The organism is Gracilimonas sediminicola, from assembly GCF_024320785.1.
Taxonomy (GTDB): domain Bacteria; phylum Bacteroidota; class Rhodothermia; order Balneolales; family Balneolaceae; genus Gracilimonas; species Gracilimonas sediminicola.
The window spans coordinates 802,947-918,289 of record NZ_JANDBC010000001.1; the positions used below are offsets into that span (position 1 = coordinate 802,947).

Consider the following 115,343-nt stretch of genomic DNA (forward strand, 5'->3'; position numbering starts at 1 on the left):
CCAAAGCTGTAGATACTCCGGCATTTCCTTAAATCTCTGGAGTGATTGATACAGCACTTTGGCTGAGCTCTTCATCGCTCCTTTCTGCCCCGCTGCTGATTCGAGCAGATCAGGTCGGCCCACATCTCCTACAAACACAAAGTCACCGGATAGAATCCCCATGGGTTCATCGGTGGCAGCACCATCGGTTACCAGGTAGCTGACGTGCTCGGGCGTGTGCCCGGGACTATACACCGTCGTAAATTTGATATTACCTATCGAAAACTCATCGCCGTCTTTCAATAGCTTGTGGTCGTAATCACTGCCCATGAGCCATTCGTATTTCCAGTCCTTGTCGCCTTCGTCTGAGGCGTACACGGTAAGGCCTTGCTCGGCAAGTTCGCGTAAGCCGGACAAATAATCGGCATGGATGTGGGTTTCTGCTGCGGCTACCAGTTTAAGGTTGTTTTGCATGGCGAGCTCCTTATATCGGTCCACATCTCGCATGGGATCAATAATAATGGCTTCACCTGTACGCTGACAACCGATCAGGTAGGCATATTGTGCTAATTTCTCTTCAAATATTTGCTGAAAAAACATAAAGCTTAGTATTAATTTAGTGAGGCAGATTTGGTTTCAGATATCCGTATGCTAATGCGCCAAAGATAGCACTTAAGGTTGGGATCAGAAATATTAAATATCCACTCCCGATTAAAGCATACATGGGGCCTGGGCATGCACCCGTAAGTCCCCATCCAAGGCCAAATATGGTTCCGCCTATGATGTAGTTTTTAGTTTTAGAATTATCTTTCTCTTTGATGGAAATCGGATCACCGTTCACATCTTTCACATTCCACTTTTTAATAAACATAGTGGCAATCATCCCCACCACTACGGCCAATCCAATGATGCCGTACATATGTATGGAATCGAAACGGAACATTTCCTGAATTCTGAACCAGGAAACCACTTCTGATTTCACCAGAATAAATCCAAATACAATACCTGATAGAATAAATCTCATGATAACCTGCTTAATTTAGAATGAGTGGTAGAATGGCATAGGTTGTTATCAACCCACCGATAAAGAAACCGATAACGGCAATCAAAGAGGCTTTTTGAAGGGTAGCCAAGCCTGTAATGGCATGGCCGGAAGTACATCCGCCCGCATAACGTGCCCCAAAGCCAACGAGAAAGCCGCCTAAAATCATCAATACAAAACCGGCCGGACTTACAATATTCGACCAATTAAAGATTTCGAGGGGAATCAAACTGGTGAAGTTACTGATGCCCAAAGCTGTGAGTTCTGATTTGGTAGCTTCGGAAATTTGAACGGTGTAATCTCCGGCGTTAGTCAATCCGGCAATTACTCCACCGATTAACACTCCGGCCACGAGTTTCAGATTCCAGGCGCCTTCTTTAATCCAGTCGTAATTAAAATATTCCACCTTAGAAGGAACCATGGATGCACAAGCGTGCCGGAAGCTGGATGATATTCCAAAAGTTTTGTTTCCAATAACCCAAAGCAGCGGAAGCATCAGGCCTATAAGCGGGCCGGCCACGTACCAGGGAATTGGCTGAGTGAATAGTTCTGTCATTTTTTGATCTTATTTGATGAATGTCTTTTTGATTCGTGACAATGATAAGAAGCTGAATTAATTTGTTACAACATGTTATAACAAGTATCTTTCGTCTCCATTGCAATTCATGAATTCATTATGTCTGACTATAATTCAAAACACGAAAAAGTAGCAACGAAACTGCGTGATGAGATCACCGGAACGGAATATGAGCCCGGCGACCAGCTTCCATCAGAAAACCGATTATGTGATTACTTTAAGGTGAGCCGGGTTACCGTTCGCCATGCGTTATCTACCCTGGAAAATGAAGGCCTGATTTACCGAAAACAGGGAGTCGGAGCTTTTGTAAGCGATCAAAAACTGAAAAGTTCGCTGGTTCGTCTTACTGATTTCTCCGAAGACATGAGGCAGGCAGGTTTGCAAAGCAGTTCCCGGCTTATTTCCCTCGATCGGGTAGATCCCATTCCCGAAGTAAATGAAGTGCTTCAGCTGCGTCCCGATATGAAACTCATCCAAATAAAGCGGGTGAGGCTTGCCAACGGAAAACCGGTAGCCTTCGATATCACATGGCTGCCACCCGGGTATGGACAGCTGTTGTTTGATGAAGACCTCACCACCCAAACCATCTATGATGTGTTTGAAGATAAATACGAAATTCTGATACAAGGAGGCAGCTACCGGATCACGGCAACAAATGCCGATGAATCCATTGCCAAACACCTGAACCTGGACCCGGGAAGTGCTTTATTGGAAATAGACCGGTGTTCTCGTACAACCGGAGATAAAAAAGTGTATTTCCAAAAAAGATATTACAATCCGGCTCATGTTTCTTACGTGATGGAATTGTACCGAAATGAGGACGAGAACGGTTCCTATAAAGATGGACTACCGTTAAAAGAATTTTCTCCTGTATTTGCTAAATAGTAATGAAAACATCATTTTCCGAGTATCTAATCACTATTCACTAATTGTATTGATCTAATGAAAATAACAGAGAAAATATTGGTAACCTCATTGCTGTTGCTCGCCATTTCGTTTTCGGGTGTACAGGCACAGTACCTTGAGGAGTTTGAAGAGAAAGTAACCGAGTTCACCCTCGATAACGGACTTACATTTGTTGTCATAGAACGTCCGGTTGCTCCGGTAGTCAGTTTTGCCACCTATGTAAACGTCGGGGGTGCAAACAACCCACTTGGGAATTCCGGACTTGCTCACGTTTTTGAGCACATGGCTTTTAAAGGAACTCATGAGGTGGGAACCAGCAACTGGAAAAAAGAAAAGAAAGTACTTCAGAAACTGGATGCTACCTACCAAAAGTGGCTGGAAGAAAAACATTCCATCAATCCTGATTCTACAAGAATTAATAAGCTGTGGAGCGAGTTTGAAGCCCTTCAGGAAGAAGCCGGACAGTATGTGGTTAACAATGAATTTTCTGAGATTGTGAATCGCAACGGGGGTACGGGAATGAATGCCACTACCAGTGCCGACCGCACCAACTATTTCTACAGCCTTCCGGAAAACCGAATTGAGCTTTGGTTTAGCCTGGAATCTGATCGCTTTCTGAATCCGGTGTTCCGCGAGTTCTATAAAGAAAAAGAAGTGGTTCGTGAAGAACGCCGATCAAGTTATGAATCAAGTCCGGTTGGGAAACTATACGAGGCTTTTCTGACCACTGCTTATAAAGCTCACCCCTACGGAACTCCAAACATCGGCTGGCATTCTGATATCACCGCAACAACGATGGAAGATGCCCGTGAGTTTTATGAGACCTATTATGTACCCAATAACATCACCATTGCCATTGCCGGTGATGTGGACCCAAATGAAGTTCGGAAACTGGCAAAAACCTATTTTGGGCGGTTGAAGAAAGGCCCTACCCCTCCTCCGATCTTCACCGAAGAACCTGAGCAAATTGCAGAAAAAAGATTCACCATCGAGCAACAATCCCAGCCATTTTTGTTATTGGGATACCATACGGTGAACGATCAGCATCCTGATCACAATGCCTTAAATCTGCTTAGTAATATTCTTGTGGGCGGAAGGACTTCCAAATTATACAAGCGACTTGTTGAAAAGGAACAGGTTGCTCTTGGCTTCCAAAACCTGAATGGGGTTCCGGGAACCAAATATGAGAGTATGTTCGCCCTGTTGGCCGTACCGAACCGCGGATATGACACCGACACTCTCGAAACTGCCATTTACGAAGAGCTGGAAAAAATCAAAAACGGTGAAATTACGCAGGAAGAACTTGACCGCGTTCGAACCAATGCACGCGCCGGGTTAATTCGTGGACTTGATTCCAACTCAGGCCTCGCTGTACGACTTGGACAGGCTCAATCACTGCAAGGCGACTGGAAAAAAGTATTCACCAACCTTGAAGACCTTGAAGCGGTGACGATTGAAGATATTCAGCGCGTGGCGAAGAAATATTTAGTGAAAGAAAACCGAACGGTAGGTTCCATTGTGAATGCTCTGGCCGGGGAGGTTGCAGATGCGAATCAATAACAGAATTTTTAAAAGAATGGATGCTGGAAAAATGATTACAACTATGAAAAGATTAAGTCTTTTGTGCCTCGCGTTAGCACTCACAAGTTCTGCGCTTTTTGCACAAAAGAAGTACGATGAGATCAAATACCCGGAGCTGAACAGCTTTCAGGTTCCTGAGGTAGAAACTTCCACGGCCGATAATGGCATCACCTACTATTTACTGGAAGACACCGAGCTTCCTCTAATCGAGCTGCGAGTGAATATTAAAACCGGGGGCGTTTTAGTGTCTGCCGAAAAAGAAGGCCTGGCTTCCATTACCGGAACCGTTATCCGATCAGGAGGAACACAGTCTATCCCTGCCGATTCCCTCAACGTACTGCTTGAAAACAAAGCAGCGAGTATGGAAACGGGTATTGGGTTTACATCCGGCAGTGCCTGGATGAATGTGTTGGCAGAAGATTTTGATGAATTGCTTCCCATATTCATCGACCTGCTTACCAACCCGGCTTTTCCGGATGACAAGATTGAGCTTGCAAAAACTCAGACCAAAAGCAGCATTTCACGCCGAAATGATAACTCGCAAAGTGTAGGCGTTCGCGAATTTCAGAAGCTGATTTATGGTCCTGAATCGGTGTATGCCCGAACTACGGAATATGAAACCATCGACAACATAACCCGGGAAGACATCGTCAATTTCCATAAAGATCATTTTGTATCTGAGAATATGATGATTGGTGTGGTTGGTGATTTCGATGCTTCCGAAATGAAGCAAAAACTGGAAGAAGCTTTTAGCAACATTCCTTCCGGTGGAGAAACCTCACTCAACTTCCCTGAAGTTGATTATGAGCCACAAAGCACTATCAACTTTGCTCACAAGTCGGATGTAAACCAGAGTTTCATCCTGATGGGCCACCTGGGTGGTATGCGCGACAATCCTGATTATCCGCAAATTCAGGTAATGAACCGTGTACTTAGTGGTGGTTTTTCCGGCCGGTTGATGCAGGTTATCCGAACTGAAATGGGGCTCGCCTATTCGGCCTTTGGTCAATACAGCATGAACTCCTTCTACCCCGGATTTTTCTTTGCCGGTGTATCTACCAAGAGCTCTACAACCGCTGAAGCCATCGAAGCAGTCATCGAGCAAATTCGCCGTCTTCAGAATGAACCCATCACCAAAAAAGAATTGCAGGATACCAAAGATCAAATCCTGAACTCATCGGTGTTTGAGTACGACAGCTATGAGGAAGTGCTCAGCCAGCAGATGTCGTATGATTACCGTGGCCTGCCCGGGGATGCTTTTGATCAATACATTGAAGGCGTAAAGAACACAACCATTGAAGATGTTCAGCGCGTTGCCAAAGAATACTTAAATCCTGATTACCTGCAAATCATGGTGGTTGGCAACAAAGATGAAATAGGAGATCAGCTGCAGCAATTCGGAGATGTAAATGAAGTTGATATTACCATTCCGGAGCCGGGTTCAGACGAACCGGTGGTTGACGGTGATGCAACCAAAGGAAAAGAATGGCTCGAAAAAATGGCGAATGCCCTGATAGAACCGGGCAGCGATGTGGTTGCCGTTCAGGAAAAATCGGTAATCACGCAGAAGACACCCATGGGTGATATGGACATCCAAAACTCGTCCGTCACCAACTTCGCGGATTACTCCACCGAACGAAACCTTACAACACCACAGGGTCAAATGACCATGAGCTTCAAAGACGGAGGCGGAACCATGCAGATGGGCGGCCAGCAGCGTCAGCTGCCTCCACAAATGGCTAAGCCTATGCTGAATGAAATGAAGCGTAATTACCTCTCCATTGCCATCAACCATGAGGATATTCAGGCTGAATACCTTGGTGATGAAACCGCTGACGGAGAAGACTATGCGGTGGTTAGAATGACCAACGATCAGGTTAAGGTAACTTACCTGCTGGACCAGGAAACCGGTCTCCCTCATATGAGTCGTTATACCGAGATGAATCCACAAACCGGACAGCGACAGGAAGCTAAAAGCGTGTATTCTGACTGGAACGAAGCCGGCGGGGTTATGTATGCGTATTCCGTCGTCACCTATGTTGACGAGCAGGTAGCTGCAGAGCTGACGGTTGAAAGTCACTCTATTCCTGAATAGTCGCTTTCACTGACTAATTTCAATCCCGCATTTCTTAATTGAGATGCGGGATTTTTTTAGCTATATACAATTGGTTGTTAAAATTTATAGAGGAGATACATCATGTCAGCCTGGGATAATGAATACCCTTCAAGTTCAGAGTATGCGCATTACTATGCAGGCTACGTTTCTCACGTTCCCAAGGGGAACATCATCGAAACGCTGAATACTCAAATGCATGAGATGTACACCTTTATCAATGCCATACCCGGGGATAAAGCTTTCCATGCATACGCTGAAGGCAAATGGACGGTAAAGCAGGTAATCGGCCACATATTAGAAACCGAACGGGTGTTTAGTTATCGCGGGCTGGCCTTTTCCCGCCGAGACCCAAATCCGCTTCCCTCCATGGAGCAGGATGATTACGTGAAGTATTCCAATTACAACAGCCGGACCATCCACAACCTCGCGAATGAATATTTAGCCGTCCGCATTTCCACCATTCACCTTTTCCAGAACATGACCAAAGAGATGATTTCCCTGAAAGGCACTGCCAGCGGTGTGGAGTTTACGGTCCGTTCTATCCCTTTCATCATTGCCGGCCACGAGCTGCATCATAAAGAGATTATTCGGGAGAAGTATTTGTAAGTAACCTTACTGTTACTCCACCGTAATCATGATCAATCTGCCTGTTCGGGCGTGTATTAAAATAGCGGTAAACTATAAAACGCATATAATCATGATTACCAGAAGCGTACTATTTTCGGGATCCCTTTTACTAATCGTTATTCTAATTGGGTGTAGCACCTCTTCTAACAAACCAAGCGAAGAAGAAATCAGAGTCGAGTATTTAGTCAATAATACATCAGACATTTCAATCGATCCTAATAATAAAGACTATGCTGATCTGGAAATACTTGGCAATTCAATCGGTGATGCAAGAGTTGTAACGCTTGGGGAAGCAACTCATGGTGAAGGGAATATTTTTGAAGCCAAAACGCGGGTAGCCGAATATCTGATTGAAGAAAAAGGTTTTGAAGTACTGGTTTTTGAATCTCCGCTATATGATATTCACCGGGCCATACAAAACATTGAACAGGGAGAAAACGCTGAGGACAATCTGAAAAATTCGATTTACTCAATTTGGACGAACGCCAATGAGTTTGCCCCAATGATCGAACTACTTAAGGATAAAATTTCAACCGGCTCATTAATTATTGAAGGCATGGATTCTGATTTCTTTTCCTTAGCCCCATTGTCTTTGGTAGATGATCTAAAATCTGCTCTTTCCAACAGCTCTATAGATTTTCAAAGTAGTAATTGGCAAACATTTGAAGACCTTCTTCAGAACTTAGTTGAATATAAATGGCAACAGACAGCTATAACCGAAGCTGAGAAAGCTATATTCGATGACGTACTTCAAGATATCAAATCCGAAGAAATAGACCTGTTCTGGGAGCAGATGATTTTGAGTATTGAAAATGAAGCAGAACGCAGGTGGATTGCCAAAAACGGGGGACCCTCCAATTCAACCGGAGGATTAAGGGACCTGCAAATGGGCGAGAACCTGATCTGGATAGCTGAAGAATTACATCCTTCGAAGAAAATCATTGTTTGGGCTGCAAATGTACACCTTGCACGAGATATGAGTGATATTGTAGCACCTGAAGACCCGGATTTCTCTTTTGCCGATTTTGAAACAGCGGGAAAAGTAGCCGGACAGTATTTTGAGGATGAGCTATTCACTATAAACTTTACCGGACTAACCGGAAACTGGGCTCGTTGGTTTGATTCAAATCCCTCTCCGGTAACCTTATCATCAACCGGCAGTATAGAGTACCTGCTTGGTGAAACCGGCAGAGATCATACATTTATTAATCTCAGAGACCTTTCTGACGAAGGTAATTGGCTTAGCCAGCGCCTTCTCGCCAAGCCATTCGGTTATGTTGAACTTGAAGCCAATTGGCCTGAAGTAACAGATGCGTTTTTCTTCGTTAAAACGATTACGCCGGTATCCGGGAATGAATAAGCACAACAGGAAATGCAAGAAATTCCTCTAACTACCCTCCGCCAAAAGCTTTAAATAATATTGTGTGAATTTATTTCTTCCCTTTATCCTCATCACAGAGCAGAGCGGCGGAACGAGAACAAGTTGCATTCAGCTATCAATATAAAACAGCAGCCAACCGCATAATCTGTGTTCTAATAGTAATGAGATAGAAACCCTGCTGCTTAAACCGCTTCCGCCTTCTCCGTTCGGCGTTTCTTGCTCGATATTCCCTCACCTATTCCAGCGTATAGTACTTTTTGGACCAACTCATCCTCATCCGAAATTTCAGGCAGATTCAAAGCCAATCCCTCATCGATCCAACGGGATAAAGTTTGTGGGAAGTGCTGATTTATATGATAAACCACCGTTCCTCCCAGCCGGGTAAGAGCTTCGGCATTGCACAGCTGCTCGTATTGGTTTTTGATGGGAATGGTGAGCAGCTTCTTTCCCAGTAACATAGCTTCAGCAGTGGTTTCAAATCCGGTAGCAGATACGATCCCCAAGCAGCTTTCAATACTCTCCAGAAAAGTTTCTTTCCCAACCGGATATACTTTCACATTCCCTTTCGTGTAAATCTCCTCACAATCTGGAGAAAAGACATGCCATTGCACTTTCGGAACCTGATTGAATATGCTGCACAAGCTTTGGTGATCGAAGGCAGGCAGGTAAACAGTAATATGATTCCCCTGTACAGGGTTCAAATTCCGGATTTGTCGGCGAATGATGGGTGGTTCAATAAAGTCATCGTATCGCAGGTAATGAGAACCTACCGCTGCCGTACAAGGAGCAAAGTGCTTCATCACCTGCTCGGCCACAATCGATTTCTTAACGGGACGCGGAGCTTTACCTGACAAAAATGAAGCCTGATGACTGATGGCTACGCAGGGAATTCCGGCTCCATTAGCTGCCCATGCCGACACCGGTTCAAAGTCATTCACCACAAAATCGTACTCTTCAATCGGGATAGCCTGCATATCCTGTATAAACTTGATAGGATGAAGATTTAGCGCTGTTTCCAGCATATCCACGCTCCCGTTATTGTCATAAGCCAGGCTGAGTCCGCGGGCTTTGTAGGTAATCTCTCCGTCAATATTCATCTTGTAATTATAACCGCTGACCAGCACATCCACCTCCGCATGTTCTCTAAGTTTAGGCAACACCACCCGTGCCCGACTTATATGCCCGTGCCCTGTACCCTGAATACCATAAAGTATTTTCATCCAATCATCAGTTTTTTATTAAGCGTATGGCTCTTCATAAGCTGGTTAATCCTTGGGTTCTCTTGTAAAACCGTATCTTCGGAATAGCGATACAGGTTCCATTCTCCTCCGTCATATTCAAGGCAAGTCAGGTTTTCCACCCAGTCTCCGGAATTGAGATAAATCACCGACCCTTTCTCATTTTCATACCCGCGTATTTTGGGCTGATGGATATGCCCGCATACCACGTAATCGTACCCTTCATCAATGGCCAGCTCCATCGCCGTCACTTCAAAGTCATCGATAAAATTGACGGCTGTCTTTACCCCATCTTTAATTTTTTTGGATAATGAGAACTTCCCATATCCCATTTTCTGAGATATCCAGTTCATCCAGCGGTTTATCAGGATCAACATTTCATATCCTTGTCCGCCCAGCCTGGCAATCCACTTACTGTGTTTCATGGTCACATCAAAAATATCCCCGTGGAAAAACCAGACCTTCTCCCCGTTCAACTCAAGCACCAGTTTGTCCCTAATAAACAGCGGACCCAACTGCAGGCTGGAGACTTTTCGTAAGGTTTCGTCATGATTGCCCGTCAGGTAATAGATATCCACTCCGTTGGTCATCATGGTGATAAGCATTCGGATGACGTGCATGTGGGATTCCGGCCAGTAATATTTCCGGAAGTTCCACATATCCACAAAGTCCCCATTTAGAATGACTCGCTTGGGATCGATGGAATTCAGATATTGGGCCAGTTCGACAGCATGACAGCCAATGGTTCCGAGGTGAACATCAGATATTACAACGGTATCGATTGATCTTTTCATAGTCTGAGATGATTATTTGAGACAAAGATCGCCGGCCTATGTTATCATGGGTTATCCCAAGTGTTATGAATTGATTAGATGATTGTTATGGAATTATGAATCTTAAATTTTAAATGCTAAATGTTAAGTTCATTCAAGAACGAGACATACTGCCATTTAAAATTTAACATTCATCATTTAACATTTCTGAAATGAGTGAAGAAAACGCAAAGAAGATTTTACACGTCCACCTGCCCGAAAATGAAAAGTTTAAAACTACACTTACAGCGGGAAAGCATGAACTCCTCGCCGACGAGCCGGAACATGTAGATGGAGGCGAAGATCAGGGCCCCGATCCGTATGATTACCTCTTGATGGGGTTAGGATCATGCACACTTATGACGGTGAAAATGTATGCCGAACGAAAAGGCTGGCCGGTGAAAGATTTGTATCTGGAACTTCGCCACAACAAACGCCACGACGAAGACTGCCAGAATTGTGAAGACCCCAAAAGTAAGATCGACGTCATCGAAAAAGAGCTGATTGTTAAAGGAGATTTAAGCCAGGAACAGCTCGATAAACTTCTGGACATCTCCAGGAAATGCCCGGTTCATCGTACGCTTGAGGCCGACATCCGAATTAAAAGCTCCGTAACTGAATAAATCCTTCCTATGAACATGCGCACCTTATTATTAACTGCTGTTTTAATAGTTAGCGGGATGAGTTATGCTTTGGGGCAGCAACCGGATACATACCTAATTAATGAAATTAAATCCTATCAGGATTCTTTAGATCAGGCCTTCCAGAATCGAGATACTTCGCCGTTGAAAGAAGAAGATTTTGAGCGATTCACCGGGCTGGACTACTTCCCCATCAACCTGGATTATTACATCAAAGCTAAGTTCATCAGAACTCCCAATCAGCCGCCTTTTAAAATGCCGACCACCACTTCAGAAGTTAAAACCTATGAGAAGTACGGGGAACTCCATTTCTCCGTTTACGGCCGGCCCGTTTCCCTGGATGTATTTCAAAGTCACGAGCTGAGGGAAACAGAAAAGTATAAAAACTATCTCTTCTTGCCTTTCAGTGATGAAACCAACGGGGAAGAAACCTACGGCGGTGGTCGTTACCTGGAAATGTGGATTCCCGCCGGTGATTCGGTCATCATCGACTTCAACAAAGCTTACAACCCCTATTGTGTGTATAACACCAAATATTCCTGCCCTCTGGTACCCAAACAAAACCGAATGGATATACCGGTGTATTCCGGAGTGAAGGATTTTAAAAAAGAATAGGATTTTCGCATCCTTCCAGAGCTTTCGCTCCGACGCAGAGCAATCGAAGCGAGTAAGGTAGACTTGATTACAACATAGATTTCAGGAATCGTTCCTCCAACAAGTTCAAAAAATCCCGGTCATCCTCTAATCCCGAAAATCAAGGTTCAAAAAACGTTCAACTTTCAACGTTGGAAGTTCCTTGTTGGATGTTCAAGCTATTCTATACGGCTTCAATCCCTTCTTCATACGCCGACATCGGAATGCAAGAGCACACCAGGTTACGATCGCCATAGGCATCATCAACACGGGAAACGGACGGCCAGAACTTATCGTATTTGAGGTCTTCCAGCGGGAAGGCTCCTTTTTCACGGGAGTAGCTTCGGTTCCAGTCATCAGCCATAATCACGCGCTGTGTATGTGGAGCATGCTTAAGTACGTTGTCGTCTTTGTCGGCAATGCCGTCTTCAATTTCCTGTATCTCTTTTCGGATGGAGATCATGGCATCACAGAAACGATCCAGCTCTTCAACCGACTCACTTTCAGTAGGCTCAATCATCAGCGTCCCCGGAACCGGGAAGCTCATCGTTGGAGCGTGGAAGCCATAATCCATCAGTCGCTTTGCTACGTCCACGGATTCAATTCCGGCCGATTGCTTAAACGGACGAAGATCCACGATAAACTCGTGGGCCGAACGGCCGGTTTTGCCGGTATAAAGAATTTCATAATGATCTTTAAGGCGATCTTTCAGATAGTTGGCATTCAGGATAGCATATTTCGTAGCATCCGTTAACCCGTTGGCTCCCATCATTCGGATATAAGCGTAGGAAATAGTAAGAATGCTGGCACTACCCCATGGAGCTGCGGAAATGGCATTAACTCCTTTTTCTCCACCGGTTTTAATTACTGAATGAGAAGGCAGGAATGGAGTAAGGTGTTCAGCTACTCCAATTGGGCCCATTCCGGGTCCGCCCCCGCCGTGTGGGATACAAAATGTTTTGTGCAGGTTTAAGTGACACACATCTGCACCGATTTCACCGGGGCTGGTTAGTCCAACCTGTGCATTCATGTTTGCACCATCCATGTAAACCTGTCCGCCATGCTTGTGAATAATTTCACAGAAATCCTTCACTTTATGTTCAAACACGCCATGCGTTGATGGATAGGTAATCATGAGCGCAGCCAGGCGGTCGCTGTATTTTTCAGCTTTAGCCTCAAGATCGTCACTTGAGATATTGCCATGGCTGTCGGTATCTACTACAACTACATCCATGCCGGCCATTACTGCACTGGCAGGATTGGTTCCATGAGCAGATGAAGGAATCAGTGCTACATTCCGATGATCATCACCGTTGGCTTTGTGGTAAGCACGAATGGTCATCAATCCGGCATATTCTCCCTGCGCACCGGAATTGGGCTGAAGCGACATCCCCGCAAAACCGGTAATCTCACACAGCCAGTCGTTCAGTTCATTAAATAATTGCGTATAACCCTCAGCCTGTTCCCGGGGAGCAAAGGGGTGAATTTGACCAAACTCAGGCCAGGTAACAGGAATCATTTCGGCCGTGGCATTCAACTTCATAGTACAGGATCCCAGTGAAATCATGGAATGTACCAGCGAGAGGTCTTTATTCTCCAGTCGCTTCATGTACCGAAGCATTTCGTGCTCCGAATGGTACAAGTTAAATACAGGGTGATCCAGGTAATCAGTTTGGCGAGCCAGGTTTTCAGGATAATCCACTTTCACCTGTTGGGATTCAGCCTGAACGTCAAAACTGTTCTCTTTACCGAGGGCTTCTGCAAAAATGGTAAGTACCAACTCAGCATCTTCCAGGTTCTTGGCTTCATCAAAAGAAAGGGCGATGGTATTTTCGTCCACATAGCGGAAGTTCACCTCATGTTGTTCAGCTACCGCTTTCACTTTGGCGGCATCTGCCTTAACCGTCAGGGTATCAAAATAGGTTTCGGTTTGAACCTCGACTCCCATCTTTTCCAGTCCGGCTTTAGTCAGTTTGGTTAAGCCGTGAACTTTAGATGCGATGTTCCTGAGGCCTTCCGGTCCGTGATAAACCGCATACATCCCGGCCATCACCCCAAGCAGCACCTGGGCGGTACAAATATTGGAAGTAGCTTTCTCCCGGCGAATGTGCTGTTCACGGGTTTGCAGCGCCATTCGATAAGCCGGCTTGCCTTCTGCATCCTGGGTAACACCGATAATTCGTCCCGGAATTTTTCGCTGAAAATCTTCTTTGGTGGCAAAGAAGGCGGCGTGCGGCCCACCGTATCCCATCGGTACGCCAAATCTTTGAGAAGAACCAACTACCACATCGGCTCCCATTTCACCCGGAGCTTTCAGTAACGTCAGGCTCAATAAATCTGTAGCTACCACAGCATATACGTCGTGTTCATGTGCTGCCTCAATAATATTCGTGTAATCTTCCACGCTACCATCAGTTGCCGGGTACTGAAGCAGAATGCCAAATAATTCCGAATCAGTCACATCCAATTCATGATGATCTCCTACTCTCACTTCTACCCCAATCGGTTCAGCTCGGGTTTGCAGAACTTCGATGGTTTGAGGGTGACACAATTCCGATACAAAAAAAACTTCCGCCTCTTTACGCTTCTTGCCTCGACGCTGTCCGTACAGCATACTCATGGCTTCCGCGGCCGCTGTTCCCTCATCCAACAAAGAAGCGTTGGCCAGCTCCATTCCGGTCAGGTCGCTGACGGTGGTCTGAAAATTAATGAGTGCCTCCAGCCGGCCCTGGGCAATTTCAGCCTGATAGGGTGTGTAGGCGGTGTACCAACCCGGATTTTCGAGAATATTTCTTTTGATGACATTGGGAACGAGCGTATCGTAATAGCCCATGCCAATGAACGACTTATGGATTTTATTTTTAGAAGCCAGTTTTTTGAATTCCGTCAGAAAATCATGTTCACTTAATGCCCCGGGCAGGTCCATCGGTTTGTCTAAGCGAATACCTTCGGGGATGGTTTCGTCAATCAGCTTATCAACAGAATCGGCTTTGATGACCTCCAGCATTTTTTGGGTTGATTCCTGAGTGGGTCCGTTATGGCGGCGGGCAAATACTTCTTTCTCGAAATTAATGTCCATCTATGTAAGAAAAAATGAGTTGGTTTTGGTTGGTAGGAACAACGAATGACAAGAATAAAATTCCTTTGTCATATCGAAAAACAGGATTCTGTAAAATAAGGAAAAATGAGCTCAAAAGAGCAGACTTTAGAACGACAAATAGTTCATTTCTCACTTTTTTTTGATTTATTACAGGTCTTAATAAAAACCACTTATCTATTAACTAATTTTACCTGACATGGCAAAAGCATTAAAAATTTTAGCCTCCATCCTGCTTATTGGTAGCACCTCTCTTTTTGCGCAGGATGCAAGCTCTTTAAAAATTGTAATCGAACCCGATCCCGTGGAAGTAAAAGTTGGGGATGAACTTCAACTTAAAGCCACTTTGATGACCGAAGACGGTGAAGCCCTTCCCGACACCCTTCTATTTTATTCCCGGAACGGCCGGGACCTGGAAGTATCCAGAAGCGGACTTGTAAAAGCCAACAAACCGGGCACGTATTCCGCTATTGTTCTGCGCTCCGGCCCGCGGGATCAGCGTGTGATTAAGCAGTTCGAGATCAATGTTCCGTATCCGCCTATTGCCAAGGTAGAATTTGTGGATGTACCGGAAAACATCTACTCCAAAACAACCATCGATTTGAATGTACATGTGATTGATGCGATGGACCTGATTCGTGAAAACCCGGATCTGAATATCTCCAGCGACAACCAATCGGTAGCTATGGTAAGCCACGGCAAACTGGTAGCTCAAAAGCCCGGTAAAGCCAAAATCACGGCTGAGTCGGAAGGTAAAAAAGCCACACTTAATGTAACTGTGAAACAGAATCCTACTGCTTCCATCACCATTGGTAATACCGAAACTGAAGTGCGGACCGGAGATGTGATCACCTTTGACGCTAAAGCACTCGGCAATAACGGTAAGGAAGTAGATGCTCCGATCACCTATTCTTACACCGCTCAGCCGGATGATAACCTGGGACAAGGTGCCGAAGGACAAGTTTCTCAGAATGGAAAATTTGTAGCCAACAAGCCGGGTATTTTTACCCTCACCGCTCGCTCCGGAGATGTATTTGAAGAGCAAATTGTTCGGGTTAAAGACCGCAACGTACAGCAAGAAATTGAAGTAGTTGGGCATGGCGAAGTACTTGATGTTCATACATCCGACCTTTGGGTTTGGGAAGGTGTGGACGGCAGAGACTATGCCATCACAGGAACATGGGGTGCCAACGGCGATGCCTATTTCTGGGATGTAACCGATCCGGCTAATATCACACCTATCGATACTGTACGCGTGGATGCCCGCACCGTTAATGACGTGAAAATTTCTGAAGACGGAACCATTGGAGTAATCACCCGTGAAGGTGCTTCAAATCGTAAGAACGGAATGGTGGTTCTTGATGTAAGTAATCCCCGGGATGTAAAAATCCTCTCCGAGTATAATGAAGGACTGACCGGCGGTGTGCACAATGCGTTTATTTACGAAGATCATGTATATGCAGTTAATAATGGTCGCCGTTACGATATCATTAATATTGAAGACCCGGAAAACCCACAGACTGTTGGCCGATTTGAGCTTGACACTCCCGGACACTCGATCCACGATGTTTGGATTGAAGACGGAATTGCCTATTCCTCCAACTGGAGCGATGGTGTAGTAGCCGTTGATATTGGTGCCCAGGAAGGAGAAATGGGAACCGCCGGTGGATCTCCCGAAAATCCTGTTCAGTTGGGAAGTTATTCTTATCCAAGTGGATGGAATCATGCCGCATTCCCATTCAAAAGTAAATCAACAGGTGATTTTTATGTGATTGCCGGAGATGAAGCTTTCCCGAACGGACTTCCTTCCAGAAGCAATCCGGTAGCAGCTGCCGGCTGGATTCACTTTATTCAATTTGATGGCTGGGACCAACCAACTGAAGTAGCTCGATACCAGGTTCCTGAAGCAGGAACGCATAACTTTTGGGTTGTTGACGATCTGCTTTTTGTGGCTTACTACAACGCCGGCCTTCGCATCGTTGATATTTCCGGAGAGCTAATGGGTAACCTGTACGATCAGGGACGCGAGATTGCCAAGTTTGAGCCCACTCACCCCGATGCACTGGTACCAAACGCACCCTTTACCTGGGGACCACAACCATACAAAGGCCATATTTTCATCTCTGACTGGAACTCAGGATTATGGTCTATAAAACTGGTTGACAAACCTCAGCAGGGAACCAACTAAACGAAAAAAGCATCAAGACTATGAGTTTTAAGAGAGCTTTATTTGCATTGTGTGTTGGAGGCTTCCTTTTTTGGGGAACCTCCAATTCCTATGCTCAAGACTATTATGTGTATGTAGCCGCAGAGTCAGATGATGAAGTTCATCTGGTACATTTCGACGGTGAAACTCAGAAGGGTGAAATTGCAGAAACCATACGGGTGGGTACCTGGCCTCAGGAAAACGAAGGGCCGCACGGTCTCACCATCTCCCCGGATGGAGAGCACTGGTTTGTAAGCATTGCCCACGGAATGCCCTATGGTAAACTCTGGAAGTTCGAAACCGGAACCAACGAGTTTATTGGAGAAGTGGAACTGGGCATGTTTCCTGCCAGTATGGATATTTCCTCAACTACGGGTTTACTTTATGTAGTGAATTTCAACCTCCACGGAGATATGGAGCCCAGTACCGTTTCGGTGGTTGAGCCTGAATCAATGACCCGACTCTCCGATATCGAAACCGGCATTATGCCTCATGGTTCACGTATTAACAGTTCAGGGACCCGGCAGTATCATGTATCTATGATGACTGACGAACTGATTGAAATTGATACCGAAACTCTTGAAGTACAGAGAAAGCTCAAGCTCTCCGGTAAAAAAATGAGTGGAAAGATGTCGGCCGATATGGATCACTCCGGAATGAATCATGGTGAGATGATGCACAAACCAGTTGAAAAACCCACCTGGGCTGATCCTCACCCCACAAAACCCCTGGTATATGTTGCAGCCAACGGTTCTGATGAGGTTCTCGAAATCAACACCGACAAATGGGAAGTAACCAAGCGTTGGAAAACCGGAAAAGCACCGTACAACCTCGAAGTCAGCCACGATGGTAAGCTGTTAGTGGTAACATATAAAGGAGAAGGAGCAACCGGTGTTTGGGATTTGAGCTCCGGTAAGGAACTGGCAAAAATTAAAAACAGCCGAAAGGTAAGCCACGGTGTAGCTATTTCACCCGATAACAACTACGCATTTATTTCAGTTGAAGGCATTGGTGGTGAACCCGGCTCCGTAGATATCATCAACCTAAAAACCTTAGAGCGCGTTGATGTTGTAGAGACCGGTAAACAAGCCGGAGGCATCATCTTCTGGAAACAGGAAGGTTAGTACTTCAGCTTTCTATTTTGGAGTTTAAGCCCGGTGACTCCCCAAAAAGTGCCGGGTTTTTATTGTAAAGAAATAGAATGGCTAACGCTTCTGCCCTTCTCGCCCTCACGTTCAATCACTTCTTTGTCAAGAGATTTCACGGTGTATCCCAGCTTCTCGGCCATCCCGATGAGCAGCGGTTCCAGGTTTCCTTTTTCGGTATTAAACCTGACCAGGGCCTCCTGTGTGCGCATGTCAATTTTTTTGATGGCGCGGCCGAGCATATCGGCACATTTCAGAATTTCCCCCCCTGAGTACACATTCCGCTCCGATACCGGCGGTGGCGTGAATTTCTTTTTGAAGGTACTCAAAGATCGGATTTCTCCGGATTGGGCGTCCGGTTGCAGCCACTCTATATTGTGTTCAACATCACGGATGTAGTACGCAAGGTATCGGGGTTTTTCACTCTCAATAAAAAAGCTGAATTCCGTGAGCCATACTTCCTTTACGTTATCCATTTCCATATCAAACCAAATACCACCCCCCGGCAAACTCCATACTATCTTGTCCTCTCTGGACTTTCTCTTGTTCAACACCAGCGGGTAACTGTCCATAAAGGCATCGGTAATATCTTTAAGGTCTGCTTCGGGTGTAATCGTTATGGTAGGGTGATCTTCGAGCGGATCTACGAAGTCAGGCGCATCATTTTCAACTTCACATTCTATATCGCCGATTCGCAAAAGTATGCGGATCAACCCATCCCGGATAGGCTCCTTAAAAGCTAAAATATCGTTACTCATGCCTGATTATCATAGTTCAATCGATAAGGTAGTAAAATTATGAATCCTTTAATCTGAAAATTATTTAACATAAACATTAGCCTTAACTAAGTTTTTAGTAAGTCGAAGCAAATTGTTATATTCAAAACAAAAAATTTATGGAATTCTTACCAAACTGGTTTTTTGAACTAAATCCTATTGTACAAGCCTTGATGGGGGGATTATTCACCTGGGGTGTAACATCGCTTGGAGCGGCTCTTGTCTTTTTTACGAAAGGCATCAACTACAAATTATTGGATGGTATGATGGGTTTCGCTGCCGGTGTTATGATTGCAGCGAGCGTGTGGTCATTAATTATACCCGGAATTGAACTGGCCGAAGCCCAGGGAATGATTGGCTGGATTCCTGCAGCCATTGGTTTTTTACTTGGCGGGGTCTTCCTGAGAATTTGTGATGCCTATGTTCCCCACCTGCACATCGGCTTACCACGCGATGAAGCGGAAGGCGTAGACACCAAATGGAAGCGAGCCACCCTGCTTGTATTAGCCATTACATTGCATAACATACCGGAAGGTTTAGCTATTGGAGTTCTTTTTGGAGCAGCAAGCCTGGGGCTTGATATGGTTGGCGGGGCAACAGTGGCCGGAGCTATTACGCTGGCTATTGGTATTGGTATTCAAAACTTTCCGGAAGGTATTGCTATCTCTATGCCGCTTCGTCGTGATGGGCTGAGCCGGTTTAAGAGCTTCAACTATGGACAGCTCTCCGGTATTGTAGAGCCGGTTTCTGCTGTGATAGGAGCTGCGGCCGTAATTTTCATCACGCCTATTCTGCCGTACGCACTTGCATTTGCCGCCGGCGCCATGATCTATGTGGTGGTTGAGGAATTGATTCCGGAAAGTCAGCTTCACGGAAATGCTGACCTGGCTACTTTAGGCGTTATGCTTGGCTTTGTGGTGATGATGGTATTAGATGTAGCACTCGGGTAAAATTTTTTGCTAAAGTATTTTCCAGGGGCATCGATAAGAAAGTCGATGCCTCTTTCCTTTGGTACCATTCCAAAATTTTCGGGTTTTCAGCAAAAACTTAATTTCGAAAGGTGTTCAAAAAATCAATGCGCATTTCGTACCTTCAACATCTTGTTAATCCTAATAAATACGTATTTCATTGAGCGACAATAAGATCATTTTTTCTATGGTTGGGGTAAGCAAAACTTACAAACCCAACAAAACGGTACTTAAAGATATTTACCTCTCCTTTTTCTACGGAGCTAAAATTGGTGTGCTGGGTTTAAACGGTGCGGGTAAATCTACCCTGCTGCGAATTATTGCCGGAGAAGACCAGAACTACCAGGGCGATATCAGCATTCAGAAAGGAATCACTTTCGGGTATCTGTCGCAGGAGCCCAAGCTCGATCCTTCTAAAACCGTGAAGGAAATTGTAGAAGAAGGCGTGCAGGAAACCATAGACCTGCTGAAAGAATATGAAGAAGTGAATGCTGCTTTCAGTGATCCGGATGCTGACTTTGAGAAATTGATTGAAAGGCAATCTAAGCTGCAGGAAAAAATTGATCAGGTTGAAGCCTGGGATATCGACAGCAAGCTGGAGCAAGCGATGAATGCCCTTCGGTGCCCTCCCGGCGATACTTCCGTTAAGGTGCTCTCCGGTGGTGAAGCCCGCCGTGTTGCCCTTTGTCGTTTACTGCTCAAAAAACCCGATGTTTTGTTGCTGGATGAACCGACCAACCACCTGGATGCTGAATCTGTTGGCTGGCTGGAACAACATCTGGATCGCTATGAAGGAACTGTTATTGCCGTAACTCACGACCGTTACTTCCTCGACAATGTGGCCGGCTGGATTCTTGAACTGGATCATGGCGAAGGGATTCCGTTTGAAGGCAACTACAGCTCATGGCTGGAACAAAAATCCAAACGACTGGAGCAGGAAGAGAAAGAAGAATCCAAACGTCAAAAAACACTTAAGCAGGAGCTGGACTGGATTCGTCAGAACCCTAAAGGACGACGTGCCAAGAGTAAGGCCCGTATCAACAAATACGAGGAATTGCTTTCTGAGGAGCACGATAAACGTCGTGACGACATGGAGATTTTCATCCCCGCCGGTCCACGCCTTGGCGATAAGGTGATTGTTGCCGACCAGGTGACCAAAGGTTTTGAAGAACGCCTGCTGATTGAAGACATGAACTTCAAGCTGCCTCCCGGGGGCATTGTTGGGGTGATCGGGCCAAACGGTGCCGGTAAAACCACCCTATTTAAAATGATAACCGGTCAGGAAGAACCCGACAGCGGAGAGTTGGTAACCGGAGACACCGTAAATCTTGGCTATATAGATCAGAAGCGACCTCTTGATCCTTCCAAAACAATTTGGGAAGAAATCTCAGGCGGGCAAGACACTATTCAGCTGGGCAACCGGGAAGTGAATTCACGTGCCTATGTAGCCCGTTTTAATTTCAGCGGTAGCGATCAACAGAAAAAAGTAACCGAACTTTCCGGTGGTGAACGCAACCGGGTTCACCTTGCAAAAATGCTGAAAGAAGGCGCTAACGTGCTGCTTCTTGATGAGCCTACTAATGATCTCGATGTAAATACATTGCGAGCCCTGGAAGAAGCCTTACTGGAATTTGCCGGCTGTGCTGTCGTCATATCTCACGATAGATGGTTCCTCGACCGAATTGCTACTCATATTTTAGCCTTTGAAGGAAACAGCCAGGTGTATTGGTTTGAAGGAAATTATGAAGAGTACGAAGAGAATCGTAAACAGAGGCTCGGCATAACTGATGACCAACCCCACCGCATTAAGTACAAAAAACTGATGCGATAGTTTGCGAACACATTGTTTTACTCCATTGTTTAGGGCATTTTCCTAACACACTAAAATTTAGCACATATGGCTTTAGAGAATGTTAAAGAGCGCCCGGATGTAGATCAGAAAGTTGTTGCCCTTTTTGCGTTCGGTATTGTCTGTGCTTTATTGCTAATCCTTATTGTAAACATTTCTATTAATACCACATCGGGTATACGCGGGTATGTTGGCGGAGAAGGTATGTGGACCAAGGCTCAGAAAGAGTCAGTAATCCATCTCACTAATTACATCATCACGGGCAATGATGAGGAATTCGATCACTTCAAAAGTGTGCTTAGGGTTAATATCGGCGATCGCGTAGCAAGAGAAGAATTACTTAAAAACGATTACGACTACCAGAAAGCGTATGAAGGATTTTTGATGGGCAAGAACCACCCGGAAGATATCCCCCATATGATTAATGTATTCCGAAGATTCAGCTGGACTCCACAAGTTCAGACTGCCATCGACGTGTGGACTGAGGCTGATGAAAAAATTACCGATCTCATACACTTTGGAGATTCCATTCGAACTCAGAGACAGTCATCTGAAATTAGTTTAGAACAAAAAACAGAATGGGTTACCCGGATCGAAAAAATAGACCATGAATTCACCGATCTGGAAGTTCGGTTCTCGGCGGCAATGGGAAACCTGGCTCGTCTTGTCAATTCTGTTTTACGCTGGAGCGTGATAACCCTTGGACTTATGCTTATTGGAATCGGTATTTGGCTGGTATACCGCTTTCTGAACAGTACAAGGGTTTGGATGAAAACTCTCAGGGAAAGTGAGGAGCGATTCAAGCAAGTGCTTTCCAACTCCAAAGACGTGCTCTACAAAATGAATTTGGATGACAGACAGTACAAATATGTGAGCCCGGCCATCACCTCCATGTTGGGTTATAAACCTGAGGAATTTCTGGATGGCGGAATCTCGTTCATTTTTTCAAAAATGCACCCCAAAGATCGGGAGCGTCTTCAGCAGGTAGTAGAAAAGTATGACCATATCGAAGACAACGAATTCCTCCCCTTTGTTGAATTCCGGCTTAAAGACAGCTCTGGAAACTGGAAGTGGGTGAATAATGTACGAACGCTGGTTCGGAACTCAGAAGGCAAGCCCGAGGCTATTATAGGAAGCGTGCGGGATATTTCAACCCAAAAGAAACAGGACAAACAAATTAAGGAGTCCCTTAAAGAGAAGGAGATTCTGTTGCAGGAAATTCATCACAGGGTAAAAAATAACCTGGCTATTATTTCGAGCCTGCTGGAGCTTCAAAAAGATAACGTAAGCCAGGAAGTCGAAGATTTATTGTCTTCCAGCCAGTCTCGCATCAAATCAATTGCCAAGGTGCATGAGAAGCTGTATGAGTCATCAACTTTGTCCAACATTCCTCTCGACACTTATATACGGGAGTTATCAGATGAGATAAAAAATGCTTACACCAGCGGCAAGAAGAATATAGAGATTCAGCTGGATGTGGTTCCTTTTGAAATTGATCTTGATGAAGCAATACCTATCGGGCTCATTCTCAATGAGCTAATTAATAATGCTTTCAAGCATGCTTTTAAAGAACACAAAGAAGGCATCATCAGGATCTCCCTGGAGAAAAGCGGAGAGGGAATGGAGTTAGTAGTTGAGAATAATGGCAACAGCATAGCTGAAGATTTTGATCCGGACCAAAGCGATTCACTCGGCATGACACTGATCAGAGTCTTAATTAAGAGAGTAAACGGCACACTGAAGATCGAAAGCGGAGAATGGACACGCTTTATTATTCAGTTTGAGCTGGGCGACTGACCTCGCCTTCTTCTTCCTCTAAAGGTTCATTCATGAGCCATTTTAACACCTTAGAAGTATCCGGCGAACTGAGGTCAGCCGTCTCAAAACCCATACCTCCTGCCCCTGATGCCGCCGTTACCGTCAGGTTTCGAATGTCTTTATTCTCCTGAAAAGGATTTTGACTGGTCTCCGCATTTTGAATCCGGTTCCTTTTCACAATAGCGGTTGTGCGTGACACCACCCGGTAGCGCATTCTCAGGATTTTATCTCCAAGCCCAAGAGCTGCATCCTGATATCTCATCCACCCTAAATATCCCAAAAGCGGTATTATCAGCAACGAAAGCCATCCATACTCCATCAGGTACCAGGCAATCGGAATAAGCGGCAACACAAAATAATTGGGGCGCCGGATGTATCTCCATAATGTTCTTCGGGGAGGCCTGATTTGGTATTCCGGCTCTTTGTATTCTTCAAGAAATTCTGCCAGAAAACTGCTGATATTCGAAGATGCGATAAAAGGGACCAGCACAATAGATCGCCCTTTCTGGGTTTGATCGAAGCCGGCACTTTCCACGTACAGCATTCCATATCCAAAAGGCTGACGAATAACGCCCTCTACAAACCGCACGGCCTGGATGCGGTCAAAAGGCACGGTAATGTGTTTCCTCTCTACCAACCCACTGGTGATGATGAGTTCCTTGGATGTTTTTTCGAGCTGAAAGTCTGAATACTTAAAAATCACCCCAAGAAACGACAGCGCCCACGATATCACGATAATAGCTATGACGATACCAACGATCAGGGTGACATCACTATATCCGGGAAGAGCTTCATATACGTACTCTATGGTCTCCTCGTTTATAAACTCATCCATCTGACCAGAAACCGCACCCAGTATGGAAGCAATCAGGCCAAAATTGCCGGAGGTAAAAGCAGCAAAAACCAAATCCTTGGTGGATAGCTTCCACTGCCCCAACACTTCCTCTTCTTCATAAACCTCTTCGGCTTCTTCCTCTCCTTCACCATTGGCGGACCGTTTTTTACGAAGTTCAGACCGCAAAGCTTCTGCATCACCACGCGAAATAGCACTGATTGTAGCCGTTTCCGTACCTCCACCGGCTGTCTTTACTTCCACTTTCACCAACCCAAACATTCGTTGCAGTAAGCCCTCTGTAATATCGATCACCTGTATGCGGTCTTTAGAGAGGTACATATTACTTTTTACGAGCACTCCTTTTTTGATCTGAAGCTCATCTTCGTGTACCCGATACCGAAAAACCACCCAACTCAACACCCCGCTTACAAGCGTAATGGCAATACCAGCCAGCAAGAAGTAAATAAAATATCCTTCGGTATTAGAGGTACCGATGAAAAGCAGAATAACAATGGTGATGAAATTCTGTTTTATGCTTTCCATCACCCTTGTTACCGCTGCAATGGGATGTTGCCGCTTAAACTCAGACATCATCTTTCACCTTACGTACAAGTGTAGAAATCGTGGTGCGGAGCTCGTCTGCAGTATCATCGTCAAGAGCGGGAATTTCATGCGTGGTTGCTGCAGTAGATATGGTGACGGACGACAACCCGAATTTCCGGTAAATAGGTCCTTGCTTGGTATCCACGTGCTGAACCCGGTTAATAGGAACGAGCGTTCTTTTCTTGATGATAATGCCCCGCAGCATATCTATTTCTTTTTCGGAAACATCATACTTCCAACGTTTCCATCGAATATTGGGTAGCAGCACTCCGGTTAACAAATAAAAGATAAGGGAAGCAAGAAATATAGAACCAAACAGAAGCCAGTCCATACCATGGTACCATGGCGTGCCGATGCCTGAGTTGTGATTTATAGCAAGGGCCATTTGAATAATAGAGGGGGTAAACCAAAACAATCCAAATAGCAAAGCATTTACCGTCCAGGCTTTGATGGCATTTTTATGGATTCGGGTAGCGGGCTCTTGATTCATGCACTGAATGATTGAAGCATTAATTTCAGCCTGATAATAAAAAAGATAAATGGATAAATGTTCCTAAAAATAGAAAAAGCCACACAATGGTGGCTTTTCTTTTAAAATTGGTAAAGGAAATTACATAGCGTTTTTCTTTTCCTGAATTTCCTGACGGATTTCATGAGAAAGCTTCTTTAGAGTCATTAGACTCTTGCGGGCACGTGTTCCGGCAGCTTTATTTCCTTTCTCATAAAATTTCTTCATGTCAACTTGCAGTTCTTCTACTACGTTGTTGATATCGTCCATTCTACTCATGTGTTGTACTCCTTAAGATTTAGTTTCGATTAACGGTGCTTATAAAAAATTAGTTAAACACCTGCTTTTTTAAATAGTACTGCTTAGTTCTATACAGTATTAAAATCTGCATTAATTTAATAAATAAGCAGATAAATACATTGTTTTCTTTAACTCTGGATTATAGGTACTTCTTCCCGGGTTGTTCCCTTAACCTCATCCACACCTATCATTAACGCTAATCCCACAACCAAAAGCAACAAAATAGCACTCATTCCCCACCGCTGGTTATCCATCAACAAGGTGATCCAACCTACCATAATAGGACCGGCAAAAGTGGTTACTTTTCCGGACAAGGCAAACAGCCCATACATTTGATTTCGTTTATCTTGCGGGGCCAACCTTCCCATAAATGTCCGGCTTGATGCCTGCACGGGACCTACAAATATTCCAAGCAGCAATCCCCACACCCAAAACCAGATCTCCGCTTCCACAAAAAGAACGGCCACCACCGGCACAATCAACCCCACCAGCGACCACACGATTGTGTTTTTACTGCCGCTGATATCATCCAGCCAGGAAAACCCGAATGCACCCAGTCCGGCCGTCACATTGAGAGCGATACCAAACATAAAGATCTGCCCGGTATCAAAACCGAAGGTTCCGGCTGCATACACTCCCCCCATCGCAAAAATGGTTGCCAAGCCATCATTATAAAACAGGCGAGCCAGTAAAAACTTCCAGATATTCGGCTCCTCTTTAAGCATGGCAATTCCGTTTTTGAGCTCCTTCATGCCATCCTTTACCGCCACCGACATACTTTTATTTTTTGAAGGAACGTCTTCCGTCTTAAAAAACATGGGAAGACTAAAAACGGCATACCACAAGCCGGTGAACAGAAAAGTGATTCTTACATTCTGCAAAGAGCCCTCATCCAACCCGAATACATCGGCACCGTACTCCACAAAACCGAAGTACCCGATGATCAGGCAAACCAGTCCGCCGGCGTACCCCATGGCCCAGCCCCAGCCCGACCATTTGCCAATGGTTAAACTGGTGGTTAAATCAGGCAACATGGCATTATAAAAAATGAATGAGAGCTCAGCTCCAAGCGTAGCAATGAAAGCCATTGAAAGGGCAAACCAGATGAAATCAGAACTGGGCTCGGCAAACCATAACATGCTGCAACCGATTACACAAAGGGTGGTAAAAAAAGCAATCCAGGGCTTACGTCGTCCCCCCTCATCAGCAATAGATCCTAAAAAAGGAGCTGAAATAGCTATGACAAAACCCGCCAGCCCGATCATATTTCCCCACAAGGCCGTACCTGAGGTTTCATTTTCGGCTATGGATTGGGCAAAATAGGCGGCAAACACAAAGGTTTGAATCATCACGAAATAAGCCGAATTGGCCCAGTCGTACATAGCCCATGCTAAAAGTCCTTTTGAAGATTTCTCAGGCATAAAAATGTTTTTAAGTGGTTGAAGAGCCCGAATATCGGTTTTGGAGGCGGGAATGCAAAATTAAATAACCGTACTTTACCTATACCTGAGTTCTTTAGCTCAGATGTTGATCCTCACAATTCCATCACAAACTTTAAAAGTTCCATAACATTAAAACCCCTACCATCTTATCAAAAAAAGATATGCGCCTGCTTTTACTGATACTCATTCTTATTACTTCAGCTTGTACCATTCAACAGCAAAAAGAAGAGCCTGCCCCTCACTCATTTTCTCAAGCACTGGCCACACCAGCCTGGTATCAGGCTTCCGATTTTGATACGGTAAAAGTATTGTCCTGGAATGTGGAGCATTTTGTTGATGATATTGATAATCCTTACATAGACAACGGGCGGGAGAATAATCCACCTGAGAATATGGAAGAGCGGCGGAAATTATTCGTTGAGATCATTAAAAAAGCGAATGCCGATATTGTGATTCTTCAGGAATTTGAAAGTGACAGCTATGCTCAACAATTAGCTGAAGAACGTTTTCCTGAGTTAGGATATCAGGTTTTTGCCGGCCACGAGAGCAACGATTGGTATATGAATGTAGTGGTGATGAGCCGGATCCCTTTAGGGCTGTTTCACAGCTATACTGCAACAAATACGCCGATTATTGAACAAGTAGATGATGAGGGCAATCCTGCCTCACAGGCATTCACCAACAATCGTATGTGGACCACAGAAGTGTTGGTGAACCCGGATTATTCATTTTATTTAACCGGTGTACACCTTAAAGCCGGCCGTGGTGACCGAAATGAGAATTGGCGACTCGGACAAATCAATCTTCTTCGCGCTCACTACGATCAACTGTTGGCGCTGAATCCCAACGAGAATATTCTGACTGTGGGTGATTTCAACAGCACACCAGACAGCGATGAATTCCAAGCTTTTCTGGGAACCGGTTCATCTATAGAATTCGTAGACCTTTTGGGCGGAACCGGAGTGTTCTCTCACCCAGCTGATTCTGCCTTCTGGCGCATTGATCACATCCTTCCCAATAACAACATGAAGAGTGAAGTTGCCAGGGATACCGTGATTGTGAATTACTACTTTTCGCCTGACTCAATGAATATGGCAGCAGACCACCTGCCAATGAGCATAGAGATCATTCCAAAAGATTTATAACTAAGCGGTAACTTCTTCAACCAATTCTTCCGCTCCCTGAATGCAATCCGGCACGGAGACGCCCCAGCGGTAATTACCGCCTAAATGCAGGCCGGGATTTTCAGATTCAAATTGTTGAAGCTTCTGTTTTTTCTGTTCGTAGCCAACATTAAATTGGGGAATGGCTTTTTTCCAGAGGTGAGATTTAATGAATGCCGGGGAAGCATCTGTCCCCATCAGCTCACGAAATTCTTTCAGAATCTCTTCTTCCACCTCTTCTGCCGGCTCGGTTAATATTCCCCGGTCGTGAGCTCCACCGGTCATCAGCGTAGCATGAAAATATCCGTCGGCCGTCAGTTCGGGGAAGATGCTTGATTTCCAAATGGCACCCAGCAGCCTGATGCGCTCTTTTCTTGGCACCAAAAATCCGAAGCCTTCTGGTTTTGTATTGATATCAGATGCTTTGAAGAGTACTTGGGTAGAAAGCATTGGGGCATAATCAATGTCAACAAGTTCGGCAGAAAGCTCCGGTTCAAATCCAGTCAGCATATGCCCCAAACTATACGCAGGGATACAAGAAATAATATTTTTTGAAGTGTATTCATCTTCCTCCGTTACCACCCTGTATCCTGATTCGGTCTTCTCCAACGCCTTCACTTCATCATAGATGATATGATCTGAAATTCTTTCGGTGATCGCGTCCGTCAGCTGCTGTATTCCTTCTTTGAAGGAAAGCACCATCGGTTTTACCGCTTTTCTCTGTTTTTTTGAACGGATGGCTCCCCAGGCAATGGAGCCGTAATCCTGCTCATATTCCGCAAGTTTGGGCAGCACCGATTTTTTACTCATCCGATAGATATTGCCGGCATAGATGCCCGAAAACACCGGGTCCACCAGGTAATCCACGGCTTCTTTGCCGATTCTCCGCTCCAGAAAATCCCCGATACTTTCATCCCCACCTGATCTTTCCCCGATAAACGGCTCTTTAAGCAGCCGAAGCTTTCCTTTAGGAGATAAAATCTTTGTAGAAATAAGAGAGCTTAAACTTGGCGACAATGCTTCAAGCGCCCGATCTCTAACTATAAAGCGCGTTTTAAATGCTTCTGAAATTTGGATCAGGTCATCTGAAAGCTCTAACTGTTTAGCCAATTTTCGAATTTGGCCGTTTCGATCGCGCAGGGAATTAGGCCCGAAATCCAATACCGAACCATGAGCTATTTTGGAGGTTATGGCGCCGCCGGTTTCAGCCTGCTTTTCGAATAGCTTGAACGGAATTCCTTTTTGGTGAAGAAACCAGGCCACAGAAAGCCCCGAAATGCCTCCACCCTGAATAATAACTTCCTGTGAAGTTAAATCACTCAAGCCGCCTCAACCTTTTTCACCTTAAGCTTTTCTGCGCACCATTTTTCAAGTGTGTCTATCCAGAGGTCACTATCGTTTACACAAGGAATCAGGATTAAATCTTCTCCTCCGGCTTCCACAAAGTCTTCCTTACCGCGGATACCGATCTCCTCCAGCGTCTCGATACAGTCTGAAATAAAAGCCGGACAGCAAACCGCTACTTTCTTCACGCCTTCTTCCTCTGCAAGTCGTACCAGTTCGGCATCGGTGGCCGGAGTAAGCCAGGGGTCGATTCCCAATTTCGACTGAAAAGCCGTGCTATAAGTAAAGTCCCTGCTATCCAAATCCAGATACTCGGCAGCATTCTTCGTAGTCATTAAATCCTGATGGCGGTAACAAAAGGTATGCGCCGGTGAATTGACGTTACAACAGTCTTCGCACTTCAGGCAATGGTCTCCGGTGATGTCCCGTTTCTTAATTTGCCGCTCTGGAACCCCGTGATAGGAAAACAGCAGGTGATCGATATCATGCTCATCAATATATGGACGAATACTTTCACCCAGCGCTTTCACATAATCCGGATCGTCATAGAAAGCATCCTTAAACTCTACCTGCAGGTTGGGATACTTACTCTGCCAAACTTCCTTGGCTTTTTCGATCACGGTTTCGGTGGTGGCCATCGCATATTGCGGATAAAGCGGAATCAGGAACACGCGATCCAGATTGGGGTTCTTTTCCATCAATTCATCAAAACCTGCTTCTATGGATGGATTTCCATATCTCATTCCCATCGAAACAGGGACATCATCACCCAGCCGCTGCTTAAGCTTATCAATCACCCGCTGGGTAATTACGATCAGGGGCGAACCTTCATCCCACCAAATCAGTTCGTAGGCTTCACCCGATTCTTTGGGGCGAAAGGGTAAAATAAAGGCCTCTACAATGGTTTTACGAATGGGAGCCGGAAAGTCGATTACACGTTTGTCTGTTAAAAACTCTCTCAGATACACTTTTAAGTCTGCGGGTTCATAACTATCGGGTGATCCGAGGTTAACCAATAAAATTCCAGTGTTCGATTGTGCCATGCCTGAATTTGATCTATGTTTAGTGTACAGTTAAGCAATAACTTTATTTAATGTGAAGAAAGTATGAATTCCGATAAAAACAGCTCTGTATTAATTGTTGGCTGCGGTTGGGTGGGTAAAAAATTAGGTGAAAAACTTATCAATGACGGATTCACCGTTTACGGAACTACCCGGTCTTCCTCTAATTTCTCCGAATTAAATGAAGCGGGCATCAAGCCGGTAAAATTAGAACTACCTGCCAAATCCCTGTCTGAAATTCGTTTGCCTGAAGTTGATTCAGTGCTCATCTCCATTTCTCCGGGACGAGGCGAAAACCGTGATGAATACCCAACTGTTATCGGACAACTTTCTCAGGTTCTGGCTGAAAGAAACGTACAGGTGCTGATGTATAGTTCCACGTCCGCCTATGGAAATGCAACTAATGAAGTTAAAGAAACAGATGCTGTGCCGGACCGCAACAGTGAGAATACCATGGTAGCCGCTGAAGGTGAGCTCCTTGAGCATATTCCTGAGGCCGTCATACTGCGCTTATGCGGGTTGTATGGAGAAGACCGGCATCCTGCAAAATATATGGCCGGCCGAACCGACATTGCTGACGGTGATGCCCCGGTGAACCTGGTTCACCGTGATGATGTCATCCAGGTTACCCAAAAAGTTATTTCTGAAAATATTCGCGGGGAAATATTTAATGTGTGTTCAGATTCGCATCCGAGTCGTGCGGAAATCTACACGGTAATTGCTGAACGACTGGGACTTAAAAAACCTACTTTTGTTGAAGGCGGAGCCGATGGAAAAATAGTTTCATCCAAGAAGCTGAAAGATCGATTTGACCTGGAATTTCTGCATCCGGATCCTATAGAATTCTTGGCTGGTTAGTCAGTTTTAAGGGTCCCCTCTTCCTCCAGAAAATCCAGCGTGTCGGCCGCATGCCGGAGATGTGGAATTACAATACTCCCGCCTACAATTAAGGCCACATTTAATGCATCAACAATTTCGGCTTTGGTTGAACCGGCTTTAGCACACTGCTCCAGGTGATAGTCGATACAGTCGTTGCATCGCAGCACCGATGAGGCCACCAGACCCAGCAGTTCTTTGGTTTGAGTGGAAAGGGCTCCGTCACGATAGGTATTGGTGTCCATATTGAAAAAGCGCTTGATGCCCAGGTGATCCAGGTCCATCACTTTCTTGTTCTGCTCGGCTCTTTTTTCTCTGAATAGTTCCAGTCTGTTTTTATCTGACATAGTCTGTTAATTTGATTTGCCTCTGATCATAAAACACAAAATAGGCATGTTCGTGATAAATAGTTGTGAGTATTGAGTATTGAGTAGTGAGTGATGAGTATTTTTCCTCACTACTCACTACTCAAAACTCATGACACATGACTCATATTTTTATTCACCCTTCACTTAGCTATCTTTTCGTGTTTTTGAGATTTAGTGGCAATCATTTATGTTCTGGAATAATAAAGAAGCCAAGCACAAACTGGTCGTTATTGGAGACAGCCTTTCACAGGGGTTTAACAACGGTGGTATTTACCGCACCGATGTTAATTTTCCTTCTTTCCTGCATCGCTGCATTGAACCAACACCCGATTTTGACCAACCCAGCTTTACCGCTCAGGCCGGCATCCCCTTAAACCTTGAAGTGTTGGTACGGGGAATGTCGGAAGAGTTCGGGGATGAAATTACCTGGAATGAATATCTGCCCGCCGCCACTCACATGCTGAAAACCCTGAAGCGGATTAAAAAATACTGGGAAGGCGGCTTAAAAGACCTCGCCGTAGAGCGAAGTTCACCTTATCACAATCAATCGGTGTGGGGGTTCAACATAAGCGACTCCTGGGTTGTGAATGAGCAAAACAGCCGGCATCACATTCAAACTAACCCCGAAAGGTTCACCGTTTTTGATATGCTCCCCGAGCATGCCAAATTCACCACTGCCCGGCTGGTTTTGAATCCATCCCTGAAGAAGGACAACGAACTCGAAACCCGAAGCCAGTTTGATAATGCGAAGGTACTGGCTGATGATGGCGGTATTGAGAACCTGATTGTGTGTCTTGGCCACAATAACATGATTGCGGCTATTACCGACTTAAAAATGATCTGGACCGAAGATGATAACCTGGAAGTATTTCCCGGAAAACGAACCCACACGGTTTATCGCCCCGAACATTTTGAAATTCAGTACCGGAAACTTGCAGAAAAAGTCTCGAAGCTGGATGCTAAACGAGTCTTTGTGCCCACCCTTCCCTATGTAACCATTCCACCGGTTTGCCGGGGAGTGAATTCTGATCTGTCCAGCAAGCGGCTCGGGTATTTTGATTATTACACCCGCTTCTGGATTTGGGATGAAGATTTCGATCCTGAAAAGCATCCGCATTTAACAAAAGATCAGGCCATTCAGCTCGACCTAACCATGGATGAATACAATAAGATCATCCGGGAAGTAGCCGATGAATACGGATGGACGGTAGTGCCCATGGCTAAGAATGTTGCCGGGTTGGCTCGTCGGCGTTTAGGAGGGGAGCTGGTTCGGGATCTTCCAAAAGGACTGGCTGATGCCTTATTAAAACAAGAAAGCACCGCACACCTTGTGGATGAGGATGGCGACATAAAGCTCAGCACCGATTTTATTCGTCTCGATAAGAACGGACAGCTTTACAAAGGTGGCATCTTCAGTTTAGATGGGCTTCACCCTACCACCATTGGATACGGGCTAATGGCGAATGTATATCTAAAAACCATGGCTAAAGCCGGTGTTAAATTTCAGCACTCCATCGACTGGGATGAAGTTGTTCGCGAAGACACGCTGGTAAGTAACCCTCCCAAATTATTGGCAGAGCTGCGGTATGTACTCCGCTTTCTGGCAATGGGAAATCAGGAAAAATTCCTCAATTTCGGCAAAAATATTCTCGGCCAGGCCATGGATTTGGTTTCTCCTCGTCAAAAAGAGTAACTATCCAACCTGGAGGTCTTCAAGTAGTCGGTTATATTTGGTCTTCAGGGTTTCCAGTCCGGCCTGCATTTCGTCTTTTACTTCCTTCCATTTATCCTTCCCGGATTCCTGAAGCTCGGCTAAATCCTCTTTGAAGGAATCCCGTTCGCCTTTAAGCTTCTCAAGTTTTTCCTCTGCTTTTTCACGAGCTTCTTCTGACTTTTCCTTCAACTGTTCTTCGGCTTCGGAAATATCCTCATTCATTTTCTCCAGCGTACGTTCTGCCTCTGCAATGAATTCCTCTTTGGTTTGCTGGACATCATTCCTGGCTGATTCTACCGTATTTTCAACCTCTTTACCCACATTCTCAGCATTCTTGTTGGTCTTCTCAGAACAAGCTGTAAACAGTAGCATGGTTGCAGTGATTAAAAGAATTAGTCTGTTCGTAAACATCGTTTTCCTGTATTTGATTGCGGTTATTCACTTTAGTGAATTGAAATTATCCTGACTTGTTCCGGGATTTAATGTATGAGAGAAATTAATTTAGATTTATTCTACATAAGCTTTGATTTGGTTTGAAACTCTCCTTAACTTAGAATCGATCTAAATAAAAATAACAATCTATTTTTCAAGACATGTTCCGACTCAAATCCTTTTTAACACTATTCTTAGTTTCATCTATACTTATTTCCTGCGACAACAATGACGATACAAAAATCGAAGTACCCTCATCTTATGAATTTACCCGAAACGGCGAATCGACTGTTTCATTCTCAGGCCAAACTACCCGAATTCAAATGGGGCACGAATTACTTCCGGCCATGCTGGACTTCGAAAATTCCACCGAACAGCTTTTGTTACGAATGTACCGCAACCAATCAGAAAACGGTGGCGATGTAGATCCGTTTGAAAGCGCTGAGCTGAACACTGCTACCAAAAATATTAAAGGAAAAGTAGCGGCTTCCACCGATTTCTTTTCAAACAACACCGCCGTAAGTGCGGAAATCAAGAATCAGTTTGAAACATGGATATCTCTTCAGGTTGAGGAAGTATTCCCAAATAGAAATACGCTGGCTGCACCCGGCCAACCCGGACAAATTGCCGATGGTTCTTCTACCCGTTACGTAAATGGGAAAGGATTAGAATACAATCAGTTGGTAGGCAAAAGCCTGATTGGTGCCCTGATGACCGACCAAATGCTCAACAACTATGTGAGTGTTTCTGTATTAGATGCCGGCACTAACCGTGAAGACAACAACGACGGAAACCTGGCTGAAGGCAAAAATTACACCAATATGGAGCACAAGTGGGATGAAGCCTATGGCTACCTCTTCGGTACCTCTGCTGATCCTGCAAATCCACTGGCTACCCTGGGTGAAGACGACAGCTTTCTGAACAAGTACCTGGCGCGCCTGGATAATGATGATGATTTCTCCGGCATTGCTCAGGAAACTTTTGATGCTTTTGCATTAGGTCGTGCTGCAATTGTTGAAGGGCAATATGATGTGCGCGATGAGCAAGCAGACATCATCCGAGAGAACATTTCCATCCTTATCGGAGTGCGTGCTGTTTATTATCTCCAGTCTGGAATGAATGCATTAGACCAGGAAACACCTGATTACGGTGCTGCTTTTCACGATCTTTCAGAAGCATACGGATTTATATACAGCCTGCAGTTTACACGAGTGCCCGGCTCCGACAGTCCATATTTCACAAAAACAGATGTGGACGCTTTCCTTGCTCAGCTTGAAGAAGGAAACGGACTTTGGGACGTAACTCCTGAAACACTCGACAACATGTCTGCTGAAATTGCCGGCCAGTTTAGCTTCACTGTAGAAGAAGCTGCCAACTAATAGTCGATTCTATTTTTCTCGCTGGCACCTGAACGATATCGGGTGTCAGCTTTTTTTGCTTTAAAAAGATACATACCATGAAGAAATTTTCGCTTTTATTACTCACTGTTTTATTGGTTTGGAGTTGTACCGATAACGGACCTTCCGGTCCCGATGCAGACGATTTTGACCGGGAAGCCATTTTGGTAAACTGGGCTGATAACATCATTATCCCGTCTTATACTAATTTTTCTGAAGCTACCGAACAGCTGCATACCGATGCTGCTACCTTTTCAGAATTTCCTACAGCAAGTAACCTTCTCACACTTCGGACTTCCTGGGAATCAGCATACCTTGCTTTTCAAACCGTTTCCATGTTTGAGATCGGCAAACCCATGGAACTTCGCTATCGGGATAACCTGAATATTTACCCGACCGACACCACCGAAATTGAGGATAACATTGAGTCCGGATCATACAACCTGGAACTGCCATCGCTCAACAACAGCCAGGGATTTCCTGCTTTAGATTATTTATTGAATGGATTGGCTGAAGAAGACACCGAGATCCTGACTTTCTACACCACCCATCCTGAGGCTGAAAACTATCGGCAGTACCTGACCGACCTGACATCCCGCATCGACTCTCTTACCAATGAAGTACTTACTGACTGGACTTCCGGCTACCGCGATGAATTTGTGAGCAATTCCGGAAATGGGGCCAATTCCTCACTCGATATGATGGTAAATGACTATATCTATTACTACGAGAAACATCTGCGCGCCGGCAAAATCGGCATTCCCGCTGGTGTGTTTTCCGGTTCACCACTAAGTTCTCATGTGGAAGCTTATTACAGTGGTGATTTTTCTAAAGAGCTATTTAATGCTTCTCTTGATGCCACCCAAAACTTTTTCAACGGGGTACATGTCAACCAGCCCAACCAAAGCGGAGAAAGCCTTGACGACTACCTTGATTATCTGAACACTATGAAGGAGGGAACTGATCTTACCACCCTCATAAACAACCAATTTGATGCAGCACGGCAGCAGGCCTCTTCACTCAATCCAAACTTCGCTGCTCAGATTGAATCGAACAATACAGCCATGCTTGCCACCTACGACGAACTGCAGATGAATGTGGTTTATATGAAAGTAGATATGCTGCAGGCATTGAATATAAACGTGGACTATGTAGATGCCGATGGTGATTAACCGGTGAGCGTTTCTTCAATCCGATCATATCTGACTACCTCAACCAATGCTGCTCCGCTGGCTGTTTTCCGAGTTTTTTTCGGTCTGCTTATGCTGATCAGCATTGTTCGGTTTGCAGCCAACGGCTGGATTGAAAAGCTCTATATAGAACCACAGTTTTTCTTTTCTTACTACGGATTTGAATGGGTTCAGCCTCTCGGAGACTGGACCTATCTTATTTTTATGATCTGTGGGCTGTCTTCCATTTTTGTGACACTTGGATATAAATACCGGTTTTCGATCCTCGTCTTTTTTCTCAGCTTCACCTATATCGAGCTGATGGATAAGACTACCTACCTCAACCACTACTACTTCATCAGTATCCTCAGCTTTTTGATGATTTTTCTCCCGGCTCATGCCTACTATTCCTTAGACGCCCGGAAGAATGAAACGCTGAGATCACAACAAGTACCGCGGTGGTCAATCGATTCGATCAAGCTTCTGCTTTTTATCGTGTACTTTTATGCGGGGCTGGCCAAACTCAATTCCGACTGGTTGTTTGAGGCTATGCCCTTACAAATATGGCTGCCCTCCAAGTATTCCATCCCTTTGCTGGGCGACCTCCTTCAGCAAAGCTGGACACACTACGCATTTGCCTGGGCCGGGGCTATCTACGACCTCAGCATTCCCTTTTTATTGCTGATTCGCAAAACACGGATTTTTGCATTTATTCTCGTGGTCATTTTTCATGTATTAACCCGGGTACTTTTCCCGATTGGGATGTTCCCTTATATCATGATTGTTAGCACGCTCATATTTTTTGATGCCGGACTTCATAACCGAATACTGGACTATATTTCCAGATGGTTTAACATCACAAAGTCCTTTTTTGATAACGGAAAAGCGTATTCATTCCCACAACAATGGGTTCGCAAAGCTTCGTTGGCAGTGGTTTCCGTTTTCTTTGTACTCCAGCTTCTCATTCCTTTCCGATACCTGCTTTATCCGGGCGAATTATTTTGGACGGAAGAAGGCTACCGGTTTTCCTGGAGAGTGATGCTGATGGAAAAAGTCGGATATGCGAATTTCAAAGTTGTCAACCCTGATTCCGGCCAAAGCTTTTACGTGGACAACACCGAGTTTCTCACCCGCTTTCAGGAAAAACAAATGTCGTTTCAGCCCGACTTCATCCTTGAATACGCCCACTTACTGGAAGACCACTACCGGGATGAACTCGGAATTGATGATCCTGAAATCTACGTTGACAGCTACGTGGCTTTAAACGGGCGGGGAAGTCAGCGATATGTAAATCCGAACGTGGACCTTACCGAAATTGAACCCTCACTAAAACACCGAACCTGGTTACTCCCTTTTGATGATGAAATTAAAGGCCTTTAGTTTTTTTGCCTTATGTGTACTGTTTGCCCTACCGGCGACAGCCCAAATTAATTTTTCCGGCTACGTAGTTGAGAAAGAAACCGGAGAACCCATCGAAGGTGTCGATATTTACAACAACGATGCCGGAAAGTCTTATGCCACAAATAAAGAAGGTTACTTCGAAATCAAGGATTTGCCCTATGGTAACCTCAACCTGTTTTTCTTCAAACTTGGGTATAAAATTATCAACCGAACTTTTGTGCCTGATGCCAACAATACGGCCATCACCATTGAGCTTGAGAAGCTTTCGGAGGAAATGTCCGAAATTGCTGTCATAGATCAGCGAGATAAAGTTTTTGCCATCAAACGGCTCCGGGAAGTTGAGGGTACTTCCATTTATGCGGGAAAGAAGAACGAAGTTATTTCTCTTGACCAAATGGTGGCGAATACATCCGCCAATAACGCCCGTCAGATATACGGGCAAATATCCGGGCTCAACATTTTTGAGTCAAATGATGCCGGTCTTCAGCTAAATATCGGCGGTCGGGGCCTCGATCCCAACCGTTCATCCAATTTTAACATCCGACAGAATGGGTATGATATCAGTGCCGATGTACTTGGTTATCCTGAAAGTTATTACACACCACCGGCTGAGGGCTTAGCTGAAATCCAGGTGATTCGCGGAGCTGCCTCCCTGCAATACGGCACCCAGTTTGGAGGGTTGGTGAACTTCAAAATGAAGAAACCTGCCGATGACAAACGCGTTGAAGTGACCTCCCGGCAATCGGTCGGCTCCAATGCTTTATTTACTTCCTTCAACAGCGTAAGCGGGACCTCCGGCAAAGTTGGTTATTACGGATATTACAATTACAAAAATGGGGATGGCTTTCGGCCAAACTCCGGGTTCGAGTCCAATAACTTATACCTTTATTCTGATGTTCAGGTATCTGAGAAAACCAACATCGCTCTCGACTTCACCTACCTGAACTACCTAGCCCAGCAGCCGGGGGGTTTGACTGACGCCCAGTTTTACCGGGACCCAACAGTCAGCAATCGTACCCGTAACTGGTTTGAGGTTGACTGGAAGCTGGCCTCCCTGAATGTTGAACACGAGTTTTCCTATAAAACCAAGCTCAGCTTTCTGGTGTACGGACTTGATGCTTCCCGAAAATCGGTGGGATTTCGTACCAATCGGGTTTCTCAGCAGGATGACCCTGATGCTCCCCGCGACCTCATCCTCGGCGATTTCAACAACTGGGGAACCGAAGCCCGTTTTCTGAACCGCTACCGAATCGGTAATAAAAATGCCGTGTTTCTGATCGGAAGTAAATGGTATCAATCAAAAAATACCTCCGTTCAGGGACCCGGAACTACAAGCAGCAAAGCCGATTTCACCCTGGCCGATGAGCAATTCCCGAATTACCCGAATCAATCCGACTTCACCTTCCCGAACCGCAACCTTGCTGTTTTCGGAGAGAACATTTTTTACCTGCAGGATAACCTTTCTATTACGCCGGGGTTCCGGTTTGAATACATCCGAACGCAGAGTCGCGGTACATTTAAGAGAGTGAACTTTGACCTGGCCGGAAATCCTATTCAAAATCAGACTTTTGAAGATGACCGTACGTTTGAGCGGCATTTTGTGTTACTGGGTGCCGGCGTCAGTTATCTGCCTGATAGCGAAACCGAACTTTATGGTAACTTCTCCCAAAACTATCGCTCTGTAACTTTTAATGATATTCGCATTGTAAACCCCACCTTTCAGGTTGACCCGGATATTACGGACGAAAGCGGGTTTACCTCTGATGTTGGAATCCGGGGGAGAATCGGTGAGAGTGTTTCATACGACATCGGCGGTTTTGGCTTGCTTTATGATAACCGGATCGGGGAAGTGTTACGGGCAGAAACGCGAATCAATGCCGATGGAGAAAAAGAAGAAACGGGTCGTGTGGTGCGCTATCGTGGAAATATAGGGCAAGCCTTTATGTACGGGCTGGAAAGCCTGGTTGAAGTGAATCTATTGCCCCTGTTTGGTAATGAAAATCGGGATGTGAAACTAAGTGTATTTGCCAATACCGCCATCACAAAATCGGACTACATCGACTCAGAGATTCCCGGGGTTGAAGGTAATCAGGTCGAATTTGTGCCGCTGCTGAATATGAAAACCGGACTCAACTTTGGCTATCAAAACCTGGTGGGCTCCATTCAGTACACCTATGTATCTGAGCAATACACCGATGCCTCTAATGCCGAGCAAAACTTTAATGACAATCAAAGCGGTATCCGTGGAGCTATTCCTGCTTATGATGTTTTGGATCTGTCTCTGTCCTGGACGTACAGAAACTTCACCATAGAGTCTGGAATAAATAACGTATTGGATTCATGGTATTTCACCCGTCGCGCAACCGGTTATCCGGGCCCCGGCATTATTCCATCTCCCCCAAGAACGTTCTATGCTACCCTTCAGCTTCAAATTGGGAAGTAAATCATAGCCCATTCTTAGAATATTTCTTCCAGTTCAATGGGTTACATTCGATGTATTGCCGTATCCGATTCAGTGATCTGTAATTTCGGATGATATGATCATGGAATCGGGACTGCCAACAGAATTCATAACCTTTTCTGTTACACCATCTGGTCATTCCGGATTTATAGGACCTAATGATTGTCGATAAAGATCCGGGTTTGGGGGAGATTTCTGACATTCTATTTCGATTATTGGTCTGTAGGGACGTTGCTGGCAACGTCCCTACAGACGGCACCCCTTTTTCATTTGGCACAATTTGGATGATTCCATGAACATGATTAGGCATCACTACAAATGCATCTAATTGTACATTGTCAGAATGGGCCGGAATCTGTTCCCAAAAATACCAGGCTGCACACCCTTGAACCGACAGCCCCATTTTTCCATCACGAATATCTCCGAAATAATGCTTTTGGTCTTTTGTACAGATGGTCACGAAATAAAAAGCTGACCTCCGGTAATCCCAGCTTTGTAATCGTATTGATTTTCGATATCTGTATTTTGAACTCATCAACAGTAAGAGCCCATTCATCACAAAACCTTACAGAATTATTTCTGTGAGCCGGTTTCGCTTTTTCCTTATCTTCTTCATGCTTTTAAAAAATTCAATCAACTATTCATGAAATTTATTCCTGTTCTTGTGGTAGCTATTGCGGCTATCTCATGCACTTCTACCCCTGATAAAAAACCATATAACCCGGAAGCTGACACCCTGAAATATGCTCAGGAAGTACATCTTCGCAATGTTCAACAGCTAACTTTTGGTGGTGATAATGCCGAAGCTTACTGGAGCTACGACAGCGATAAGCTGATCTTTCAATCCAACAATCCCGAATGGGGCGTGGAATGTGACCAGATCTTTTACATGGATATTTCTGAAAAAGAGCACGGCTTTGAACCGCCTATGATCAGTACAGGAAATGGCCGAACCACCTGTGCCTATTTTCTGCCCGGCGATTCTACCTTTGTGTACTCATCCACTCACGCAGAGCAAATGGAATGCCCCGCTACCCCTGAGCGTGGAGCGGGCGGTGCGTACGTTTGGCCCATTTACGATAGCTACGACATATACAAAGCCGACCTGAACGGAAACATCATCTCCAAACTTACTGATGAACCCGGTTATGATGCCGAACCGACCGTTTCTCCAAAAGGAGACAAAATTGTATTCACTTCCACCCGAACCGGTGATCTGGAGTTATTCATAATGGATACCGATGGTTCAAATGTAATCCAGATTACGGATGAACTGGGTTATGACGGAGGGGCCTTCTTCTCCCCCGATGGCAGCCAACTGATTTTCCGGGCTTCCCGTCCCGAAACGGAGGAAGAGATTACCAAATACAAATCTCTGCTGGCAGATGGACTCGTTGAGCCGACCAACATGGAGCTTTTTATTGTGAATGTGGACGGAACCGGCCTTCGGCAGATTACCGATCTGGGCAATGCCAACTGGGCGCCCTATTTCCATCCTTCAGGCGAGAAAATTGTGTTCTCTTCCAATCATCAATCACAGCGTGGATTCCCATTCAATATTTTCATGATTAATGTGGATGGAACCGGACTTGAACAAGTCACCTTTGACGGGGCTTTTGACTCCTTCCCGATGTTTTCCCCCGATGGTGAAAAAATTGTGTTTTCATCCAACCGAAATAACGGCGGCGACCGGTCCACCAACGTTTTTGTTGCTGATTGGGTAGATTAGAAAATCACTCTTTATAGGTATCTTAAAGCCCGATTTATAATCTAAATCGGGCTTTTTAACTTTGAATCAACCACCCAATTAGTTACTATTTAGCATCCCCTAACAGTCCGAGGGTGTTATGAAATTCAAAGCAAAATTCTCTTTCCTTCTTTTAGCCGGGCTTTTATTTGTGGGATGCTCATCCTCTAAAGATTTACCGACCCGCACTGATTTTTCTTTCGAGTTTGACCAAAACACCTACCACATTATCAGTATATCTGCTCCCTCGGGTGAGGGATACAATTACCTGATTCAGTATGAGAATGACGAATCCGTGCTCCGGTCTATGGACACTAACCAGGACGGCATCATCGACCTTGTGCAGTATGGTGATATTTCTCTGGAAGAAGCCAATACCATTTATACGTTTGGAATTCAGGTGGCCATAGAGCAGCAAAAGTTTAAAGCACGCAAAGACAAACGTATCTTCATCCACACCGAAGAAAATCTGGAATATACCCTTCAAACCTTCGGCTTTTACACCGACTTGCTGTACAACAAATTTGAGATTACCAACCTAACCACCGCCGATGAAGAACTTTTCTTTGATATGGACGCCGATGGAGAGCTGGATACTATCGAACAAAGTGACCGTACACTCGAAGATGCACAGGAGATCTATCAAAGAATCCTTCAGATTGGAATAAACCGTGATATGGTAGTGTTCCGGTTTGATAAATTTATCGTCCTGATTATCCCGCAAGAAAAAGCTTCCTGATTTTTGACCGAAATTTATTCGGAGAATCCTTCCTGATTTACTTATACTCTCACCTGTTACTTTTACTCAATCAGGCAAAACATGAAGCTATCACTTTCCAATATTTCAAAAACATATAAAAACGGGGTTAAGGCACTGGATGATGTGTCTATAGAAATTGAGTCGGGGATGTTTGGACTGCTCGGGCCAAATGGCGCCGGCAAATCTACCCTGATGCGAACCATCGCCACCCTTCAGGCACCGGATACCGGAACCGCTTACCTGGATGACATCGACATCCTTAACGACAAAAACAGCCTTCGGGAAGTACTGGGGTATTTACCTCAATCTTTTGGAGTGTATCCAAAGATGTCGGCCGAAGACCTGCTTCATTACTTTGCCCGGTTAAAAGGGATTGCTGACAAGAACCAACGTACGCAAATGGTGAATACCGCACTTGAAGTCACCAACCTGCTGGAAGTGAGACGCAAGAGCGTGGCTGGTTACTCCGGAGGGATGAAACAGCGATTCGGAATTGCCCAGTTGCTTCTTAACGACCCCAAACTCATTATTGTGGATGAGCCTACCGCCGGACTCGATCCATCCGAACGACACCGGTTCCTGAACGTACTTCGCGAAATCGGCACCAATCACATCGTGATTTTCTCTACCCATATTGTTGATGATGTGAAAGAACTTTGTACCGATATGTCGATCATGAACGGCGGCAGGATTCTGAGCCACCACACCCCGGAGCAAGCCGTTTCTGCCCTTGAAGGACAAATGTGGACCAAGAATATTGAGCGCGATGCTCTCGAAGAACATGAGGCTAAGTTTAATGTGATTTCATCCAGCTTCAACCAGGATAACACGCTGAACATCCGGGTTCACGACAACCAAAAACCTGATGATAGTTTTGAAGCCAAAAGCCCCGAGCTGGAAGACGTGTATTTCGTCACCCTCCGGGAAGAAAAAGAAGTCGTAGCCGCTTAAGCCTAAATATCTTTTATCATGTTCTATAACATCTTCACTTTTGAACTGCGGTACTGGCTGCGAAAGCCTTCTTTTTATGTGTATTCCGGCATCCTGTTTTTGCTGTCGTTATTTACCATGGCAACGGCTGCGGGTTTGTTTGAAAGCATCACCGTCAGTATCAACTCCATCACCATCGTAAACTCGGCTTCGTCTATTAATGGGCTGCTGAATGAGATGGCCATCATTGTGTACTTCCTGCTTCCGGCCATCATTGGCGGCACCATTTATAAAGACTATAAGCATGAAATGCACTCTGTACTGTATTCCTATCCGTTTACAAAATGGGAATACCTGTTGGCTAAATTTTTGGCGGGAATTTGTATTGCCACTCTGGTAGTGGTTGCTGCTGCTTTTGGTGTATTCCTGGGAAGCATTTTCCCGGGAACCAATCCCGACCTGCTGGGGCCTTTTAAACTGATCAATTATACCCAGCCGTTTATCTACTACATCATCCCCAACCTGATTTTCTTCGGGGCCATTGTTTTTGCTGTTGTCACCTTTACGCGCAACATCAATGTGGGCTTTATTACCATTTTGGCGCTTTTCCTGATCCAGATTTTTGCGGGAAACCTTACCCAGGATCTTGATAACAAAATGCTGGCAGCCCTGCTCGATCCGTATGGCTTTCAGGCGAACGCCTATTACACCGAGTACTGGACTATTTACGAACGCAACCAAAACCCACTGCCCTGGGGTGAAGTTATTTTATACAACCGGCTGCTTTGGTCCGGTTTGGGAATAGCTATTTTTGGACTGGTTTACCGGTCTTTCAGTTTTAGCCAGGAAGCATTTTCATTCAGCCTGTTTAGAAGCAAGAAAAGCGAACGGGTTACCAAGAAAAACTTCGGCAGTATCCTCACGGTCTCTCTCCCAAAAGTTGATTTTGATTTTTCATGGATCCAAAACCTGAAGCTGGCGTGGACGCTTTCTGATATTGACCTCAAATACATCATAAAAGGCTGGGCGTTCATTATTATTTCTCTGGTGGGATTGCTGATCTCATTAAGCGTGATTCTGCTCGGGGCTGAAATTTTCGGAACCGACACCCTGCCGGTCACCTGGCAGATGCTGCAGCTTCCCGGCACCTTTTTCAACCTCTTCATTAATATTCTGACGTTCCTGTATGCCGGAATGCTGATCCACCGCAGCCGGACTTCTAACATCGATCAGCTGGTACATGTTACCCCAACCCCCAACTGGACGATCCTGCTTTCCAAGTTTCTAGCACTGGTCAAAATGCAGGTTATTCTGCTTTCAATCATCATGATTGCCGGCATCGGTGTTCAGCTTTTCAACGGCTACTACAACTTCGAAATCGGGCTGTACCTGTTTGATCTGTATGCTATTTCCTTAGTCCATGTTGTTATCTGGGGACTGCTCGCCACCCTGTTCCATTCCTTTTTTAAGAACTACTACATTGGGTTTATCCTCTTGCTGTTAATCTCCATCGGAATTTCATTCCTGGGTTCTATTGGTATCGAGCAAGACATCTTCAAATACAACCAGGGGCCCGGCACTCAGTATTCCGATATGAATGGCTACGGTTCATCCCTTGCCGAATATTATGTATACAAAGCGTACTGGCTGTTACTGGGAATCGCTTTTTATGTACTTTCCATTATACTCTTCCGTCGCGGATTGCCGGGAAGTCTTAAGGAGCGATTGCAAAATGCGAAACGGGAATTCACTCCTGCTCTTAAAGCAGCGTTCACACTTTCACTGGTTGGCTTCCTCTCCATCGGCAGCTGGATTTACTACGTGGATAACATCAAATACGAACGGCTTTCATCCAAAGAAAGAGAAAAACAGGCTGCACAGTGGGAAAAAAATTACGGGAAGTTTAAAGGCATTCCCCAGCCTCGTATCGTTTCGTCGACCATAAACCTGGACCTGGTTCCCGAAAGCAGAGACTTCAAAGCGGCCGGCACGTACATCCTCAAGAATAAGACCGACGTTGCCATCGACTCCATCCACATCGACCATAACAATTTCATCAGTTCATTCAGTTTTAACAAGCCTTATGAATTGGTATTGGAAGATGACTCGATGAATTATGACATCTACCGGCTTGAAGATGTCCTGATGCCCGGTGATACCCTGCTTTTTTCATTCGCCATTTCGAACAAGCCGAATGAAATCCTGCGAAATAATTCACCGGTTCGCCATAATGGTACGTTCATCAACAATACCATCTTCCCGAGATTGGGCTATCAGGAGTCTATGGAGTTGTCCGGAACGGATGCCCGTGAACGATATGGACTTCCTCCCAAAGAACGCATGGCACCGCCCACCGACAGTGCCGCCCTGATGAATAACTACATCTCCGGCGATGCTGACTGGATTGAATTTGAAACAACCATCAGCACTTCTCCTGAGCAAATTGCCATTGCACCTGGATATCTTCAGGATGAATGGGAAGAAAACGGCCGCCGCTATTTCCATTACAAAATGGACAGCACCATGGTCAATTTTTATTCCTTCATTTCCGCAGAGTTTGAGGTGGTTAAAGATACCTGGAATGATGTTGCCCTCGAAATCTACTACCACAAAGGCCACGATTATAACCTGGACCACATGATGAACGGCATGAAGAAGTCTCTGGACTACTATACTTCTGAGTACAGCCCATATCAGCATCAGCAGGTGCGGATAATTGAGTTTCCTCGAACCGGGGGAAGTTTCGCCCAGTCGTTTGCCAACACCATTCCTTATTCCGAAGCCATCGGTTTTATTGCCGAAGTGGATACCACCAGCGAAGAAGGCGTGAATTATCCGTTCAGTATAACGGCTCATGAAGTGGCACATCAGTGGTGGGCACACCAGGTAATTGGGGCCAATGTTCAGGGAGCTACCATGCTTTCGGAAAGTTTGTCGGAATACAGCTCGCTTAAAGTGCTGGAAAAGGAACATGGTGAAAATCAGATGCGGGTTTTCCTGAAAGACGCCCTGGACAGCTACCTTACCGGCCGTACGCTGGAGTCCAAAAAAGAACTGCCGCTGATCTATAATGAAAACCAGCAGTATATCCACTACAACAAAGGATCGTTGGTATTCTATGCCCTCAGTGATTATATCGGCGAAGAAAATCTGAATGCGGCGCTCAGCGATTACATTGACGAGGTTGCTTTTCAGGAGCCGCCATACACCACCTCATTGGAATTACTTGAGTACTTGAAAGCCGCCACGCCTGATTCGCTTCAGTACCTCATCAAAGATATGTTTGAAACCATCACGCTGTATGACAACCGGGTAGAGGATGCCACCTACACCGAACGGGACAGCGGCACCTATGAGGTAAACCTGACGCTTCAGGTTTCCAAATACCGAACGGGTGAAACCGGTAAGCGTATTTATCAGGATGAAGCCGGAGACAGCCTGGCCATCGAAATTGAAGATCGCCGGCTTCCGGTCAAGTCACTTCCGCTCCAGGATTGGGTGGACGTAGGAGTTTTCGGTACCGATTCGCTCGGTAATGAAACAGTGCTTTATTTCAAAAAGCATAAATTCACCGAGATTCTGAATGAGCTGACCATCACGGTAGATGAGGAACCCTCCTCGGCTGGTATCGATCCCTATAACAAGCTGATTGATACTATTTCGAATGACAACCGCCGGCCTCCTTCCCGTAAAGAGACAGAAGAATAGATCATCTGAGAAATATAAAATCCTTTTAAAATCTCGCTTTCGCTCTCCTCTATATCTCCTCCTTCTCAAGGAGGAGACTTATTCGTGCTGAATTAATACTCCGTTTTATAATCTCAGCTTTGAATGTATAATCACGTCTTTCTCCTTATTAAGGAGAAAACAAAAGAGGTCAAAAACCGGCCTTAGAGAAAAGTGCGTTAAGAAGTTCAAGCAAAAATGAACAATAAATTGGTTATGAACGCCTGTTTTTCTAAAGCTACGTCGTCCAAGCGGACGCTTGAACTATGTGACACCATTTCGAATGACAACCGCCGGTCTCCTTCACGGGAAGACAGCAATTAAGTAAGAAATTCCGTTTCATGGTTGTCTAACCTGCTAAACCGACAGCCATGAAACTTCTCTTATCGCTTTTACTGATTGTAAGCTCTGCCGTTTTCAGCGGACCTAAAGTCCATAACTTCAAGCTAAAAAACCTGGAAAACCGCACCACTTCCTACGAAGATGTGAAGGGAGAAGAGCTGACCGTAATCGACTTTTGGGCTACGTGGTGCAAGCCTTGTATCAAATCCATCCCCAAGTTTGTGGACATGTATGATGAGTTTGAATCACAGGGCGTACAATTTGTGGGCATCAGTGTTGACGGCCCCCGAAACCTTTCCAAAGTTAAACCTTTTGCCAAATCCCTCGGCATAGACTATCCGGTATTACTGGATACCGACAACAATGTGATGGCACGCCTTCGGGTTCAGGCTGTACCCACCCTGCTTATCGTAAACAGCGAGGATGAAGTCGTGTATTTTCATGAAGGATACACCCCCGGTGAAGAGAAGATGATAGAAGCTGAAATCAAAAAACTACTAAACGAGTGATGCTGCGGCTGCTAGTCATATCATCGGTAATCGGACTCCTTTACAGTTCGTCCGCTTTTGCCCAACTTTATGGCACCAATACCTTCGAGTTTCAATATGGAAATCTGCCTTATGAAGAGAATACGGACCTGACAACATCGTACGATCAGCTCAATCTCTTTTATGATCAGGGAAAAATCAGTGCCTACGGACGGTTTGAACATTTTCTCACCCCCTTTAATGACCGCAACTACTTTCTTCTGACGCAAAAGCGACTGCAGTACGATGACGACCATTTTAAAGTGAGAATCGGGAATTTCTATAAAACCATCGGTCGCGGACTGTTACTTCGCAGTTATGACATCCCCGGATCCGTGTATGAAGACTCTTTTTATCGTACGCGATATGCCTTCAACCGGGATCAGGAAGGCGTTGACATCAGCTACAAGAATGATTGGATTGAAGCCTCCGTAATCCGTGCCCGTCCTCTTTTCAATCCTCTTCCACCCAACTTTAAACCGGACAGTGCCCGGCGCCCCGATTTAATTGAAGCTATAGAGTCTGACTTTTATCTCACCGAAGACCTCAGTATTGGCGGAGCTTTCATGAGAAGCCGTTCCGACGGGCGTGACGATTACCGCGAACTGGCCTCATTAATGTACAACTACAACCTCCCTTTCAATCTGCAGGTTTACGGGGAATATGCTTTTGATACCGATATCGCCCTTTTTCAATTTAAGGAGGAGGATTCCTACGCTCTTTATTCCGGGCTGAATTATTTCTATGGATCGTTTGGGCTCAGTGCCGAATACAAAAACTACAATCAATTTCGGCTGGGTTCGGGATACAACGATCCCCCCTCGCTCATTAAGGAACATACCTACCCGGTGCTGAACCGAAGTACGCATGTGTTGAGCACCGCCAATGAATCCGGTTTTCAAGTGGAGGGCTTCTACAACTTTGAAGACGGCCATTCGGTTACGGCAAATATCACTACTGCTAAGAATGAGATTGCCCGAACCAACTATTACCGGGAGTATTTTTTGGAAGGATATTACCAGGCAAGCGACTTCCTGTCTTTCAAAGCCTTTGTGGACTATGCAACCGATGAGCGCAAGGGAGAAGAAAATCGCATTTCGGCAGGGTTGATTTCGGAAAAAAGCTTCAACTATGAATGGAGCTTTGCTTTGGATGTTCAGTTCCAGACCTATTACAAAACCGCCTTCTCCCAAAACGTTGAGAATTATTACGCCTCCATCGCGTACAGCACAATACCCGATTTAACCGTCAGTCTTATATTCGAAGCCACCGATGACTTATTGCTTACCGACAATCCCAACACCTTTGATATTGAAGACGAAACGCGTACCTGGCTGGGCGGAAATGTGCGATACAAGATCAACCAGTCTCACACGTTAGATGTTTTCGCGGGCAAACGACGCGGAGGACCTGCCTGCACATCCGGCATCTGTTATGAGATCCTGGATTTTGAAGGAGTTGAATTAAGATTCACCACACGGTTTTAAACAGGAAATACCATGAAGCCATTTTTACTGCTCTTGCTTATCGTTCTTTTTTCACCTCCTGCTCTCGCTCAGGTAAATACTGGTGATCCGGCCCCCGGCTTCACTTACACTTCCCTGGATGGGGACGAAATCTCCCTTGCTGATTTTGAAGGCAAAGTGGTCTATATCTTTTTTTATGGAGCCGGTTGCCCGCACTGCCTCGATAATGGCCCCATCACGGAGAACGACATCTATCAACCCCACATGGAAGACACCGGCTTTGTTGCCCTGGGGCTGGATACCTGGAACTTATCCCGATCGGCAAACCAAAGCTTTAAATCGGAAACCGGAATCACTTATACTTTACTGCTGAATGCCCGCCAAAGCCTGGAAGATTACTACGGAAATACCTCCTCCTACGACCGGTCAGTTGTGATCTCTAAAGAGGGAGAAATTGCCTATAAGGGGACCGGATTTGTTGACACGGATACCGACCAGGTAATCGCTGTAATTGAGGAAGAATTGTCTAAAACCATTACCTCTGCCGGGCCAACCGATCAGTCTCCGGAGCGAATCAGCTTAGCTCAAAATTACCCGAATCCGTTTAACCCGGTCACCACGATCTCATATGCTCTGGATAAGCCGGCTCAGGTTTCCCTCAAAATCTACAACATGCTGGGGGCTGAGGTAGCCACTTTGGTGAATGAGCGCCAATCGGCCGGACAAAAAACCGTAAGCTGGAATGCGTTGAGTTCATCAGGGAGTGCCGTTCCATCCGGGATGTACATTTACCAACTCCGTACAGAAGATCAGGTGCTTACCAAGAAGATGACGCTGATTAAGTAACATCTGTTCAATTATAGCATGTCATTGCGAGGTATTGCGCGACCGAAGTGCAGCAAATACCGTGCCTGTCCCGTACAACATTGTCGGGGGCAATCTCCCGATTTACATTATTAAGTGTAATTAGGGAGATCGCCTGCCTTTGCCGGTAGGCAGGCTTCGTCGCAAAAAACTATGCCCTGCTTAAACAAGTGAGCTCCTCTCGAATGACGGGCTAGTTCGTTCCCGCTTGACAATTATTGTTCAAAGAGGGTATCCATCCCGTCTTGCAAAATTAAGATAAGGTGTTATCTTAGGCATTAATAAGGGGATGGAATGCGAACACCTTAGACGAACAATGGTTCGGAGTACATCCCAGAAATCACTTTATGCGAATAGTGAATCCGAATAGAGTGGATAAAAGTATGTTGGCTCTGTTCGACCTAACAAAACCCTGTTCGTATAATATTATGTTAGCCACATGACTGATATCATAAATCATCAACATTATTGGGAATACTTTTTAGCTATTGAAGATGATTTAGTTAAAACTAGTCGATTTGTAGATTTTTCGACTGATAATTACCCCACCTACTCAATTGAATTTGCTAAAATAATTCTTTCAAGTGCATCGGAATTTGACGTAATAGCTAAATTGATTTGTAATAAAATCTCTCCAAATAAAAAAGCTGGTAACATTAATGACTATAGAGAAATAATCATCAATGAGTACCCAAAGTTTCCTACAATGGAAATCAATTTGACTAGATATGGAATAAAGCTAAAACCATGGGCAAGTTGGGAAAATGATTCTAATCCCAGTTGGTGGACGAGTTATAACAATGTAAAGCACGAGAGAAACAAATTTTATCATGAAGCTACTTTAGGGAATGCACTTCAATCTTCCGCTGGTCTATTATGTGGTTTATTATATTTATTCAGAAACACGTTTGGACAAATCAGGCTAGAACCTGGAACGCAACTATTTGAGTCTAGAAATTCGACAATTTTAGCAAGTGGTTTAATTTGTTGGGATTTTAAATTGCCTGATGATTAATACTTAAAGTATGGCTAACAAGTGGACTCGTTTAGGGTTCAGAGCATTAATTTTAGCAACTCGACTCACCGTTTAAACGCAGGCTCGTTAGGTGTAAATACAATATTAACCATAAGTATTTAATAGAAAATTGAATTTCAATATTTCTCTTTTACAAAACTTTGACTTAGATGATTTTAGAAAAATATACCTATCTGCACTAGAGAATAACTGGGAATCATTGGAAGGAAACAATGATAGAGGTAGTTGGGAGGATAATTTTAAAACTTATGCTCGTTACGGTGCTCTGCTCCGTAATGCCAACCGGAGGCTCTGCCTCAAACTATCTACCTGTTCTGAACGTTTTAGCCCTTTATTGAATCTTAATCCTAGTGCTGCTCAAACACCAGACCGTTATGTCGAAAAGAATCTAATTTTATGCCGGAACCCGATCCAACAAAAATCTTGCCCTTTGCATCGTCGAAAGATCTCGGCCATTGGCTAAAACTGAATCACAACACGGAGAATGAGCTTTGGGTGAAAATATTCAAGAAGAAGACCGGGATTCCGAGCGTGACCTGGAATGATGTCGTGATTGAGGTGCTTTGCTGGGGCTGGATTGACGGTATCAGGAAGTCATTGGATGACCAGGCTTATCTTCAACGGATTACTCCCAGGAAAGCCCGAAGCAACTGGTCAAAAAGGAACCGAGAACTTGCCGAGCGTTTGATAAGCGAAGGCCGCATGATGGAATCGGGGCTTAACCAAGTTCGTGCCGCCAAATCGGATGGCCGGTGGGAGAAGGCCTATGTGGCAAGCGAATTGGAAGTGCCGGCAGATTTCCTGGAAGCACTCCATGGCAAGCCGAAAGCAAAACAGTTCTTTGAAACACTCAACAAATCAAGTCGTTATCACATCGCCTACGGATTGACATCAGCGAAGAAGCCCGAAACCAGACAGAGGCGATTTACAAAATTCATGGATATGCTGGCTCGTAAAGAAAAACCGGCTTGATCTCTCTCTGATGCTCTACAGCTGAGCATCTTCATTAGCTACGCACCGTTTAAACGCCGGGTTATTAGCCGCCTTAACCCAACTGTGGCTATACTTATGAAAATTCCTTGGCGTTAATTAAATTGTTGTTGTTAACAAACCCGTCTGAGATGATCACAAAAGAGAAAGTAAAAAAAGAAATAGATCGACTCTCTGACACGGAATTGGAAAAAGTATATCTGTATTTGTCTTCTCTCAATAAGACTAAAAAAAACCAAGCTAAATCTACGGTCGTTGAAACTTAAGGGGAAACTGGATAACCAAAATCTGCGATCTGTAGCCTACAAGTAGAGTACTTATCGATAAATCAGTACAGGAAATTTCACTTTCCAACATATAGCAGCTGCTAACAAGACCTTATCTCAAAGCCTTTCCGCCCTCTCCACAGCAACATACCCCAAAATCTCTTTCAGTTCATCCGCTTCCACAAAACCCGAAATATGAAACAGGTATTCCCCATCGGAGGATAAGAAAACAATAGCCGGTACATTTTGTACGCCGAACTTCTGGGCTAATCGTAAAGGAGTGATTCTGTATTGCTGATAGGTTTTTTTATCCTCATTATCGTCCCGGTTTAGTCGGGTAAGTACAAAATCTTTGCTGAGTGCTGCGCTAAGCTCCGGGTACACTTCCTTCTTCATTTTCTTACACCAGCCACACCACGGTGCCCAAACATCTACCATGATGGGTTTGCCCTCTTCTTCCGCCAGCTTCAGAGCTTGTTCAAAGGAATGCCATTTCAGTTCTGTTGACTGACCATGAACATAATTTGGAATACCTACCCCAATCAGGGTGAAAATAAACGACAGGTAAAACAGGTGTCTGAATTTCATCTCTACCTCAGGTTTAATCTTGCACCAATTGAAAAGGTACGGCCGATGATAGGCCCCCAGGTATAAATCGTATCAAACTCCGGACCGAAGGGATTGCCGGCTCCCACTAACGGACTGCCCTGCGTGTAGTTGAAAATATTTTCCGCAGACAGGTACGCCTCAAAACCGATTCCCTTTTCACTGTTCACGTTGGTGAATTCTTTGGTAATCTTTAAGTCGTGCGTGGAGTAAGCCGGTGACCTGGAAGACCTTCCAAAATCTTCAGCATAGTTAGCCGGCATGCGTTTTGGACCCACCAGGTTCCCGTTATAACCAAGGGAAAGATCCAGCGACCGAAACTTGTAGGTGGCTCCAAACACGCCGGTATATTCCGGAGCATAGGCCAGAGCCTGTCGTTGACCGTTCTCTTCCGTGTACACATCCATAATGGTGATACTGGCATTGTAGGTAACAGGCAGAGCCGTAAAATTCTGCTCCAGCCCAACCGAGAAGCCTTGTGTTACCGAGAACCCATCCAGGTTTTCGTACACAATCAGGTTCGGGTCCTGATCGTAATCCGGGATAATTTTATTGGAGAAACGCGTATAAAATCCGTCCAGACTTACCGTCATTGGGTTTGTACCAAATGGGATGATTTGCTCGAGGCTCCCCGTTATGCTTTTAGATTCCTCCGGCTCCAGATCCTCATTAAAAACCACTTCCCGGGAACCGGTCAAGGCAGCATGGTCTTCCGTAAATACATTCACCACCCGAAATCCGGTTCCGGCACTGATTCTGAATGTCGTCAGTTCTGATGGGCTGAATTTAGAGGATAAACGGGGCGCAGTTACAAACCCATGCTCGGAGTGATGATCAACCCGGATACCGCCCAGAAAGCTAAAATCACCGGCTTTTAGTTCTCCCTGTGAGAATACTCCGGGAATCCATCTTTTGTCGGCTCCGGATGAAGTAGCCGGGGTGTTGTCGTTATAGGTTTCGTAGCGGATCGTGGTTCCTGCCAGCAGCTGGAAGTTGTCGCCAATGGGTTGATCCCAGGTAGCCTGACCAAATGCAATGCCCTGCTGCGCATCGTACCAATCGGTTCCATAATAACTATCCTGATCATGATGCGTGACGGCACCGCTGATCCTGAGTTGTTCATTCAAGCCGGCCGGCCGGTATTCCGTCATAAACTCAAACCGGTTGGTATAAATAGACTCCCCATAAATCTGATCGGAGCCACGAAGGTCATCGCTGAACGCTTCTAATCCTCCCGTTCGGTTCTCGGTGTAGTACTTCGTTGCAACATTCAAACGCTGCTCCATATTCTCCCCAAGCAGTGTTCCTTTTCCAAATAGCGATACCCGCGATTGTTTAACCAGGTCGTTGAAGTTATCGCCGTTTTCATCAAAGTAATTTTCGAGATGCAAAATATTTCCACTTACAAAGCCTTCAAACCGACCAACCTTGGGAGAGTAGGCAACATTTATATTTCCCTCTTCGGTACTTTTGGCATACACATCCGCTGAAAAAGTGGGTGTAATGGCCGGGTTTTTGGTGATGATATTCACCACTCCGCCCAGTGCCTGTGTTCCATATAAAGTTGATTGGGGGCCTTTGATCACTTCCACCTGATCGATGATAGACGGGCTGATTCCATTCAACCCATACACCGAAGCCAAAGCACCCATAATGGGCATGCCGTCAATTAATACGGCTGTATTTGGTCCTTCCACTCCGTTAATCCGAATAGCGTTGGTTCCGCAAACACCACAGTTAAGCTGGGTTGAAAGTCCGTTTACACTGCTGATCAGATCCATGATATTGGAACTGGTTCTCCCCTGCTGAAGCTGGGCCGCTTTCACCACATTCACCTTCACCGGCGATTCCTTTACATACGTCTGCCTCATAGTACCGGTAACCACCATTTGATCCAGCTCTAAAAGTGATTCTTTCATCCTGATATCAACAGTCGTAGTCCCGCCGGATATCACACTTATTTTCTTAATTACCTTATCAAAACCAACAGCAGTGATTTGAAGCTTGTATTCTCCTGCTGGTATATTTTTTATTTCAAATGTCCCATCTACATCAGTGGGACTTCCTTTCTGTATTTCCGGGATGCCAACATTTGCCCCAACCACAGGCTCTCCCTCCGATGTAACTTTTCCGGTGATTGTTCCACTGCCGGATTGCGCAAAAAGGATTCCATTAAAACAGAAATAGACGGCTAAAACCAGCGTCACTTTTTTCATTTGTTATTCAGAACTATTTAATTTTTTAGCTTAGGCTAAAAATAGGCATTGACAGTCCTGAATTGCAAGAAATATTTAAGTAAGATAATTATATTTTTAGCCGGGGCTAATTACTTGATTGTTAGCCCTCTCGCCCTAGAGGGGATACTAATATGACCATTTCAGCCTTATGAAAAATACGTTTGGTGTCTCCACAGAGTTGGAAAAAGCTTCTCCTTTCAGCAGCTGAGAAACCAGTAAAAGGTCGAGGTTTTCATCCAGGGAATAACTCACCTGTGGGAAAAGAATGAATAGTTTCTGAGTAAAGCTGCCCATAATTCCAAGATTGATATTGAGCAGGGGACTGGCCGGATACGAACCATTGATGAGGTAGCCGGTTCTTGAAATAAATAGGTTGTCAGCACTTGGGGGTTGAGTGAGTGTGGACAGACTTGCATTCCGGTTTTGATACCCACCATTGTATAAAACCTCTGCCTGTGCATAAATAGAGGTTTCAAACATATAATCGAACCCGAGCGTGGCAGAAAATGATCCCGTATTGTTAAAGAATTCATCTTCGGGATGAAAATAGGAGGCCTCCCCTTTAAACCCTGCATCTTTGATATAACCGGCCCAGCCAATTCCCAGCGCTGCTTTGTCCTGGTAATGCCCGGCTATAAGCTGTAAATCATAGGTTTTATAATTAACCCGATACATGCCTGCGATTACCATCTCATCAAATGAGTCAGCCAGCTTAACACCGGCTTCTATACTGGAAGCAAAATCTAAATTATATATGGCTGAAATGGCATCCACGCCGGGACGTTCTTCATAGTCAAAATCCAAAAATGCATAATTGTTAAAAAGATCGTTGGGGTTCCATGCCAGGGTTTTCCCCCAGTTTATCCTTTGACGGCCGGCATATAGCTCAAAGTCTCCATTATAATAGCTGATGTGAAACCGATCTATCTGTGAATGAATCAATGCCTGATCTGTATCGACCCAAACCCAGGACATATCTATGAGATTAGGATCTTTTTCTAAAAAGCTTGCCAAACCAACCGCATTCTGAACGGTATATCCATTGAGTAATCGTGTTCGAAGGTCGGCATTAAACTCCAGGTTTTCTGTAAAGGTCCACTCGGTTTCAAATCTGTTATGAAGAATATTATCGTAGCGAAGCTCAGAAAAATCATTACTCGCGGAAACCTGTCCCAACTCCTTCACATATCCACTGATATCTACGATTTCCTTCAGCTGTGCATTAGATTTATCAGGAAAAAGGAAAACCGTGATAAACACAAAAAGAACGCTGGCTCGAAAAAATAGCGCTCCGATATTCAATGTTCCTTTTTCAGTATTCAACATTCATCCTCTTTTCTCATCAGAATCAATTTTCCCATCTACCAGGGTAACCACTCTTCGAGCCCGGTCAATCACGCGCTGGTCGTGAGTGGAAAATACAAAGGTCATATCCTCGCGCTTATTCAGATCCAGCATCATATCCAGTAATTCGGCCGTAGAAACGGAATCCAGGTTGGCGGTGGGCTCATCAGCGAGGACAAAGTCCGGCTTGGATGCCAATGCTCTTGCCACTGCAACTCTTTGTTGTTGCCCACCCGAAAGCTCGGAAGGTCGTTTGTGAATTTTATCTTCAAGTCCAACTTCTTTTAACAATGCCAGGCTTTTCTCGCGACATTCAGCGGATGGCCGTCCCTGCATTTGCATCACAAAAGATACATTTTCAATCGCTGTCAACACCGGGATCAGGTTGTAAGCCTGAAACACAAACCCAATATGATTGAGCCTGAATTTGATGAGCTCGCTGTCTGACAGGGTGGTTAAATCGGTATCTTTAATAAACGTTTTGCCTTCTGTTGGTTCATCAAGTCCGCCAATTATATTCAGCAAAGTCGTTTTTCCTGAACCGGACGGCCCTACGATAGCAGTAAACTCCCCCTTCTCAATTGTTAAATCTACTCCATTCAGTGCATGAACCGGTACTTTATCCGGGTTGTACACTTTCGTAAGGTTTTCGGTGGTTATGACAGACATAGCTTTATTAATTGAATTTTCTAATGGCCTGAACCGGGTTTAGCTTAAGCGTTCGAACAGCGGGGTAGATCGCTGACAAAAGTGCCGCAACGGCAATCAGTAGAGTTATATTTAAATAATAGGCAGCGGACAGCTCAGGATAGATTATTGTACTAAAACCATACTCGCTTAATCCTTCTGAAAAAGCGCTTAAATCAATACCGGAATGTGAGAAATATGAGATGGTAAGCCAGCTGAACAGAAGGCCTAAAGGTGTCCCTGCCATCGTCAGGAAAAAAGTTTCGAACATGATCATGCTAAACGTCCTGCTTTTATTCATCCCAATTGCGCGCAACATCCCAAGTTCTCTTGTTCGCTCAAGTACAGCCATCAGCATGGTATTTATGATGCTGAACACCAAGCCAATTGTTATAAGCACCATCACCATGTATAAAGAGATATCCATCATATCAAAGATGTAGCGAAGGTCAGGAGCAATATCTCTCCAGGTTTTGATTTTCAACTCCGGAAACTGTTCGCGTAATTGCCGGGCATATTCATCGGCACGCGATAGGTCATCTGTATCTACCCGGATGTTATGAACAGCTTGCCCGCTTCCTATTAACCGGTTCAAATCATCCTTAAGTACAAATACTGTGCTCTCGTCATATTGATTGCTGAAGGAATCAAAAATCCCCGCCACCCGAAATGCCCCTCCGGTTATTTCTCCATTGATATCCTGAAAACTCAGCACCATCCGGGAGCGCATACCAATATCCAGCCGCTCGGCAAGTTTACGCCCAATCACAATTGGGTTTCGGCGGTCTGAGGTAAGAAATGTACCCTCTGTCATGTATTGCTTGATAGCGAGCAAAGTATCTGTTGCCGGGCTCACTCCATTCACGGTAACCCCGTAACTGTTTCGTGTACTTTGGGCCAGTCCGGTTACCAAACTTTTGACAGAAATATCTGTTACATACGGTTCATTCTGCAGGGTTTCTTTTACCTCATCCGCTTTATCCACCTGGTACTTAGGATTGTAGAGGTCATCAAACCGGGGATGCATAATCTGAATATGCCCGACCGAAAGTTCGATCTGATTACTCAGAGAATCCTGCACCATACCATTTAAAAAACCGGCCGAGAAAATACCCGCCCAGGTTCCCAACAACACAGCTACTATAACCACGCTGCTTCTCATGGGGTTGCGCCAAATATTTTTCCATCCGAGCTTAATGATCTTCATCAACATATTAGGACCTCAATGCTTTTACAGGATTCAACCTGCTCGCCCTTATCAGCGGGATTATGGTAAAAATCAGGGTGATGATAAACACTATTACAGCTTGTGAGTAGAAAATGGATGGATCTGTAGCAAACTGTATAACCGGTTCCATACCATACCCTTCCATCACTTCGGTCATACTTTCCGGCAGTTGAATAGGATTGATATTGAAATACCATGAGATGGGAATAGAAATTAAAACCCCGACTCCCACCCCGATAAAGGTGATGACCAACATCTCGATAGCAAGAATAGACAGGATGGTAACCCTGGGGGTTCCCACGGCCAGCATCACACCTAATTCGTATGTTCGCTCACTTATCATCATGAGTACGGTACCCAGGATACCAAAGCCTACTACCATATAGAGAATGAATATCATAATCAGTCCGCTGCCACGGTCTGCTTCAATGCTCTGCATCAGTTCCGGCATTAATTCCTGCCATCCCATTATTTCATAATCGCCGGCTGAAAGTTCCTTCTTCAGATTAGTTACAACTTCTTCTACCTGATGTGCGTCATCAAGCATTAAAGCGATAGCTGTAACACGGTTATGGGAAGCAAAGAGGTTCTGAGCCGTCTCCAAAGGAAGCATCACCATGTTCTTATTCATTTCAGAACTTGGGAACCGGACTGAGCCTTTGATCTCGTATAGCCCTGTTGCACTTTGCCCCCGAAAACCCTGACCAATTAGAACCAGGCTATCCCCCGGTTGTACGCCAAGACGTTGCATCATCTCATTTCCTACCAATACCGACTTCTCATCATTTGAGTCAAAGTATGCGCCGGCTTGTAATCTTTCACGGGCATTGCTGAGGTGCTGCTCTTTGCTGACGTCAACCCCTAAAATCAATGCCGGCCGACTTTGGCTCTCTCCCGCAGCCAGTGCAAAAGACTGAAGCCGGGGCACAACATGGGCAACCTCATCATTGTTGTTCAGCTTACTAATTAGGGAGTCGGAAAAAACCAGGGTGTTATCAAGAGTCTGGTCTTCCCAATATCTAGCCTGATGAATTTGTATGTAGCCGGTAAAGGTGCCAACGGTATTCTCTATCATGTCATCGTACTGACCTTCCTGCATGGCCCTCATCACGGCTGATAACATCACTGCCACCACAATAGACAGAATCGTGATAAACGTGCGCCGACGATTCCGCCAGATATTTCTCCAAGCTAATCTGAGATTTAGCATATCATATTTTATTAGAACACAGATTTAACGGATGCTGCGAATTTTCACGGATTAAAACAATCCGTGATTATCTGCTCAATCTGTGTCAACAGTGTTCTATTCAAGACGTTTCATATTCTGTATGCTGAAAAATTGTTTTGAGATATCGATATTGAACTCCAGGTTTTGGTAGGTAACGATGGTTTTGTTACCCTCATCTTCCAGCGGTATCATTTCCAATTTAGTGGGGATTAATCTTCCTCCTATCTCTTTCACTTCTGAACCCTTCATGATTCTTACTAAAAAATCATCTTCATCATAAAACTCAGATCGCAACTGCAAATATTCATCTTTAGAAATAAAGGTATGAACCTTTGCCCATACAATGGGCGCTTCCGGTTTCGGTATCATTTCAATTCTGTAACAATCGTACCCGTTTATAGTGGTATCCTGCAAAAGCTTGTGGGTATAATCGGTAACGATCGAAGATTCCCTCACCAAATCGTTGTTTGAAAAGTCTGAACCCATCCAGGACTGACTCATCATAGACGGGGGCATTTTAATAGTTCGGTTTACATCCGGCAGCCAATTCCAGATTTCATTCTCTCTCATTAGAAAAGCTGTACCCTCGTCTCTTGCAGGCGCTGTAATCAAAATAAGGCTGAAATCTTCTCCTTTGCTCCAGCTCTTAAAGGAAACACTTCGCTCCCAATTCGGACGGACAATCTGCATGGTCATCTCAGCTTTTGAGCTTTCACCCTGCATCCTTTCGTTAGCTTGTTCAATAATTTGTGTAGCGTCCTGTGCCGGCAAACATTCACATAAAACAAATGCGGCTAATAAAAACAGTGATAGTGACTTAAGCATCATAAACCTCCTGATTTTGCCCCTATTTAAGCAAATGATGGAACAAAACAAATTACACACCAGAGGTTAAGATGTGATGAAGAGAAAACTGTTTATACCCGACTTAATATGCAGCTTAAATCTTCACTTTTTCAGGGGAGTACACCATGTCGAGAAAGTTTTGCAAAATCATGGATCCCACGCTGCCTGATTTTTCAGGGTGAAATTGTACCCCAACGAAGTTGTCTTTGGCAACGATGGCGGAAAAATCATTAATATAGTTACAGGTTGCCAGGGTATATTCACCTACCGGTGCGTAATAACTGTGCACAAAGTAGAGATAGTGCTTATCAATCAGATTTTTGAGAATAGCATGCTTTTGGGGATCATGAAGTTTATTCCACCCCATGTGTGGCACTTTTGCCTGAGTCTCGTTAAACTTCTTTAGGGAGCCGGGGATAATCCCGAGGCCAACCGTATCACCTTCCGTGGAGGACTCAAATAATAGCTGCATTCCCACACAAATCCCCAAAACCGGTTTATCTGTAAGTTTCAGCCATTGATCCACTCCCTTTTCTTCGAGCGATTTCATAGCTGCACTGGCGTGTCCAACACCGGGAAATATCACTGCTTTTGCCTGTTCCAGTTCTTCAGGGGTTTCTGCAAAGAAAAATTGTGCGCCCAGTCTGTCGAGTGCATTTGCGACAGAGGCAGTGTTTCCGGCCTTATACTTGATGATTCCTATCATAAATAATCTACAACGTCCCTTTCGAACTTGGGATCAGATTTTTGATGCGCCCGTTCTGTTCTATAGCCATCTTTAAAGCCCGGGCTAAACCCTTAAAGCATGCTTCAATTTTGTGGTGATCATTTTCACCTGAAAAGCTAACATGAATCGTTGCCTTCAAGTTCATTGCCAGGCTATAAAAAAAATGTTTTATCATCTCGGTAGGCATATCGCCTACATACTCTCTCTTGAAGTCGCCTTCAAACACTAAAAACGGACGTCCGGACAGGTCTACCGCCACTGTAGCCTGTGCTTCATCCATCGGCAGAACAAAGCCATATCGCTCAATACCCTTCTTATTTCCAAGGGCTTTGGTGATCACTTCACCCAATGCGATGGCCACATCTTCGATGGTATGATGTTCGTCCACTTCCAGATCCCCTTTACAAGTCAGCTTAAGGTCAATTAAACCATGGCGTGCAATTTGATCCAGCATGTGATCAAAAAAGTTCAATCCGGTGGATATATCGGCCTTTCCGGTTCCGTCCAGGTTTATATTGATGCTGATATCCGTTTCATTGGTCTTTCGCTCAAGAGATGCCTTTCGGGCTTCCCGGGTAATGAACCTCACCACAGCTTCCCAGTTTTCAGAGGACAGCAGCTCGTTCTCTTCTTTAAGCAGTTGCAGCTGCTGTTCAGAACCGGAAATCACTAAATCAGCTTCTCCTTCTTTTTCATAGGAGATGTGCTCCTGATCCAACAATAAAGCCTGTTCTTCAACAATCTCTGCATCCTCTATCAATAAAGTATGGCCGGACTCGCAGATCTTTTTTAATGAGATAAGAGAATTCTTCCTGAAACTGAACTTCTCATCAGGATCGGAAAGTGCATTTTTTGTGATAGCTATTAACATGGGTCCAATTTTTAATCTGAATCTATAATAATCCGAATGCCGGTATCATCCGGCTTCTATTTAATCTTATCTAAGGCTTCGAAAAACCGGTCGTTTTCTGCCTGAGTTCCAATGGTCAGCCTCAGACAGTCTTCGCAATGAGGTTCATTTCCCCGGTATCGAATGATAACCCCTTCTTCAGCCATTTTTTTATACACATCCATGGCATTTTTAATCTTAAAGAGAATGAAGTTCGCATCGGTCGGGTACACATAGTCAACGGCCTCATACTTAATCAGCTTGTTGATGACCCGCTCCCTTTCTTTCAAAATGGACTTAATATTTGTAGTGATATTCCCCAGGTTGGAAAAGGCCTGTATTGCTTTTTTTGAGGTCAGCTTATTCACGTTATAGGGAGCCTTCACCTTCATCATGTATGATATTACCTCCGGGTTGGCCAGTGCAATTCCGAGCCTGATTCCCGCCAGGCCAAACGATTTAGACATGGTTTGCAACACTACGAGATTTGGAAAATCATTCAGGTTATTGGCCAGACTCCCCTGCCTGCTGAAGTCGATATAGGCTTCATCTACCACCACAATTCCGTTAAAACCTTCCAGCACCCTCACCACATCCGAAATATTCATGCTGTTTGCCGTTGGGTTGTTGGGCGAACAAATAAATATGATTTTTGTTTCGGGCTGAACCGCATCCAGAATATTTTCCGGCTGAAGCTGAAATCCCTCGGTCAGCAGCACTTCATCTACCTGAACGTCATTGATGTTTGCCGATACTTTATACATTCCGTACGTTGGCGGGTTTACAATCACCCTGTCTTTTCCGGGGATACAAAACACCCGGAACAACAAATCAATGGCTTCATCGCTGCCTACTCCAACAAATACATTCTCTTTATGAACATCTCGGAAGGCTGCTATTTTTTCCCGCAACTCCTCCTGGTACGGCATCGGGTAACGGTTTAGCTCCAAATCGTCCTCAAAAGGAGCTCCCATACTGTTTTCGTTTGCATCCAGCAAAATTCCCCGGTCAAAATCATCCCGTGCACTTCGATAAGGCTTCAGGTTTCGGATGTTTTCCCGTACTAAGGCGTCAATATTTATTTGTTTGCTCATATACTTAAAAAGTCATCCTAAGCATACATGCGAAGGATCTTTGCTCGAAATATTTATCATTAATTTTCTTGCAAAACCTCTTCGCTTTCACTCAAAACGACACTAATTAGGTTTACTTATTGTATGTCTTTTAACCGGATACTTACAGCATTTTTATGTGCCTGAAGCTCTTCCAATTCTGCGAGTTTTTCCACTGTGGGACCCAGATTTTTTAATCCTTCTTCACTCAGTACCTGCATGGTTACTGACTTTTGGAAGGCCGCAAGGTTTACCCCGCTGTACATCCGCGCATACCCATAGGTAGGCAGGGTGTGATTGGTTCCCGATGCATAATCACCTACGCTTTCCGGCGTAAACTGCCCCAGAAAAACAGAACCGGCATTGGTAATCTTTTCTGTATGACTTTCTGCTTCTCCCACATTCACAATTAAATGTTCAGGAGCATATTCATTTGAGAAGTCAAAGGCCTGATTCAGATCCTCTACCTTAAGTATAAAGCTATGTTCGAGGGCTTCTTTGGCAATGTCTTTTCGTGGAAGTTCCTGCAGCTGATCTTCCAATTCCTGTTCCAGTTTTTTCAGATCAAAAGCAGCCGTGGCAACCAACACAACCTGGCTGTCTTGGCCATGCTCGGCCTGCGAAAGCAGATCTGCGGCAACATAAGCCGGATTTGCCTGCTCATCTGCTATTACCAATACTTCAGAAGGACCGGCCGGCATATCAATACTGATTTGAGCTTCCGAGTTTTGTAGAATCATTTTTGCAGCCGTCACATACTGATTACCCGGCCCGAATATCTTATCCACTTTTGGGACCGATTCCGTACCGACAGCCATCGCTGCTACCGCCTGTGCTCCGCCGGCTTTCAGAATCGTTTCCACACCGGCTTTTTGTGCGATATAAATAATTTCAGGAGCTATGCTACCGTCTTTTCGGGGTGGAGTTGCCAGCACTTTAGTAGAACAACCGGCAATCATAGCGGGGATGGTCAGCATCATAGCTGTTGATGGTAATACCGCCGTTCCACCCGGCACATAAAATCCTACCCGTTCGATAGGTCTCGCCACCTTCATGCATCGTACGCCCGGCATGGTTTCAACTTCTAACGGAGCCGGAACCTGCGCTTTATGGAAGGCATAAATATTGTCGAATGCCGTATCAATAGCCTCTTTTGCTTCTTTTGATAACGATACTTCCTGCTTCATCGGGTTGAAACAGACCTCATCCAAATCTACCCCATCAAACTTATGGGTAAACCTTCTGACCGCTTCATCCCCATCGTTTTCAACTTCATTGATGATAGGCTGAACCGTACCAAAAATAGAGGCGAAGTCAATCTTCGGTCGCTTCAGCAGCTCCGTGAGTTGTACCGGTTCTAAATCACTATAGTTATAAGTTCTCATTTCAATTTCATTATAGTTGAAGTAAGTGCCTCCAGGTAACGAAACGACCTGTAATGGGACAAGCAATAGTGTTCATATATCTGGCTTGGTAACACATGTTTTTCTTTATTCTCATAGTCGTTTTTGAACGCAAAGTCTTCGCAAAGCTCGCTAAGTTTTGGACTAATGCACTTTATGAATCAAATCACCCTTCAATATTGAATGTTCAATGTTCCTTGTTCGATATTCTACAAGATCATGCTTTCAATGGGCAGCATTACGATATCCGAAGCGCCTGCTTCTTTGAGTTCTTCCATCACTGTCCAGAATTTGTCCAGGGGAATCACGGTATGAATAGCTACCATATCGTTATCCGCCAACGGCATCACCGTAGGGCTTTTCATGGAAGGGATAATCTCCTTAATCCTTTCCACATTAGATGTGGATGCATTCATCATAATGTATCGGCTTTTCGCAGCCTTTTGATAGCCGTCCATCCTCACTAAAAACCGTTCAATCAGCTCCTTTTTGCCGGGTGAAAGTTCTTTGTTGGTTCGGATGAGCTGGGTTTGTGAGTGCAGAATAGTATCCAGCTCAACCAGTCCGTTTGCTTTCAGTGTGCCCCCGCTGGAAACCAAATCCACAATGGCGTCGGCTACTTTAAGCTGAGGCGCAATTTCTACAGCTCCGGATATTTCAACGATCTGAATATTTATATCTCGTTCTTCGAAAAAACGGCGGGTCAAATTTGGATAGCTCGTTGCTACTTTCTTCCCTTCAAAATCCTGTGGCGACTGAATTTCTCCGTCTTTAGGTGCTGCTAATGAAAGCCGGCACTTCCCGTATTGAAGATCCCGTATCGGGGTTACATCTGCACCGGTTTCCTGGGTTTCATTCGCTCCCACAAAACCCAGATCGCACACGCCATCCTGTACATACTCGGGGATGTCGTCATCGCGAAGTAATAATAGCTCAACATCAAAATTTCGAGTTTTAACAATCAGGTTCCGCTTGTAGTTATCGAACTCTATACCGATACCCTCGAGTAAGTCGATGGTCTTATCAGTCAGGCGACCGCTTTTTTGAATAGCAATACGTAAAGAGGTAGAAGAATCTTTTGTTCTGTTCATGAAATTAGTAAGTAATAAGAATTAGAAAATAGGTAGATAAAAGGTCAAAAAAGGTGCAATTAATGCACATGGATATGATGATGTCCGCGATGGGCATGATGGACATCGAGCGAAAGATGATGGATATGTAGGAGTGCGTCTTCCATTGCTTCAAATATAGGCAAAGCTTTGTTATTGGGTCAACTGTTTTTATTCGTCTTTATAATTTGATAATCAAACTGGATTGATCACTTATTTCGTTCAGTTCAGGCTCTCAGCTTTAGTAATCCTTTACGTGGTTCAACAGCTTTCATTTCTTTACCTTCCTTCAAAGTGAATTAACTAACCTGATATTTATGAAAATTGATGTAACCTGGCTTGGCAAAGACTTCCACATGGAAGCAGAAAATGAAACTGATGGAAAAATCCGCATTGATGGCAAAAATAATATTGGCGGACTCGAAGGTGGATTAAGCCCCATGCAATTGTTGCTGGCTGGTGTCGGCGGGTGCAGTGCTATTGACGTAATATCGATCCTCGAAAAGCAAAAACAAGACCTCACCGATCTTAAAGTAGAAGTGGATGCCGACAAACAAAAGCTGGATGCCGGTTATTCTGAGTATAAGACCATACACCTGCATTTTATCCTGTCCGGGAATCTGGATCCCAAAAAAGTTCAGCGTGCCTTAGATTTGTCCATCACCAAATACTGCTCGGTTTCCAAAGCACTGGAGAAAGGCTCCGAAATTAGCTACGACTACGAAATCAAATAATTAAAAATGAAAAATTAAAGATTAAAAATTACTCCTGAGTTCAGGTAATTTTTAATTCTACATTTTGAATTTTTCATTCCTAAACCGCTCAGAATTGCTTAAAAGCAGCATTTTGGCTATACTTGGAGATAGTTAATTACCAATAAATCAGATACTTACCTATGGCTAAATGCGAGTTATACCAAGACGTTAAAGGCGAATGGAGATGGAGACGAGTCTCCAAAAGCGGAGATATTGAGGCCTTTTCAAGTCAAGGTTTTGAAAAAGAAGAAGACGCCCGCAAAGATGGTAAAGATTGCAACGAATGCACCAGTTACCTGCGGAAGTTTTAGAACAACTTTTTTGTAGAACTTTAAAAGCCTCATCATTTGGTGAGGCTTTTTTTATGCTCTGGAATTCTACTGCTCATCAAAAGCCACAATGGCATTCCGTATCATTCGAACAGTGCTTTTATAAAATTCCTGAGGAATGGTTTCGAAGTCATCCGTATGGCGATGATAGTGTTCATGATCTGCCACCCCGAAGTACACAAACGGAACCCCTTTTTGATGGAATGGTCCGTGATCTGATGCATAGGTCCAGTCATCCAGTCCGCTGTCAGGGTTATCGTGGCCAAATAGTAAATTGATTTCACCGGTTTCCACATTCTCTAATACCGGTTTCAGTTCCGGATAATGAAAAGTACCAACCGCATAGATCTCATTTGAATCATTTTGCGCAATCATATCCAGGTTGATGTTCAGTTTCACTTTTTCAAGGAAAACAGAATCCTCCACGAAAGCTCTTGCTCCCTGTAATCCCATCTCTTCGGCATCAAAAGCTGCAAACACCAAGGTGTGATTGGGCTGTGTCTGGCTAAAGTAATCGATGTAAGCCAGCAGAGCTGCCGTGCCCGAAGCGTCGTCATCCGCTCCGTTATAGATCAGGCTGTCACGAATACCAAGGTGATCATAATGAGCGGTAATCACCATCACTGAATCCGTCTTTCCTTTGATTTGGCCAATGACGTTCACTCCGGTCATCTCCTCGCCGCTTCTATTAGTAAAGGTGAACTCATGGGTAAAGGAATTCTGAAATGGCTGAGCTCCCTCCTCTTCAAATCGTTGCACCAGGTATTCCCGGGCCTTGCGGTTTCCTTCCGTTCCGGCACGCCGGCCTTCCATCTCATCGGAAGAAATCACCCGAAGATCTTCAATAAGCTGTTCAGTATCTAACGTTGCTTGCTGTTGCTGAGTGGTACAGCCCAGGCTGATTACTAATAATGCAGCTAATAAAAGCAGTGATTTCTTCATCTAAATTTTGAGTTTTATGTTGAGTGTCTGTTTGTTTTACTTAAAAATATCCTTTGGAATATGCATAGAAACCAACATATGAGGCACATCCACCACCTCAGCTATTTTCAGGTCTCCGGCCAGCGAACATAGCGCATATGCATCCTGTCGATCCATGCCTTTCTCTTCCTCTAAGAAATCAATCATATATCGGGTAGCTTTCCTGGCCGCCTCATCAATGGTGGTTGCAAAAGCAGTAACCGCGTAATAGTCATCTGTCTCATATTGTGGCTCGCTGATTGTCCTTCCACCTTTAATCACCTCCACTTCATAAATAATATTCATGGGTGCTTCTATAGCAGTACCACAAACTTCTCCGTGTCCCTGGGCGGCATGGGTATCTCCTATCGAGAATAAGGCCCCCTCCACTAACACCGGGAAATAAACTACGGAACCTTCGGTGATGTTCGGATCATCCATATTCCCACCATTTTCCCGGGGAGGAATGGTTGACAGCATTTCTTCGGTATCAGGAGCAACTCCCATCACTCCCGGAAACGGCTTTAGCGGGATCTCGATATTCTCAGAAAATTTCGCTGTTTTTTTATCTTTACCCAGCTCAAACGTTTTCAGGTAGGGCTCAGTGAATTCATCAGCCAAAAATCCAAAACCGGGCACGATGGCGGTCCAGCCCCAATCGCCCATCTCAATTTTGTGAAGGGTTACTTTAAGGACGTCTCCGGGCTCGGCATTCTCCACATACACGGGGCCGGTTAGCGGATGAATGGGATCAAAACTCAAATTGGCTAAATCTTCTAAGGTAGAATTTACATCCAGCTGTTGATCAGAAGCTTCTTCAGTTCCAACTTTTATGACTGAACCTGATGGAACCGTCAACACCGGTTCAATGGCGCTGCTCCAGCGGTTATGTGTTTGATCGGATGTAAGCTCAAAATCAACTTCAGGAGCCTGAGTTGTTGACTCCTTTTCCATATCTACTTCCACACAACCTGTGTTGACAAACATTAACAGTGCCGATAAAATATAAAATGATACCCTAAACATAATTCTTCCTCATTTTTTTGGTGTGCAGAAATGTGAGGAGATCAGCTGAGTTTTACAAGTAAACAGACATAAAAAAACTCCTGTCTCTTTCGAAAGCAGGAGTTTCAATAAAATACCAAGTCCGGTGAAACGAGTTCACCAATACTTTCTTAACAGATTAAACGATCTTGGTAATTAAATCAGCGGTACGTGCAGAATAGCCGGCTTCATTATCATACCATCCGATAATTTTAACCAGTTTGCCATCTACTTTTGTAAGCTGACTGTCGTAAATATTTGAATGTGGGTTTCCAACAATGTCAGAAGAAACAAGTTCCACATCAGCATACTCGAGGATTCCTTTCATAGGTCCTTCGGCAGCAGCTTTAAATGCCGCATTTACTTCTTCGGCAGTGGTTTCTTTTTCTACTTCACATACAAAATCAGTCAAAGAACCGGTTAGGGTTGGAACTCGAACGGCTCCACCATCCAGTTTGCCATCCAGCTTAGGAAGCACAAGTCCAACTGCTTTAGCTGCACCTGTTGTAGTAGGTACAATGTTTGCAGCGGCTGCCCGGGCACGGCGAAGATCTTTATGCGGTCCATCTACCAACTGCTGATCACCGGTATAAGAGTGAATGGTGGTCATGAATCCTTTTACCAACCCAAAGTTGTCATCAAGTACCTTGGCCATAGGTGCCAGGCAGTTGGTGGTACAGCTTGCGTTGGAATAGATTTCGATGTCGTCAGAAATCTCTTCATCATTAACACCGAGAACGATGGTTTGAATATCGCCTGATGCCGGAGCTGAAATAACTACCTTTTTTGCTCCTGCTTCCAGGTGTTTTCCGGCACTTTTGACATCTCGGAAAAACCCGGTCGACTCAACAACAACTTCTGCACCAAGATCTCCCCATTTCAGATTCGCGGGATCTCTCTCAGCGCTCACATCAAAGCTCATTCCATCGATGGTCATTTTATCTCCATCTACAGAAACATCTCCAGGATACGTGCCCTGGGCTGAATCGTATTTGAAAAGATGAGCCAGAGTTTTAGTATCTGTCAGATCATTTACTCCAACAATTTCAATTGTATCTTTATGATTAGTTAGGATTGAACGGGTCACCATTCTACCAATACGGCCAAACCCGTTAATTCCCACTTTAATTTTTGCCATTTCGAATCCTGTTTATAATTGAATTTTTTATTCTTCTAACTTCACTAAGTAAGAATGTAAAACAGACTTGTAAAGTTCTTGTGAATCGTTGAAAGCTACCATTATCGCGCCCTATTTTCAATGTTTTCGACTACCTGGCGGGTATAATATCATCACCTTTGAATTGGGAGCGCTTTTCTGCGTATCTTTAGAGTAACAAAGCTTAAAATTCATCAAAAAATAATTCAAAACTATGCCCGACCAGACCTTAAAAAAGTACAAAAATGAGACGTACTTAGATTTTTCTGATCCCACTAACGATAAAGCTCAAAAAAAAGCACTTGAAGAAGTCCGGTCTGATTTTGGCCAGGAGTATGACCTCTACATCAATGGCGAATTTGTAAAAGGTGATGCCGGTACTTTTGAAAGTAAGAACCCATCCAACCTTTCTGAGACTATTGGAACTTTCCAAATGGCCAGCAAAGACCAAGCCTTTGACGCATTAGACAAAGCCTGGGATGCTTTCGAAAGCTGGCAATATGTTTCTGCTGAGAAAAGAGCAGAATACCTGTTTAAAGCAGCCGATGTAGTTCGCCGCCGAAGGCTGGAAATTAATGCCTGGATGATCAGCGAAGCTGGTAAAAGCTACCTCGAAGCCGATGCCGATACCTGCGAAGCCATCGACTTTATCGAGTATTACGCTCATGAAGCACTCCGTATTGATGACGGAATGGATGTATTATCTGAAACCTGGGGCGATTACAACAAAACCATTTATATGCCTATTGGCGCCGGTGTATCAATTTCTCCTTGGAACTTCCCTTTCGCTATTTTTGTGGGAATGGCCGTTGCCCCAATCGCTGTAGGAAATACCGTTGTAGCTAAGCCTGCCCCTGATACTCCACGCATGGGTTCCATCCTCACCGAGATTTTCGAGGAAGTGGGACTGCCAAAAGGCGTATTCAACTTTGTAACCGGTGGCGACATTGAAGTAGGCGAAAACCTTGCCAAGCATCCTAATACCCGGTTTATTTCTTTCACCGGATCTAAAGCCGTAGGTCTTCACCTGAATAAAATTGCAGCTGAAGTAGCTGACGGACAAAAATTCCTTAAGCGAATGGTTTGTGAGCTGGGCGGTAAAAATGCAACGGTTGTGGATGCCGATGCCGATATTGAAAAAGCTTCAACCGAGATTGTGAAAGGTGCCTTTGGGTTCCAGGGACAGAAATGTTCAGCCAGTTCACGAGTAATTGCCCATCAGGACATTTATGATGAACTGCTGGAGAAAGTGGCTGAAAAAACTAAAGCCCTATCTATTGGTGATGCCAAAGAAAACCATATTGCAGGTCCTGTAATCAATCAAAAAGCCGTGGATAAAATCATGAGCTACATTGAGATTGGTAAAAAGGAAGGCCGATTAGTAGCCGGTGGTAAACGTGCTGAAACTGAAAACGAAGGGTACTATATAGAACCTACCGTTTTTGCGGACATTAGCGAAGATGACCGAATTGCCCAGGAAGAAATCTTCGGACCTGTAACGGCCTTCATCAAAGCCAAAGACACCGACGATGCCCTTCGCATTGCCAACGGTGTTGATTACGGACTAACCGGAGCTTACTTCTCACAAGATCCTAAGAAAATTGACCGGGCATTGAGAGAATACCGCGTAGGTAACCTGTACATCAACCGCAAGTGTACCGGAGCCCTTGTTGGAGCCCAGCCATTTGGTGGCTTCAAGCTAAGTGGTACCGATGCAAAAGCAGGTGGACGAGATTACCTCAAGTATTTCCTTGAGCCGAAATCAACCACACTGCGTCCGGCTGATGGTGTTGATTATGAACTCGAAGATTTTGAGTTCGCAAATAAGTAATCCACCACAACAATTGATAAAATTAAAGCCCCGCTCATCAATGATGTGCGGGGCTTTTCTATATCTGTTATCAAAATGAGGAGTAGATTGAAATAAACCTGAATAAGATCGTTAATCCATAATCAAGGTGATCCCAAAGTATTACTAATCAAGGCTCAAGAGTGTAGAATTAGTCATCCAAATCTACATCATCGGGGGCATCATCGTCATCGGAAACCAGGTCGTCCACATCAGGTGTATCGTCCAGGTCAACGTCTTCATCTTCATCCGTAACAGGAGCAACTTCTTTCTTAGGCTTGGACTCGGCTTTAGCTCCGGCTCTCCTCAGGATTAGTGCAATGTCGTCCTGCTCATTATCCATGGCGATCATCATAGCCGTATCCCCATTCTTATCCCGCAGTTTTACGTTGGCGCCCTCGTCAATCAAATACTTCACCACATCTGTATTACCTTCTTTTGCCGCAAGCATCAGTGCGGTGTGCCCCCATCGTTGCTGGGCATCAACATCAGCGCCGGCTTCCACCAATAATTTTACAGCTTCAATATTTCCTGTGCGGGAAGCTGCAATCAAAGCAAGGTTACCAATACCGGCCCCTTTTTCGAGGAAATATTCCAACAATTCCAGGTTGGCGTTTTCAGCTGCACGGTTTAAAGCTGTTCCTCCCATTTTGGTTTCTATATTCAGATCAGCTCCCTCTTCTACAAGAAACTTAGCTACTTCAGTATGATTTTTTTCAGAAGCCAAAATGAGAGCAGAGGCACCACTCTTGTTGGTTTCATTGATGTCCGACTTGCCTTTTAAAAGCTTTTTCAGCTCTTCCAAATTACCGGCTTTAGCTGCCTCAAAAATTTCAGATTGCTCCATAATATGCTATGATTTTAGCTTTGCAATTGGCGTGATGATAAAAAACCGAACGTATATCTCAAATTAATTCTTCAAGAAAATTAATTCAGCACTCCCTCAACGTCGTAGCCTCTTATTAATTCCTCTCCTGTCAGTCTTTTTGTGCCGGGAAGCTGTACTTCGGTCAATTCTACCGTACCATCCAGGCACCCGACAAGCAGCTTGTCATCCTTAACCAACAACTCTCCGGGATCAATATTTGCAGCTATCCCTAAACGCGACCGATACATATTGAACTTCTCTCCATTCCAATTAGCCCAGGCAGTTGGGAAAGGGCTCAGGCCTCTGATTTTATTATGAACATCTGCTGCCGGTTTATTGAAGTCGATGTGGCAGTCGTCTCTGAAGAGCTTAGGCGCCGGGGTAGCTATGGAGTGATCCTGGGCTGATAAGGTATAATCCTCAGAATCAATTTTGTGAATGCTCTCCAGCAGCAACTCGCTCCCCATGTCCCTGAGCCGGTTGTACAATTCACCGGTCGTTTCATTATCTCCGATTTTTGTCTTTTGCTGAAGGATGATATTGCCGGTGTCCACTTTTTCATCCAAAAAGAAAACAGTGCAGCCGGTCTCTTCCTCTCCATTAATAATAGCCCAGTGAATAGGAGCCGCGCCCCGGTATTTGGGCAACAGGGAAGCGTGTAAGTTTATAGAGCCTTTTTTCGGGATATTTAGAACGGAAGTAGGCAAAATGCGAAATGCTACAACCACAAAAAGGTCGGCTTCCAGTGCTTTCAATTGTGTTCCGAATTGCGGTGATGAAAGGTCATCAACCTCAATTAAAGGAAGTCCCAATTCCAGCGCTTTTGCCTTAACAAGTGTCGGGGACTTCTTCGACCCCCGCCCTCGCCTTTTGTCCACATTGCTTACCACTGCCTTTATGGTATGTTCGGAATGATGAATTTGCTCCAGGCTTGGAATGGCAAATTCAGGTGAACCCATAAAAACAATATTCATCGCTATGCTTCTTCCTGTTTGGGGACTACCGGGTATTTTACCTTTTTATTGCCTTCATCAATCTCTTTAAGCTCTTTTTTGTGCATTCTTTTTTTGAAGGCACTCAGGTAATCCAGAAATAGCACTCCTTCAAGATGATCATATTCATGCTGAATTACTCTTGAAGTCCACCCGCCGGCTTCCAGCCTATGCTTATTAAAATCCCGGTCAAAAAACTCGATGATCACCGTTTCGGGGCGAAACACTTTATCGTTCACTTCCGGGATGCTCAGGCAACCTTCTTCGAGTGGCACCTTATTTCCTCTTTTTTCCAGGATCAACGGATTGATAAAAACCATAGGGCCGTAAGGAACTTCACCATCCTCGATCATAGAGTCGGTATCCATCACAAACAATTTGATAGACCGGCCAATTTGCGGAGCAGCCAATCCAACGCCATCAGCGTTATACATGGTCTCCAGCATATTATCGATCAGAGTTTGCAGTTCCGGACTGTCTTCTTCTATTTCATCTGCTTGTTTCCGTAAAACCGGATCATCGTACGTTACAATTGGTAATATGGGCATATGTTATATTAAGAATTCGAATCTAAGTAGTTTTGTAAAATGATGGCAGCAGCAATACGGTCAACCCGTCCCTTTTCACGTCTCTTTTTTTGGGGAACTCCAGCCTCAATCATAAGGCTACGCGCCTGGTTCGATGTGTATCGCTCATCAACTTTTGCAATGTCTATATTTGGGAAAGAATGGCGCAGTTTTTTTATAAAATTATTAACCATTTGTGTGGCCGACCCTTCTTCTCCTTTAAGAGACAAAGGCCAACCAACAACAAATTTTTCTACAGAAGCGTTTTCTGTGATTTTCTGAATTTCAGATAACGCTTCCTCAGGGGAAAAGGTGCCGACCGGTGAAGCTATGGTTTTGAGTAGGTCGGTTTGAGCAATACCCACTCTCTTTTTTCCAACATCAATACCGACAAGCCGTGCATATTCCTGCAACTATCTGTTTACCCCTGAATTATTTATCCTTCTTTACGTCCTCTAAAGGCTGTCGCAGAAACTTCTTCATCAACTTACTGGGCTTGAAGTGTGTTTTGCGATGTGCGGGCACGTAAATAACTTCGTTTGTCTTAGGATTTCTGGCTTTTGGTTTAGCCTTTGTTTCTTTTACTTCAAATACTCCAAAGTCACGAATTTCGATTCTGCACTCTGTATCAGCAGACATCATAATTTCTCGTAAAGCTACAATCACAGCATCAACCCATGGTTCTGCTTGAATCATAGGTTCATCCATTGCTTCTGCAACCCGACGTACAACGTCTCGTTTTGTGTAAGTCATCATAGTTTTTATAGATTATGTTAAGTGCCTTTTATTTACTTGTGGCACGTTTGTCCTTCCATAATTATTCGCAACTTTGTTTTCCTTAAGCTGTTTGACCTATAGCGAATAATCTTTCAGTATTGTAAAGATAACTTTAATAAAAATCTACCTAAACTGCATTAGAAAGGGTTACTCGTAGCGTAGAACGTTTTTAACACCTTCTACTTTTTCAAGTCGTTTCATGATCTTGCCGAGATGAGAGATACCGTCAACGTAAAGAGTGATAATTCCCTCGAACATTCCGCTGTCGCTGCTAACGTTGATACTTTTCATATTAGTCTCCAGCGATTTCGACAATACGTCCGTGATATCATTGATCATGCCCACCCTGTCGCCACCTATAACCTTGATGGCCCCAAGGAACTTGGTATCGATATTCTTGGCCCAGTTTACATCTACAATGCGTTCAGCTTCCGTCTTTAACAGATGCTGAGCATTATTACACATGGTCCGGTGTATTTTAACATCCCCGGTTCGGCTTATAAATCCAATTACATCATCGCCGGGAATTGGGTTACAGCAATTTGCGTACGAATATTTGATATTGCTGAGCTCGCCGTTGATGAAGAGCGACTTCCCGTCACCTACCGACCGGGCTTCACTGATATATTTATCCTGAATTTCCTCTTCAGTGATAGGATTGACTTCCACCTGCTCGTTATCTTCAATACGGCCCGTACTCTTAAACTTCTTCACTTCCCGGAACAGCTCGTTTACGTCAAACACTCCCGAACCGATATCAAAAAACAGCTCCTGGGTCGATTCATACTTAAACCTTTTTGCAAACCGATTCAGCTCCTGTTCCGAAATTTCAATGTTTCCACGGGCTGCTCTCTTGTTCCAAATTTCCCGTCCCTCTTCTGCAACTTTGCGCTGCTTCTGCTTAATAAACTGTCGGATTCGTGACTTCGCCTTATGGGTAACCACATCATCAATCCAATCCGGATTTAGATTGATCTTATTTCCGGTGATAATCTCAACCTGATCCCCATTCTGAAGTTTCTGACGAAGCGGCACCATCTTCCCGTTCACCTTGGCGGCCATAGCACGTTCACCGATTTCACTGTGAATTTCAAAAGCAAAGTCGATAGGTGTTGCATCCCGGGGCAGGGTTCTCAGTTCGCCGTCGGGTGTAAAAACATAGATCTCATCCTTATACAGGTTCAGCTGAAAATCTTTTACGAAATCGGTAGCTGCATCGGGACGTGGATTATCAAGTACATCCCGAACCCAATTCACGAATTTATCGAGAGTGTCGGACCCTTGTTGGGCTCCTTCCTTATACTTCCAGTGGGCAGCAAGACCTTTTTCAGCAATGTCATCCATCCTGCGGGTTCTGATTTGAACCTCAACTTTCCGGCCTTTATTGGTAATTACCGTGGTGTGTAGTGATTGATATCCGTTCGCTTTGGGCACGGAAATAAAATCCCGAAATCGTTCAGGAATTGGCGTGTACCAATCGGTGATGATGGAATACACCCTCCAGCAATCTTCTTTTGTATGCTGACCTTCCAGAATAATCCGAATAGCAAAAAGGTCATAAATTTCTTCGAAGGGTTTTTGCTGCCGCTGCATCTTCCGATAGATAGAGAAGATGTGTTTGGGCCGCCCTTTAATTTCAAATTTGAAATTCATTTTAGTCAGCTCATTCTGAATGGGCTGCATAAACTCATTAATAAATTCTTCCCGGTCCTCTCTTTTCTCCCGAAGCTTTCGGGCTACAAACTTGAAGGAAGTCGGATCTATGGTTTTGAAACACAGATCTTCCAGCTCGTTCTTAATCCGGAACAACCCAAAACGATGAGCAAGCGGGGCATACAAGTCCATGGTTTCCGAAGCAATCTTAATCTGCTTTTCCCGCTTCAGGTGTTGGATGGTTCGCATGTTGTGCATGCGATCGGCAAATTTAATCAGCACCACCCTGATATCCTCCGCCATGGAAAGCAGCAGCTTCATAAACGCCTCGGCCTGCTTGCTGTCACGGCTTTTAAACACCCCGGTAATTTTAGTAACTCCATCAATAATGATAGCCACTTCATCCCCAAACCAGTGCCGGATATCATCCAGGGTTACATCGGTGTCTTCAACGGTATCATGCAAAAGAGAGGCAATAACCGAAATATCATCAATATTGATTTCGCTGGCTACAATTTTGGCCACTTCCACCGGGTGGTAGTAGTACGGCTCCCCGGATGCCCGCTTCATGTCCTCGTGCGACATATAGCAAAGCTTAAAAGCCTTCGTCACGGCTTCCTCATCCAGCGAGTCAATGTGATCACGGCACACCGAAAGCAACTGCTTCAGATCTTCTCTCTGAGCCTTCTTTAATTTATAACCCTCAAGGTCATATTTATCTATGGAAGCAGTATCACTCATAAACTAATCCAGCCTAACTCCCTTCAAATGTAGGTATAACCCTCGTTTAAAGCACTTACTTATATTTTTCTGTACAAAAAAAGCGGATATGGAGTTCACATCCGCTGTAATACAATTAAGTGATTTTGATTAAAAACTTAAAGACACGCCAAACATAATTCTGCCGTTTTGAGCATCAGCCAGAGTAGGCTCGGCCAGCTCCTTGTTAGAATATCGGTATTCAACAAAAGGCTTTAACACTGGTATCACCGTTACCTTGGCGCCAACCGACAGATTCCAGTACAGGTTACTTTCGTTTCCATCTTCCGGACGGTTCCCCGGCAGGCCATTGTAGTCCTTAACTGCTTTCTCATAATTCTCGGTTCCAAGTCCTAAGCCTACGTAGGGTTCAAGAAGTCCAACCGAAACACCACCAACTGCAGCTACTCCTACATCATAATTGGTCAGGTCTTCAGAATAAGAGAAGCTCTGGTTGTTGGGATCTACGTTATTCTCTTCACTGAAATAGCTTCCATGCAATCTAAGCGATAGGTTCACCACCGGCAGTTTTTCAAGAATTCCTTTTTCGATTCGAAGGCCAAATCCATTCTTAGGCTTTTCATCACGAAGCTCATAGGAAGCTCCGATCTCAAGCTGGGCAAAAGTGCTTGCTGAAAAAATAACGGCCATTAAAATAGTAAGGGGTATAAAACGTCTCATAGCTTCTCTTTTAGTTGTTATTTGCTCAAAGTTACGAAACGAAGATGTGGATTCAATATTTGTTTAAATCTTTATTGAAGTAGTGAAAGGTAAAGCCGTATATTTGGCGCCTACCGGAAAGCCGCTGTGGTGGAATTGGTAGACACGTTGGACTTAAAATCCAATGGGTATTAAAATGCCCGTATCGGTTCGAGTCCGATCAGCGGTACAAAGCCTGCTTCTCAGAACAGAGAGGCAGGCTTTTTTTATTCTACACTGCGTGTACACTTCATAAATTGACTATTTACTCTATTTAACCACTAAATTTTTTTATTAGAAAATTTCGTTTAATATTAATTCATGTTATTATTTGGCCTGTTGCTTATAAGGCAATGAAAATTAATGGAACGAGATGGACAAGAAACAGAATAAAACAGTTATGATCGTTGAAGACGATCTGATTCTGAATCTTCTGTATGAAAGCTACCTGGAAAAATTGGGTTATGACGCGGAAGGGGAACTCGTATATGGTAAAACAGCCATCGAAGTAGCACAGAAGATTAAGCCCGACCTCATCTTAATGGATATTTCTCTTGAAGGGGAAATTGATGGCATCACAGCCATGAAAGAAATTCGCAAGTTTTCGGATGTACCCGTTATCTATATCACCGGGAATTCTGATCCTCACCATGTTCAAAGAGCCAAAGAAACCGAGTATCTCGATTACCTGGTGAAACCCATTGAATTTAACGACCTTAAAGAATCTATAGAGAGAAATTACAAGAAGATCCATAAATAGATTCACTTCACTACTACCACCTTCCTTCCTGACTAACCTAATTCTACCTAATCATGAAATCATCGCTTTCAGGATTCCTGATCTTTATAATCGCCGCTTTTACTGCGTGTTCATCAACAAAAACCACTACTTCGCCTGCTACTTCTGACGCTACTGAACAGAGCTTCAAACCTGAACGCCCCATCCCCTACGAGATCGAAGAACCCTGGGATTTTAAACAAGCTGTTGCAGATGGTTTCCGATCCTATAACGGAACTCCCGGCCCCAACTATTTCACCAACACCTATTCCTACAAAATTGATACCGAACTGGTGCCGGCCGATACCATGCTTTACGGTGAAGCGGATATCACCTACACCAATAATTCGCCTGATACTTTAAATTATATTCTTTTTGAACTGGCTCAGAATCTCCACAAAGAGGGAGTGCCCCGTAAGGAAATTGTAGAGATTACCGGTGGCATGAATATCACAAGGGTTTCTATTGGTGGTGAAGACATTGCCGGCATGAAGCGAAGTCGCCCAACTTATGTGGTGCAGGGCACAAACCTGGTTGTCTATCCTAACGAAAGGATTTTCCCGGGACAGACTACCGAACTCGAAATTGACTGGAATTTCAAAGTTCCGCAAGCAGGTGCAAGCGGACGCATGGGTTACAGCCGAAATAATCTGTACTTCATTGCTTATTGGTTTCCGCATGTTGCTACTTATGATGACGTTCACGGATGGTTTGGTGACGACTTTACCGGAAATGCCGAGTTTTATCACGATTTTGGAGACTACGAAATTAGTATAACCGCTCCAGAACAATGGCTGGTTATGAGTACCGGTGAATTTTTGAATCCGGAAGAAGTATTGGTTCCTGCTGTCCTCGATAGATATAATTCTGGACAAGAGTCTGATAGTGTCATTTCAGTTGTTGAAATCAATGATTTTGGAAGTTCAACAGTATCCGGTGAAGACGGAACTTTAACCTGGCGCTTTAAGGCTGAAAAAGTTCGTGATGTTGCCTTCAGTGCTACCTCTCAATCACAGTGGGATGCCATGCGAACTCCGGTTGGAGATGTGGACGGTGACGGCAGCGAAGACTATTCCCTCATTAATGCTTTTTGGAGAGAATCAGCCCCGCTTTGGGAAGATGCCGCAGACTACACGGCTCACTCTATTTCATTTTTATCTGATTATACCGGCATTCCGTATCCGTGGCCGCACATGACTTCCGTTGAAGGAGCCGGCATTATAGGCGGCGGGATGGAATTCCCGATGATGACGGTAATGGGCAGCTACAACAACCCGAACCCGAATATTCCCTTATCACAAAAAAAGCAGGCGCTGTATAATGTAACCGCCCACGAAATTGCCCACATGTGGATCCCGATGATTGTGAGCAACAACGAACGCCGGCACGCCTGGATGGATGAAGGAGCTACCACTTTTCATGAAGCCCACGCCCGCTGGGATAAATTTCCGGACAGCTTTAGCAGGCTGGATGAATTCAACAGTTACCTGCCCATTGCAGGCAGCTACCTGGAAGGCGAAATCATGAGATGGTCCGACTACCACTATCCCGGCCCGGCTTACGGCGTCGCTTCGTATCCAAAACCTGCTACTGTTTTAATTGCCTTACAGGGTGTGTTAGGTGATGATTTGTTTAAAGAAGCATGGACAAGTTTCATGGACCGCTGGGCATATAAACATCCCACACCTTATGATATGTTTAACACCTTTGAGGATGTTTCAGGCAGAGAACTTGACTGGTTTTGGCGATCCTGGTATTTCGAAACATGGACCCTGGATCAGACCATTGCTGATGTTACTCAAAGAGAGGATGAGGCTACCATAACCATCAAAGATTTAGGCAAAGTTGTGATGCCCGTTGATCTAACCATTACTTTTGAAGACGGCTCCGAAACAACCACTCGCATTGGCGTTGAAGACTGGATGATGGGCAAACGCACTACCTCCGTCACCATTGATGCACCGGCTATAATTTCCCGGGTAGAAATTGATGCCGATCATTACTTCCCGGATACAAACCGCGAGAACAACATTTGGGTAAGATAGACCGCTTAAAAAACTGCATACCTGTTATTTGAAAATCAGAAAGCCCTTGTTACCAAAGGGCTTTTTTATTGGCGATTATTTTTACCAAATTTGAGTTCTTACAATATCGCTAAGTGCTATATTCAGGGCGTTAAGGTTCACAACTATTCCACATGAAAATATTACGCAACAGGGCTTTTCGCTGGATTTTATTGATGCTCGGGCTCTCGGCTATCATTGCCCTCACAGGCATGAACGTTCTTTCTCTGTATGACTTGAGAGACCGCATGGTTGAAAGCGAAGAAGAACGTCGAATTGATCAGCTGGATGAGATCAACGATACAATAAGGAACCAAATTCTTGAGCCTTTGCGAGGACTATACCGGATAGAGCTTGAGCCTATCGAAAGCTCCCTTCAGCAAACCGGACAGCTGCCGGAGAATATTCAGGATGTATTGACCCGCTCATCCAAAAGCCCGTTTTTTAACAGTATTTATTTCACCCCTGAAAATGTTGACCCCTGCAATCCTGATAACTCTATTTACAGGTTTGATCCTGAGAACCAACAAATCACCCCTACTAATGACTTTCCGGATTTAGTTTGTGATGGTGTTGGGCTGGCACGGACCAAAACCAAAATTCAGCTTAACGATTTCAATTACCGTTGGAATAATAACTTTGAGTTTGATACCCATCGCAGCCTGAACATCGGGCTCATCAATCTTTCTGAAAGCCGGATGATCGGCTACATCACCCTCACGTTAAATGAGGATTATATCGTAAATGAGGTTCTTCCCCCAATTCTTACCAATTATTTTGGCAAAAGTGAGGAAACCGGGATTGTGGTCTGGGTTCGCGACTGGACCAATAACAGGGTTTTGGCTACTAACGATACAAACATTGAATACGACCGGAACCTTCGGGATCATGTGATGGGGTTCTCCGGCTCCGGCTTCTTCGACAACTGGTCGTTGAACCTTGCTTTTCTGGATGCGCCGGTTACCAATGCCTATAACGAAACCCTTATCAAAAACCTGATTGTACTTGGTGTGGCTGTGTTGTTCTTATTAGGGGCACTGATCTTCATGTTTGTGACCGCACAACGCGAACGACATTTAGCACAGCGACAGGCCAGCTTTCTTGCCAATGTAACCCATGAACTGAAAACACCTTTGGCGGTGATGCAGGCTGCAGGCGAAAATATTTCCGATGGCAGGGTCACCGAACCCAAACGTCTGAAGCAGTATGGCGAGCATATTTATAATGAGTCTATCCGGTTGAGAAGTATGATCGAGAAACTTCTGGATGTAGCCCGTGTTGACTCCGGCCAGAATATGATCAAAGCCGCTCCTTACAGCATTCACAACCTGATGAATAAATTCCTGAACGAAAACCGGGAGTACATTGAGAACAAAGGCTTTGAAGTGAAGTTTAAATCTTCGGCTGAAGACGCTTTGTGTATGATCGACAGCGACAGCTTCGAAACCATCGTTCATAACCTCACTGAGAACGCCATCAAATACAGCAAGGATGAGAAATGCATCGAGTACCAAATTTCATCCAACAAAGATAATGTCTTTTTCAGCATCTCGGATCATGGAATGGGAATTCCTAAAAAAGAACAAAAAAACATCTTCAAAAAGTTTTACCGCGTTGACGACTCCGATTCGAAGAGCACCAAAATTAAAGGGCATGGATTGGGGTTAAGTATCGTACGGAATATGGTTAGCCTGAATGGCGGAAAAATTGAAGTAAAAAGTAGTTCCGGCAAAGGCACAACATTTATTGTAAGATTTCCTAAATTGAATAAAGATGATGTTTCGAAAGAACAGCTGCAAAACATACAGACTGGTTCCTCGCCAACAGAAAATTTAAATAAGCACACGAAATATGTCGGATAAACGCATGAAAGTGCTCGTTGTGGAAGACGAGCCAAGCCTTGTTTTTACACTTCGGGATACATTGGAAAGTGAAGGGTACGATGTTTTAGTAAGTGAAGAGGGAACGCAAGCCGTGGAAATGGTAAAAGAGCATAAGCCGGACATCATGATTCTGGACATTATGCTTCCCGGTAAAAGTGGCTATGATATTCTGGAGGAAATCCGCGACAACAAATTTACTTTCCCCGTCATCATGCTGACAGCCAAAGACCAAGAGCCTGATAAAGTAAAAGGACTGAATCTTGGTGCCGACGACTACCTGACCAAACCGTTTGGTGTGAAGGAACTCCTTGCACGGATTGAAGCCCGACTGCGGCGTGCCGGCACGTATTCCACTTCCGGCGAAGTGGACATCCTTCAATTGGGCCCGATTAAAATTGACCTGCATGAGTCTGTGGTACATCGTCCGGATGGAGATGAAATTGAGCTGACATCCCGGGAAGTGGAGCTGATCCGCTACCTGTTAAAAAGCGCAAACGAACCGGTATCACGAGATGAGCTGCTGGAAAAAGTATGGCGCTATGAGTTCAGCACAAATACCCGAACGGTGGATGTTCACATTTCAAAGCTGAGAGCCAAAATTGAAGTACACCCTGACGATCCGCGTTACCTGATTACCTTACACGGTGTGGGCTATATGCTTCGAAACGGATAATCAGACCAGCTGATCCATTTCTTTTTGCTTCACAGATTCTACGAACTTCACAAAGTTTTCCACTTGTGATTCGAGTAAGTTTTGCTGGAAGTCATCGTTGATTCCCTCTGTTTCCGAGAACTCTTTTTCTACACGGGAGATAAAAACCCGCTCCGGAAACTGAAGTGCATTTCTGTAGTTTGCCACCATCTGAAATTGCTCTACGGCACGCAATCCACCAAAAGCACCGTTTGCCTCACCTATAAAAGCCATGGGCATCTTCTCAAAGGCTTCCGGAAATGGCAGGTAGTCTATAAACATTTTTAAAATACCGGGAAAACTGCCGTTATATTCCGGGATCACAAATACCAATCCGTCTGCTTCCAGCACCGGCTTTCTGAACTCCTCGATAGCAGGAAGCTTTTTACCATACCTTCCGCCTACAATTTCTTCCAAGGGGAAATCCTGCAGGCTGATTACTTCCACATCCGCTCCCTTTTCTGCATACAATCCCTGTACATATCGGGAAACTTTAAGGGCATTAGAATTTGGACGATCGGTACTGCTGATTATTTTTAGATTCATTAATCCTGTTTTAAGCTTACTGTGCATTCTCCTTCAACATACCAATTACTTTAAAAAAACATTCCAATTCATTTTTCTGTGATCAGTGAATTTTTAAGTCTTCACCGTTTTTTGAGTTTATCGGTAATGATTTGCACTTTTACTACCAATTAGCAGCAAAACCGAATCGGTATGAAGATATCTGTTGGAAATATAAGCATTGAATGCATGCAAGGTGATATTGCTTCCCGGGACGAAGTGGAGGCCGTTGTAAATGCCGCCAATGCCCAGCTTACAACCGGAGGCGGGGTGGCCGGAGCCATTCACCGTGCGGCCGGACCAGGATTAGCTAAGGAATGCCGCACCAAAGCACCCATCGCTCCGGGCGAAGCCGTGATATCCGGAGCCCATGATCTCCCCAATGACTATGTGATTCACTGCCTTGGCCCTGTTTATGGACGGGATGAACCAAGTGATCAACTTTTGGCTTCCTGCTATAGAAATGCACTAAGACTGGCCGAAAAACACAAGATTTCTTCCATTGCCTTTCCCGCTATTTCGACCGGGGCTTTTGGATACCCGATGAGAGAAGCAGCTACAATTGCATTTAACAACATAAAAGAAATGGCCCCGGAATTGGAACAGGTAAAAACCATCCGGTTTGTATTATTTGATGAGGATGATTTAGCTCTCCATCAGCAAATCATGAAAAAAATATTCAATACCTGACACCCACCGTAGAGATACAAGATTTTGTGTCTCTACGGTGGGTGTCACGGATGAGCTGTATTATTAAATCAGTGTAGACCGGCTTAAAACATGTCATCCGTGTTCTATTATTTTTCCGGCTTTTGGTTTTTTATCTCCTGCCATTTTTTCCACAGCAAGGCTTCTCTGCCCTGGGTGCCGGCCTCGTACCATTTCTTGTCTTTTAAATCGTCCGGCAGATACTGTTGATCAACCCAATTATTCGGGTGGCTGTGTGGATATTTATAGTTCTCGGAAGCATTCTCAACACCCAGATATTTTGCCCCTTTCTTATTGGCCGTTTTGTCTTTCAGATAGGGTGGAATATCCTTAACTCCCCGATCGCTGATTTCCCGGTTCACCTCAAAAATAGCTTTGGTGCTGTTACTCTTCGGGCACTGACTCAAATACAAACACGCATGCGACAGAAAATACATCCCCTCCGGCATGCCACACTTCATAAAAGCCTCCTGGCAGGAGTTGACAATGGTGATGGCATTCGGCTCGGCAAGCCCCACATCCTCACTGGCAAAAATGAACATGCGCCTGAAAATAAAATTCGGATCATCTCCGCCTTCCAGCATGGCATTCATCCAGTACAAGGATGCATCGGGATCAGAACCGCGCATGGATTTGATAAAGGCAGAGGCATAATGATAATGCTCGTCCCCGGTTCGGTCGTAGCGCACATTTCGCCGCTGGATACTCTCTTTGGCTACTTCCAGGCTGATGGTAATCTTGCCGTCATCTTCCGGGGTACTGGAAAGGACGGCAACCTCCAGCGCATTAAGCGCATTTCGGATATCGCCCCCGGCCATTTCTGCCAAGTGATTGAAGGCATCTTCGGTTACTTCGATGTTCTTATCTCCCAGGCCGCGTTCACTATCCTCCAGAGCCCGGTTCAGCATCAGGCGAACGTCTTTAGTCGTCAACGGATGGAGCTCAAATAACTGGCATCGGGAGAGCAACGGATTTACCAGTGAATAAAAGGGATTTTCTGTAGTTGCCCCCACAAGAGTGATAATCCCGGATTCCAGATGTGGTAGCAGGGCGTCCTGCTGGGCTTTGTTCCAGCGGTGAATTTCGTCCACAAAAAGGATGGTCTTCCGTCCATTGAGTTTCCTCAGTTTCTCGGCTTTATCAACCACATTTCGAAGCTCCTTTATGCCATCCAAAACCGCATTGATCACTTCAAACTGTGCCTTTATCTCTCTCGAAATTACGTGAGCAAGCGTGGTCTTACCCGAACTGGGCGGACCGTAAAAAATCAACGAACCAATAATGCCGGTATCAATCATCCGCTGCAGCATTTTGCCTTCACCAACCAAATGCTCCTGCCCGGCAAATTCATCCAGCGACTGCGGACGCATCCGGGTAGCTAACGGCTGGTTATACTGCGGATTTTCTTTTTGGGAAGAAGATTGAAAACCACCAGACTTTTTTTCTTCGAAGAGATCCATGGATGAAGTTCGGGATGAATTAAAAGGGTATGTGTAAGATATGTGTTTTAAAGGAAAGAAGTGTTCAGAATTCACAATTCAGAACTCAGGAGTCAGAATTCTGAGTTCTGGCTCCTGATTTCTTCTGCTACAATAATGATTTCTGATTCCCAAACTTATCCAAATACTGCTTCAGCTTCACCTTTTTACGGGTTGAATCGCTCGTCATATATCGAAGCTTACCGAAGATAGGGCGTTCCTGCCAGGCGCGGTCAAAGCGACCAAAGCACCAGAAAATTCCGGAATAGCTATTGGGGTCCCGGCCATCCAGCGCATATTTATTATTGAGCTCAATCATGTAATCCAGTGCCGTGCGGTAATCCGGTGTCCATTCTATGATTTTCTTTCCCCACAGCATCCGAAGATAATTATGCATCACCCCGGTTTCACGGAGTTCGGTTTGGGCTGCATTCCAGATTTCATCATGCGTTTGGGACTGCTCAAATTCCTCCAAAGAATAGATCCATTCCCGTTCGTCCCCCTCATGTTTCGAGGTGGTTTTTTTAACCCAATTCGGTAAACTTTCAAATTGATCATAATCCGGGCGGTGATGCGCATAATGAAAGCCAACTTCCCGCCAGGTAATCACTTCATCCAAAAAACTTTCGATGTTTGGGTCTCCGTTAAAAAAGCCCGAGTTCTTTCCGTTGTTAGGGGTGATGGAATCCAGGTCCCACCCTTCCGGCTGGTGATCAAGCACCGTTTTCACGATTTCATACTCGCTGATTTTTCCAAAGTGCAGCCACGGACTCAATCCACTGGAAGCCTTTGCATCCGGGTCGTTACGTTTATCGTCATATTGATGGAGATTATGCGCTACAAAATGCCCCAATTTCCCTAAAGCAGCCTGCCGGGTTCCGTCTGAATCAGCCGGTTTAACCGAATGGTCAATAGCCAGTTCTGATACCGTTTGCTCAATATTTTCCAGCTTCTCATCTGCGGGGGGATATTTCTTGAGGAAGGCATCCGGTAACTCCACATTCTCCTGAATCTCCAAATCATCCACCGGATTTTGTCTGGGAGGATGAGTATAGGCTTCCAGAAAATGCTCCTGCATTACTTTTCGGAAAAGGTAGGCTGAATAGGGGTCCTTGTCGGTAATTCCCAGCGGAATGATGCCGTTGGAATCGATGGTGACGTACGGGACATCAACCTTATCAGCTACTTTCTCGTTATGTGTCCGGATGATGAAAACCGGGTATTCATCCGAAACAATGGCAGCGGCATGATCAGCCAACTTGTAAAAAAGCCCGTTACCGGCTTTGGGCTCCGGCTCCAGGTAGCTGTAGTAGTTCAGGTTATGCTGCCTTGCATAATCGAGGTTTTCCTTCATCCCTTGCATGATGAAGGTATGCAGGCGGTCGGATGCCCAGGGATAATCCACATTCAATCCCTCGTAAATTAGCAGGGGCTTTTCATATTTGTTGGAAAGCGCGACGGCATACTCAAGGGCGTAGTTGTACTGAAACCGGCGGTTGACCTGCATCCAATACAAGATATACTCTCCCTCCGGGTTCACTTCCTTGTCGTTGCGCTTAAACTTTCGATAGCTGTTGATGTTTTTCATAATCGGTTTGCTTTCTGTTCGGGCAAACCAAATTCAGGATCAACTAATTCCGTTGTTTTAGCACACTTTGGCTGTAAGGCTTTACATCCATTTTAACGGTGTACCCGGGAAGATCAGGATTTGAAACCATTAATGTAATAAGTGTATCGGACAGTATGTTTTCAACCGAATATTGGAATTCAAGGCCTTCCAAATTCAGGTCTTCCACGGTAAACGACTCGGTAACACCACCCTCCAGAATTTCATATTGAGCGGTAGCAAATCCTACTTCGGCAAGTTCCGTTCTCATCTTGTCTTGCACCTTGCTTACAGCTGCACTCGCCGTGGTATTTGCATATACCTTAAGTTTTATAATTTCAGCAGGTACAACTGACAACGAACCGATACAAATGAGAACACCCGCATACCAGTACCAGGGTTTAGTACGGTGCTCATTCTCTTTTGCTTTTTTATATCCCATCAATAACAGATAAGGGCCCAGCATCAAATAAATCACCACATTCAGATAGATGGATACTGTTTCCCATGTTAGTGAAAAGCCCGCCGGGTCATCTCCCCGAAAAATATCAATCGCATCTGCAGAAGCTAATCCAATCAAAACCGTAGTGGGATTTGGATTAAACAGGTAATGAACATTCCCGGGCAGGAAATCGTCAATGAGCCATGCCAGCGCCGGCACAAGAATGATCAGGAGCACTACAATCAGCCATTCATTGAATCTTCTAATTGAGAACTTCATAGCGTACCCCCTCTTCGTTCAACGTGAACATCATTTCATACTTTCCTTTTTGTCCGTCGTAGTTCTCATATTCCGGATCTTCTCCTAACGAAATTTCACCAACCACCAACACTTTAATCTCATCGGCTTCCTCATCAATTTCATAGAAGTGATTGATACCCTCACTTTCATCCGGTTCCAGATTAGTACCCATTTTAGTGTTTCGCAGATCGAAATCAGAAACATATACTCCTTCTTCCCCTAATTTTTCAGGCATCAATTCCCGGAACGTTTCAACCACCGATTCCCAGTCGTTTTGATGATACTGGCCGAGTATATAAATCAACTTCTCCTGAACATCCGCTTTGCTTACCCCGGTGTCGATAATCTTCCGTATTTCAAGAAGAATGTTTTTTTGAAAATCCCGCCTTCCATAGTCGTGTGCAAAAGCAATGGCATTAAATAGAACCACCAAAACTACCAGCCCGTAAACCACCCGGTAGGCATTTTGAGATTCGAATGTGTTTTTACTCAGGCTGACCATTCTTCCCAGGAATATGATGCCGATGAGCAGAGCGATGAACAGTGCCATCCAGGCTTTCCCGAAATAAAGCGGAATGAAAAAGCCGATGGCCCCGAGTACAACCGCCCCGATTAGCAATTTTGTTTCCTTTTCCATAAAACCCCGTTTTTTAGTGTGTCATAGAATAAGCGGAAATTCAGTGATTTTTGCAAAAGAAGTGGTCGGCTAATGTAGCCTATCAATGAATTCCTCCGAGCTTTCCCAAATGGCCTTTTTATCCTCCTCCGATTTCTTATCAAACATATTCACCATAAAATTAGCCCGGCCGTTTTGAGTGAAAGTCTCCCGTTGCTTGTCGATAAAATTCCAGTAGAGATAATTAAAAGGACAGGCATCATCCCCCGTTTTCTTGCTGATCTTATATTCGCAATGCTTGCAGTAGTCGCTCATTTTGTTGATGTAATTCCCGCTGCTCACATACGGCTTGGATGCTAAAACTCCTCCATCCGCAAAGGTTGACATCCCCAGCACATTGGGCAGCACCACCCATTCGTAAGCATCTACATAGGCCAGGTGAAACCACCGGTTCAGTTCTCTCGGGTCGGTTTCAGTAAGATTACTGAAATTGCTAAGTACCATCAGCCGGGGAATGTGATGGGAAAAACCTTTTTCTATCACCGGCTTCAGGCACTCGCTCATACAGTTCATCTTGGTCTCTCCCGTCCAATACATCTCCGGCAGCTTTTTGGTGAAATTGAAGTGATTAACATCCCGAACTTCCGGCATCATTCCTTCATAGTAAATTCGTACATATTCCCGCCAGCCTATAATCTGTCGAATAAAACCTTCAACTGAATTTAACCGGGCACTCCCCTTTTCATAGGCCTCTTCTGCTTTATCGCAGGCTTCTTTGGGGAGAATAAGTCCGTTGTTCATATATAAAGACAAGTGCGAATGAAACAGATCGTATTCACCATGAGCCATCGCATCCTCGTACGGCCCGAATTCATCCAGCCGTTCATCAATGAATTCGTTGAGACGGTATAAAGCCTGCCGGCGGGTAACCGCATATGTAAAGTCTTCGCTCTTTCCGAAATGATCAGGAAACCAATCTTCCACCATATCGATCACTTCCCGGGTTACATCATCCACTTCCGTCTCCGCTATCTCAGGAATCCGGTGACCTTTGGGAAGTTTCTCGCGATTCTCTTCATCATAATTCCATTCGCCGCCTTCGGGCTGATCACCATTCATCAAGTAGCCGGTCTTTCGGCGCATTTCGCGGTAGAAATATTCCATCACCCAGCCATCGGCTACTTTCTCCTTGTATTCCTCGGCATCTGCAAGGAAAAAGTTGTTGGGGATTTCCTGCACCCGTTCTTCATACGCCGATTGAACCTGCCGAAGTCGCTCTCTTGAATCCCATTCGGAAGGAGTCATATAGGTCAATTCCAACCCGGGATTTTGTGAAAGGATATCCTTCAGCCCCTCATCATAATGTTTTTCTGTGGAATGATAGAGCACCGGAAATCCGGCATCGGCACATTCAAGGGCAAAGTGCCGCATGCTGCTCAGCAGGTAAATCAATTTCTTTTTATGATAGGGCAGGGAATTCCCCTTCTTAGCTGACTCTATAAATATCAGCAAGGGTTTTTCTTCACGAACCCGGCTTGGCCAGGCATCCAGATTCAGCTGATCATGCAAAATAAACACAGCCTTTTGATGGTTTCGCAGATCTTCCTGCTTTATAGATGAATCTATGTGAGTTAAATATGTACGGCTCATGCCTTAGAAATTGATAATTGCATGCAGAACGTTCCTTACTCGAATCTTAACGCGCTTTAAAGTATCATTCGCTATGGACAACAAAAGAATCATCGGAATAATGGGACCCGGTTCAGGGGCAACGGATAAAGATCTTGAAACAGCTTTTGAACTTGGTAAGCTACTGGCTGAAAACGACTACTATGTATTAACCGGCGGGCGGGCTTCGGGTGTAATGGAAGCCGCTATGAAAGGAGCAAAATCGGCCGGTGGAACCACCATAGGAGTCCTGCCTTCCGAGAATGGAGAGGATCAATCCGAATTTGTAGATATCCCCATTAAAACAGGAATGGGTAGTGCACGTAATAACATCAATGTACTTACGGCTGATGTAGTGATCGGGGTTGGTATTGGCCCGGGCACCGCCTCGGAAATTGCTCTGGCTATCAAAGCTCAAAAACCCATCCTTTTACTGAACCAAAGTCCGGAGTCGATTTCCTTCTTCCAGAAATTCGGATATGAACAGTTGAGTATATCCGAGTCATTGGAAGAAGTTTTGGGGATTGTAGATTCTTTTAAGTCTTCCTAAAAAAATTGAAATCTTGAACTTTAATTAAATACTATTATATTAGTATTAACTAATTCAGACTTAGACCTATGAGAAAATCATTGACACCCCTTGGAGAATCGGAAATGGAAATCCTGCACCACGTGTGGGAAATGGGGGAAGCTACCGTTGCTCAGGTGCAGGAAGAAATCCTGAAGGAACGTAAAGTAGCTTATACCACCGTCATGACCATCATGAAGAATTTAAACGACAAAGGATATTTAAAGTATCGTAAAGACGGCGTGACCTATGTATACAGCGCCCGTAAAAAGCCGGAAGAGGTGCAGTCGAGCCTGGTATCCGGCATGATTGATAAAGTATTTAAGGGATCAACCTCTGCCCTGGTGCAAACGCTGGTGAAGAGAGAAAACCTCAGCGAGGAGGAACTGAAGGAACTCCGCGACATGATAGACAACATGGAGGACAAGTAACATGTATGAACTCACCGAACTTATCAAAGTAATTGGTAATGTAAGCCTGGACACCTTTTGGTTTCCCATCATGATTTGGACCATTTGCTGTGCCCTGGCTTTTCTATTTCTGAAAACACGTGAGAAACTGAATCCGCTGTTTCATTATCACCTGAGAACAGCAGCTATCCTTTCCCTGCCGCTGGGCATAGCAGTTGCTGCCATCATGAGTAAAGTGCCGGAATGGTTTGCTTCATCTAACCTGGAGACTGCTTTTTTTATAGTACAAAATCCTATTGAGATAGTACCCGGTGCCAATCCTTCTTCTGCTGAACTATCTGTGATCCAATGGCAGGAACCTTCCTTTTTTATAGGAGCCGCTACCGTTTTAATTAGTCTGATCTCCCTCTTTATGATCGGAAGACTCATCAGTAGTTACGCGGCACTGAAATCTTTATATAACAATTTAAGCCTTACGGAATTGCAGGAAATCCCGCATGAAATTGACCGGACCAATAACAAACCGGTGAAATTGGCTTTTCATGATCATCCGTTGGTTCCATTCACATTTGGATGGAAGCAACCGGTGATTGTCCTTCCAAAAATTCTGCAACATGAACCGGAAAAACTGGACATGGCCCTGCAGCATGAGCTCATCCACATTAAGCGGGGTGATTATTTGCTGCAGCTGGCGTTGTCCATGATCGAATCTCTGTTTTGGTTTCACCCGTTAATCCGATACGGCAACCAGGAGATCGACACCTATCGCGAAATCAGTTGCGATCAGGAGGTACTTTCCAAATCCGATTTCTCCATTAAGTCTTATGCCAATCTCTTGTATGAATTAGTGCCACTCAACACCGGTGTTGGAAAACTCTCGGTGAGTATGGCAGTCAAAAATTCAACACTTAAAAAACGTATTAAGACCATGAAATATCACAAATTACATAAAGCATCGTTCAGGCAAAGCATCTTCTTTCTCTTCCTGATGATTTTAGGGATCACCCTGCCCATCGCCTGCTCTGATTTACGAGGGCCGGAAATGGCTTCGCCTGAAGAACTGGAAAATGCTTCTTACGAATTCAGAAATATCAATATGACAATTAATGGAAAAGAGGTTATAAATATGGAAGGTGAAGCCGGAGCTGCTTCAACCGGACTGAGTGCCTTTTTCCTAAATGCCAATGAATATGGTGTATTTAAAATTTCCCCGGCTCGTTTCGATGGTGGGGTTAATGCCGGAAATATTGATGGTTCTAAACTGAATTTTACTATCAATGAAATGGATGTCAGCATTACTTCAAGTACTCCAATCCTTACCGGGATTGACAAAACTTCGGTATGGGTGCAACATTCTCCTAAGAAAACTACCGGATTCAGTCACGGAGTTGCTTCTGCTAACTCCCCATTAGAAGAGTATATCTCCGTTCATGATAGCGAAGCTTCGAAAAAAGAAGATTACTTTGTGGTAGTCGAACAAATGCCCAAGCTTATTGGCGGTATGGCTTCGTTACAGTCTAAAGTAGAATATCCTGAAACGGCTCGTAAAGCGGGAATTGAGGGCAGAGTTACGGTGCAATTCATCGTAAATGAACAAGGTAATGTAGAAAATGCCCAGGTTGTTCGTGGAATTGGAGGCGGGGCTGATGAGGAAGCCCTTAAGGTTGTCAAACAGGTCCAGTTTACTCCAGGTTACCAACGAGGTCGCCCGGTTCGGGTACAATATGCGCTATCCATTAATTTTAAATTGGAGGACTCAGAGTTTTCGACTCCCCCACCTCCACCCGTTAAAAAATCAGAGGCAGAACGTAACCAAGGATAGAATACCAGCACTAATCAAAAATTTAAACATAGTAAATTAGCGGAGTTAGCAGCTCCGCTTTTTTATTTGAACTTTTTTTGAAACATCTTTTTTTAGATGGCGTACCGAAAGGTTAGATTATAATCAAACTAACTATACCAACATGCCAGCTAAATTAAGAAAATCAAGAACAGACAAAATGCTTGCCGGCGTTTGCGGAGGTTTTGCTGAGTATCTCGGATGGGACCCAACACTTGTCCGTATTATTTTTGCTATTATCCTCGTTTCCAGTTTCGGGACGGCTGTACTGGCTTATTTTATTCTTGCCATTGTAATGCCCGACTGATCACCTATTCATCAGAGATTAAAATAATTACACACCCCAAATTCCGCATTGTTGTAAAATTCCTTCCTCATTAGCATCTTGAGACCCAATTAAACGGGATCATATTGCTTATGAAAGTTGGAATTGTAGGAGATGCAAAACGGGCAGTAGCCTGGGAGCAGCATTTACGCCCTCACCGCATTGTTCAGGAAGTAGAGCTTTGCCCGAGCATCAGGGAAGTAGGCACCGTCGATGCCTGTCTTTTAATAGATGAGACGGAACAGAACCTTGATATACTCCTCGAAGGTATTCAGTTGGGGTTGAACTGTTTTCTCATTTCCCGTCAGCCCACCAACACCCAAAAGCTGGAGAAAATCTACCGGGCTACCAAAGAAGCAGGTGTTCACGTACAGTTTTCTCATTGGCCAACCCTCGCCCCCGCTACTCAATGGATGATGGACCGTATGTCCCGCCCGGTTTTTCTAAGCATCACCCGTGAGGTCAACCACACTCAATTCATTGGCACTGATGAAGAATTTCGCCATTTTTGGATCGACGAACTCGGACTGTGCATGAAATGGATAGACAGCGGTATCCATCATGCAGAAGCCAAAGCCATCAATCTCGAAGGTAAACATCCTATAACCATTCACATTTTTCTTCGGTTTGATAATGGCTCAACAGCCGACATCAGAATTTACACCGGGGCGGCCGAAAACACTCACAAACGCATTGCTTCCACCAAGCAAGAGATCCTGGAATGCAATGTTCCCTCCCAGGACATTCGTATCGGCAGGCTTAATTCAGGGAATCACCTCTTTTTTGAAAAACAAAGCTTCGATCCGGCAAAATCAGCCGAGAAAACAGCCCTCATGTTTTTAAAGTCTATACAAATGGACAGGGAGACACCCTACACTGCTTATGACTCCTATCAGCTTTCCCTGCAAATTGAAAGCATAGAAAAACGCCTCTCACAGTTCCTCTGAGCCCTGTGTTAACTTAATGTTAACTTTTCGTTAACATACCATTTACTTTAAGTTAACAATTCCTTAACATTGGGGTAGAAACAACAAGAGGAAATCTATGAAGACTAAATTCTTACCCATACTGTTCATTGCTGTTTTTTCTACTGGATTATTTGCCCAGCAGAACATTACCAATGAGAAACACGATCGAGTGTTGACACATATTGAAGACAACATTTTTAGCGTCAAGTTTTATGATGCTGATGGAACAGTTGCTCAGGAAGGGCAGTATTGGAAAGAAGGGGACTTATTTAGGCCCCACGGTAAGTGGGCACTGTATTCCTCAATTGACGGAGATATCGTAACAACCTCTACTTTTAATAAGGGAGAGCGAATTTCTGTTGAAACCGTTATTGACGGTAAAGTAGTAAAGGCTGATAAACAGCAGTTTGCTATCAAACAAATTGAACAACAAATAGACCAGCTTGAAAAGAGACTTGCTGATCTAAAAGAAAATTAAATAAAAATAAACCGCACCAAAAAAATGAGGAGGTGCTATTATGAGAGCTAAGTTATATGAAAAATATTACAAGTTAGGATTTGACCACTACATCTTTAAAAACATTTTTGGCCTTCATAAGCCGGATAAAAATGTGAAACGTTTCTATTACGTTTTGATCATCTCTGCACTGGCATTAGGACTGGCTATTTCCTAATCCTAAAGTAGTAGTGACAGTGAGAATCAATTCCACTAAGGCTTCATTGCTTTAAATAATTTTTTCAGTTTACTGCGCGACATTAATCCGTCCACAAAATTAAACTGTCCGGCCTGAAGCCTTTCTCCTCCATCAATAACCACACATTCCCCGGTTATATAGGGAGCGAGATCAGACATAAGAAAGATTGCAAGATTGGCGAGCTCTTCATGCTCGCCATATCTTTTTGCAGGAATCTTATTCTTAAAATTCTTCTCCAACACTTTCTTAGGCACCAATCTTGACCAGGCGCCCTCGGTAGGAAAAGGGCCGGGGGCTATGGCATTTAATCGGATTCCGTATGTAGCCCATTCAAAGGCCAGGGAACGAGTCATCGCTAACACTCCCGCTTTACTACAGGCTGAGGGTAACACAAAAGCACAACCTGTACCTTCGGCATAGGTGGTTACCATATTCAGAATATTCCCCTCTTTTTCATTATCGATCAAGTAATTACCGAACACATGCGTACAGTTGAAGCTGCCATGAAGGACAATATCTACCACGGCTTTAAATCCACCTGGTGAAAGGTCCTCCGAAGCGGAAAGGAAATTCCCGGCTGCATTGTTCACTAAACCGGTAATAGCTCCAAAATTGTCTATGATTTGTTCAAACATCGTTGTTACACCATCATAATCTCGTACATCACATTGATAATAACGTGCTACAATCCCTTCCCCTTCTTTTTCTATTTCCTTGACGGCCTTTTCCAGCTTCTTTTCCGTACGCCCACAGATGGCAATATTTGCTCCGCATCGGGCAAAACCCTTAGCCATAGAAAGCCCCAAGCCACTGCCCCCACCTGTAATTAAGATTGTTTGTCCTGATAGCGTGTCTTCTTTGAACATAATTTCCTGTATTGAAGAGTGACCATTGACAACAGACTATCGACGAGTGTCGGCCGTAGTTTGTCGGTGGTCCTCCTTATTAAAGATTTTCAAAAATACCGGCAGCACCCATTCCGCCGCCTATACACATGGTAACCAATCCATATTTTGAATTGCGTTCTTTCATCTCGTAGAGAATCTGTGTGGTCAACTTAGCCCCGGTACAACCAAGCGGGTGCCCCATGGCTATAGCTCCGCCATTTACGTTTGTGATTTCCTGATCTAACCCAAGCTCACTAATTACCGCCAGCGACTGTGAAGCAAAAGCTTCATTAAGTTCTATCAAATCAATGTCCGATAATTTCAATCCGGTTTTGTTCAGTACTTTTGGAACAGCTTCAATCGGTCCTATGCCCATGATTTCCGGGGCCACACCGGCAACCTGAAATCCAACGTACCTGGCCATAGGTTCCAGGCCAAGCTTCTCAACCATCTCTCCACTCATAACGACTACACCGGCAGCGGCATCATTCATTTGTGATGAATTACCAGCCGTAACACTTCCTCCATTTTTAAACACAGGCCGCAGTCCCGATAGTGCCTCAACCGAAGTATCTTTTCTGGGGCCTTCATCCTGTTTAAAGGTGAATGATTCCTCTACTACTTCCCCATCAGCCGTTACTTTCTTTTCATGGACTTCTACAGGAGTGATTTGGCTGTCAAATTTTCCATCTTCCCAGGCTTTTATCGCCCGCTGATGACTTCGGTAGGCAAATTGATCCTGATCTTCCCGGCTGACTTCGTACTTATCGGCTACATTTTCAGCCGTGATACCCATGCTTACATACACGCCCGGCTTATCATCAACCAACTCCGGGTTGGGTTGAACCGACATGCCTCCCATAGGAACCAGGCTCATGGATTCTACTCCTCCGGCAATGATCACATCAGCGCCACCGGCCATGATACGTTCTGCTGCCATAGCAATGGTTTGCAACCCCGAGGAACAAAACCGGTTTACGGTAACACCCGGAACTGAGTCTGGCAATCCACCCAACAAAGCGATCTGTCGGGCCACATTTAGTCCCTGTGACGCCTCCGGAAAGGCACAACCCATTATAACATCTTCAACCTGTTCAGCTTTGAGTCCTTTGGTTCGATTAAGTAAATCTTTAACAACTGCCCCTCCCATTGAATCTGGCCGGGTAAACCGCAGGGATCCCTTATTGGCTTTCCCACAAGCTGTTCGAGCTGCTGCAACGATATATGCTTCTCTCATATTAGTAGTGAGTTTTGAGAAACGAGTATTGAGATACTCATTTATTATTAAGTTTATTTGCAAATACGTAAATCATTTTCTGAATTTCATCGATCTCTGCTGATAGCTTAGAATGATCTTCATCTTTTAGATAACCAAGATTATTAGCAATCAGTAACTGTGTTTCTAACTCATAGATGGATCCATATGCGATGTGTAAAAAATATTTAAACTCTTTTTTACCTTCTCTACCAGCACCCTCTGCAATGTTGGAAGGTACTGACACAGCACACCTCCTCATCTGAGATGTAATACCATACTTCTCTTCCTTTGGGAATGACTTTGTAGCTGAGTAAACCTCTGTAGCCAGATCTACCGACCTTTTCCAAATCTCTAAGTTCTTATATTTGTTCATTCCAAAGTTGTTACTCAGCACTCATTTCTCAAGACTCACCACTCAAAAATCTAATTCCTTAATGGTTTTCCCTTCTTCAGCATGTGTTCCATTCGGGCTAGTGTTCGATCATCCTGCAGGCATTCAAGGATTGCTTCCCTTTCCAGCTTCAAGAGATAAGATTCCGGGACTTCCTGCGCTTCACTTAAATCTCTACCAGCCAATACATAGGCCACCCGTTCAGCTACCACTTTGTCGTAATCAGTGATATACTTTCCTTCATGCATAACATGGAGCATGAGTTTCATGGCAGCAAGAGCAGTCTTTCCCAACACTTTAATCGGAGTTTCAGCCGGCGACTGATAACCCGCGTGAACTAAGTTCAGAGCTTCTTCTTTGGCTCTTTTGATTAAAAGATCACGATTCATAACAATTGTATCGGAATCCCTCATATACCCGAGTTCACGAGCCCGGTGAGCGCTTTCCGATACTTTTGCCATCCCGATAGTCTTGAATACCTCCCGAATAAAAGGCAATGGATCTGCATCTCCCTCCAGCTTTTCCATAGCCCTTCGGAGCAGCTCCGTGGTTCCTCCACCGGCCGGAATTAACCCGACTCCTACTTCTACCAAACCCATATACAATTCATGATGGGCCACTACTTTATCCGAATACAGGCAAAATTCTACGCCTCCGCCCAAGGTTTTGCCAAAAGGAGCAACTACTACCGGAAATGGAGCATACCTGAGAGCAACGGCTGTTTTCTGGAAGTTTTCAACAGCTTCCACCACGCTGTCCCAATCGTTATTCTGCTTGGCAACCAGGGCCTCTTTCAGGTTGGCTCCAAAAGCGAAGTTGTCGGCATCATGACTGATAACCAGTGCACCAAATTGATCTTTGACCGTATCCAGCGAATTATACAGGGACTGAACCAGCTCGCTACCCAGTGTGGAATTTGGAGTGTGGAATTCAAACAGTGCAACTCCATCACCCATATCGTGAAGGGACACACTGTTGTTCTCCATCACCGGAGATTTCTGCTTACGAAGATGATGGACCTTGACTTCTTTTTTAGCCTCCGGCGGAATATCTACCATGGACTTAGATTGAGGATCATACACCTTTCCATCTTCATAAAAAGATGATATTCCGGCATCCAGCATTTCACTAATTAACTCAGGAATTTCAGCTCCTTCCTTCTCAAGCCGCTCTACCATGTTGTTAAGTCCTAAGGCATCCCAGCGCTCGAAAGGCCCCATTTCCCAGTTAAACCCCCATTGCATGGCACGGTCGATGGAAAGAGGGGAGTCGGTAATTTCAGGAATTCGATTGGCCGCATACAGCAGTAAGTCCCGGTGCACATTCCAGAGAAAATCGCCGATTTTATCCTCAGAGAAAACCAAGAACTTCAATCGTTCTGCTGTGTCTTTTATTTTTTTTGCCTCATCCAGAATCGGGTCTTCCAATTGTTGCTGAGACTCATATTCAAACGTCTCCGGATTGATAACCAGGTATTCTCCATCCTGCTTCGAGTAAAACCCTTTCCCGGCTTTATTACCGATCATACCATCTTCCACCATTTTTTCGAATTCTTCCGGCAGGTTGAAAGTCTCCCGCATTTCATCATCCGGGATGGATGGATACAGGTTTTTGGCTACATGATTGGTAACATCCAGTCCGGCCATATCTGCCGTTCGGAAGGTGGCTGCTTTGGAATACCCGGTGAGTGTTCCGGTTAGCAAGTCAATTTCTTCAGCCCGGAAGTCACCATCAAAGAAATAAGGCATGATATTAGCGATGGAGAAAATCCCAATCCGATTGGCGATAAAGTTGGGCGTGTCTTTACAAATCACGACCCCTTTGCCGAGTGTTTTCTCACAGAAGCGGTGCATGAATTCAGTTACATCTTCGGAAGTGGTTGCAGTTGGAATTACTTCCAGAAGCTTCATATACCGGGGTGGATTAAAGAAGTGCGTTCCCAGGAAATGAGCTTTAAAATCATCACTGCATTCTTCGGAAATCTCACTTATTGGAAGCCCGGATGTATTGGAACTAACAATAGTTTCCGGCTTTCGAATCTTTTCAATGCGAGACATCATATCCTTTTTGATGTCCATCTTCTCTACGATCACTTCACAAATCCAATCGGCCTCTTTTAGCTTATCAAAATCATCCTCGAAATTTCCCACTTCGATTCGTTGGGCAAAATCCGGTTTTCCGAAGGGCGCCGGCTTCATCTTCGAAGCTTTTTGAAGACTTTCTTCCACCGTTTTATTTGGGCGATTGGGGTCATCACTTTTAAGATCCAGTAACACCACGTCCAGTCCGGCATTTACGCAATGCGCTGCAATCTGTCTCCCCATCACTCCTGACCCTAATACAGCTACTTTCCTGATCGAATATTTCTTTGTACTCATAAATTTAGATCCTAAGATTCTTCCTCTTCTTCTGCGTAGATACTGTCGATTTGTTCTTTGTATTTCTCGTTGATCACATTTCGTTTAATTTTAAGCGTGGGTGTGATTTCTCCGTCATCAATGGTAAACTGATCTTTCAACAGCTTGAACTTTTTCACTTTCTCCCACTTGGAAAGCTCCTCGTTCACTTTGTCTATTTCCTTCTGAATTCGCTTGATCACATACTTATTCTCAGTAGGATTATCTTCCGGGAAGTCGTGTCCGGTTGACTTAAACCGTTTCTTCATGTTCTCCCAGTTCGGGACGATCAATGCACCACAAAATTTATGCTCACTTCCCACAACCACAGCTTGCTCAATAAACCCGCTGTTTACCAATGCATTCTCTATGGGTTGCGGAGCTACATATTTACCCGTTGAAAGTTTAAAAAGCGATTTCTTCCGGTCGGTTACAAACAACCAGCCATCTTCATCAATATGCCCGATGTCTCCGGTATGAAACCAGCCGTCTTTATCTATTGCCTCCTCGGTTTTTTCCGGCATTTTGTAATAGCCTTTCATGATGTTCGGACCTTTAGCCAGAATTTCTCCATCTTCGGCAATTTTGAGCTCCACATCCACCAGCGGCTTTCCGGATGAACCGATTCTGAGTTCCCCCACAGGTGGCCCGGTTAGTACCGGGGAAGTTTCCGTAAGACCATACCCCAGTCCGCAATAAATCCCGATTCCGTTCATAAAGCGTGCGATATTCGGTGAAAGCGCGGCTCCCCCCACATTAAGCCCCACCAGGTTTCCACCAAACATTTCCCGGATTTTAGCATACACCAGCTTGTCGGCAATTTTCCATTTCCAGGAAGCCGGCGGATCTTCCGGATCATATTCTTCAGCTAAATTAACCGCCCAATAGTACAGCTGTTTCTTCAACCCGCTAAATTCCTGACCCTTTACTTTTATGCCGGTTACAATCTTCTCCAAAAGCCGTGGGACGGTAACCATATAGATTGGCTTCACGGTTTGAAAATCATCCCGTATCTCCTCCACCTCATCGATGTAATAAGGAGGAACCCCCACATAGGCATAGATATAAGATGCCGTTCGTTCAAACATATGCGCCAGCGGCAGGTAGGAAAGCACCTTTGGTTCATCGTGCTCTTTAGGGTCGAAAGGAAAAATTTCGTGCGAGGCCAGGGCGTTCCCGGCAATATTGTTGTGGGTCAGCATCACTCCTTTCGGTACACCGGTGGTCCCTGATGTATAGATCAGTGTGGCAAGGTCATCGGGTTGCACATCACTGCGAAGCTTATCAAACAAATTCGGATCTTCCTCCCCCTTCTTATGCCCTATTTCCAGGATATCATCAAAAGTCTTGAGCTTGTTATGGTTTGAACCGAGAATGGAAATGATCGCCTTTACGTTTTCGACACCCTTAATCAGCGGCTTGGTTTCCGCAAACACTTCATCGTTAGATACAAAATGAACCTTAGCCTCCGAATTCTCCAGGATGTACTTGATCTGCTCGCCGGGCTGAGTGGTATAAATAGGCACTACAACCGCGCCCAAGGATAAAATGGCCTGGTCTATTACCAACCACTCGGTACTGTTTTCAGCATGCAGAGAAACCTTATCTCCTTTCCGAACGCCCAGCTCATACAAGCCCATAGCCAGGTCGTGTACCATTTGGTTAAAATCATCGATGGTTGTTTCAATCCATTTTCCATCCCGCTTTACAGCCGAATATATCCCTGTTTCATTTTTTTCAATTCCTTCAGAGACGACAGACAAAATCGTGGTAGGTTCGTATTTCATATTATTTTCCTATCATGTTTGCGTGTATTTTCTAATATACACTTTCACTATTCATTTGAAAGCGGTTCCACTCTTTATTTTAATAACTTAACACTGTTAATCAAATTCAAATTTCATGTTCATCCAAGAGGATCTAAAAAAGAAAGCCGAAATTTATTTCAACTTTTCCCATAAGCATATGGGGCATGCTTTGGGGATGGAGTTTGAGCACGTGGCCAAAGACAAAATGGTAGCCACCATGCCGGTAAATGAAAATTCGGTGCAACCATTCGGGGTATTACATGGTGGAGCTTCTGTTGCCCTCGCCGAAACGTTGTGTTCGGTAGGCGGCTGGTTTCAATTGGAAGATTCCAGCCAAACAGTGGTAGGGGTGGAGATAAACGCCAATCATATCCGGTCCGTGAAGATGGGAGGCAAAGTAACAGGAACTGCAAAGCCTGTTCATATTGGTAGAAAAATTCAGGTCTGGGAATGTGAGCTACGGGATGAACGGGAAAAGCTGGTGTGTTCTTCGCGCTGTACCCTGGCTGTGATTAATCGACCTGATAGTTGATATTTCAGTGGTTCGTAAATTCGTTATTCGCAAATCTTTAATCGGGTTATCGCAATTCTGCTAATTTGATTGGTGATGGATTGAGCTACCGGTTTTCGATGAACTATTTATTTTTCACCCTGAGCAAATATCACCATTGGTAACTTAACTCCCCTTCAATCCACTGCCATATCTTTGCTATCTTCCGACTCAATGAATGAATCGTTTAAAACTTTCATCTTAGAATGCACCGGTGCTACCTCCATCAGCGATGAGGTAGTTATACAGGAGCTTTGGAGTGGTTACGGAAAGATCCTCCGCATACATCTCGAAGGAGCGCAGGTTTCCAGTGTGGTGGTAAAGCACGTTCAAACGGAAAAGTCCCAACAGCATCCCCGGGGTTGGAACACCGATATCGGCCATCAGCGCAAGCTCAAGTCTTATGAAGTGGAAACCACCTGGTACGAGCAGTACAGTCATCAATCCAAAGCCCGGCTACCCCGCTGTTTGGCCATTAATCATAAGGAGCATGAAGTACTTATGGTCCTGGAAGACCTCAATGCCTCCGGTTACCCGCTCCGAAAAACGTCGGTAAGCTGGCAAGAAATCACCCCAATTCTAAAATGGCTGGCGGATTTTCATGGCAGTTTCTTGGGTATGGTCCCGGAGGGATTATGGGATCAGGGCACCTACTGGCATTTAGAAACTCGCCCTCAGGAACTTGAGGCATTAAGCGACGAGCGCCTGAAAAAGGCCGCCTCCATTATTGATCAAAAACTGAAAGCCTGCAGGTTTAAGACTTTTGTGCACGGAGACGCAAAGCTGGCAAATTTTTGTTTTTCGGAGCGGGGAGAAGTTGCAGCCGTAGACTTTCAGTATGTGGGAGGAGGCTGTGGCATGAAAGATCTGGCCTATTTTATCGGAAGCTGCCTGGATGAGGAAGACTGTGAAGCCCTCGAGGAACAGATTCTGGACACCTATTTCAGCTATTTACAACAGTCAACGGGCGAGCAAAACCCAGACCTTGAAAAGGAATGGCGGCCTTTATACCGGGTAGCCTGGGCAGATTTCCACCGTTTTCTGAAGGGATGGAGCCCGGAGCACTGGAAAATCAACAGCTATAGTGAGCGTGTAACCAACGAAGTGATAAACACCCTATTGGATGAACCTGTTACCTCTTAAAGAAACTGCTATGGAAGCCGCATTAGCTGCCGGCCGCATCATAAAATCTTATTTGGATACTACCATTGATGTGAAGGTAAAGCCTGATGGCGGAAGTAATTATGCCTCTCAAATCGTCACTAAAGTGGACAAGGAATGTGAAGATGAGATTCTTTCATACTTGCTTCCCACTTGTGAAGAACATGATATAGCCCTGCTAACAGAAGAAACCGAAGACGATGGCAGCCGGTTTGAAAAAGATTATTTCTGGTGTGTTGACCCCATCGACGGCACCCTGGCCTTAAGCCGTAAAATACCAGATTTCTCGGTATCTATAGCCCTTGTTTCCCGGGGTGGAACACCTGTCATCGGTGTCATTTACGACCCCAGCACTGAAACCATGTATCATGCTGCCAAAGGCCACAGGGTTTTTAAAAATGATAAACTCTGGAAACGGCCCAAACCAAATAATTACCTGACCCATATTACCGACAAACCGTTGACCAAGACTCCCCGGCCGGATGAGCTGATGAGGCATCTTTATCATAAAGTGGGTGAACTAAATTTATCAGGCTTAAAAGTAATTCAGGGCGGCGGCTCGGTTCTGAACGCCATCAAAGTAGTACAACATACTCCCGCCAATATGATTAAGCACCCCAAGAAAGAAATTGGCGGAGGCAGTCTTTGGGATTTCGCGGCCACTGCCTGCATATTTCACGAACTTGGATTCCGAGCCACAAACTTTAATGGCGACCCGCTGGACCTGAACAGAAAAGACAGCACCTTTATGCACCATGAGGGAATTTATTATGAATGCGTAGAGTATTTAGCCGGGTTGTAAATGTTTCGGTGATTCGTAAATTCGTTATTCGTAAATTCGTTATTCGTTATTCGTTATTCGTTATTCGGAAATCGTTAATCGGTTAATCGCTGTTCGCATTGATTTGCGATGGACGATTTTGCTGTTATAATCCTTGCGCTCGTAACGAAGATTCGTTATTCGCTGTTCTCCCACTTTCAAAAGAAAGTCACATTAGCTATTATCGGGCATGGAAAATAAACCGACCTCAGAACCCAAGTGGCTCAAAGACTACACCATCGTACTGGTATTGGGCGTTGCCTACATCTTGTTATTTCTGATCTTCACCACAACCTTCAATCTGCCCTGATTTATGAGCTGGATTGACTGGTCGGTTTTAATCGCTTTTCTTGGATATACCGTTTGGGATGGAACCCGTCAGGGTAAAGACGCCTCTACCATTGAAGGCTACCTGCTTGCCAACCGCTCGATGCCCTGGTGGGCGGCCGGACTTTCGGTCATGGCAACCCAGGCCTCGGCCATCACCTTTATCGGAACAACCGGAATTGCCTATGTAGAAGACATGCGCTTTGTGCAAACCTACCTGGCTATTCCATTTGCCATGATTTTCATCTGCATGTTTCTGGTTCCTTTCTTCAACAAAATGCAGAATTTTACGGCTTATGAAGTGCTTGAAGAACGATTTGGGTTGAAAACAAGGCTAACTACAGCCGGACTTTTTCTGATCTCCCGAGGCCTGGCACTGGGCGTTGTGATTGCGGCTCCTTCTTATGTTTTATCATTGCTGCTGGGGCTTCCTCTGAATGTCACCATCATAATTATTGGAGTAATCGCTACGGCATATACTACAGTTGGGGGAATTGCCGGCGTTATCAATACCGATGTGAAACAAATGGCCATTATGATGTTCGGGCTCATTTTTTCTTTTGGGTTGATTTGGGTCAACCTCCCGGAAGAAGTCAATTTTAATGATGCTCTGTATCTTGCCGGAAGCCTGGATAAGCTGACCGCCCTCGATCTGAATTTTGACCTTTCTGAGAAGTACAATGTATGGAGCGGAGTTATTGCCGCTTTCTTTCTGATGGCCTCCTATTTCGGGACCGACCAAACGCAGGTTCAGCGTTACCTCACAACCGATTCGGTCAAAAATGCACGAAAATCATTACTTCTAACAGCTTATGCTAAAGTCCCCATGCAGTTCTTTATCCTGCTTCTTGGGGTGATGCTGTACGTATTTTTCATTTTTAACCCTGCACCTGCTTCTTTCCGTGCTACCGAACCGGTGGCCGAAACGCAGGAATACCAACTGGCGGAAGAACGAATCCTGAAAGAGTATCAGCTGGCTCATATTGCCCGGGAAGGTGCGGCCCTCGAAGCTGTCCAAAACCGAAATCCGGGAACCCAGCAAGCGTTTGTCAATGCCGACAAAGAGATGAATGAAGCTCGTCAGGCTGACCTGGCACTGCAGGCCGAAATCCAACAAGCGGACGTTAACGACACCAACTACATCTTCCCCTATTTTATCCTGAACCATGTGCCCATCGGAATTATCGGGTTGATCGTGGGCGGGATTTTTGCGGCAGCCCTCAGTAGTATCGACAGTGAACTGAATGCTTTAACCACGGTTTCTATTGTCGATTGGTATCAGCGCCTGAAAGGAGACGTTCATACCGAAGCACACTATGTTAAATCATCAAGAGGTGTAACCTTTATGTGGGGAGCCATTGCTACCGTCTCTGCCCTCTTACTTGGGGAAACGAAATCGATTATTGAATTGGTAAACCAGATCGGCAGCTATTTTTATGGTTCTATTCTCGGCGTATTTGTGCTCCTCCTTTGGGTGAAACGAGCCACAGGAACGGGTGCTTTGGTGGGGCTGATTTCCGGAATGCTCTCCGTTTTTGCCTTCGACCGGCTTTTCTATAATGCCACAACCGCTGATTATTCCTTCATCTTTCCCTGGAACGAGGTGCCTGATGGATATGCCAAAGCCATCGAATTTCTGTGGCTGAATCCGGTTGGGACTGCGGTTGTTGTACTTGTTGGGTTTTTAGTGAGCATTGCTTTTAAGAATAGATAAACTTATTTCTGCTCAAAGTTTTCTCTTCATTTTAGTATCATTCCGGCAACATATCAATTCAAGCTGCTTGTCTATGAATCCTGAGGTTGACTGGTTTTTTGAGAAAGACACTCAATGGAAACAAGAATATGAAAGACTCAGAATGCTCATCCTGGAATGTGGACTCACGGAGGAATTGAAATGGGGTTGTCCCTGCTACACGGTTAACAAAAATAATGTAGTACTCATCCATGGGTTTAAAGATTACTGTGCTCTTCTGTTTCACAAGGGAGTGTTGCTGAAAGACCCTGAGGACATTCTGATCCAGCAAACAAAGAATGTCCAGTCAGCCCGCCAGCTTCGATTCACCAATGTTGAAGAAATTATAGACACGGAACACATCATTCAGGCGTATGTCAATGAAGCAGTTGAGGTGGAGAAATCAGGAAAAGAAGTAAAAATGAAGAAGACTTCAGAGTTTGATGTGCCTGAAGAATTTCAATCTAAACTTGATGAAGACCCCGCTTTGGAAAAGGCTTTTGAATCATTAACTCCGGGACGTCAGCGCGGATACCTACTTCACTTTTCAGGGGCTAAACAATCCAAGACACGTAAACGAAGAGTAGAAAAAGCCATTCCGGACATTCTGGAGGGAAAAGGATTACATGACTAAAGAAAAATGAACCCAGAAGTTGATCAATATCTCGATATCGGTTGCGGGCGCTGTCCGCTGGGCGGCACCCCCGATTGCAAGGTACAAGACTGGCAGGAGGAACTGAAACAGCTACGGCTCATCATCCTTGAATCGGGGCTTACAGAAGAAGTGAAATGGAGTGTGCCCTGCTACACTTTTGAAGGCAGCAACGTACTTATCCTCAGCGCCTTCAAAAACTATTGCTCGGTCAGCTTTTTTAAAGGATCTCTGCTCCAGGATCAAAACAAAATTCTTGTTAAACCCGGGAAAAATTCACAGGCAGCCCGCCTATTTAAGTTCACGAATGTTGAACAAATCAATGAATCTGAGAACACTATAAAAGAATATATCCGGGAAGCTATTGAGATTGAGAATTCCGGAAAGAAGGTGAAATTCAAAAAGAACCCGGAACCCATTCCTGAAGAGCTACAGGCAAAATTCGATGAAGACCCTATACTAAAAGAGTCTTTTGAAGCACTAACACCCGGCAGGCAACGCGGCTACATCATTCACTTCTCCGGAGCTAAGCAGTCTTCAACCCGGCAACGAAGAATTGAGAAATACATTCCAAAAATCATGGAAGGGAAAGGATTTCATGATTGATGATTAATCATTGTCAGATTCACGGATATCTGCTTCATCCCCAAACTTAGATCCTACCGGTGGGCGATAAGTTTGAAATGGAATCTTAAGCAGATTGCCCAGATTATCATTCTCGGCCGGGTCCATATGTGTATCGATGCCATACTTGAGTTCAGTCATCTCATCTACCTGGGCAAAAGTTCCAAACATTCGGTCCCAAACGGCAAAGATATTCCCATAGTTAGTATCGGTTAACGGCTGCGTATAATGGTGGTGAACTTTATGCATCAACGGTGTGATAAATACCCATGATAAAGCCCGGTCTATCTTTCTTGGCATGTTGATGTTCGCATGGGTCAGGTGCGCGAATAATGCCGATATACTTTGATAAAGGAAGACAATCCAGATTGGTGCACCTACAACTATCACCCCAATAATGGTAAAAACCATTCGGAAAACAGCTTCGCCGGGGTGGTGACGGAGCCCGGTGGTTACATCTACAGTAGTATCACTGTGGTGAACGAGATGAAATTTCCACATGAACACAACTTTATGTTCTATCCAGTGAATCAGGTAAGCACCGAAGAAATCGAGCAGCATTACTCCAACTATGGCCTGAGCCCACACCGGCATTTCAACCCATTGAAGAACGCCGAATTCGTTAGTCGTCACATAATTGGATGACCAAACCAAAAGACCGGCAAAACCCAGACCTATCACCACAAAAAAACCATTTAGCACCAGATTGATAGCTGCATGGCGTACTTTTTTATATCCAAACTCGAAGAGCGGAAAAACACCTTCAATAATCCAGAACAGAAAAATCCCGCCCACCAACATGCCCGCCCGGAAAACCGTGGGGACATCTTCAAAAAATTCAATTAATGATTCCATAGAAACAGAGTGTTAATTAGCCACCTGCTAAAGATGCTAAAACAGTGATTGATCTTCAAAATCAAAACATAAAAAAAAGCCCCCACTCAAAGTTATGAGCGGGGGCTAAAAAATTACTTAGCTGGTTTAGAAATTAATCGTCACCATCTAAAATGTCTTCAACTCTCATTTGCGCGTCCTCAAGATGCACACGGGTTGATCGGTCAAATCCACCACTTCTGAGCGCACGAGCGATATCGCGGTTCAGGATAGTAAGCTGATTTCGAACGATTGGTCGGATATCAGACTGACTTACATCAACCTGGGTCCAGCCAAGAAATTGTCTCCACTGAGCAGGAATACTTGGAAGCTCATTGTTCATCAATGATTCCATCTGTTCGATGTATGCACGCTGCAGGTTTCTGCGATGCACGTCAATATTCTCGTTTGCACGCACTTCAGTGAAGATACCATTTCGCAGGTCATCCATCATTTCAAAAGCGGTGTAAACATCACCGGAAGCTCGTCGCTCAAATTCAATCAGGCGAGCAATACGTTGAGCATCTGCTACACTACCAAGTACATTCTCCTGGTAGTTTCTGAAGTTATCAATTGCAGATGACTGGTTCACGCGGCTCAGGATTTCATCACTGAATGCCCAGGTTGGTGAACTGAATGCATGCTGCTGCAGAAACTCCATGGCATCACGTTGTGTAGCTTCGGGTACCGGCTCGTAAACTGCACCGTCCTGCTCATAGGTTTTATGATTCTCATACACACCGCCAATATTGCTGAGTGCATGGCCCATGTAGCGGTACCACTGGCTGAGGACATTGCCGTACAGTTCTTCCAGCTCTTCGAAGTTAGCTCCATCTCTCTCTGTCCAGTCAATCAGGTTTTCAGTAATAACCTGAAGGTTGGCAAGACCAAGTTCACCGGCTTCCATAGCATTGTTGGTGAGGTCTTCATTCTGAGAACGAGGATCAATTTTACTTCCTGTCTGACGACCATAGAAATAAACCGGATCATCAGCTCTTTCGATAGTCCACTCATTCAGAGTAGCTTCGATTTCTTCGTCACTCATGTCATCCGGGAACCAGGTATATCCCCATTTGGTCACCCATTTGTCATATTCACCAACAGCAGGATAGAAATTTGTAACTCCGTCACCGGGCTGAGCCACATAGTTGAAACGGGCATAATCCATAATGGAAGGTGCGGTTCCGTGGTTTGAGGTAAACTCAGGATCGCGAAGCTGATCTACCGTGTAGGCATAACTTGAACCCCAGTTGTGAGGGAAACCAAGTGTGTGACCTACTTCGTGAGCAGATACAAATCGAATCAGTTCACCCATAATTTCATCATCAAATTCCACACCTCGGGCATCCGGGTTAGCTGCGGCCGTTTGAATGAAGAACCAGTTGCGAAGCAGGTTCATCACGTTGTGGTACCAGCCAATGTCACTTTCCAGTATCTGTCCGCTTCTTGGGTCATGTACATGCGGACCGTAGGCATTTTGCACCGGAGATGCGAAGTACCGGATTACAGAATAGCGCACATCTTCCGGGCTGAACTCAGGATCTTCTTCTTTGGTAGGAGGAAGTTTACCCATGATAGCATTTTTGAAACCGGCGGCCTCAAAAGCCACTTGCCAGTCATCCACACCCTGAATCAGATATTCTCTCCATTTCTTAGGTGTAGCAGGGTCTACATAATAAATAATCGGATTTTCAGGCTCTACCAGCTCATCACTTTCGCCGTTTAACCAGGCGATGTAGGCTTCTTTATCTTTAGGAACCAGTTTCCAGCGGGTGATGTCGCGTATTTGCTTCGCCTTTTGAGCATTATCCGTGTACTTGGTTTTCTGAACACTGAAGAATCCGACTCGCTGATCGTACGAACGAGATCTCATTTCCTCTTCCGGAAGTACAATCATACTATGGTTCAACTCCAGAGAAATAGTTCCGGTAGAAGAGTTTGAAGGAGGATTACTGGCGTCATATGTAATCAGATTCCGCGCTTCAATATTCTTAGGGTAACTGTTGATGTGCTCAATAAAAGTTCGGCTGCCATCAACACGGCGCACCTGATATTCTCGTCTGTCACCGCTATCCAATCCTAAAGATGGGATGTCATCAGTAAACAGGCTGGTGATTTCAACTACGGAACCGGTTGAGTCTTCGTTCAGAGCGGCAATATCAAACGATGCGATAATGGGCTCGAAGTTCGAATTTCTTACCGCTTCATAAATGGGCATCGTATCTGAGGCAACGTTCTCGTAGGAAACGTGGCGCAGCAGAATCTTGTCTTGTTTCTTTTGCCACCGCACGATTTGAGTATTCAGCTTTTCGCCGCCGTAACCCAGGTTATCGGCCGTTTTAGCAATACGACTCACTAATAGCATTTCGCGGTCTAAAAGGTCATCGGGAATTTCGTAATAATATTTGTCGTCAACTTTATGCACATCAAACAGACCTTCGTCTGTTTCGGCATCTTTGGTGATTACATCACTGTATTTCTTCATCCCGTCATCGCTGCCAGGGCCACCACGCATTCCGCGCGTTGGGTTTTCTGAAGAACTTGCGGCTTGTTCTGCTGTTTTACACCCTGCAAATACAAAGGTAAAACTCAGAAGCAATACGGCAAGTTTGGTAAAAGTATTTTTTCCGTAGTTCATGGTTCCTCGTTAGTTCTTAATTGGTAAATAATCAGATAGGTGAAAGTGAGGCTACTTTGCCTGCTAATCAAGTAGTAGCGGGTAATTGATGTGTAAAAATATTAAAAGAACCCTCTCAGCGGAGGTGTTCCACGAACCAACCTTCTGTCCATTCCAGCACTTCAGCAAAAGGTTTGGGGAAATCCTGGTCTTCAAAAGGATGTGCAGCTCCATACGTATGCGTGCCGTTGGCAACCAACCGAAGCTCTTTGTCCCGGGCTTCGCAGGCAATATGCAGTTTTTCTGAGTTGGTATAAGTCACAGCTTCGTCATCCCTGCCATGAATAAAAAGGGTCGGGATTCTCAAATCCTTCACCCGCTCCATCGCTATAACCCGTTCTGCATTATCCACGGAGTCTTCATATACCACTTTCCCGACCTTCATCTTCTGTCCGGTGCGGCTGTTCTCAATTTCAGTATAACCCTGTTCTTCCCAATCTTTTTTCATTTCTTCGGTCCAGCGCTCCCGATAATCAGCCACAGCTGACCATGTGACTAAACACTGTACAGGAGCATATTCAACAGCTGCCGAGATAGCTGTTTGCCCACCACGGGAATGCCCCAACAATCCAATCACATCTGTATTTAGATTGGAGTGGTTATCTGTAATCTCTCCTTTTTGCAGCGCATCAATCACGGTACCTACATCATCAAGGTCCTGTGAAAGTGTTTCCCTTTCGAAAAGCTCCAACTCAGTGAATTCGGTCTTATTGTCACCGATTCCATTGAGTGAAAAATTCATGGCAACTACTCCATACCCGGCCCGTGCCAGTTCTTCGCAAACATCCGGAAATGGTCCCCAGTCTTTGAAACCTTTTAATCCGTGCAGGAAAATAATGACCGGAAAGCTCAGTCCGTTTCTTGAAATAGGTGAATACAAATCATAACGGATCGGCAACCCTTCATTAGATTCTACCTGTCCGGATGAAATCGAAATACTGCTAATCTCCATGTAATATGTGTTTATTTGCCTTTATTAAAGTCTAATGTCTCAAGCTTAACCAATTTTCGCAGGTTATTAATTTCATTTTGGCGAAGATATCTCCATCTCCCCATCGGAACGTCTTTTAGCGTGAGTCCTGCATATTCAATCCGTTTGAGTTTGGTTACTTCTGTTCCGTGAAATTCTACCATGCGGCGAATCAATCGGTTCCGGCCTTCAAAAACTGACATCTCAAAGGTATATGGGTCATCCACAAATTGGGTAATGTTATATCCCTTAGCGATCCCGTCTTCCAGTTCAACACCTTCGAGATACTGTTCAAGCTGCCCTTCCGAAAGAGGATTTTCTGTGGAAACCTGATAGGTTTTTCGAACCTCATAACTGGGGTGCATCAACCGATGTGCCAGGTCGCCATCGTTAGTCAGCACGAGTAACCCGGTGGTGTTTCTGTCCAGCCGGCCCACGGGATATACGCGATAACCGGTGGCATCTTCAATCTGATCCATTACCGTTGTCCGGTCGCGGTCATCGTCTGTTGTAGTAATTACATCTTTGGACTTATGAAGCAGCAGATACACAAACGGTTCCAAACTCAGGTTTTGGCCATCAACCACCACAGAATCTTTACGCCTGACTTTAGTTCCTAACTCTGTAGTTACTTGCCCATTAACCTGAACCTTACCCGCAGAAATATACTCGTCCGCATCACGGCGGGAGCAAAACCCGGCATGGGCTATAAATTTATTCAACCTGATTTCTTCGTCTTTGGAATAATTCTGATCAACGGTGGCTGCTTTTTTAGAGTCCGCCTTATTCTTGGGTCTTCTCTTTCCTGATTTATTTCCACCTTTATGGTTACTCATTCTTCCTCGTTAGTTTCTCTTTCTTCATTTTCATTTTCAGGCTGAGCTTGTTCTTCCTCAACCTCTTCATGTTCTTCTGATTCTCTGACTGCCTTCTTTTCCTGGTATTCGGTCAGCAATTCTTCGGCAACGTCTTCTTTGGTAACTTCTTCATCTTCATCATTCATTTCCTCCATCATAAGCTGACGCTCCATCAATAACTGACGATGCTCAGCCATATCATCATCCTTCAGAATTTCATCGATCTCGCGTGGCTTCGGCAATTCATCCACCGAGTTAATTCCAAAATGACGCAGAAAATGCTTTGTAGTTCGGTATAAGAGCGGCTTTCCGGGACTATCGGCTCGGCCGGAAACTTCAATCAATGCTTTCTCCATCAGCTGTCGCAAGATGTACCCGGAGTCAACACCGCGAATCTGGTCCACTTCCGGCTTGGTGATGGGCTGGCGATAGGCCACAATGGCAAGCGACTCAATCGCTGACTGCGACAGCTTCCGGTAGGCATTTTCGTGCTGAAAGATGCTGAGCCAGTAATGATATTTCTTCTGGGTGACAAAGGTATACCCCCCACCCAGCGCCTGAATACGAAAGCTCAGTCCATTTTCATCATAGCGTTCGTTCAGCTTGTCAACGAAATCAGATACCGTTTCTTCGGTAATTTCAATCTGTTCTTCATTATCAACAATGATTTCCCGGATTTTAGAACCGGGAATAGGCTCCTCACTGGCAAAAATCAGTGCTTCAATCACCGATGAAAGCCGGGTGCCATCAACAAATTCATAATCGTTTCTCATCGAAAGTGGTCATAAAATTCAAAATTGCCGGCTTTCAA

Annotated in this window: 102 protein-coding genes and 1 tRNA gene (1 of these 103 only partly in view); 50 read left to right on the forward strand and 53 right to left on the reverse strand. The window is 44.7% G+C overall.

All coding sequences use genetic code 11. The features are described 5' to 3' along the window. The 3 genes in view from NM125_RS03705 to NM125_RS03715 are tightly spaced (at most 16 nt apart) and all read right to left on the reverse strand, a layout consistent with a single transcriptional unit that may run on beyond the window. A protein-coding gene (locus NM125_RS03705) for an MBL fold metallo-hydrolase (RefSeq protein ID WP_255132985.1) crosses the window boundary here: on the reverse strand, nt 1–579 show its start. Its footprint begins 852 nt before the window's first position; 579 of the gene's 1,431 nt are visible here — the first part of the coding sequence; its start codon is at nt 577–579; its stop codon lies off the left edge, out of view. A 16-nt stretch (nt 580–595) separates the two neighbouring features. Continuing rightward, nucleotides 596–1,003, reverse strand: coding sequence for a DUF6691 family protein (locus tag NM125_RS03710; RefSeq protein WP_255132987.1), 408 nt, complete (start codon nt 1,001–1,003; stop codon nt 596–598). A gap of 10 nt (nt 1,004–1,013) precedes the next feature. Further along, nucleotides 1,014–1,577, reverse strand: coding sequence for a YeeE/YedE family protein (locus tag NM125_RS03715; RefSeq protein ID WP_255132989.1), 564 nt, complete (start codon nt 1,575–1,577; stop codon nt 1,014–1,016). Between the two features lie 120 nt (nt 1,578–1,697). On the opposite strand from NM125_RS03715, the gene NM125_RS03720 reads away from it, so the two are divergent. The 5 genes from NM125_RS03720 (at nt 1,698) to NM125_RS03740 (ending at nt 8,188) form a co-directional block, all read left to right on the forward strand. Beyond that, nucleotides 1,698–2,483, forward strand: coding sequence for a GntR family transcriptional regulator (locus NM125_RS03720; RefSeq protein WP_255132991.1), 786 nt, complete (start codon nt 1,698–1,700; stop codon nt 2,481–2,483). 57 nt (nt 2,484–2,540) lie between these two features. Next, nucleotides 2,541–4,064, forward strand: a complete 1,524-nt coding sequence (locus tag NM125_RS03725; RefSeq protein WP_255132993.1) for a M16 family metallopeptidase — start codon at nt 2,541–2,543, stop codon at nt 4,062–4,064. A 43-nt stretch (nt 4,065–4,107) separates the two neighbouring features. After that, nucleotides 4,108–6,180: a M16 family metallopeptidase gene (locus NM125_RS03730; protein ID WP_255132995.1), complete on the forward strand. Its 2,073-nt coding sequence runs from the start codon at nt 4,108–4,110 to the stop codon at nt 6,178–6,180. Between the two features lie 102 nt (nt 6,181–6,282). Continuing rightward, on the forward strand, nt 6,283–6,807 hold the full coding sequence (locus NM125_RS03735; RefSeq protein WP_255132997.1) for a DinB family protein: 525 nt from the start codon (nt 6,283–6,285) through the stop codon (nt 6,805–6,807). Nucleotides 6,808–6,898: 91 nt separating this feature from the next. Next, nucleotides 6,899–8,188: an erythromycin esterase family protein gene (locus NM125_RS03740; RefSeq protein ID WP_255132999.1), complete on the forward strand. Its 1,290-nt coding sequence runs from the start codon at nt 6,899–6,901 to the stop codon at nt 8,186–8,188. 203 nt (nt 8,189–8,391) lie between these two features. Here NM125_RS03740 and NM125_RS03745 read toward each other — a convergent pair whose 3' ends face one another. Then, nucleotides 8,392–9,429, reverse strand: coding sequence for a glycosyltransferase family protein (locus NM125_RS03745; protein ID WP_255133000.1), 1,038 nt, complete (start codon nt 9,427–9,429; stop codon nt 8,392–8,394). Next, nucleotides 9,426–10,241 (reverse strand): UDP-2,3-diacylglucosamine diphosphatase, encoded by an 816-nt coding sequence (locus NM125_RS03750; protein WP_255133002.1) that lies wholly within the window; start codon nt 10,239–10,241, stop codon nt 9,426–9,428. The genes NM125_RS03745 and NM125_RS03750 overlap by 4 nt, the downstream gene beginning before the upstream one ends. 191 nt (nt 10,242–10,432) lie before the next feature. On the opposite strand from NM125_RS03750, the gene NM125_RS03755 reads away from it, so the two are divergent. Both NM125_RS03755 and NM125_RS03760 read left to right on the forward strand, forming a co-directional pair. After that, nucleotides 10,433–10,882, forward strand: a complete 450-nt coding sequence (locus tag NM125_RS03755) for an OsmC family protein (RefSeq protein WP_255133003.1) — start codon at nt 10,433–10,435, stop codon at nt 10,880–10,882. Nucleotides 10,883–10,897: 15 nt separating this feature from the next. Continuing rightward, nucleotides 10,898–11,515, forward strand: a complete 618-nt coding sequence (locus NM125_RS03760; RefSeq protein ID WP_255133005.1) for a DUF1684 domain-containing protein — start codon at nt 10,898–10,900, stop codon at nt 11,513–11,515. Between the two features lie 202 nt (nt 11,516–11,717). Here the strand turns inward: NM125_RS03760 and gcvP are convergent, their stop codons facing one another. Beyond that, nucleotides 11,718–14,612 (reverse strand): aminomethyl-transferring glycine dehydrogenase, encoded by a 2,895-nt coding sequence (gene gcvP / locus NM125_RS03765; protein WP_255133007.1) that lies wholly within the window; start codon nt 14,610–14,612, stop codon nt 11,718–11,720. Between the two features lie 217 nt (nt 14,613–14,829). Here gcvP and NM125_RS03770 point away from each other — a divergent pair, with 217 nt between their 5' ends. Continuing rightward, a complete protein-coding gene (locus tag NM125_RS03770; protein WP_255133008.1) occupies nt 14,830–16,818 on the forward strand; it encodes an LVIVD repeat-containing protein in 1,989 nt (662 codons plus the stop codon). A 20-nt stretch (nt 16,819–16,838) separates the two neighbouring features. After that, complete coding sequence (locus NM125_RS03775) at nt 16,839–17,960, forward strand: YncE family protein (RefSeq protein WP_255133010.1); 1,122 nt, start codon at nt 16,839–16,841, stop codon at nt 17,958–17,960. A gap of 59 nt (nt 17,961–18,019) precedes the next feature. On the opposite strand, the gene NM125_RS03780 is transcribed toward NM125_RS03775, so the two are convergent. Then, nucleotides 18,020–18,739 (reverse strand): hypothetical protein, encoded by a 720-nt coding sequence (locus tag NM125_RS03780; RefSeq protein ID WP_255133012.1) that lies wholly within the window; start codon nt 18,737–18,739, stop codon nt 18,020–18,022. A 137-nt stretch (nt 18,740–18,876) separates the two neighbouring features. Between NM125_RS03780 and NM125_RS03785 the strand changes: the two genes are divergently transcribed. From NM125_RS03785 to NM125_RS03795, 3 genes are all read left to right on the forward strand, one after another. Continuing rightward, complete coding sequence (locus tag NM125_RS03785; RefSeq protein ID WP_255133013.1) at nt 18,877–19,707, forward strand: ZIP family metal transporter; 831 nt, start codon at nt 18,877–18,879, stop codon at nt 19,705–19,707. A 172-nt stretch (nt 19,708–19,879) separates the two neighbouring features. Further along, nucleotides 19,880–21,556, forward strand: a complete 1,677-nt coding sequence (ettA, locus tag NM125_RS03790; protein ID WP_349294178.1) for an energy-dependent translational throttle protein EttA — start codon at nt 19,880–19,882, stop codon at nt 21,554–21,556. 66 nt (nt 21,557–21,622) lie between these two features. Further along, nucleotides 21,623–23,371, forward strand: a complete 1,749-nt coding sequence (locus tag NM125_RS03795; RefSeq protein ID WP_255133017.1) for a sensor histidine kinase — start codon at nt 21,623–21,625, stop codon at nt 23,369–23,371. Here NM125_RS03795 and NM125_RS03800 read toward each other — a convergent pair. From NM125_RS03800 to NM125_RS03815, 4 genes are all read right to left on the reverse strand, one after another. Next, the gene (locus NM125_RS03800) at nt 23,346–24,770 is read right to left on the reverse strand and encodes a PH domain-containing protein (protein ID WP_255133019.1); all 1,425 of its coding nucleotides are present in this window, start codon (nt 24,768–24,770) and stop codon (nt 23,346–23,348) included. The genes NM125_RS03795 and NM125_RS03800 overlap by 26 nt on opposite strands. Nucleotides 24,771–24,810: 40 nt before the next feature. After that, nucleotides 24,811–25,320, reverse strand: coding sequence for a PH domain-containing protein (locus NM125_RS03805; protein ID WP_255133020.1), 510 nt, complete (start codon nt 25,318–25,320; stop codon nt 24,811–24,813). A gap of 120 nt (nt 25,321–25,440) precedes the next feature. Further along, nucleotides 25,441–25,617, reverse strand: coding sequence for a histone H1 (locus NM125_RS03810; protein ID WP_255133022.1), 177 nt, complete (start codon nt 25,615–25,617; stop codon nt 25,441–25,443). A gap of 149 nt (nt 25,618–25,766) precedes the next feature. After that, a complete protein-coding gene (locus NM125_RS03815; protein ID WP_255133024.1) occupies nt 25,767–27,059 on the reverse strand; it encodes an MFS transporter in 1,293 nt (430 codons plus the stop codon). Between the two features lie 182 nt (nt 27,060–27,241). Between NM125_RS03815 and NM125_RS03820 the strand changes: the two genes are divergently transcribed. Then, complete coding sequence (locus NM125_RS03820; RefSeq protein WP_255133026.1) at nt 27,242–28,225, forward strand: endonuclease/exonuclease/phosphatase family protein; 984 nt, start codon at nt 27,242–27,244, stop codon at nt 28,223–28,225. Here NM125_RS03820 and hemG read toward each other — a convergent pair whose 3' ends face one another. Together hemG and hemH are read right to left on the reverse strand one after the other, a co-directional pair. Next, nucleotides 28,226–29,566, reverse strand: coding sequence for a protoporphyrinogen oxidase (gene hemG / locus NM125_RS03825; RefSeq protein WP_255133028.1), 1,341 nt, complete (start codon nt 29,564–29,566; stop codon nt 28,226–28,228). It abuts the gene before it with no gap. Further along, nucleotides 29,563–30,630 carry a ferrochelatase gene (gene hemH / locus NM125_RS03830; protein ID WP_255133030.1) on the reverse strand — a complete coding sequence of 356 codons (1,068 nt, stop codon included), beginning with the start codon at nt 30,628–30,630 and terminating at the stop codon, nt 29,563–29,565. Before hemH ends, hemG begins: the two co-directional genes overlap by 4 nt. Nucleotides 30,631–30,693: 63 nt before the next feature. On the opposite strand from hemH, the gene NM125_RS03835 reads away from it, so the two are divergent. Continuing rightward, nucleotides 30,694–31,506, forward strand: coding sequence for an NAD-dependent epimerase/dehydratase family protein (locus NM125_RS03835; RefSeq protein WP_255133032.1), 813 nt, complete (start codon nt 30,694–30,696; stop codon nt 31,504–31,506). On the opposite strand, the gene NM125_RS03840 is transcribed toward NM125_RS03835, so the two are convergent. Further along, nucleotides 31,503–31,871 (reverse strand): carboxymuconolactone decarboxylase family protein, encoded by a 369-nt coding sequence (locus NM125_RS03840; protein ID WP_255133033.1) that lies wholly within the window; start codon nt 31,869–31,871, stop codon nt 31,503–31,505. The two genes, NM125_RS03835 and NM125_RS03840, sit on opposite strands and share 4 nt — an antisense overlap. A 208-nt stretch (nt 31,872–32,079) precedes the next feature. On the opposite strand from NM125_RS03840, the gene NM125_RS03845 reads away from it, so the two are divergent. Then, nucleotides 32,080–33,585 (forward strand): hypothetical protein, encoded by a 1,506-nt coding sequence (locus NM125_RS03845; protein ID WP_255133035.1) that lies wholly within the window; start codon nt 32,080–32,082, stop codon nt 33,583–33,585. Here the strand turns inward: NM125_RS03845 and NM125_RS03850 are convergent, their stop codons facing one another. Further along, nucleotides 33,586–34,017, reverse strand: coding sequence for a sll1863 family stress response protein (locus tag NM125_RS03850; RefSeq protein WP_255133036.1), 432 nt, complete (start codon nt 34,015–34,017; stop codon nt 33,586–33,588). It abuts the gene before it with no gap. A 182-nt stretch (nt 34,018–34,199) separates the two neighbouring features. On the opposite strand from NM125_RS03850, the gene NM125_RS03855 reads away from it, so the two are divergent. From NM125_RS03855 to NM125_RS03915, 13 genes are all read left to right on the forward strand, one after another. After that, nucleotides 34,200–35,417, forward strand: coding sequence for a DUF4856 domain-containing protein (locus NM125_RS03855; RefSeq protein ID WP_255133038.1), 1,218 nt, complete (start codon nt 34,200–34,202; stop codon nt 35,415–35,417). A gap of 77 nt (nt 35,418–35,494) precedes the next feature. After that, nucleotides 35,495–36,607, forward strand: coding sequence for an imelysin family protein (locus tag NM125_RS03860; protein ID WP_255133041.1), 1,113 nt, complete (start codon nt 35,495–35,497; stop codon nt 36,605–36,607). Nucleotides 36,608–36,610: 3 nt separating this feature from the next. Next, a complete protein-coding gene (locus NM125_RS03865) occupies nt 36,611–37,984 on the forward strand; it encodes an HTTM domain-containing protein (protein ID WP_255133042.1) in 1,374 nt (457 codons plus the stop codon). After that, complete coding sequence (locus NM125_RS03870; protein WP_432419285.1) at nt 37,965–40,448, forward strand: TonB-dependent receptor domain-containing protein; 2,484 nt, start codon at nt 37,965–37,967, stop codon at nt 40,446–40,448. The genes NM125_RS03865 and NM125_RS03870 overlap by 20 nt, the downstream gene beginning before the upstream one ends. A gap of 661 nt (nt 40,449–41,109) precedes the next feature. Next, nucleotides 41,110–42,195 carry a TolB-like translocation protein gene (locus tag NM125_RS03875; RefSeq protein ID WP_255133046.1) on the forward strand — a complete coding sequence of 362 codons (1,086 nt, stop codon included), beginning with the start codon at nt 41,110–41,112 and terminating at the stop codon, nt 42,193–42,195. Between the two features lie 118 nt (nt 42,196–42,313). Continuing rightward, nucleotides 42,314–42,952 (forward strand): hypothetical protein, encoded by a 639-nt coding sequence (locus NM125_RS03880; RefSeq protein WP_255133048.1) that lies wholly within the window; start codon nt 42,314–42,316, stop codon nt 42,950–42,952. A gap of 81 nt (nt 42,953–43,033) precedes the next feature. After that, complete coding sequence (locus tag NM125_RS03885) at nt 43,034–43,924, forward strand: ABC transporter ATP-binding protein (protein ID WP_255133050.1); 891 nt, start codon at nt 43,034–43,036, stop codon at nt 43,922–43,924. Between the two features lie 18 nt (nt 43,925–43,942). After that, nucleotides 43,943–47,611, forward strand: coding sequence for an ABC transporter permease/M1 family aminopeptidase (locus NM125_RS03890; protein WP_255133052.1), 3,669 nt, complete (start codon nt 43,943–43,945; stop codon nt 47,609–47,611). Between the two features lie 389 nt (nt 47,612–48,000). Further along, nucleotides 48,001–48,480, forward strand: a complete 480-nt coding sequence (locus NM125_RS03895) for a TlpA family protein disulfide reductase (protein WP_255133054.1) — start codon at nt 48,001–48,003, stop codon at nt 48,478–48,480. Continuing rightward, nucleotides 48,480–49,985, forward strand: coding sequence for a hypothetical protein (locus tag NM125_RS03900; protein WP_255133056.1), 1,506 nt, complete (start codon nt 48,480–48,482; stop codon nt 49,983–49,985). The genes NM125_RS03895 and NM125_RS03900 overlap by 1 nt, the downstream gene beginning before the upstream one ends. 12 nt (nt 49,986–49,997) lie before the next feature. Next, complete coding sequence (locus NM125_RS03905) at nt 49,998–50,810, forward strand: redoxin family protein (RefSeq protein ID WP_255133058.1); 813 nt, start codon at nt 49,998–50,000, stop codon at nt 50,808–50,810. A gap of 457 nt (nt 50,811–51,267) precedes the next feature. Next, a complete protein-coding gene (locus tag NM125_RS03910) occupies nt 51,268–51,843 on the forward strand; it encodes a hypothetical protein (RefSeq protein WP_255133059.1) in 576 nt (191 codons plus the stop codon). Between the two features lie 417 nt (nt 51,844–52,260). After that, complete coding sequence (locus tag NM125_RS03915; RefSeq protein ID WP_349294162.1) at nt 52,261–52,836, forward strand: YdeI/OmpD-associated family protein; 576 nt, start codon at nt 52,261–52,263, stop codon at nt 52,834–52,836. A 401-nt stretch (nt 52,837–53,237) separates the two neighbouring features. On the opposite strand, the gene NM125_RS03920 is transcribed toward NM125_RS03915, so the two are convergent. The 12 genes from NM125_RS03920 to hisG form a co-directional block, all read right to left on the reverse strand. Further along, entirely contained in the window at nt 53,238–53,708 is a 471-nt protein-coding gene (locus NM125_RS03920) for a thioredoxin family protein (protein WP_255133063.1), read from the reverse strand. 2 nt (nt 53,709–53,710) lie between these two features. Beyond that, nucleotides 53,711–55,942, reverse strand: a complete 2,232-nt coding sequence (locus NM125_RS03925) for a TonB-dependent receptor (protein WP_255133065.1) — start codon at nt 55,940–55,942, stop codon at nt 53,711–53,713. Nucleotides 55,943–56,089: 147 nt separating this feature from the next. Then, nucleotides 56,090–57,289, reverse strand: coding sequence for a hypothetical protein (locus NM125_RS03930; RefSeq protein ID WP_255133067.1), 1,200 nt, complete (start codon nt 57,287–57,289; stop codon nt 56,090–56,092). Then, nucleotides 57,290–57,976 carry an ABC transporter ATP-binding protein gene (locus NM125_RS03935; protein ID WP_255133069.1) on the reverse strand — a complete coding sequence of 229 codons (687 nt, stop codon included), beginning with the start codon at nt 57,974–57,976 and terminating at the stop codon, nt 57,290–57,292. It abuts the gene before it with no gap. A gap of 7 nt (nt 57,977–57,983) precedes the next feature. Further along, a complete protein-coding gene (locus NM125_RS03940; RefSeq protein WP_255133071.1) occupies nt 57,984–59,201 on the reverse strand; it encodes an ABC transporter permease in 1,218 nt (405 codons plus the stop codon). Between the two features lie 7 nt (nt 59,202–59,208). Then, complete coding sequence (locus tag NM125_RS03945) at nt 59,209–60,432, reverse strand: ABC transporter permease (RefSeq protein WP_255133073.1); 1,224 nt, start codon at nt 60,430–60,432, stop codon at nt 59,209–59,211. Nucleotides 60,433–60,528: 96 nt separating this feature from the next. Continuing rightward, complete coding sequence (locus NM125_RS03950) at nt 60,529–61,281, reverse strand: outer membrane lipoprotein-sorting protein (protein ID WP_255133075.1); 753 nt, start codon at nt 61,279–61,281, stop codon at nt 60,529–60,531. 112 nt (nt 61,282–61,393) lie between these two features. Beyond that, a complete protein-coding gene (gene hisH / locus NM125_RS03955) occupies nt 61,394–62,005 on the reverse strand; it encodes an imidazole glycerol phosphate synthase subunit HisH (RefSeq protein WP_255133077.1) in 612 nt (203 codons plus the stop codon). Between the two features lie 7 nt (nt 62,006–62,012). After that, on the reverse strand, nt 62,013–62,897 hold the full coding sequence (hisB, locus tag NM125_RS03960; protein WP_255133079.1) for an imidazoleglycerol-phosphate dehydratase HisB: 885 nt from the start codon (nt 62,895–62,897) through the stop codon (nt 62,013–62,015). 56 nt (nt 62,898–62,953) lie between these two features. Further along, on the reverse strand, nt 62,954–64,009 hold the full coding sequence (gene hisC, locus NM125_RS03965; RefSeq protein ID WP_255133081.1) for a histidinol-phosphate transaminase: 1,056 nt from the start codon (nt 64,007–64,009) through the stop codon (nt 62,954–62,956). A 116-nt stretch (nt 64,010–64,125) separates the two neighbouring features. Beyond that, on the reverse strand, nt 64,126–65,412 hold the full coding sequence (hisD, locus tag NM125_RS03970) for a histidinol dehydrogenase (RefSeq protein ID WP_255133083.1): 1,287 nt from the start codon (nt 65,410–65,412) through the stop codon (nt 64,126–64,128). Between the two features lie 227 nt (nt 65,413–65,639). Further along, the gene (gene hisG / locus NM125_RS03975; RefSeq protein ID WP_255133085.1) at nt 65,640–66,521 is read right to left on the reverse strand and encodes an ATP phosphoribosyltransferase; all 882 of its coding nucleotides are present in this window, start codon (nt 66,519–66,521) and stop codon (nt 65,640–65,642) included. A 335-nt stretch (nt 66,522–66,856) separates the two neighbouring features. Here hisG and NM125_RS03980 point away from each other — a divergent pair, with 335 nt between their 5' ends. Then, nucleotides 66,857–67,273, forward strand: coding sequence for an OsmC family protein (locus NM125_RS03980; protein WP_255133086.1), 417 nt, complete (start codon nt 66,857–66,859; stop codon nt 67,271–67,273). 161 nt (nt 67,274–67,434) lie between these two features. Beyond that, nucleotides 67,435–67,605, forward strand: a complete 171-nt coding sequence (locus NM125_RS03985; RefSeq protein WP_020404701.1) for a YegP family protein — start codon at nt 67,435–67,437, stop codon at nt 67,603–67,605. A gap of 66 nt (nt 67,606–67,671) precedes the next feature. Here NM125_RS03985 and NM125_RS03990 read toward each other — a convergent pair whose 3' ends face one another. The 3 genes from NM125_RS03990 to gap all read right to left on the reverse strand — a co-directional run bounded on the left by NM125_RS03990 (nt 67,672) and on the right by gap (nt 70,765). Then, entirely contained in the window at nt 67,672–68,565 is an 894-nt protein-coding gene (locus tag NM125_RS03990) for a M20/M25/M40 family metallo-hydrolase (protein ID WP_255133090.1), read from the reverse strand. 36 nt (nt 68,566–68,601) lie between these two features. After that, nucleotides 68,602–69,570 carry an acetamidase/formamidase family protein gene (locus NM125_RS03995; RefSeq protein ID WP_255133092.1) on the reverse strand — a complete coding sequence of 323 codons (969 nt, stop codon included), beginning with the start codon at nt 69,568–69,570 and terminating at the stop codon, nt 68,602–68,604. Between the two features lie 196 nt (nt 69,571–69,766). Next, complete coding sequence (gene gap, locus NM125_RS04000; RefSeq protein WP_255133094.1) at nt 69,767–70,765, reverse strand: type I glyceraldehyde-3-phosphate dehydrogenase; 999 nt, start codon at nt 70,763–70,765, stop codon at nt 69,767–69,769. A 232-nt stretch (nt 70,766–70,997) separates the two neighbouring features. Here gap and pruA point away from each other — a divergent pair, with 232 nt between their 5' ends. Next, the gene (pruA, locus tag NM125_RS04005) at nt 70,998–72,614 is read left to right on the forward strand and encodes an L-glutamate gamma-semialdehyde dehydrogenase (RefSeq protein WP_255133096.1); all 1,617 of its coding nucleotides are present in this window, start codon (nt 70,998–71,000) and stop codon (nt 72,612–72,614) included. A gap of 169 nt (nt 72,615–72,783) precedes the next feature. Here pruA and NM125_RS04010 read toward each other — a convergent pair whose 3' ends face one another. The 7 genes from NM125_RS04010 to NM125_RS04040 all read right to left on the reverse strand — a co-directional run bounded on the left by NM125_RS04010 (nt 72,784) and on the right by NM125_RS04040 (nt 78,928). Beyond that, entirely contained in the window at nt 72,784–73,479 is a 696-nt protein-coding gene (locus NM125_RS04010; RefSeq protein ID WP_255133098.1) for an ankyrin repeat domain-containing protein, read from the reverse strand. 80 nt (nt 73,480–73,559) lie between these two features. Beyond that, on the reverse strand, nt 73,560–74,474 hold the full coding sequence (gene fmt / locus NM125_RS04015) for a methionyl-tRNA formyltransferase (RefSeq protein WP_255133100.1): 915 nt from the start codon (nt 74,472–74,474) through the stop codon (nt 73,560–73,562). 2 nt (nt 74,475–74,476) lie between these two features. Beyond that, nucleotides 74,477–75,040 (reverse strand): peptide deformylase, encoded by a 564-nt coding sequence (def, locus tag NM125_RS04020; RefSeq protein ID WP_255133102.1) that lies wholly within the window; start codon nt 75,038–75,040, stop codon nt 74,477–74,479. Between the two features lie 8 nt (nt 75,041–75,048). Next, entirely contained in the window at nt 75,049–75,471 is a 423-nt protein-coding gene (gene ruvX / locus NM125_RS04025) for a Holliday junction resolvase RuvX (protein ID WP_255133104.1), read from the reverse strand. A 19-nt stretch (nt 75,472–75,490) separates the two neighbouring features. Next, the gene (locus NM125_RS04030) at nt 75,491–75,814 is read right to left on the reverse strand and encodes an HU family DNA-binding protein (protein WP_255133106.1); all 324 of its coding nucleotides are present in this window, start codon (nt 75,812–75,814) and stop codon (nt 75,491–75,493) included. A gap of 168 nt (nt 75,815–75,982) precedes the next feature. Continuing rightward, nucleotides 75,983–78,229, reverse strand: a complete 2,247-nt coding sequence (locus NM125_RS04035; protein ID WP_255133108.1) for a RelA/SpoT family protein — start codon at nt 78,227–78,229, stop codon at nt 75,983–75,985. Between the two features lie 129 nt (nt 78,230–78,358). Further along, on the reverse strand, nt 78,359–78,928 hold the full coding sequence (locus NM125_RS04040; RefSeq protein WP_255133110.1) for a porin family protein: 570 nt from the start codon (nt 78,926–78,928) through the stop codon (nt 78,359–78,361). 120 nt (nt 78,929–79,048) lie between these two features. On the opposite strand from NM125_RS04040, the gene NM125_RS04045 reads away from it, so the two are divergent. The 5 genes from NM125_RS04045 (at nt 79,049) to NM125_RS04065 (ending at nt 84,343) form a co-directional block, all read left to right on the forward strand. Beyond that, a tRNA-Leu gene (locus NM125_RS04045) sits at nt 79,049–79,136 on the forward strand. Between the two features lie 183 nt (nt 79,137–79,319). Beyond that, entirely contained in the window at nt 79,320–79,706 is a 387-nt protein-coding gene (locus NM125_RS04050; RefSeq protein ID WP_255133113.1) for a response regulator, read from the forward strand. Between the two features lie 53 nt (nt 79,707–79,759). After that, nucleotides 79,760–81,769 (forward strand): M1 family metallopeptidase, encoded by a 2,010-nt coding sequence (locus NM125_RS04055; protein WP_255133114.1) that lies wholly within the window; start codon nt 79,760–79,762, stop codon nt 81,767–81,769. Between the two features lie 152 nt (nt 81,770–81,921). Next, complete coding sequence (locus NM125_RS04060; protein WP_255133116.1) at nt 81,922–83,649, forward strand: sensor histidine kinase; 1,728 nt, start codon at nt 81,922–81,924, stop codon at nt 83,647–83,649. Further along, nucleotides 83,639–84,343: a response regulator transcription factor gene (locus tag NM125_RS04065; RefSeq protein WP_255133118.1), complete on the forward strand. Its 705-nt coding sequence runs from the start codon at nt 83,639–83,641 to the stop codon at nt 84,341–84,343. The genes NM125_RS04060 and NM125_RS04065 overlap by 11 nt, the downstream gene beginning before the upstream one ends. Here the strand turns inward: NM125_RS04065 and NM125_RS04070 are convergent, their stop codons facing one another. Next, nucleotides 84,344–84,907 carry an NADPH-dependent FMN reductase gene (locus tag NM125_RS04070; protein ID WP_255133120.1) on the reverse strand — a complete coding sequence of 188 codons (564 nt, stop codon included), beginning with the start codon at nt 84,905–84,907 and terminating at the stop codon, nt 84,344–84,346. A gap of 171 nt (nt 84,908–85,078) precedes the next feature. Here NM125_RS04070 and NM125_RS04075 point away from each other — a divergent pair, with 171 nt between their 5' ends. Beyond that, nucleotides 85,079–85,615: a macro domain-containing protein gene (locus NM125_RS04075; protein WP_255133122.1), complete on the forward strand. Its 537-nt coding sequence runs from the start codon at nt 85,079–85,081 to the stop codon at nt 85,613–85,615. A 107-nt stretch (nt 85,616–85,722) separates the two neighbouring features. Here the strand turns inward: NM125_RS04075 and NM125_RS04080 are convergent, their stop codons facing one another. The 5 genes from NM125_RS04080 to NM125_RS04100 form a co-directional block, all read right to left on the reverse strand. Then, complete coding sequence (locus tag NM125_RS04080) at nt 85,723–87,093, reverse strand: replication-associated recombination protein A (protein WP_255133124.1); 1,371 nt, start codon at nt 87,091–87,093, stop codon at nt 85,723–85,725. A 127-nt stretch (nt 87,094–87,220) separates the two neighbouring features. Further along, nucleotides 87,221–88,699 (reverse strand): FAD-binding domain-containing protein, encoded by a 1,479-nt coding sequence (locus NM125_RS04085; RefSeq protein ID WP_255133125.1) that lies wholly within the window; start codon nt 88,697–88,699, stop codon nt 87,221–87,223. Between the two features lie 43 nt (nt 88,700–88,742). After that, entirely contained in the window at nt 88,743–89,438 is a 696-nt protein-coding gene (locus tag NM125_RS04090; protein WP_255133127.1) for a hypothetical protein, read from the reverse strand. Further along, nucleotides 89,422–90,096, reverse strand: a complete 675-nt coding sequence (locus NM125_RS04095; protein WP_255133129.1) for a hypothetical protein — start codon at nt 90,094–90,096, stop codon at nt 89,422–89,424. The genes NM125_RS04090 and NM125_RS04095 overlap by 17 nt, the downstream gene beginning before the upstream one ends. A gap of 69 nt (nt 90,097–90,165) precedes the next feature. Continuing rightward, entirely contained in the window at nt 90,166–91,725 is a 1,560-nt protein-coding gene (locus tag NM125_RS04100; protein ID WP_255133132.1) for a cryptochrome/photolyase family protein, read from the reverse strand. Nucleotides 91,726–91,798: 73 nt separating this feature from the next. Between NM125_RS04100 and NM125_RS04105 the strand changes: the two genes are divergently transcribed. From NM125_RS04105 to NM125_RS04135, 7 genes are all read left to right on the forward strand, one after another. Beyond that, the gene (locus tag NM125_RS04105) at nt 91,799–92,293 is read left to right on the forward strand and encodes a TIGR00725 family protein (RefSeq protein ID WP_255133134.1); all 495 of its coding nucleotides are present in this window, start codon (nt 91,799–91,801) and stop codon (nt 92,291–92,293) included. A 68-nt stretch (nt 92,294–92,361) separates the two neighbouring features. Beyond that, entirely contained in the window at nt 92,362–92,742 is a 381-nt protein-coding gene (locus NM125_RS04110) for a BlaI/MecI/CopY family transcriptional regulator (protein ID WP_255133136.1), read from the forward strand. A gap of 1 nt (nt 92,743) precedes the next feature. Beyond that, on the forward strand, nt 92,744–94,543 hold the full coding sequence (locus tag NM125_RS04115; protein WP_255133138.1) for a M56 family metallopeptidase: 1,800 nt from the start codon (nt 92,744–92,746) through the stop codon (nt 94,541–94,543). A gap of 142 nt (nt 94,544–94,685) precedes the next feature. Continuing rightward, nucleotides 94,686–94,868, forward strand: a complete 183-nt coding sequence (locus NM125_RS04120) for a PspC domain-containing protein (RefSeq protein WP_255133140.1) — start codon at nt 94,686–94,688, stop codon at nt 94,866–94,868. A gap of 110 nt (nt 94,869–94,978) precedes the next feature. Next, nucleotides 94,979–95,833 (forward strand): hypothetical protein, encoded by an 855-nt coding sequence (locus tag NM125_RS04125; RefSeq protein WP_255133142.1) that lies wholly within the window; start codon nt 94,979–94,981, stop codon nt 95,831–95,833. A 97-nt stretch (nt 95,834–95,930) separates the two neighbouring features. Then, nucleotides 95,931–96,332, forward strand: coding sequence for a toxin-antitoxin system YwqK family antitoxin (locus tag NM125_RS04130; protein ID WP_255133144.1), 402 nt, complete (start codon nt 95,931–95,933; stop codon nt 96,330–96,332). Nucleotides 96,333–96,372: 40 nt separating this feature from the next. Then, on the forward strand, nt 96,373–96,528 hold the full coding sequence (locus tag NM125_RS04135; RefSeq protein ID WP_255133146.1) for a hypothetical protein: 156 nt from the start codon (nt 96,373–96,375) through the stop codon (nt 96,526–96,528). A gap of 35 nt (nt 96,529–96,563) precedes the next feature. Here the strand turns inward: NM125_RS04135 and NM125_RS04140 are convergent, their stop codons facing one another. From NM125_RS04140 to NM125_RS04160, 5 genes are all read right to left on the reverse strand, one after another. Next, the gene (locus NM125_RS04140; RefSeq protein ID WP_255133148.1) at nt 96,564–97,415 is read right to left on the reverse strand and encodes an SDR family oxidoreductase; all 852 of its coding nucleotides are present in this window, start codon (nt 97,413–97,415) and stop codon (nt 96,564–96,566) included. Between the two features lie 79 nt (nt 97,416–97,494). After that, nucleotides 97,495–98,673 (reverse strand): thiolase family protein, encoded by a 1,179-nt coding sequence (locus tag NM125_RS04145; RefSeq protein ID WP_255133150.1) that lies wholly within the window; start codon nt 98,671–98,673, stop codon nt 97,495–97,497. 37 nt (nt 98,674–98,710) lie between these two features. Continuing rightward, nucleotides 98,711–99,067 (reverse strand): four helix bundle protein, encoded by a 357-nt coding sequence (locus tag NM125_RS04150; RefSeq protein ID WP_255133151.1) that lies wholly within the window; start codon nt 99,065–99,067, stop codon nt 98,711–98,713. 50 nt (nt 99,068–99,117) lie between these two features. Further along, entirely contained in the window at nt 99,118–101,463 is a 2,346-nt protein-coding gene (locus tag NM125_RS04155) for a 3-hydroxyacyl-CoA dehydrogenase/enoyl-CoA hydratase family protein (RefSeq protein WP_255133153.1), read from the reverse strand. Nucleotides 101,464–101,474: 11 nt separating this feature from the next. After that, on the reverse strand, nt 101,475–103,268 hold the full coding sequence (locus tag NM125_RS04160; RefSeq protein WP_255133155.1) for an AMP-dependent synthetase/ligase: 1,794 nt from the start codon (nt 103,266–103,268) through the stop codon (nt 101,475–101,477). Between the two features lie 115 nt (nt 103,269–103,383). On the opposite strand from NM125_RS04160, the gene NM125_RS04165 reads away from it, so the two are divergent. From NM125_RS04165 to NM125_RS04190, 6 genes are all read left to right on the forward strand, one after another. Continuing rightward, on the forward strand, nt 103,384–103,821 hold the full coding sequence (locus tag NM125_RS04165) for a hotdog fold thioesterase (RefSeq protein WP_255133157.1): 438 nt from the start codon (nt 103,384–103,386) through the stop codon (nt 103,819–103,821). Nucleotides 103,822–104,013: 192 nt separating this feature from the next. Beyond that, nucleotides 104,014–104,982, forward strand: coding sequence for an oxidoreductase family protein (locus NM125_RS04170; protein WP_255133159.1), 969 nt, complete (start codon nt 104,014–104,016; stop codon nt 104,980–104,982). Next, on the forward strand, nt 104,963–105,802 hold the full coding sequence (locus tag NM125_RS04175; protein WP_255133161.1) for a 3'(2'),5'-bisphosphate nucleotidase CysQ family protein: 840 nt from the start codon (nt 104,963–104,965) through the stop codon (nt 105,800–105,802). The genes NM125_RS04170 and NM125_RS04175 overlap by 20 nt, the downstream gene beginning before the upstream one ends. Before the next feature lie 331 nt (nt 105,803–106,133). After that, on the forward strand, nt 106,134–107,861 hold the full coding sequence (locus NM125_RS04180) for a sodium:solute symporter family protein (protein WP_255133163.1): 1,728 nt from the start codon (nt 106,134–106,136) through the stop codon (nt 107,859–107,861). 73 nt (nt 107,862–107,934) lie between these two features. Beyond that, nucleotides 107,935–108,513 (forward strand): YdeI/OmpD-associated family protein, encoded by a 579-nt coding sequence (locus tag NM125_RS04185; protein ID WP_255133164.1) that lies wholly within the window; start codon nt 107,935–107,937, stop codon nt 108,511–108,513. 6 nt (nt 108,514–108,519) lie between these two features. After that, the gene (locus tag NM125_RS04190) at nt 108,520–109,137 is read left to right on the forward strand and encodes a YdeI/OmpD-associated family protein (protein ID WP_255133166.1); all 618 of its coding nucleotides are present in this window, start codon (nt 108,520–108,522) and stop codon (nt 109,135–109,137) included. A gap of 3 nt (nt 109,138–109,140) precedes the next feature. On the opposite strand, the gene NM125_RS04195 is transcribed toward NM125_RS04190, so the two are convergent. From NM125_RS04195 to scpB, 5 genes are all read right to left on the reverse strand, one after another. Beyond that, entirely contained in the window at nt 109,141–110,010 is an 870-nt protein-coding gene (locus NM125_RS04195; protein ID WP_255133168.1) for a sterol desaturase family protein, read from the reverse strand. 133 nt (nt 110,011–110,143) lie between these two features. Continuing rightward, nucleotides 110,144–112,666 carry a zinc-dependent metalloprotease gene (locus NM125_RS04200; RefSeq protein WP_255133170.1) on the reverse strand — a complete coding sequence of 841 codons (2,523 nt, stop codon included), beginning with the start codon at nt 112,664–112,666 and terminating at the stop codon, nt 110,144–110,146. Nucleotides 112,667–112,781: 115 nt separating this feature from the next. Beyond that, nucleotides 112,782–113,657, reverse strand: coding sequence for an alpha/beta hydrolase family protein (locus NM125_RS04205; RefSeq protein WP_255133172.1), 876 nt, complete (start codon nt 113,655–113,657; stop codon nt 112,782–112,784). A gap of 11 nt (nt 113,658–113,668) precedes the next feature. Then, nucleotides 113,669–114,511: a pseudouridine synthase gene (locus NM125_RS04210; RefSeq protein ID WP_255133174.1), complete on the reverse strand. Its 843-nt coding sequence runs from the start codon at nt 114,509–114,511 to the stop codon at nt 113,669–113,671. After that, nucleotides 114,508–115,305, reverse strand: coding sequence for an SMC-Scp complex subunit ScpB (gene scpB, locus NM125_RS04215; RefSeq protein WP_255133175.1), 798 nt, complete (start codon nt 115,303–115,305; stop codon nt 114,508–114,510). Before scpB ends, NM125_RS04210 begins: the two co-directional genes overlap by 4 nt. Nucleotides 115,306–115,343: the final 38 nt, after the last annotated feature.

Bases quoted from the DNA above. Each gene is read 5' to 3' on its own strand.
- NM125_RS03895 (WP_255133054.1), top strand. From the start codon at position 48,001: ATGAAACTTCTCTTATCGCTTTTACTGATTGTAAGCTCTGCCGTTTTC.
- NM125_RS03715 (WP_255132989.1), bottom strand. From the start codon at position 1,577: ATGACAGAACTATTCACTCAGCCAATTCCCTGGTACGTGGCCGGCCCG.
- NM125_RS03775 (WP_255133010.1), top strand. From the start codon at position 16,839: ATGAGTTTTAAGAGAGCTTTATTTGCATTGTGTGTTGGAGGCTTCCTT.
- NM125_RS04065 (WP_255133118.1), top strand. From the start codon at position 83,639: ATGTCGGATAAACGCATGAAAGTGCTCGTTGTGGAAGACGAGCCAAGC.
- hisB (WP_255133079.1), bottom strand. From the start codon at position 62,897: ATGTTAATAGCTATCACAAAAAATGCACTTTCCGATCCTGATGAGAAG.
- hisH (WP_255133077.1), bottom strand. From the start codon at position 62,005: ATGATAGGAATCATCAAGTATAAGGCCGGAAACACTGCCTCTGTCGCA.
- NM125_RS04165 (WP_255133157.1), top strand. From the start codon at position 103,384: ATGTTCATCCAAGAGGATCTAAAAAAGAAAGCCGAAATTTATTTCAAC.
- NM125_RS03915 (WP_349294162.1), top strand. From the start codon at position 52,261: ATGCCGGAACCCGATCCAACAAAAATCTTGCCCTTTGCATCGTCGAAA.
- gcvP (WP_255133007.1), bottom strand. From the start codon at position 14,612: ATGGACATTAATTTCGAGAAAGAAGTATTTGCCCGCCGCCATAACGGA.
- NM125_RS03860 (WP_255133041.1), top strand. From the start codon at position 35,495: ATGAAGAAATTTTCGCTTTTATTACTCACTGTTTTATTGGTTTGGAGT.
- NM125_RS03780 (WP_255133012.1), bottom strand. From the start codon at position 18,739: ATGAGTAACGATATTTTAGCTTTTAAGGAGCCTATCCGGGATGGGTTG.
- NM125_RS03785 (WP_255133013.1), top strand. From the start codon at position 18,877: ATGGAATTCTTACCAAACTGGTTTTTTGAACTAAATCCTATTGTACAA.
- NM125_RS04095 (WP_255133129.1), bottom strand. From the start codon at position 90,096: ATGGAAAAGGAAACAAAATTGCTAATCGGGGCGGTTGTACTCGGGGCC.
- fmt (WP_255133100.1), bottom strand. From the start codon at position 74,474: ATGAATATTGTTTTTATGGGTTCACCTGAATTTGCCATTCCAAGCCTG.
- NM125_RS04035 (WP_255133108.1), bottom strand. From the start codon at position 78,229: ATGAGTGATACTGCTTCCATAGATAAATATGACCTTGAGGGTTATAAA.
- NM125_RS03740 (WP_255132999.1), top strand. From the start codon at position 6,899: ATGATTACCAGAAGCGTACTATTTTCGGGATCCCTTTTACTAATCGTT.
- NM125_RS04170 (WP_255133159.1), top strand. From the start codon at position 104,014: ATGAATGAATCGTTTAAAACTTTCATCTTAGAATGCACCGGTGCTACC.
- NM125_RS03720 (WP_255132991.1), top strand. From the start codon at position 1,698: ATGTCTGACTATAATTCAAAACACGAAAAAGTAGCAACGAAACTGCGT.
- NM125_RS03710 (WP_255132987.1), bottom strand. From the start codon at position 1,003: ATGAGATTTATTCTATCAGGTATTGTATTTGGATTTATTCTGGTGAAA.
- NM125_RS03805 (WP_255133020.1), bottom strand. From the start codon at position 25,320: ATGAATCAAGAGCCCGCTACCCGAATCCATAAAAATGCCATCAAAGCC.
- NM125_RS03875 (WP_255133046.1), top strand. From the start codon at position 41,110: ATGAAATTTATTCCTGTTCTTGTGGTAGCTATTGCGGCTATCTCATGC.
- NM125_RS03880 (WP_255133048.1), top strand. From the start codon at position 42,314: ATGAAATTCAAAGCAAAATTCTCTTTCCTTCTTTTAGCCGGGCTTTTA.
- NM125_RS03770 (WP_255133008.1), top strand. From the start codon at position 14,830: ATGGCAAAAGCATTAAAAATTTTAGCCTCCATCCTGCTTATTGGTAGC.
- NM125_RS04195 (WP_255133168.1), bottom strand. From the start codon at position 110,010: ATGGAATCATTAATTGAATTTTTTGAAGATGTCCCCACGGTTTTCCGG.
- NM125_RS03835 (WP_255133032.1), top strand. From the start codon at position 30,694: ATGAATTCCGATAAAAACAGCTCTGTATTAATTGTTGGCTGCGGTTGG.
- NM125_RS03750 (WP_255133002.1), bottom strand. From the start codon at position 10,241: ATGAAAAGATCAATCGATACCGTTGTAATATCTGATGTTCACCTCGGA.
- NM125_RS03745 (WP_255133000.1), bottom strand. From the start codon at position 9,429: ATGAAAATACTTTATGGTATTCAGGGTACAGGGCACGGGCATATAAGT.
- NM125_RS04135 (WP_255133146.1), top strand. From the start codon at position 96,373: ATGAGAGCTAAGTTATATGAAAAATATTACAAGTTAGGATTTGACCAC.
- NM125_RS03910 (WP_255133059.1), top strand. From the start codon at position 51,268: ATGACTGATATCATAAATCATCAACATTATTGGGAATACTTTTTAGCT.
- hisC (WP_255133081.1), bottom strand. From the start codon at position 64,009: ATGAGCAAACAAATAAATATTGACGCCTTAGTACGGGAAAACATCCGA.
- scpB (WP_255133175.1), bottom strand. From the start codon at position 115,305: ATGAGAAACGATTATGAATTTGTTGATGGCACCCGGCTTTCATCGGTG.
- NM125_RS03885 (WP_255133050.1), top strand. From the start codon at position 43,034: ATGAAGCTATCACTTTCCAATATTTCAAAAACATATAAAAACGGGGTT.
- NM125_RS04145 (WP_255133150.1), bottom strand. From the start codon at position 98,673: ATGAGAGAAGCATATATCGTTGCAGCAGCTCGAACAGCTTGTGGGAAA.
- gap (WP_255133094.1), bottom strand. From the start codon at position 70,765: ATGGCAAAAATTAAAGTGGGAATTAACGGGTTTGGCCGTATTGGTAGA.
- def (WP_255133102.1), bottom strand. From the start codon at position 75,040: ATGCCCATATTACCAATTGTAACGTACGATGATCCGGTTTTACGGAAA.
- NM125_RS03940 (WP_255133071.1), bottom strand. From the start codon at position 59,201: ATGAAGATCATTAAGCTCGGATGGAAAAATATTTGGCGCAACCCCATG.
- NM125_RS03810 (WP_255133022.1), bottom strand. From the start codon at position 25,617: ATGAGTAGAATGGACGATATCAACAACGTAGTAGAAGAACTGCAAGTT.
- NM125_RS03840 (WP_255133033.1), bottom strand. From the start codon at position 31,871: ATGTCAGATAAAAACAGACTGGAACTATTCAGAGAAAAAAGAGCCGAG.
- NM125_RS03945 (WP_255133073.1), bottom strand. From the start codon at position 60,432: ATGCTAAATCTCAGATTAGCTTGGAGAAATATCTGGCGGAATCGTCGG.
- NM125_RS04155 (WP_255133153.1), bottom strand. From the start codon at position 101,463: ATGAGTACAAAGAAATATTCGATCAGGAAAGTAGCTGTATTAGGGTCA.
- NM125_RS04055 (WP_255133114.1), top strand. From the start codon at position 79,760: ATGAAATCATCGCTTTCAGGATTCCTGATCTTTATAATCGCCGCTTTT.
- NM125_RS04150 (WP_255133151.1), bottom strand. From the start codon at position 99,067: ATGAACAAATATAAGAACTTAGAGATTTGGAAAAGGTCGGTAGATCTG.
- NM125_RS03935 (WP_255133069.1), bottom strand. From the start codon at position 57,976: ATGTCTGTCATAACCACCGAAAACCTTACGAAAGTGTACAACCCGGAT.
- NM125_RS03760 (WP_255133005.1), top strand. From the start codon at position 10,898: ATGCGCACCTTATTATTAACTGCTGTTTTAATAGTTAGCGGGATGAGT.
- NM125_RS03950 (WP_255133075.1), bottom strand. From the start codon at position 61,281: ATGATGCTTAAGTCACTATCACTGTTTTTATTAGCCGCATTTGTTTTA.
- hisD (WP_255133083.1), bottom strand. From the start codon at position 65,412: ATGAGAACTTATAACTATAGTGATTTAGAACCGGTACAACTCACGGAG.
- NM125_RS03890 (WP_255133052.1), top strand. From the start codon at position 43,943: ATGTTCTATAACATCTTCACTTTTGAACTGCGGTACTGGCTGCGAAAG.
- NM125_RS03795 (WP_255133017.1), top strand. From the start codon at position 21,623: ATGGCTTTAGAGAATGTTAAAGAGCGCCCGGATGTAGATCAGAAAGTT.
- NM125_RS04080 (WP_255133124.1), bottom strand. From the start codon at position 87,093: ATGGATCTCTTCGAAGAAAAAAAGTCTGGTGGTTTTCAATCTTCTTCC.
- NM125_RS04210 (WP_255133174.1), bottom strand. From the start codon at position 114,511: ATGAGTAACCATAAAGGTGGAAATAAATCAGGAAAGAGAAGACCCAAG.
- hisG (WP_255133085.1), bottom strand. From the start codon at position 66,521: ATGAACAGAACAAAAGATTCTTCTACCTCTTTACGTATTGCTATTCAA.
- NM125_RS03900 (WP_255133056.1), top strand. From the start codon at position 48,480: ATGCTGCGGCTGCTAGTCATATCATCGGTAATCGGACTCCTTTACAGT.
- NM125_RS04100 (WP_255133132.1), bottom strand. From the start codon at position 91,725: ATGAGCCGTACATATTTAACTCACATAGATTCATCTATAAAGCAGGAA.
- NM125_RS03980 (WP_255133086.1), top strand. From the start codon at position 66,857: ATGAAAATTGATGTAACCTGGCTTGGCAAAGACTTCCACATGGAAGCA.
- NM125_RS03855 (WP_255133038.1), top strand. From the start codon at position 34,200: ATGTTCCGACTCAAATCCTTTTTAACACTATTCTTAGTTTCATCTATA.
- NM125_RS03920 (WP_255133063.1), bottom strand. From the start codon at position 53,708: ATGAAATTCAGACACCTGTTTTACCTGTCGTTTATTTTCACCCTGATT.
- NM125_RS04140 (WP_255133148.1), bottom strand. From the start codon at position 97,415: ATGTTCAAAGAAGACACGCTATCAGGACAAACAATCTTAATTACAGGT.
- NM125_RS03995 (WP_255133092.1), bottom strand. From the start codon at position 69,570: ATGTTTGTCAACACAGGTTGTGTGGAAGTAGATATGGAAAAGGAGTCA.
- NM125_RS03850 (WP_255133036.1), bottom strand. From the start codon at position 34,017: ATGTTTACGAACAGACTAATTCTTTTAATCACTGCAACCATGCTACTG.
- NM125_RS03820 (WP_255133026.1), top strand. From the start codon at position 27,242: ATGCGCCTGCTTTTACTGATACTCATTCTTATTACTTCAGCTTGTACC.
- NM125_RS04010 (WP_255133098.1), bottom strand. From the start codon at position 73,479: ATGGAGCAATCTGAAATTTTTGAGGCAGCTAAAGCCGGTAATTTGGAA.
- hemH (WP_255133030.1), bottom strand. From the start codon at position 30,630: ATGGCACAATCGAACACTGGAATTTTATTGGTTAACCTCGGATCACCC.
- NM125_RS04185 (WP_255133164.1), top strand. From the start codon at position 107,935: ATGAATCCTGAGGTTGACTGGTTTTTTGAGAAAGACACTCAATGGAAA.
- pruA (WP_255133096.1), top strand. From the start codon at position 70,998: ATGCCCGACCAGACCTTAAAAAAGTACAAAAATGAGACGTACTTAGAT.
- NM125_RS04090 (WP_255133127.1), bottom strand. From the start codon at position 89,438: ATGAAGTTCTCAATTAGAAGATTCAATGAATGGCTGATTGTAGTGCTC.
- NM125_RS03725 (WP_255132993.1), top strand. From the start codon at position 2,541: ATGAAAATAACAGAGAAAATATTGGTAACCTCATTGCTGTTGCTCGCC.
- NM125_RS03925 (WP_255133065.1), bottom strand. From the start codon at position 55,942: ATGAAAAAAGTGACGCTGGTTTTAGCCGTCTATTTCTGTTTTAATGGA.
- NM125_RS04175 (WP_255133161.1), top strand. From the start codon at position 104,963: ATGAACCTGTTACCTCTTAAAGAAACTGCTATGGAAGCCGCATTAGCT.
- NM125_RS03735 (WP_255132997.1), top strand. From the start codon at position 6,283: ATGTCAGCCTGGGATAATGAATACCCTTCAAGTTCAGAGTATGCGCAT.
- NM125_RS04040 (WP_255133110.1), bottom strand. From the start codon at position 78,928: ATGAGACGTTTTATACCCCTTACTATTTTAATGGCCGTTATTTTTTCA.
- NM125_RS04180 (WP_255133163.1), top strand. From the start codon at position 106,134: ATGAGCTGGATTGACTGGTCGGTTTTAATCGCTTTTCTTGGATATACC.
- NM125_RS04075 (WP_255133122.1), top strand. From the start codon at position 85,079: ATGAAGATATCTGTTGGAAATATAAGCATTGAATGCATGCAAGGTGAT.
- NM125_RS04130 (WP_255133144.1), top strand. From the start codon at position 95,931: ATGAAGACTAAATTCTTACCCATACTGTTCATTGCTGTTTTTTCTACT.
- NM125_RS04110 (WP_255133136.1), top strand. From the start codon at position 92,362: ATGAGAAAATCATTGACACCCCTTGGAGAATCGGAAATGGAAATCCTG.
- NM125_RS04160 (WP_255133155.1), bottom strand. From the start codon at position 103,268: ATGAAATACGAACCTACCACGATTTTGTCTGTCGTCTCTGAAGGAATT.
- NM125_RS03800 (WP_255133019.1), bottom strand. From the start codon at position 24,770: ATGGAAAGCATAAAACAGAATTTCATCACCATTGTTATTCTGCTTTTC.
- NM125_RS03755 (WP_255133003.1), top strand. From the start codon at position 10,433: ATGAGTGAAGAAAACGCAAAGAAGATTTTACACGTCCACCTGCCCGAA.
- NM125_RS04060 (WP_255133116.1), top strand. From the start codon at position 81,922: ATGAAAATATTACGCAACAGGGCTTTTCGCTGGATTTTATTGATGCTC.
- NM125_RS03815 (WP_255133024.1), bottom strand. From the start codon at position 27,059: ATGCCTGAGAAATCTTCAAAAGGACTTTTAGCATGGGCTATGTACGAC.
- NM125_RS04085 (WP_255133125.1), bottom strand. From the start codon at position 88,699: ATGAAAAACATCAACAGCTATCGAAAGTTTAAGCGCAACGACAAGGAA.
- NM125_RS03870 (WP_432419285.1), top strand. From the start codon at position 37,965: ATGAAATTAAAGGCCTTTAGTTTTTTTGCCTTATGTGTACTGTTTGCC.
- NM125_RS03905 (WP_255133058.1), top strand. From the start codon at position 49,998: ATGAAGCCATTTTTACTGCTCTTGCTTATCGTTCTTTTTTCACCTCCT.
- NM125_RS04030 (WP_255133106.1), bottom strand. From the start codon at position 75,814: ATGATGACTTACACAAAACGAGACGTTGTACGTCGGGTTGCAGAAGCA.
- NM125_RS03990 (WP_255133090.1), bottom strand. From the start codon at position 68,565: ATGAAGAAATCACTGCTTTTATTAGCTGCATTATTAGTAATCAGCCTG.
- NM125_RS04190 (WP_255133166.1), top strand. From the start codon at position 108,520: ATGAACCCAGAAGTTGATCAATATCTCGATATCGGTTGCGGGCGCTGT.
- NM125_RS04120 (WP_255133140.1), top strand. From the start codon at position 94,686: ATGCCAGCTAAATTAAGAAAATCAAGAACAGACAAAATGCTTGCCGGC.
- NM125_RS04050 (WP_255133113.1), top strand. From the start codon at position 79,320: ATGGACAAGAAACAGAATAAAACAGTTATGATCGTTGAAGACGATCTG.
- NM125_RS04070 (WP_255133120.1), bottom strand. From the start codon at position 84,907: ATGAATCTAAAAATAATCAGCAGTACCGATCGTCCAAATTCTAATGCC.
- NM125_RS03845 (WP_255133035.1), top strand. From the start codon at position 32,080: ATGTTCTGGAATAATAAAGAAGCCAAGCACAAACTGGTCGTTATTGGA.
- NM125_RS04125 (WP_255133142.1), top strand. From the start codon at position 94,979: ATGAAAGTTGGAATTGTAGGAGATGCAAAACGGGCAGTAGCCTGGGAG.
- NM125_RS04200 (WP_255133170.1), bottom strand. From the start codon at position 112,666: ATGAACTACGGAAAAAATACTTTTACCAAACTTGCCGTATTGCTTCTG.
- NM125_RS03930 (WP_255133067.1), bottom strand. From the start codon at position 57,289: ATGTTGAATACTGAAAAAGGAACATTGAATATCGGAGCGCTATTTTTT.
- NM125_RS04105 (WP_255133134.1), top strand. From the start codon at position 91,799: ATGGACAACAAAAGAATCATCGGAATAATGGGACCCGGTTCAGGGGCA.
- NM125_RS04205 (WP_255133172.1), bottom strand. From the start codon at position 113,657: ATGGAGATTAGCAGTATTTCGATTTCATCCGGACAGGTAGAATCTAAT.
- NM125_RS03985 (WP_020404701.1), top strand. From the start codon at position 67,435: ATGGCTAAATGCGAGTTATACCAAGACGTTAAAGGCGAATGGAGATGG.
- NM125_RS04115 (WP_255133138.1), top strand. From the start codon at position 92,744: ATGTATGAACTCACCGAACTTATCAAAGTAATTGGTAATGTAAGCCTG.
- NM125_RS03730 (WP_255132995.1), top strand. From the start codon at position 4,108: ATGAAAAGATTAAGTCTTTTGTGCCTCGCGTTAGCACTCACAAGTTCT.